Source organism: Streptomyces sp. NBC_01016, from assembly GCF_026341035.1.
Lineage (GTDB): Bacteria > Actinomycetota > Actinomycetes > Streptomycetales > Streptomycetaceae > Streptomyces.
In genome coordinates this window covers 2155108-2269939 of record NZ_JAPEOQ010000001.1, presented here as the reverse complement: position 1 = coordinate 2269939, position 114832 = coordinate 2155108, and the positions used below count along the sequence as shown (strand labels likewise).

Here is a 114832-nt window from a genome sequence, read left to right as displayed (position 1 = left end):
CGGGACCGGCCAGAACGAGGAGCGGCCCGTGGGCATGGTCAACCACCGCACGCTGATGTGCGTCCAGACGAGGGGGGGCCACCTGAGCCGGCGGAGTACGCACCAGTCGGTACGCACCGGGGAGCCCCTGTCGAACCTGGTGCTGCGACAGGTGCCGGGTGGACGAGGAGGAGCTCACGTGGATCGCTGGTCCTGGTGGGTTTGCTGGTGGTCGAAGAGCCGTCCGCGCGAAGCGGTGGCCGTGGGGTGAAGGAGGTGTCTGCCATCGACGGTGCCGTCGACGCTACGCCGTCGAGTGTGGCGGAAGCCGGGCTTCCGGTGCCTCTCCCGCACTCCTCCGGGCGCAGATGTGCCCGTTCTCACCAACGGACACGGGGGCTCCGAAGTGCCCCGCATGCCCCGTTTCCCCCATACGGGCCACCGGCACCCCACCCGCGCGCGGGATGGCCGAAGCTGTCAATTGTGAGCTTCCGTACCCGCCCGGCCGTCCCACCGCGCGCGCTTCATGTCGAGGCGCGGCACGTGCCCTTCGGCGGCCCGGGAGGCCTCGCGCAAGGGCGTGCCCTCCTCCCTGTAGTGGTCGAGCGCACGCAGCTCGTGCCCCGGCAGGAGCTGCCCGTCCGCGCGCACCACACGCCACCACGGAACCGCGCCTCCGTAGAGAGCCATCACTCTCCCCACCTGGCGGGGCCCACCCTCCTCGAGCCATTCGGCCACGTCCCCGTACGTCATGACCCGCCCGCGCGGAATCAGTTCCGCGACGTCCAGGACCCGCTCCGCGTACGCGGGAAGCTCTCCCGCCGGTTCGCTCTCCTTGCTCATCCGACCCATCCTGCCGCACGGCACCGACAGTGCGGAGGGACGTGCGGGAGGCAGCCCGGACAGAGGCGGACGGCGACGCCTGCCGAGGACTCCCGCCTCCTCGAATGCACCCTGATGCCCCCCTATGACGGTGCGGCATGCCACCATCGTGCGGGCGGTGACTGGTGATACGAGATCAAGAAGAGACCACGGAGCAGCAGAGCGTGCACCCCGACAAGGCGGAGGGCACCTCTGTGGCACCGGCGCGCCCTGACGAATCGGCCGATCAGGCCGCCGAAACGAAGCACGAGCAACCGTTGCACGACCCCGACTGTGCCGAGGGGGACGCGCACGCCGAGCAGGTCGACGGCGACGAACCGTTGCTCCCCGCGCGCGTGCACCGCCCCTCGGACCTCATGCGGCTCCTCGTCGGCCTGCTCGCCGTCGTCGTGATCCTGGCGATCGCGGCGTTCGCGCACGGCACGACCTCGGGCTTCGCCCAGGACATCGACAAGGGCACCGGCCAGGCGCCCGACCTGCTGACCAAGTTCGCGGGTCTCGCGTCGAGCATCGCCATCCTGTTGGTGCCGGTCGCGTTCGCCATCGAGCGGCTCATCAAACGCGACGGCCTACGGATCGCCGACGGCGTGCTCGCCGCGGTCCTCGCGCACGGGGTGACGCTCGCGACGGACCTCTGGGTCGCCAAGGCCGCCCCGCAGTCCATCCAGGAAGCGCTCACCACGGTGTCGCCCGGCGACATCCACGCGCTGACCGACCCGGTGCACGGCTACTTGGCGCCCGTCATCGCCTACATGACGGCCGTCGGCATGTCCCGGCGACCACGGTGGCGCGTCGTGCTGTGGGTGGTGCTGCTGCTCGACGCCTTCGCGATGCTCGTCACCGGCTACACGACACCGTTCTCGATCATCCTGACGGTCCTCATCGGCTGGACCGTCGCCTACGGAACGCTGTACGCCGTCGGCTCCCCGAACGTGCGCCCTACAGGGCAGACGCTCCTCGCCGGCCTGCGCCACGTCGGCTTCCACCCCGTCAACGCCTCCCGCGAGGAAGCCCATGAGGGCACCACGGAGAACGGCGACCGGGGGCGGCGCTACTTCGTCACCCTGGAGGACGGCCCACCGCTCGACGTCACCGTGGTGGACCGGGAGCAGCAGGCACAGGGCTTCTTCTACCGCGTGTGGAGACGCCTGACGCTGCGCGGCATCACACAGCGCCGCAGCCTCCAGTCGCTGCGCCAGGCCCTGGAACAGGAAGCGTTGCTCGCCTATGCGGCGATCGCCGCCGGGGCGAACGCGCCGAAGCTGATCGCGACGTCCGAGCTCGGCCCCGATGCCGTCATGCTCGTCTACGAGCACGTCGGCGGCCGGTCCCTGGACTCGCTGCCGGACGAGGAGATCACCGATGAGCTGATGCGCGACACCTGGCACCAGGTCCAGGCGCTCCAGTCACGGCGGATCGCGCATCGCAGGCTGGCCGGCGACGCGATTCTGGTGGATCGTTCCGGCACCGTGATTCTCACGGATCTGCGCGGCGGCGAGATCGCCGCGGGCGACCTGGTGCTCCGCATGGACATCGCCCAGCTGCTCACGACGCTCGGCCTTCGGGCGGGCGCCGAGCGGACCGTCGCGTCCGCCGTGGGAGTGCTCGGCCCGGACACCATCGCGGACTGTCTGCCGCTGCTGCAGCCGATCGCGCTCACTCGCACCACCAGGGCGACGCTGCGCAAGCTCGGACGTGAGCGTGCCCAGCGCGAGCGCGAGGCCGTCCTGGAGGCGTCCAGCAAGGCCAAGCAGGCGCGCATCGAGGAGACCACCGACGGCGACACCGGCAAGGCGTCCGTACGCGCCGAGAAGAAATCCGAGAAGGCGGAGCGACAGGCCGAGAAGCGGGCCCTCGACGAGGCTCTGGACGAGGCCCGCGAGGAGGATCTGCTGACCCAGATCCGCCACCAGGTGCTGCGCATCCGGCCACAGGCGCCCGTCGAGCCGGCTCGCCTCGAGCGCATCAGGCCGCGCACGCTGATCAGTTTCATCGCCGGTGCGATCGGCGCGTACTTCCTGCTGTCGCAGCTCACGCACATCGACTTCGGGGCGATCGTGGGCGAGGCCGAGTGGGGCTGGGTCGGCCTCGCGGTGCTGTTCTCCGCGCTCAGCTACGTAGCCGCCGCGATGAGCCTGCTCGGCTTCGTGCCGGAACGCGTCCCCTTCATGCGGGCCGTCGCGGCCCAGGTCGCCGGGTCCTTCGTGAAGATCGTGGCGCCGGCGGCTGTCGGCGGAGTGGCACTCAATACGCGTTTTCTGCAGCGTGCGGGGGTGCGTCCGGGGCTCGCCGTGGCGAGTGTGGGCGCCTCGCAGCTGTTCGGCATGGGCAGCCACATCCTGCTGCTGCTGACCTTCGGTTACCTGACAGGGACGGAGAAGACGCCTTCCTTGTCGCCGTCCCGCACGGTCATCGCGGGCCTGTTGACCGTCGCTGTGCTCGTCCTTGTAGTGACGTCGATTCCGTTCCTGCGGAAATTCGTCGTCACGCGCGTGCGCTCACTTTTCGCCGGTGTCGTGCCGCGCATGCTCGATGTGCTGCAGCGGCCTCGGAAGCTGCTCACCGGCATCGGCGGCATGCTGCTGCTGACCGCCTGCTTCGTGATGTGCCTGGATGCCTCGATCCGCGCCTTCGGGGACGAGACAACCACCACGATCAGCCTGGCCAGCGTCGCTGTGGTCTTCCTCGCCGGTAACGCGCTCGGCTCGGCCGCCCCGACACCGGGTGGCGTGGGCGCCGTCGAGGCGACCCTGACGGTGGGTCTGATCGCGGTCGGCCTGCCCAAGGAAGTGGCGGCACCCGCGGTGCTGCTGTACCGGCTGCTCACTCTGTGGCTCCCCGTTCTCCCTGGATGGCTGTTCTTCAACCACCTGACAAGGAAGGGCGCTCTCTAGGGGACTTGGACGTCCCCCGGGCGGCGAGGAACCTCACTCGCACAGCCCGCAGCCCGAGCGCCCCGCACCCCGCCGCCGCAGGATGGACGCATGCCCAATCCGTCCTGGTCCCGTACCGCTGCCCTGACCGCCGCCACCCTGCTGTCCGTCTCGCTCGCGGCGTGCAGCAGCGACACGGAGGACGACGTGGATCTTCCGTCCCAGGAGCTGAGCTGGAAGGACTGCCCCGCGCCCGCGGAGTCCCAGGGCGGCGGAGACGCGCCTTCCCCGCTTCCCGGCGGCGCCGAGTGGCAGTGCTCCACCATGAAGGCGCCACTCGACTGGGACGAACCAAAGGGCGACACGATCGACCTGGCGTTGATCCGTGCCAAGGCGAGCGGAGACAAGGACAAGCGGATCGGCTCGCTGATCTTCAACTTCGGCGGTCCCGGCGGCTCCGGGGTCACCACCCTCCCGGCCTTCGGCTCCGAGTACGCGAAGCTGCGCACCCGCTACGACCTCGTCAGCTTCGACCCGCGCGGGGTGGGCGGCAGCGCGGGCGTCACATGCGAGGACGACAAACAGCTCGACGAGTACTTCCAACAGGACTCGACGCCGGACGACACCGCGGAGCAGAAGAAGCTCGTCGACAACATCAAGACGTTCAACGGCACGTGCGAGAAGAACTCCGACAAGGTCCTCCCCCACGTACGCACCACGGACGCGGCCCGCGACATGGATCTGATGCGCCAGGTCCTCGGCGACAAGAAGCTGCACTACTTCGGCATCTCCTACGGCACCGAACTGGGCGGCGTCTATGCCCACTTGTTCCCCAAGAAGATGGGCCGCGCCGTGTTCGACGGCGTCGTCGACCCCACCCAGGACCCGGAGGAAGGGGCGCTCGGCCAGGCGAAGGGGTTCCAGCTCGCCCTCGACAACTACGCGAAGCACTGCACCTCCCAGGCCGAGGACTGCCCCGTCGGGGACACTCCGCAGGACGTCAAGACCAAGATCGCCAAGCTGTTCGACGAGCTCGAGGAGAAGCCGATCCCGGGCATCTTCCCGCGCGACCTCACGCAGACCGCGGCGACCAACGGGGTCGCGCAGGCCCTGTACTCGCAGGACTTCTGGGAGTACCTGACCGAGGGCCTCCAGCAGGCCTACAACGGTGACGGCAAGATCCTCATGGCGTTGTCCGACTCGATGAACGGGCGCAACGAGGACGGCAAGTACAGCAATATGCAGGCCGCCAACATCGCCATCAACTGCGCCGACGACAAGCCCCGCTACACGGCCAAGGACGTCGAGGCGAAGCTGCCGGAGTTCCGCGAGGCGTCCTCGATGTTCGGCGACTACCTGGCCTGGGGCATGCTCAACTGCTCCGGCTGGGCCGTCGACGGGGCCGCCGAGCACCCGGACGTCAGCGCGCCCGGTTCCGCCCCGATCCTCGTCGTCGGCAACACCGGCGACCCGGCCACCCCGTACGAGGGGGCGCGGAAGATGGTCGACGCGCTCGGCAAGGACGTGGGCGTCGAGTTGACGTACGACGGCCAGGGGCACGGGGCCTACGACAGCGGAAACAAGTGCGTGCACGGCGCCGTGAACACCTACCTCCTCAGCGGGAAGCCCCCGAACGAGGGAACGGTCTGCAAGTGATCCAGGAGTTGTCCACAGGCCGAGTCGGATGTCGGTGGGCGCTCCTACGATGGCTTGACTGTCTTTCGAACGGGGGCAGTTGAGGGGGGGGAGGTGCCATGGCGGCACAGGATTCGTGTGCGCCCGCGGGCGCACGCACACGCTGGGGAAGGGCCGTCCGCGCGCTCGCCCTGGCCGCGTCCGTCGTGCTGACGGCCGGTCCGGTCGCGGGTTGCAGCGGTTCGGGCGAGAGCGCCGACGGAGGCGAGGCGAAGCCTCCGTCGGCCTCCGCCTCACACCCCGCCGACGTGGCACCGGGCGACGGCGACTCCCCCGCCCTCCCCTCGTCACTCACCGACCAGCACCTCGACTGGGGCCGTTGCCGTGCGCACGCGGGCTCGCCCGCGCCCGGCTCCGACTGGCAGTGCGCGACGCTCAAGGCGCCACTCGACCATGCCGAGCCGACCGGGCCCACGATCGACGTCGCCCTCATCCGCACCAAGGCTCGGGGCGACCGGGGCGAGCGGATCGGGTCCCTGCTGTTCAACTTCGGCGGCCCCGGCGTCTCCGGAATGGATCTGCTGCCGGCCCTCGCCCCGCAGTACGCCAAGCTGCGCGAGCGCTACGACCTGGTGGGCTTCGATCCGCGCGGCGTCTCGGCAAGCCGCGGGCTGCGGTGTCGAAGCGACAAGGAGACGCAGGCCGCCGAGTCCCTCGACCTCACCCCTGACACCAAAGCGGAGGAGACGGCGTATCTCCAGGATGCCGTCGCGTTCGGCAAGGGCTGCAGCGAGCAGGCCGGCGCACTGCTCGCCCATGTGTCGACCACCGAGGCCGCGCGCGACATGGATCTGATGCGTCAGGCCCTCGGGGACAAGAAGCTGCACTACATGGGCGTCTCCTACGGCACCGAACTGGGCGGAATCTACGCCCACTTGTACCCCGACAAGGTCGGTCGCCTCACCCTGGATGCCGTGGTCGACCCGACCGTTGGACGCATCGGGCAGGCCGAGAATCAGGCCCGTGGATTCCAGCGGGCCCTCGACAGCTACTTCCGGTCACGCGGCAAGGACCCCCGGGAGGGTACGCGTGAGGTCGCCGCGCTCCTCAAGAAGCTCGACGCGAAACCTCTGCCGGTCCCGGGCGGCCGCGAGTTGAACGAGTCGCTCGCGACGACCGGCATCGCGACCACTCTGTACAGCGAGACCAGCTGGACCGCCCTGACGCGAGGCCTGCGGGACGCGGAGCGGGGCGACGGCACCACCCTGCTCGCGCTCGCCGACTCGTACAACAACCGTGACGCGAGCGGGCGTTACGACACGACGAGCCACTCTCAGCGGGCGATCTCCTGCCTCGACGACAAGGCGCGTCCCACGGTGCGGGAGACGAAGGAGCGGCTCGCGAAGTTCCGGGAGATCTCACCCGTGTTCGGGCCGTACATGGGCTGGGACACGGGAGTTTGGTGCCATGACTGGCCGGTTCCGGGCCAGTGGGACGACCCGGACGTGAGCGCGCGGGGCGCGGCGCCGGTCCTTGTCGTGGGCAACACCGGCGATCCGGCGACTCTCTACGAAGGAGCCCGCCGCATGGTCGATGAGCTGGGCAAAGGCGTCGGCATCGAGCTGACGTGGAAGGGCGAGGGGCACGGGGCGTACGGCTCCGGCAGCGCCTGCGTCGACTCGGCGGTCGACGCGTATCTCCTGGAGGGGCGAATACCGCGCGACGGCAAGGTGTGCTCCTGACCGCGAGCGTCCGTCCCGAAACGGCGGACGGGCCTCGCGCACAGTGCGCGAGGCCCGTCCGATCAGCTCACAGCGACCGAGCCGAGGCTCAGTAGACCGGCTTGTCCGGCTCGATCTGGTTGACCCAGCCGATGACGCCGCCGCCGACGTGCACGGCGTCCGAGAAGCCCGCGGACTTCAGCACGGCGAGAACTTCCGCACTGCGGACACCCGTCTTGCAATGCAAGACGATCTTCTTGTCCTGCGGCATGTTCTCCAGGGCCGTGCCCATGAGGAACTCGTTCTTCGGGATCAGCTTGGCGCCCGGGATGGAGACGATCTCGTACTCGTTCGGCTCGCGGACGTCGATGATCTCGATGCTCTCGCCGTCGTCGATCCACTCCTTGAGCTGCTTGGGAGTGATCGTGGCACCGGCGGCGGCCTCCTGCGCCTCATCGGACACGACGCCGCAGAAGGCCTCGTAGTCGATGAGCTCGGTGACGGTCGCGTTCGGGCCGCAGACCGCGCAGTCGGGGTCCTTGCGGACCTTGACCTGGCGGTACTGCATCTCAAGGGCGTCGTAGATCATCAGGCGGCCGACCAGCGGGTCACCCACGCCGGCCAGGACCTTGATCGCCTCGGTGACCTGGATGGAGCCGATGGACGCGCACAGCACGCCCAGGACGCCGCCCTCGGCGCAGGAGGGGACCATGCCGGGGGGCGGGGGCTCCGGGTACAGGCAGCGGTAGCACGGCCCGTGCTCGGACCAGAAGACCGAGGCCTGGCCGTCGAAGCGGTAGATGGAACCCCACACGTAGGGCTTGTTGAGCAGCACGCACGCGTCGTTGACGAGGTAGCGCGTCGCGAAGTTGTCCGTGCCGTCGACGATCAGGTCGTACTGGCTGAACATGTCCATCACGTTGTCGGCCTCGAGCCGCTCCTCGTGAAGGATCACGTTCACGTACGGGTTGATGCCGAGGACCGAGTCCTTCGCGGACTCCGCCTTGGACCGGCCGATGTCGGCCTGGCTGTGGATGATCTGGCGCTGCAGGTTCGACTCGTCGACCTCGTCGAACTCCACGATGCCGAGCGTGCCCACGCCAGCAGCGGCCAGGTACATGAGGGCCGGCGAGCCAAGGCCACCGGCGCCCACACAGAGCACCTTGGCGTTCTTCAGCCGCTTCTGCCCGTCCATCCCGACATCCGGGATGATCAGGTGGCGGGAGTACCTGCGGACCTCGTCTACGGTGAGCTCAGCAGCTGGCTCGACCAGGGGTGGCAGCGACACGGGGACTCCGTTGGTCGGTATCTACGTACGGTTGTTCCGTCTGTAACACTGCCACGCCCCCCTTCATTCCGAGACACCGCGTCCGATGCGCGAGACGATTTCGTCCCAGTAACCGGGCATCGCCTCCCAGGGGTCGGTCGAGCCGCCCCGGTCCGTGTGATCGGTGAAGTAGATCGTGCCCGCACCCTGCCAGCGCGCGATGCGCAGCGCCTCCTCGAGGTGGCCGAGGGGCATTCCGTGGACGAAGTGGCAGAACCGCTCGTGCGGATAGTCGGCGGTCCACTCGGCGACCTGGGACCAGCGGTAGTCGCTCCAGGGGCCGGAGAAGGTCACCAACTGGTCGGCGCTCTCGGCGTATCCGGGGTACGGGTGGGTGCCGTGGTTGAACACGATGTGCGCGTCGTCGACGAGGGCGCGCAGGGTCGTGCCGGCGCGCCGGACCTCGGGGAGCGCGGCCCGCTCGGTGGGGCAGCGGTCGAAGTAGAAGCCGTCCACCTGGTACCAGTCGAGGAAGCGGTGCGCGTCGGAGACGAGTTCACCGAAGGAGCGGGCGCCATAGATCAGGTCCAAGTGACCAAGGACACGCACCCCGGCCTGCCGGAGCCGTCCCGCCGCTTCCAGGCAGTGCTGGTCGGGGCGGGACCCCGGGCCATTGGCGACATTCAGAACAACCCAGTGCAAAGGCGTTGCGGGACGGGTGAGTTCGGCCCACTCCGCGGGTGCGACGAGGGGGTGCGCGAAACCGGGGATGCCGAAGCCGAGTCGTACGTCGGTGCTCGACAGGCCGGTCGCGGTCGGGGTCAGATACGGCATGCCGCCTCCATCCAGATGTCGGCGAGGGACTCTTCGAGGTTGATGCGGGGACGCCAGCCGAGCCGGTCGCGGGCCGTACGCACGTCGGCCTGCTGCCAACCGCCGCAGCCGTCGGGGTACGGATACGCGCTCGGCCCGGGAGGCATCCCGTGGTCTGATTCGGTTCGGGGGTGGCCTACGGATGGCCTCATCCCGACGGCGGGGCCGTCGAGTTCGTGGAGGGATCCGCCGAAACCGGCGACGCGGGCGAGCACGGCGGCGGCGTCCCGCAGGCGCACGGCGCGGCCCGAGCCGATGTTGATGACGCCCTGCGCGGCGGAGAGCGACGCGGCGTGCACGGCGCGCGCCACGTCTCGTACGTCGATGAAGTCACGCTGCGCGCCGAGACCGCCCAGCTTCAGTTCGCCGTCGCCGGCCTGCATGGCGCGGCGCATCGCCTCGGCGAGCCGGCCGAGCGGGGATCCGGCCGGGGTGCCGGGCCCTGCGGGCGAGAAGACGCGCAGGACGACGGCGTCGAGGCCGGATCCGAGGACGAGTTCGGTGGCGGCGAGCTTGCTGACGCCGTACGGGCCGCCGGGCCGGGGCACCGCGTCCTCCGCGGTGGACGAGCCGGGCTGCGAGGGCCCGTACTCGGCGCCGCAGCCGATCTGCACGAGACGGGCACCGCAGCCGCTGCGCCGAAGGGCCTCACAGACGGTGGCGACGGCGACGGTGTTGTGCCGGGTGAGTTCGCGGGCGCCGCCGCGGGTGGCGCCGGCGCAGTTGATGACCACTCCGGGGTGGACGGCGTCCAGGAAGCGGGTGAGGGCGCCCGGGCTGCCGGTGGCGAGGTCGAAGCGGACGTCGGCGTCGTCGCCCCGGCCGAGCGTGGTCAGCTGCACGGCGGGGTCGGCCAGCAGGCGGTCGGTGACGAAGCGGCCCAGATACCCGTTGGCTCCGATCAGCAGAACCCTCATCGGGTGCCTCCCAGGGGTCGCGCTCCGGTCCCTCGGTGCGCTCCGAGGGCGCCGCGCACTCCGCGCGCCGCGCGCGGGGCGCACCGGTCGTGGATTCCGCGCTGCCCGTGAGGTCCGGAGTATCCGGCGTATCCGGCGCCTCCGGGGGGAGGGGTGGTCATCTGGCGTTCTCCTTATGGGGTTTGCCCTGGGTCTTCGGATGGGCCCGCGGTGTCGGCCCCGCGGGCCCCGGGTGGTCCTGGTCATCTGGCGAGTACTGGACGCGGTGGCACGGCGCGCTCGATAGAGGCGGCGAAGCCGGGGATGGCGGTCATGGCGCCCAGCCGATCGGGTCGCCCGCGTTCGCGTGGGCGGAGGCCCGGGTCAGGGTGCGAGTGGCGTGCACGAGGAGGACGAGGGCGGCGACGGCGCAGGCGACCGTCGGCACGACGCCCGTGCCGACCGCGTCGACCGCGGTCTCGACGGGCAGGCCCAGGGCGTCGCAGCCGGGCAGTCGTGCGGCGAAGACCGTGGCGACGGCCAGGACTTCGACGGCGACGGCGGCGCCCAGCGCGACAGCGGGGGCGTGCGTACGTCGGTGCGCGGCGAGGAGGCGGGCGAGCAGCAGCAGAACGCCCAGGGCGCCCACTCCGGCGTAGTCCACCTTCTCGTCGAGTACGACCCCGGCCGACACGAGGAGCGCGACGAGGGTGAGCGCGAACAGGGTCACGGCCCCGAGGAGCAACGGGCGTACGGAGGCGGCGAATTCGGCGAGCCCGTGGCTCGTGGCGAGGCGGCGCCGCGCTCCGCCCGAGAAGAGCTGGGCGCACCAGGTGGCCGGTGCCACGGCGACGGCGAGCGCGACCAGCGGCGCGGTCGCGGGGGCCCAGGGCTCGTCGGGCCCGCCCGCGAGCGCGGCGTCGAGGAGGCCGTCGCCGAGGAGCGCGTACGCGAGCAGCCAGCAGGACCAGAGCCGGGCCGAGGGGGCGGAGGGGCCGTCGACCGCGCGCAGCGGCCCGTGGCGCAGCGTCGCGCGCAGGGCGACGAGGGTGGCGAGCACACCGACGAGGCCGATGGCCAGGCGTGCGGTGCCCGCCGTGGCGTGCAGGCCGAACAGCGTGAGCGCGCAGACGGCGCCCGGCAGCAGCGCGAGTCCGGCCCACAGTCCGCGCCGGCCCGGGGCGGATCCGGAGACCTCGACGACGGGCTCGTACGGGTCGCCGTCCCTCGACGCACGGGCGTACATCTCCTCGGCGAGCGAGAACACGTCCTTGTGGCGGAAGCGGGCGGCGGTCCTGTCGGTGACGCCGTGGGCCTCAAGACCCGCGGCGATCTCCAGTGGGTCGACGGCCCGCTCGCACAGTTCACGGTGCCGGTGCATCAGCCCCTTGACCGGGTCGGCACCGGAACGGCGGTGAGCGGGGCGGAAGTTGGCGCCACGAGAGTCGGCGTCACGGGAGTCGGCGCCGCGCGGACCGACGATCCGCGCGACATCGGCACGGTGGTCGGCCTCCGTACGGGAGTCGTCGTCACGGGAATCGGCGTCACGGGAATCGGCGCTGCGGGTTTCGGTACCACTGGTGTCGGCACCACCGGACTCGATGCCGCGCGGCTCGACGTCACTGAGCTCGACGCCACTCCGCTCCACGTCGCGGGGCCCGGCGCCAAAGAAGCCGGCGACACCGGCAACGGCACCACCACCCGCTCCGTCGCCACCCGCATCACCCGCACCACCGGGGCGACCCCGGGCACCGTCCCCGTCCCCGTCCCCGTCCTCAAGAACGGACGACCGCCACGCAGCGGGATCACGCAGCAATCCCACCTCCATGTCCTCCAAGTCCTCCAGATCTTCCAGGTCCTCCGGGACCTCCAGGTCGGCCTGTTCCGTGGACGCCGGGGCTCCGTCCACCTCCCCGCCGCCGTCGGCACCGCCGCCGCCACTGCCGCGCGCACCCAGCGCCTCCGCCGACCCGGCGCCCCACGCTCCGGCGCTCACCGGTACTCGGGGCGCATCGGCGTCGCCCCCGGTATCGGTGGCGCCGAACGCGGCACGCTCACTTGTGCGTTCGCTGATACGCCCGGTCATCCGTCCGCCTCCCCGCAGCCCTGTGTCATCCCGGCCAACTGCTCACGCGCACCGCCATCGGCTCCCCAACTGGTCCCGGCAGCCCCGCCCGAGCGCCCGGCCAGCCACGCACCGCCCCGCTCACCCGTGCTCTGCGTGGTCCAGCGGCCCGGCACATGGGCCTCCGGCGGGTAGGCGAACGGCAACGGGGCGCCCGCGTCGTCGACGACCTCCCGGCGCACCGGGCAGCGCGAGACGATCTCCAGGTAAATGCTGTGAAATGCCGCGATGTTCTGTTCGGCGGTGAACAGCTCCAGGGCGCGCGCCCGTGCCGCCGCACCGAGCCGTTCGCGCCGTGCGGGGTCGCGCAGCAGCGCCACACACGCCTCGGCGAGCGCGCGCGGATTGCGCGGCGGCACCACGAGACCCGTGCCACCGATCACCTCGACGACGGCGCCTGCGTCCGTGGACACCGTCGCGCGCCCGCAGAACATGGCCTCGACCAGGCTCATCGGGAAGCCTTCGACGACGCTGGACAGGACGACGACGCCACAGGAGCCGTAGACATCGGCGAGGTCGGGGGCCTCGGGGGCGCCCAGCTCCTCGAAGGTGACGGGGTTCTCGCCCACGGCGTGGATCCCCTCCGCCTCGTCCGGGAAGAGCTGCGCGGCGAGGGCCTTGCAGTGCCCGAGGTACAGCGCGGCCTCGCGGTCCGCCGTGAGATCCGAGGCGTCCGCGCCACCGCCGCCGTGCCCACCGACCGGCCTTCCGGAGACGAACCCGTCGGCCGGCCATCCGCCGCCGTCCACAAGTCCCGCGCCCGCGCCCGCTCCGGCGCCCGGAACCGATCCCGCCTCCGGCACCCCCACGATGCGCAGCCGGGCCTTCGGCTCTTCCTTGCGGATCTCGGAGAACGCGTGCAGCAGGGAGATCAGGTCCTTGGAGGGGTCGATACGCCCGACCCAGACGAGGGTGTCCGGGTCGCCCGGCCCTTCCCGCTCGCCCACCTCGGCGAAGTGGCCGGCCTCCATGCCGGGGTGAATGGTGCGCAGCTTGGCGCGGTCGGCACCGCACCGCTCCTGCCAACGCCGCGCGTGCGCGTTTCCGGGGGTGATCACGGCGGCCTGCCGGTAGACCTCGGCGGCGAGCCGGCCGTGGAAGGCGGCGAGGAGCGCGCGCACCGGCGCACTCAACTCGGCGTCGCCCGCGGCGATGTACCGGGCCCTGAGCTGCACGCCGTACTCCGTGACGAGCAGCGGCACCCCGTAGAAGTGCTTGGCGATCAGGCCGGGCAGGGCGGCCGCGCCGCCGGAGGCCGCGTGGCAGAGATCGACGGACGCGAGCCCGCCCCCTCCGGACAGCCCCGCGGAGAAGCCCGAAGCCGAACCCGAAGACACAGACGAAGACGAAGAAGAACCCGACGACAGGCCCGACGCCGACGCCGAAGCCCCCGGCACCGACCCTGACCCCGCCCCGGCCCCCGACGTCTCCCCCGCCGCCGAACCGGCAACCGCCACCGACGCCGACCCCGCCGAGTGGCCCGAGGTCGAGGCCGACGCCGAGGCATCGAACCCGGACCCGTCCTCGTACCAGTCAAGGGACAGCGGCCGCAGTTCACGCTCCACATGCGCGGCGAAGGAGAGCAGATCGGGCACGCGGGCCGCGCGTACCGCCCGGAGCGCGCCCGGCGCACGGCAGGCGCGCTCCAGGATGCGCACGGCAGCCTCGGAACGCAGGGAGACGCCGAGACCGCCCTCGTCGCGGGCGAGTTCGGCAAGCCCGTACAACGCGTTGGCGAAACGGTCCGCCTCGCTCAACCCCAGGTCATCCGAGGTCGCGCCGGCCGACACCACGGCCTCGACCAGCTCCCGGTACAACGCGGCGAACCGGCGCCGGGCCCGCCGCCCGAACACGCCGTCGCGCGCGCCGCTCTCGCTCCCGGCCGCCCACATCGGCGCGGTCCGCACGCGCATGACCTGAGGCGGCAGTTCGAGCCACCCCGCGTCCTCCTGCTCCTGGCTGGTGGCGAGCGCGTAGATGTCGAACTCGTGCTGCTCGAGCCCGCGCACAAGCCGGTCGCACCAGAGTCCGGCCTCACCGTTCACATACGGATAGCCACCCTCGGTAAGCATTCCGATGCGCACGCGCACACCCCCGATCTCCCGTACAGGGAGCCGCCGTTGGATTGGCGGCTCGCAGCGGGACGAACGTATGCGGACATGCCGGTGGCGTGATGGACGGTTGTCCATCACGCCACCAAAAGGGGTGAACGGGCGTAACTTTCCCGCACGCGCGACGTTTGGTCGCGCTAAGAGATCGAACGGCTACGGATAGCTACGTAGCGTCAACCCTTGGGAAAGGCCCAGGGGTTGGGCTTGCACGTGATCCCGCCGGATTTCAGGAACTTGGTCTGCTGCTGCATGACCGGCGCGAGCGAGCCGTCCTGCGAGCAGGTCACGTGGTTGAAACCGAGCCGGTGCCCGACCTCGTGGTTGATGAGCATCTGCCGGTACGGGTGGATGGCGGTGTCGCCGAGCACGTCGTCGTACGTCTTCGAGCCCTGGGCCCACCGATACGCGTTGATCATCACGCGGTCGGTGGCGGCGGAGTCGCACGACACGTTGTCCTCCGTCGTGTCGAGGCCCGACTTCGCGCACCAGTCGGCCGTCGTACCCGGGCTCGCGAGCGTGATCACGAAGTCCGGCGTCCCGGAGGAGACCCGCTCGAAGGTGCGGGCACTGTCGTGGGCCCAACTCCGCTTGTCGTTCAGGGTCTTCTGCACCGCCTGAGCGAACAGCGACCCGTCGAGCCCGAGCCCCTTCTCCACATCGACGCGGTAGCGGAACTTCTGCCCGCTGCCCGGCGCCTTGTCGTCCCCCGGGATCGTCGTGAACGCACCGGAGGCCTTCAGATCCGCCGCGAGCGGGTACTTCTTGGCCATCTTCTGCCCGTACGTCGCCGGGGCGGCCTGCGCCGTCTTCTTCGGTGCGGGCCGTTCGTCCGTACGCGAGGTGGAGCCGCCGCCCGGGCGACCGCCCTCGGCGGCCTGCGCCTGAGCGCCGTGCGCGGAGCTGCCGTCCCTGTCGGCGACCTGCCCCGCGACGACCACGGCGAGCACGGTGGTGACGGCCGCGGCGGCGATGCCCGTGAAGGTCATACCCCTGCCACGCTTCTCACGCCCGCCGCCGGACTCGGCCGACGTCCGGTCCTGGTCCTCCGGCGGCGCGGGCCGCTCGGCGTCCCACTCACTCACGCGCGCGTACGGGTCCGTACCCGCGGATGCCTCGAAACTCGCGGAGGCATTACCCACGGGGGCGTTGAAGCCCGCACCCGCAGGAGCATGAGCAGGAGCATCGAACGCATCGATGTAGTCCTGCCGCGGGTGCCCCCGACCCGGAGCACCCTGACCCTGCGCACCCTGATCCGATGCGCCCTGATCCGATCGCTCCTGCCGGGGCCGCGGCCCCGGCAGCGCCGAATCGGCGGGAGCCGTCACACCGTGCTCGGGCCCGCGCGCCGACGCGACGGGGCCCGCGACCCGCGGCACGGACGCGCCCCAGCCGCCGCCCGGCTCCCGCGCCTCGGGGTGGCCGCCACGCACCGGCCCGGCCCCCGGACGCGCCGACGTGTGCCCCGAGAAGGGGGAACGTCCGGGCGCCGACGGCGGAGCCGACTCGGGCGGCGCCTCGGAGGGCCCCCTTCGCCTGCGCCCTGTACCCACGCCCGGCCGGGACGGGGCATGCGCCTCAGTCTCTACCTGTACGTCGACCTGTACGTCGACAGCGTCCTCTGTGCCGTCTGCCGATCCTCGGCGGCTATGCCGTCCCACAGGCCGCCTCAGCTCCCCAATGTCGTGTGGTCGTCGGTGCCGGACGCGTCACTCACGGCGTCACCGGCACTATTGGCGCTCCCGCGCCTCTTCTTCAACGCTTCGGTGTCGGCGAGGAGTTCCCGGAACGCCGTCGCGACCGTCCCCGGGTACTCCATCATCGCAACATGCCCCGCGTCCGGGAGCGTGAGCAGCCTCGAACCCCGGAAGGCACGCGCCGCGCGGGCCGCCATCCGGTACGAGACCAGCAGATCACGCCCTCCGTAGATGAGCTGCGTCGGCGCGAGCACACGCTCGGCCTGCCGCCAGAGGCCGTGCTGCCCGCCGAGCGTATAGGCGTTCACGACGCCGCGCGCGGAGCGGGCCATCGCGTCCCAGAAATAAGGCAGTTGGAGCCGCCGTTCCATTTCCCCCACGGCCACTCTGAAGCCCTCGGGCGTCACCCGGTTCGGGTCCCCGTAACAAAGGGCCATGACACCGCGCACCCGCTGCTCCGGCGTCCACTCCTTCGTCAGACGCGTGAAGAGCGGGGCGACGCCGGGCACCGCGAGCAGGCCGGTCGGCAGGGCGGTGCGCTGCACCCGGATCTCCGGCAGCGCGGGCGACACCAGGGTCAGCGTGCGGACGAGATCGGGACGCGCGGCGGCCACGCGCGTGGCGACGGCTCCGCCCAGCGAGTTCCCGAAGAGGTGCACGGGGCCGCGCCCCTGCGCGTCGAGATAACGGATGACCGCGCGCGCGTGCCCGGTCACCGAGTAGTCGCCGTCGTCCGGTGGCGGCGAGTCGCCGAACCCCGGCAGGTCGACCGCCTCCCCGTCGACAGCGTCGTCGAGCAGCGACATCAGCGCCGACCAGTTCTGCGAGGAGCCGCCGAGCCCGTGCACGTACAGCGCGGGCGGCAGCCCCTCGTACGCTCCGGGACGGGCCCTGACCGACAGCGTCAGGCCGGGGAGCCCGACCGATCGCAAGCGCTCCCCCTCCGCGACTTCGACGGCGCCCGGCGTGGGCGTCGCGGCGGCGGCGATGACGGCAGGCACGCGCGGCGACTCGGTCGAAGACATGCGACATATGTTACGAGACGATCACGCAGTGGATCGCGTGTTCGCTGTCACAGATCCAAACGCCGCACGGCCGGGCGGATTCGCCCAGGAGGCCCCCGCGTCACTCAAGGGATCCACGAAAGGTCGCATAGCGGCCCGATCAGGTGTCTCCTACGCTCGAATCAGGGCACCCGCCCACGCACGGACAGGTGAGGAAGGGAGCCATCGATGACGGTCGACCCGAGCGACCCCGAGACCTTCGCGGAGCACCGCCCCGCCGAGGCGGGCGTGGAGACACCCGAGGCCGACGCCGCGGAGCAGCACACGGACCTCGCGCCCGAGCGGGACGACGAGCCCGACGCGGCGGCCGACCCGGACACCGCGAACGAGGCGGACCGGGCGGAGCAGGCCCGCGTCGTCGTGATCGACGAGGACGACTACCGGTGAGCGGTGTGCCACGATCCACCCATTTGTGACCACAGATGTGACATCGGGCTCACTACATGCGGTTTTCACAGGAGTCCGGTCCGTGAAATTCTGCGCTCGCACCGCGCACATCAGGGTTACCCAAAAGTACGATGGCGTCGCGGCGCACACCGCGCACGGACAATCTTGGGAGGCGGCGTGACAGCCATCGAGCAGACGGAGGCAGCGCGCCCCAAGGGCACACGCCTGCCGCGCCGTGCCCGACGCAATCAACTTCTGGGAGCTGCCCAGGAGGTTTTTGTCGCGCAGGGGTACCACGCGGCCGCGATGGACGACATCGCCGAGCGGGCCGGCGTCAGCAAGCCGGTGCTCTACCAGCACTTTCCCGGCAAGCTCGAGCTCTACCTGGCGCTGCTCGACCAGCACTGCGAGTCCCTGTTGCAGTCGGTCCGCACGGCGCTCGCCTCCACGACGGACAACAAGCAGCGCGTCGCGGCGACCATGGACGCCTACTTCGCGTACGTGGAGGACGAGGGCGGCGCGTTCCGGCTCGTCTTCGAGTCCGACCTGACGAACGAGCCGGCGGTGCGCGAGCGCGTCGACCGGGTCAGCCTGCAGTGCGCCGAAGCGATCTCGGACGTGATCGCGGAGGACACGGGCCTGTCCAAGGACGAGTCGATGCTTCTCGCGACGGGCCTCGGCGGCGTCTCGCAGGTCGTCGCGCGCTACTGGCTGTCCAGCTCGAGCCCGGTCGAGCGCGACACGGCGGTGCAACTGCTGACGTCGCTCGCCTGGCGCGGCATCGCGGGCTTCCCGCTGCACGGCTCAGAGCAGCACTGAGCACGCGCCCGCGACTGAGCACGCGCCCGCGCGCACGCTGAGCACGCGCCTGGGCGCACGGCCCGACCACACGGCTCACTTTGTTCCCGTCCGGCTGTTCGCTCTTGGCGTGCAGCCGGGGCGCCGGGAGTCTCGCCTGGCCGGGCTAATGTTTGCTGGGTACGGCGCGGTCTTCCGCGCACATCACGGATCGTCGGAGGGACAAGGCCGTGGAGGTCAAGATCGGCGTGCTGCACACGCCTCGCGAGATCGTTCTGGAGAGCGACCAGTCCGCCGAGGAGGTCGAGAGCGCAGTGTCCGCGGCGCTGTCCGGCAAGTCCCAGCTCCTCTCCCTGAAGGACGAGAAGGGCCGCAAGGTCCTGGTCCCCGCCGAGCGCCTCGCCTATGTCGAGCTCGGTGAACCGTCGTCGCGGAAGGTGGGCTTCGGCCCGCTGTAGAGCCTCCCGGAAGGGACGCGCGGACAGACCGTGAAAGGCCTGATGGCACAGCTGCCATCAGGCCTTTTGCATGTTCACAGCGAGCGCACAGCCGATCCCGGCGGGGAGGATTGCGGCCGCGAGGCCAGGGGTAGACCGGCTACGTCCGAAGTGCACCCAACAGCCGCGCGGGAGGTAACCGCACCATGCTTCTCGAAGCAATCGGCTCCGTACTGCTCGGCATGGCCCTCGCCATCGGGGCGGGCCATCGACTGCCGCACCGACTGCCGTCACGCACGCTCGTGATGCCGACCGGTATCGCGGGCGCCCTGTTCGGGGCGTTCGTCACGCACAGCGCGCTGGGACCAGGCCATGCGATCGCCACGCTCGTGGGCGCGGTCGCGATGTCCGTGGCCCTGCTCTCGCTGCTGCTGCGCCCCACCCGGGGCAGAGCGCGGCAGCAGCTGACTCCGTACGCGTAGACGAAGCGGCAGCAGCAGAACCGCAAGAGCGGGAAAACCTCAAGAACTGGAAGAACCGGCAAGAACCGCTGGAACCGGAAGGCGTCGCTAGGCGGCGAGGCCGAGTGCTGCCATCCGCTTGGTGTGCGCCTCGGTGATCCGCGAGAACATCTTGCCGACCTCGGCCAGGTCGAAGCCGTCGGCCACGCCTCCGACCAGCATCGTCGACAGCGCGTCCCGGTCCGCGACCACCCGCTGCGACTGCGAGAGCGCCTCGCCCATGAGCCGCCGGGCCCACAGGGCGAGCCGGCCGCCCACGCGCGGGTCGGCCTCGATCGCGGCGCGCACCTTCTCGACGGCGAACGACGCGTGGCCGGTGTCATCGAGCACGGCGAGGACGAGGGAGCGGCTGTCCGAGTCGAGGCGGGCCGCGACCTCACGGTAGAAGTCGGACGCGATCGAGTCGCCGACGTACGCCTTGACCAGGCCCTCGAGCCAGTCGGACGGGGCGGTCTGGCGGTGGAAGCCGTCGAGGGCGTCGACGAACGGGTCCATCGCCTCGGTCGGCTCCACACCGATCGCCGAGAGCCGGTCGTTCAGCTGCTCGAAGTGGTGGAACTCGGCGGAGGCCATCTTGGCCAGCTCCGCCTTGTCGGCCAGCGTGGGCGCCAGCTTCGCGTCCTCGGCGAGCCGCTCGAACGCCGCCAGCTCTCCGTACGCGAGCGCGCCCAGCAGGTCGACGACGGCGGCGCGATAGTTCTCGTCCGCGGACGCGGTGGCCCAGTCCTGGGCGGCGATACCGGTGAGGCCCTGGTTTGCTTGGGATGCTTCGGCGGTCGGCGTGGCGTTGTCAGGCGTCTCCATGAAGCGCACAATAGCCCGCTCACCGCGTCGCGGAAGTCCCTGGTCAAGGAGTGTGACGACGGCTACGTGACCCATTCGGCCATCGCGCATGCGCGTTTCCGGGGTACAGTGGTAAAGAGCCCGCCGAGTGCAAGGCGCCGTGAAGACGCTTGCGCGCACATCGGACGGGCCTCATGAATGAGGATGCCCGGTCGGAGGCCCGATCGGCTCCGACCCGACAGCCCTCCGGGTCGTACGTCACAAGGCGTACGAATCTGAGGAGGGGCCCTCAGCGGCACGAGCGCTCGAGCGTCGGCAGTGGTCCCGCGCCATCCGGTCCACCCGATCCCCGCAGACCGCGGCTCGAGTCCGGTGTACCAGACCGGCACGGTCACGACCCCCGCGTTCGCCTCGCGCCGCACCTCACAGAAGAGGCAACACCCTGACTACGCAGACTTCGACTTTCCGTCAGCTCGGCATTCTTTCCGAGACCGCGGAGGCCCTTGAGGCCGTCGGCATCACCAGTCCCTTTCCCATCCAGGAGATGACCCTCCCCGTAGCCCTCTCGGGCTCGGACGTCATCGGCCAGGCCAAGACCGGCACGGGCAAGACCCTCGGATTCGGCCTTCCGCTCCTGGAGCGCGTCACCGTTCCCGCGGACGTCGAGGCGGGCCGGGCCACGCCCGAGCAGCTCACCGACGCCCCGCAGGCCCTCGTCGTCGTTCCGACGCGCGAGCTGTGCCAGCAGGTGACCAATGACCTCCTGACCGCCGGCAAGGTGCGCAATGTGCGCGTCCTCGCCATATACGGCGGGCGTGCGTACGAGCCCCAGGTCGAGGCCCTCAAGAAGGGCATCGACGTCGTCGTCGGTACGCCCGGCCGACTGCTCGACCTGGCCGGCCAGAAGAAGCTGAACCTCTCGCACGTCAAGGCGCTCGTCCTCGACGAGGCCGACGAGATGCTCGACCTGGGCTTCCTGCCCGACGTCGAGAGGATCATCAACATGCTTCCGGCGAAGCGTCAGACGATGCTGTTCTCGGCGACCATGCCGGGCGCCGTCATCGGCCTGGCCCGCCGCTACATGTCGCAGCCCACGCACATCCGCGCCGCGGCGCCGGACGACGAGGGCAAGACGGTCGCGAACACCAAGCAGCACGTCTTCCGCGCGCACAACATGGACAAGCCCGAGATGGTCTCGCGCATCCTGCAGGCCGACGGCCGCGGGCTCGCGATGATCTTCTGCCGTACGAAGCGGACCGCCGCGGACATCGCCGAGCAGCTGCAGAAGCGCGGCTTCGCGTCCGGCGCCGTGCACGGTGACCTCGGCCAGGGCGCGCGCGAGCAGGCGCTGCGCGCGTTCCGCAACGGCAAGGTCGACGTGCTCGTCTGCACCGACGTCGCCGCACGCGGTATCGACGTCGAGGGCGTCACGCACGTCATCAACTACCAGTCCCCGGAGGACGAGAAGACGTACCTCCACCGCATCGGCCGCACCGGCCGCGCGGGCAAGAAGGGGATCGCGATCACGCTGGTCGACTGGGACGACATCCCGCGCTGGCAGCTGATCAACAAGGCGCTCGAGCTGGACTTCAACGACCCGGTCGAGACGTACTCGTCCTCGCCGCACCTGTACGAGGAGCTCAGCATCCCGGCCGGCACCAAGGGTGTCCTGCCGCGCTCGGAGCGCACGCGCGCCGGGCTCGGGGCCGAGGAGGTCGAGGACCTGGGCGAGACCGGTGGCCGCGGGGCTTCGTCCTCGCGCGGCGGCCGTGGTGGTCGCGGCGACCGCGACCGCGACCGTGACCGCGATCGGGACCGTGAGCAGCGCGAACAGCGTGAGCGCCCGGCGCGCACGCCGCGCCGCCGTCGCCGTATGCGCGGTGGCGAGCCGGTCGGCGCCGGGGAGGCCACGGCCGCACCCGCGTCCGCTCCCACGTCCGTTCCCGCTCCCGCGGAGGAGTCCACCGAGCCGCGGACGCCGCGTCGTCGCCGTCGTACGCGCGGTGGCGCAGGCGCCCCGTCGGTCGCTCCGGTGGCCGCCGCCGAGGCGGTCGTGGAGACGGTCGAGGCGGAGATCCCCGCCCAGCCGCGTCGTCGTACGCGCAAGAAGGCCGAGGCCGTCGTCGAGACGGTGGAAGCCGTGCCGGCGGCCGCGGAGCCGGAGCAGGCCGAGCCGAAGGCGAAGCCCGCGCGCACCCGCAAGAAGGCGGAAGCCGCGGTCGACACGGTCGAGGCCCCTGAGGTCGCAGAGGTCGCCGAGGCCAAGCCGGCCCGGACCCGTACGCGGAAGAAGGCGGAGGTCGCGGTCGACACCGCGGAGGCCGCCGAGGCCAAGCCCGCCGCGCGGACCCGCACCCGGAAGAAGGCCGAGCCCGTCGTCGAGACCGCCGAGGCGGCCGAGGTGACCGAGGCAAAGCCGCGTCGTACGCGCAAGAAGGCCGAAGCCGCCGTCGACACCGCCGAGGCGGTCGAGGTGACCGAGGCGAAGCCGCGTCGTACGCGCAAGAAGGCGGAGGCCGTCGTCGACACCGTCGAGGCCGCCGAGGTGAAGCCGGCGCGTACGCGCAAGAAGGCCGAGCCCGTCGCCGAGGCGGCGGACGCGAACGAGGCGAAGCCGGCCCGCACGCGGACGCGGAAGAAGGCGGAGGTCGCGGTCGACACCGCGGAGGCCGCCGAGGCCAAGCCCGCCGCGCGGACCCGTACGCGTAAGAAGGCCGAGCCCGTCGTCGAGACCGCCGAGGCGGCCGAGGTGACCGAGGCAAAGCCGCGTCGTACGCGGAAGAAGGCCGAAGCCGCCGTCGACACCGCGGAGGCCGCCGAGGCCAAGCCCGCCACGCGGACCCGCACCCGCAAGAAGGCCGAGCCCGCCGCCGAGACCGCCGAGGCGAAGCCCGCGCGGACCCGGAAGAAGGCCGAGCCCGCTGCCGAGGCCGCCGAGGCGAAGCCGCGTCGTACGCGCAAGAAGGTCGAGGCCCCCGAGGCCTGATCAGTCCACGGCGAAAGGCCCGGATCCCGCTGCTGCGGGGTCCGGGCCTTCGTTGTCGGTGGCTGCGCGTAATCTCGGCACATGAGCAGGCCCGCGACCTTCACCCCGCCGCCCGGCACCCGTGCGCACCGCCTCCGCACCGCCCGGGGCGACTTCGCTGCGCTCACCGGCGAGCCGGCCGAGGGCCCGGTCCGGGGCACCGCCCTGCTGCTGCCCGGATTCACGGGCAGCAAGGAGGACTTCATCGAGCTGCACGCCCCGTTGAGCGCGGCCGGTTACCGGACCGTCGCCGTGGACGGCCGCGGGCAGTACGAGTCGGAAGGCCCGAAGGACGACGAACGGCCGTACCGGCAGCGGGAGTTGGCGCGCGACGCGCTCGCGCAGGCGGCGGCGCTCCAAGACGAAGGAACCGGCCGGGTGCATCTGCTGGGCCACTCGCTCGGCGGGCTCGTCGCGCGCGCGGCGGTCATCGAGGACCCCGCCCCGTTCGCCTCGCTCACGCTGATGTCCTCGGGCCCCGCCGCCGTCGCACAGCCCCAGCAGGAGCGCGCCAAGCTGCTCCAGGACGCCCTCGCCGCGCTGGACATGGCGCAGGTGTGGGAGGCGATCCAGGGCCTGGACGCCCCCGAGGACGCCGCCGACCTCCGCGGTGACGGCGAGGATCTGCGCCGCCGCTGGATGCGGAACAGCCCGGCCCAGCTCATCGCCACGGCGGGGCAGCTGCGCACGGAGCCGGACCGGGTCGACGAGCTCGCGGCGCTCGGCCTCGCGATACATGTGCTGTCGGGCGAGCGGGACGACACCTGGCCCGTGCCGCTCCTCGACGACATGGCGGCGCGCCTCGGCGCGGAGCGCACCGTCGTCGCCGGGGCCGAGCACTCCCCCAATACCGACCGGCCGCGGGCCACGGCCGCCGCCCTCGCCGCCTTCTGGGACCGCCACCCGGCGGCATAAAACAGCAGCTCACGGGCCCCTCGCGGGCACTGATGACGCACGAGTAATTAGCCGATCGAAAAATTTCCTTAGCGTAGGGAATGTTTGCAGCGGGCAACTCGTTGTACCCATCAGGAACGCGCGGCACCCCTGCTGCGCAATTCACTCTTAACGGCCGGGCAACCGCCCGGCCGTACTGCGGGACCAAGCTGAGAAGCCCCGCACCAGTAGTTCTCCTTCAGGAGGATCACCAGACGAAGGGAGAAGCCCATGCGCTTCGAAATCATGCGACTCGACGATGTCGACGGCAACGCCGTGGACAGCACCGTCGTGGACGCCGCCTCCGTCAACCGGATCGTTCAGCAGGCCGCCGCCATCGGGCAGCGCCTCTACATCCGCCCGGCAGAGTCGTCCGCCTCGTAACGGCGTAAGCGACTCGCACACTTCGAAGCCCCCGTACGCACGATGCGTACGGGGGCTTCGCTGTGGTCCGGCGCTCTCAGGAGCCCGGGGCGGTCAGGAACTCAGGGCGGTCAGGAGCCCTGGATCACCTGTGTCACGCCGTTGATGATCTGCTGCACCGCGATCGCGGAGAGCATCATGCCCGCGAGCCGGGTCACCAGGACCACGCCGCCGTCCTTGATGACACGGATGATGACCAGCGAGTAGCGCATCACCAGCCACAGCACCACGTGGATCGCGATGATCGCGGACCAGACGGAGACCTGGTCGCCCACCGAGTCCGCGTCCTGCACGGCGAGGATCACGGAGACGATCGCGCCGGGCCCGGCGAGCAGCGGCATGCCGAGCGGCACGAGGGCGACGTTCACGTCCTTGGTCTGCTTGGGCTCGTCCGTCTTGCCGGTCAGCAGATCGAGCGCGATCAGGAGCAGCAGCAGACCGCCCGCGATCATCAGGGCCGGGACGGAGACGTGCAGATAGGCCAGGATCTGGTTGCCCAGAACGCCGAACACGGCGATGACGCCGAAGGCCACGCAGACCGCCTGGAAGGCCATGCGCTTCTGGACCTTGGCGGGGCGGCCCGCGGTGAGGGCGAGGAAGATCGGGGTGATTCCGGGGGGATCCATAATCACAAAAAGCGTGAGAAAAAGGGATCCGAAAACGGCAGCGTCGAACACGGTGGGGTGCCTTGCGAGAGTGGTGCGGAAGGGTGGGTCGAGGTGCGTACGGGGCGCGTCAGGCGCCGCGTCCGCCGGCGCCCGGCACCGGGAAGGCGCCCGTCGCGCGCCGCGTGATCTCCCCGTAGACCTCGGGGTCGGTGGTGTACTCGCCGAGCACGCACGTCTTGCGGCTGCCGTGATAGTCCGAGGACCCGGTGACCAGCAGGCCGACGTCGGCGGCAAGGCCGCGGAGGCGGTCGCGGGTCGCGGCGTCGTGGTCCATGTGATCGACCTCTATGCCGTCGAGCCCGGCCTCCGCCAGCTTCGCGATCGACGCCTCGGGAACGGTGTGACCCCGCTTGGCGGCGCCCGGGTGCGCGAAGACGGTGACCCCGCCCGCGGCCTTGACCAGGCGGATCGCCTCGAAGGGATCGGTCTCGTGCTTGTCGACGTACGCGCGCCCGTCGTTGGCCAGCCAGTTCTCGGTGAACGCGTCGGAGACCGTCGGTACGAGACCGAGCTCGACCAGCGCCGTGGCGATGTGCGGGCGGCCGACCGAACCGTCTCCGGCGATCCGGGCGACCTGCTCCCAGGTTACCGGAACGCCCAGCTCGTTCAGCTTGGCGATCATGCCCTTGGCGCGCGGCACCCGGTCGTCGCGGACCAGCTCGCGCTCGGCGAGCAGGGCCGGCTCCTCGGGGTCGAAGAGGTACGCCAGCATGTGCATGCTCACGCCGTCGAGGCGGCAGGAGAGCTCGGCACCGGTGACGAGGGTCAGCCCCGTCGAAGGGCCGTCGGCCGACAGGCCGTTGAGCGCGGCGATCGCCTCGGCGTGCCCGCGGGTGGTGTCGTGATCGGTGAGCGCGACGACGTCCAGGCCGGACGCGGCGGCGTTCCGCACGAGTTCGGCCGGGCTGTCCGTGCCGTCGGAGGCAGTGGAGTGGGTGTGCAGATCGATGCGCACGGCTGCGTACTCCAGGCTCGACGGGCTGACGGGGACCGCTCAAGGATAACGGGGATTTCCAGCACCCCCGTCACCACCGAACCGGGCACGGAACCCTTACCTCTCCCGCGCTCTGGGACTCACGCCATGATGCGCGGCGACAGCGCCCCGCACGGCAGCAGGTCCACCTCGGCCCCCGCGTCCCGCAGATCCGTGAGCACCAGCTCGTCGTACATCAGCATCCCCGTCTGCTCCGGCCACACGACCGCCCACAGCCACAGGCCGCGCGCCTCACCGGCGAAGACCGCCCGGTCGTCCGGGACGCCGGAGACGTGCCACATCGGGGTGGGCCGGCCCGCGGCGAGCACCTTGGCCTGCGGGGGCCCCGAGACCTCCATGTACGGGCCGGGGTCGGGGCCGTCGATCCCCGCGTAGCGCGCGCCGAGTCCGACGCCCAGCTCCTCGGCGACGAGCACCAGCTCACCGGGGCCGCCGAGCGGTCCCGGGCCCGAGCAGGCGACGGCGGTGGCACGGCCGCCGTGGCGCTCGTCCCCCGCGTTGGCCACGCCCGTGAACAGCCAGCCGACGGGCAGCGGCCAGGGCATCCAGACCGGCACCCGTGCGCGCCGCACCACGACGCTGAGCGCCTCGACACTGGGCGGGATCACGGGCTGCATCGGATGCACGGTCCCGTGCGCATCGCACTGCCAGGAGTCGGCAAAGAGTCCGGGAGCCCTGACCCGGCCACCACACTTCGGGCAACTGGGTTCGCCCCTCATAGAGCCCCACGGTCCTCCCCGTCCCGCGCCGCGTCAAGGACGATCACCCGTCCGGAGGGCAGCGCCGTGGCGTCCCGACCAGGAGAGATAGATGTAGCTTGCATTAATTAGCTGCTCTAACTTATTATGTGTATACGCCAACGATCCAGCCCTCGAAGGACTACTCGAAGGACCAGAGGAAGTCACTCGAAGGATTCGAGGGACTCAAAGGACTCGAGGGACTCAAAGGAGCAGCAGGCATGAGCCACAGCAGTACAGGGGGTCCCGCCGAAGGGGACACGTTCGACGCAGGTGCGGGCAGTCTCCTGCGTCAACCGAAGGCGGTCTGGGCGACCGCCGGGGCATCCGTCGTCGCCTTCATGGGCATCGGCCTGGTCGACCCGATCCTGCCGTCGATCGCCAAGGGCCTCGAAGCGACACCGAGCCAGGTCTCCCTGCTCTTCACCTCGTACTTCCTGATCACCGCCATCGCCATGCTGGTGACCGGGTTCGTCTCCAGCCGCATCGGCGGCAAGAAGACCCTCCTCGTCGGCCTCGCCCTCGTGGTGATCTTCGCGGCGCTCGCGGGCACGTCCGGTTCCGTCGGGGAGCTGGTCGGCTTCCGCGCGGGCTGGGGCCTCGGCAACGCGCTCTTCGTGTCGACCGCGCTGGCGGTCATCGTCGGCGCCGCCGCCGGTGGCAGCGCGGCCGCGATCCTCCTCTACGAGTCCGCGCTCGGGCTCGGCATGGCCTGTGGGCCACTCGTCGGCGCGCTGCTCGGCAACGCCAGCTGGCGCTACCCGTTCTTCGGCACCGCCGCGCTGATGGCCATCGGGTTCGTCTGCATCACCGTGTTCCTGAAGGAACAGCCGAAGCCCGCGCAGAAGACCTCGATCCTCGATCCGATCAAGGCGCTCGGCCACGGCGGCCTCGCGTCCGCGGCGATCTCGGCCTTCTTCTACAACTACACGTTCTTCACGGTGCTGGCCTTCACGCCGTTCGTGCTGAACATGACCCCGTACAAGTCGGGCGCGGTGTTCTTCGCGTGGGGTGTGCTGCTCGCACTGTTCTCGGTGATCGTCGCGCCGCGCATGCAGGCCAGGTTCGGCTCGCTCAAGGTGCTCGGCGGTTCGCTCGTGCTGCTCGCCCTGGACGTGCTCGCCCTCGGGTACGGCAACCACACCGCGGCCGTCGTCTGCACGATCCTGTCCGGCGCCTTCATCGGCGTGAACAACACCGTCTACACCGAGCTCGCGCTCGGCGTCTCGGACGCGCCGCGGCCGGTGGCGAGCGCCGGCTACAACTTCGTCCGGTGGTTCGCCGCCGCGGCCGCCCCGTTCTTCGCGCCGAAGATCGAGGAGTGGAGCAACATCCACATCCCGTTCGTGGTCGCCGCGATCACGGCGGTGCTCGGTGCGGTCGTGGTGTGGGTGCGCAGGAGCGCACTCACCCACGAGGCCGAGGAGTTGGAGCCGAAGCACGCCACCGAGGACAGTGTCTCGGTCTACGCGAACTGACCGGTTCTCAGCCCGGACCGATCCAGGCCCGGATCAGTCCAGCGGAACGGACTTGCGCAGCGGATCGCGCAGGTCCGTTCCGCTGTCCAGCCACTTCTCCTGGAGCGCGGCCGCGCCGTGCACCCGCTTCCACGCCGCCTCGTTCGGCGTCATGGGCAGCAGCGGCAGGAACCGTACGGGGTCCAGCGGATCGTCCAGGTCCAGGTCCTCGACCAGGCCGCCCGGCTCCGCGACGAGGGCCGAGGTGAACGGTGCTGCGGGCCACAGCGGTTCACCCACGTCGAGCGAGGCGCCCGGCGCCACGACGATGCCCTCGACCTGCGGGGACGCCGCGAGGACCGCGAGCGGGCGCAGCACCTTGTCGGTGTCGGCGAGGCCGGCGCGGACGGTGAGGACCAGCTCCGCGCGAGGGCCCTTGACGGGGTCGGCGAGGGCCGCCGTGGGATCGGCCATCGGGGACGCGGACATGCCGAGGGTGGCGTAGCGCACCACGTCGCCTTCTGTGAAGCGCAACACCTCGATGCGGTCGGTACCGAGGAAGGTGACCGCCGCTCGCGCGTCCGGTTCACCCAGGGTTATCCGGAGTCGCGCCTCCACCAGCGCAAGAACTTCTGCCATCCCGCGAGCATAGATCTCGCGCTCAACGGGTATGGACGGGGCCCGCTTTCGCCGGTCGGCTGATAGTCTTGGCCGCTGGTCGGGACAACACGCAGCGCGTGTCCGCCGAGGGCCCCCGCGGGCCTGTCGAGAAACCGACCCGTTTCACGTCCCCCACGGGGGACCGGCCGGAGGAGGTGGGGCTGTCATGGATCGAAGTCGACCGTGCAGTACTACCCGTTCTTCCGGCCTGTAGGGCCCAGGGCCTCATCTCACCCGCAGTCAGCTGTACACCGTGCTGGCCGCGCCTGCCGGAAGAGCACTTCGTTCCCCTGATCTCATCGACGTCCCCTCGGATGTCGCGATCTGAATCAGTCAGCGAAGCCGCCCAGCGTCGGTGCGGTGCTTCCCGCTTTGTGGACGTGCAGCATGTCCCGGTTCCCGGTTGACCAGGACGTCCTCATTCCGGGTGGTTCCACCCGACGCGCGGCGACTCCCGCCCGCGAAGGAGCCTGCCCATGTCGATGATGCGCGACCTGCGAGCCGCCGTCCGTCCCTCGCTGCGCAAGAGCGTCGCCCCGTACGCCAACGAGGCCCGCACCTCGTACGACTTCACGCGGGACGCCGCGGCCTGCTCGGCCGTCGTGGACTGCGCCGTCTACCGCGACGGGGTCCGCGTCCCGTCCTCCGAGTGCCTCACGCCCGGCGGTGCCAAGCGCCAGGTGCGGCGCGACGGCGGCTTCGCCTGGATCGGTCTGCACGAGCCGACCGAGGAGGAATTCGCCGGTATCGCCGCCGAGTTCGGGCTGCACCCGCTCGCCGTCGAGGACGCCGTCCACGCCCACCAGCGGCCCAAGCTGGAGCGTTACGACGACACGCTGTTCACCGTCTTCAAGACCATCCACTATGTCGAGCACGCCGAACTCACCGCCACCAGCGAGATCGTGGAGACCGGCGAGGTCATGTGCTTCACCGGCCGGGACTTCTTCATCACGGTCCGGCACGGCGGCCAGGGTTCGCTGCGCGCGCTGCGGCACCGGCTCCAGGACGACCCCGAGCTGCTCGCCAAGGGCCCGAGCGCCGTGCTGCACACGATCGCCGACCACGTCGTCGACGGATACCTGGCCGTGGCCGACGCGATGCAGGACGACATCGACGAGGTCGAGACCGAGGTCTTCTCGCAGCCCGGCAAGGGCTCCCCGCGCGGCTCCGACGCGGGCCGGATCTACCAACTCAAGCGTGAGGTACTGGAGTTCAAGCGGGCCGTCGCCCCGCTGCGGCGTCCGCTGCAGCTGCTCAGCGAGCGGCCGATGCGGCTGATCGACCCGGACATCCAGAAGTACTTCCGGGACGTCGCCGACCACTTGGAGCGCGTGCAGGAGCAGGTCATCGGCTTCGACGAGCTGCTGAACTCGATCCTCCAGGCCAATCTGGCGCAGGCCTCCGTCGCCCAGAACGAGGACATGCGCAAGATCACCTCGTGGGCCGCGATCATCGCCGTACCGACGATGGTGTGCGGGGTGTACGGCATGAACTTCACGTACATGCCCGAGCTGCACTGGCGGTTCGGCTATCCGATGGTGCTCGCGCTCATCGGCGGCGTCTGCTTCACGATCCACCGGACCCTGAAGCGCAACGGGTGGCTGTGAGCCTCGCGGCTACGCTGGCCGTATGACGACTGCTGAACTGCTCGACGCCGCCCTCGTCGAGGAGGCCACGAAGAAGTCCGGGCTGATCTGGGTGCGCGGGGAGCGGGGCGTGGAGCGGGCCCTGTGGCACGTGTGGCACGAGGGTGCGGCGTGCCTGGTCGGCGACGGGCCCGGCGAGCAGCCGCTGCCCGACCTCGTCGACGGCGGCTCGGCCGTTGTCACCGTGCGCAGCAAGGACAAGGGCGGGCGGCTCGTGGGCTGGCGGGCGACGGTGGTCGAGCTGGCGGCGGGTACGGAGGCGTACGACTCCGTCGTGGGCGAGCTGAAGGGCAAGCGCCTCAACGCGCCTGACGCGGAGACCATGTTGGACCGGTGGGCGCGGGAGTGCCGTGTGCTGCGGCTCGAGCCGGTGGGTGGGGCTACGGAGCCGGTGGCCGACGGGTCGCTGGCCGCGCCTCCTGTGGGGTCTCCGGCCACGACCCGGAACCCGGTTCCTGCGGGGCTGCCGAAGCTCCTCGCGCGGCGGAAGCGGCGTTGACGCCACGGGGCTCCGCCCCGGACCCCGCGCCTCAAACGCCGGCGGGGCTTGATTAACCCGGCAGCGCCTGCCCGTAGTCGACCGTTTCTGTGGACTTGGGTTCCCGGAGGGTGAAGTCGGTGCCCCAGTCGCTGAGTTGGATGGTGCCGGCTCCTCCGGCCCGCTCCAGGCGCATCGGGTACGCCCCGCCCTCCAGGGACACGTCGAGCGTGCCGCCCGCGCCCTTGTCGCCGGTCAGCTCGACCGTGCGGACGCCGCCCGCCTGGCCGCGCTCGCCCTTCGCGAGCGTGCCGTGCAGCGCGAGCAGGCCGTCGAGCAGCACGCCCTTGTCGGTGAACGTGCTCAGCCGCTGGTAGGACGAGTCGTCCTTCGGCACCCTCACGTACTTGCCGTCGAGCTTCTCCGCGGCGTTGCCCGAACCGTGCCCGTCCTTGCCGTCCTCGGAGTGCGTCCAGAAACCTGCGCCCGCCTTGAGGTACAGGTGGTCACCGACCCGCAGCAGCCCGAACGTGCCGCCGCCGGTGCTCACCGACCCCGTGCCGCCGTTGTCCTTCAGCCGCATGTCCAGCTTGTACGTCTTCTTGTTGACGACCACCGTGCCGGCGACGTGCACCGCGTTCGCGCCGCGGGCCGCCTTGACCGTACGGGACTGGATCTTGGCCGGGGTCAGCTTGCCGACCCCGTTCGTCCCCGCGTCCGGGTCCTCCTCGCTGCACGCCGCGAGGCCCACCGCGAGCCCCGTGCACAACACGCCCACCATGAGTGTCCTGCGGGTACGGCGGGTGAGGGGGCGCAGGGTCACGGGCGGACTACCTCTCGTACGGCAGCTTGGGTGTGAATTGAGGGGGGCGGCGCGCAGCGCCTCGGTTGAGGGCGGTGGTGGGAGACGGGTGGGCAGGTACGGCAGCGTACCCCCGCGATCTGCGGTTACCCGCCCGGGTCGGGTGGCCGATGCGCAAAGGCGCGGGGGGCGGGTAGCGGCTAGCCTGGGCGAGAAATTGCCTGTATATCCGGACGAATGCGAAGGAAAACGGAAGGAGGCGCGCGACGGTATGGCTGGAGGCGCTCCCCGGATCTTCGTGTCGCACCTCTCCGGCATCGCCGTCTTCGATCCGAACGGTGATCAGGTGGGCCGGGTGCGCGACCTGGTGGCGATGTTGCGCGTGAGCCGCAGACCGCCGCGGCTGCTCGGCCTCGTCGTCGAGCTGTCGACCCGGCGGCGGATCTTCCTGCCGATGACCCGGGTCACCGGGATCGAGTCGGGCCAGGTCATCACCACGGGGGTGCTCAACGTCCGGCGCTTCGAACAGCGGCCCACCGAACGCCTCGTCCTCGGCGAGATGCTCGACCGGCGCGTACGGCTCGTGGAGACCGGTGAGGAGGTCACCGTCCTCGATGTCTCCATCCAGCAGCTGCCCGCGCGCCGCGACTGGGAGATCGACCGGGTCTTCGTACGGAAGAACTCGCCGAAGCGCGGCGCCTTCCGGCGCGCCAAGGGAGAGGCGATCACCGTCGACTGGTCGGGCGTCGACGGCTTCAACCTGGAGGAGCACGGACAGGGCGCGGAGAGCCTGCTCGCCACGTTCGAGCAGCTGCGCCCCGCCGACCTCGCCAACGTGCTGCACCACCTCTCCCCCAAGCGCCGCGCGGAGGTCGCCGCGGCGCTCAGCAACGAGCGCCTGGCCGATGTCCTGGAGGAGCTCCCCGAGGACGACCAGATCGAGGTGCTCGGCAAGCTGAAGGAGGAGCGCGCCGCCGACGTCCTGGAGGAGATGGACCCGGACGACGCCGCCGACCTCCTCGGCGAACTCCCCGAGGACGACAAGGAACGCCTCCTCGACCTGATGAAGCCCAGCGAGGCGGCGGACGTGCGGCGCCTGATGGCGTACGAGGACCGGACCGCGGGCGGTCTGATGACGACCGAGCCGATCGTGCTGCGCCCCGACTCGACGGTCGCGGAGGCCCTCGCCCGCATCCGCAATCCCGACCTGTCCCCCGCGCTCGCCGCGCAGGTGTACGTGTGCCGGCCGCCGGACGAGACACCGACCGGCAAGTACCTGGGCACGATCCACTTCCAGCGGCTGCTGCGCGATCCGCCGTACACGATGGTCAGCTCGATCCTCGACGAGGACTTGCAGGCCCTGACCCCGGCGGCGCAACTGCAGGAGATCGCCGGGTTCTTCGCGACGTACGACATGGTGGCCGCGCCCGTCGTCGACGACAGCGGCTCGCTGCTCGGCGCCGTGACCGTGGACGACGTACTGGACCACATGCTTCCCGACGACTGGCGCGAACAGGAATTCCACCTGCCAGGGGAGGTGGACCATGCCGACTGAGGAACGTGAACGCGACGCCCCGCGCAGGCCGCGCATCCGGCTCGACCAGCCGCGCGCGCCGAAGCGGAAGCTGATCCCCGATTACGACCCGGAGGCCTTCGGCAGGCTCTCGGAGCGGATTGCACGCTTCTTGGGGACGGGCCGGTTCATCGTCTGGATGACGGTGCTCATCATCGTGTGGGTGGTGTGGAACATCGTCGCGCCGCCCGATCTGCGCTTCGACGAGTACCCGTTCATCTTCCTGACGCTGATGCTGTCGCTGCAGGCCTCGTACGCCGCTCCGCTGATCCTGCTCGCGCAGAACCGGCAGGACGACCGCGACCGGGTCAATCTCGAACAGGACCGCAAGCAGAACGAGCGCTCCATCGCCGACACCGAGTATCTGAGCCGCGAGATGGCGGCCCTGCGGATCGGGCTCGGCGAGGTCGCGACGCGCGACTGGATCCGCTCCGAGCTGCAAGACCTCATCAAGGAACTGGAGGAACAGCGGCAGTCCGCTCCCGGGTCCGGGGTATTCCCCGCGGAGCGCGAGCGGGGACGTGACGTAGACGACCGCTGACAGGGCTTTCCGGGTGCGGGTTACCCCGCCGTAGACTCGGGTGCATGGCTACGGAAGACGCGGTGCGCGAGGCGCTCGCGACAGTGAACGACCCCGAGATCCACCGTCCCATCACCGAGTTGGGGATGGTCAAATCGGTGGACATCGGTGCGGACGGAGTCGTCGCGGTCACCGTGTATCTGACCGTCTCTGGCTGCCCGATGCGCTCGACGATCGAGAACAACGTGCGCGAGGCCGTCGCCCGCGTCGACGGCGTGACCGATGTGCAGGTCACCCTCGACGTGATGAGCGACGAGCAGCGCAAGGAGCTGGCGACCGCGCTGCGCGGCGGCACCGCCGAGCGCGAGGTCCCGTTCGCCAAGCCGGGCTCGCTGACCCGCGTGTACGCGGTGGCCTCCGGCAAGGGCGGCGTCGGCAAGTCCTCGGTGACCGTGAACCTGGCGGCCGCGATGGCCGCCGACGGACTGAAGGTCGGCGTCGTCGACGCGGACATCTACGGGCACAGCGTCCCGCGCATGCTGGGCGCCGAGGGCAAGCCCACCCAGGTCGAAGACATGATCATGCCGCCGTCGGCGAACGGCGTGAAGGTCATCTCGATCGGCATGTTCACGCCGGGCAACGCTCCGGTCGTGTGGCGCGGACCGATGCTGCACCGCGCGCTCCAGCAGTTCCTCGCGGACGTCTACTGGGGCGACCTGGACGTGCTGCTTCTCGACCTGCCGCCGGGCACCGGCGACATCGCCATCTCGATCGCCCAGCTGGTCCCGAACGCCGAGATCCTGGTCGTCACCACGCCGCAGCAGGCCGCCGCCGAGGTCGCCGAGCGGGCCGGCTCGATCGCCGTGCAGACCCACCAGAAGATCGTCGGCGTCGTCGAGAACATGTCCGGGCTGCCCTGCCCGCACTGCGACGAGATGGTCGACGTGTTCGGCACGGGCGGCGGGAAGATCGTCGCCGAGGGCCTGACCAGGACCACGGGTGCGGAGGTGCCGGTGCTCGGCTCCATCCCCATCGACGTACGTCTGCGCGAGGGCGGCGACGAGGGCAAGCCGATCGTGCTGACCGACCCGGAGTCCCCCGCGGGCTCGGCGCTGCGCGAGATCGCGGACAAGCTCGGCGGGCGCCAGCGCGGCCTGTCGGGGATGTCCCTGGGGATCACGCCGCGCAATAAGTTCTGACGTCCTGTCCGACGCCTTGAGAGAACGGCGGGCCGCCCATTCCGGGCGGCCCGCCGTTCTCCGTCACGCGTCCGGTTCCGGATCCGGCTCCAGCGCCGTGATGTCCTTCACGACCGAGAAACCGAGCCCGTACGCACTCATGCCTCGCCCGTACGCCCCCAGGTGCACCCCGGCCTGCGTGGAGCCCGCGAGCACCCAGCCGTACTCGGACTCCCGGTAGTGGAACGGGGTCGGCACCCCGTCCACCGGCAGCGTCAGCGTCGCCCAGTCATCGGACGCGAGATCGTCCGCGAGCACCCACGCCGTCTCGGTCTGCTGCTCCAGCCAGTCGTCGCGCAGCGTGTGGTCCATCTGCACCGGCCAGGTGTACGAGAGCAGCCCGACGCCGGCGAGCCAGGCCGCCGAGGAGACCGACGTGGCCTCCAGGACGCCGGTGCCGTCGGCGGTGCGCCGTACCGGATTGGCGGCGATGGTCACCACCGCCGCGAACCGCTCGCTGTCTTCCGTGAGCTCGCTGCGTACGGAGGGCTCGTCACCGTGCCCGATCGAACCGTGCTCGACGGAACCGTCCGCCGTGGTGCCGACCTGCATCAGCCAGCGCGGTCCCGTGAAGGCCTCGTCGAGGCCGTACCACGGGAAGGGCGCCAGCAGGTAGCCGTCGACCGTGCGCCGGGCCGTGAGAGCCTCGCCGGCCCCCTCGGTGGCCGGCGCCTGCGCGCCTACCCGACTCGTCGTCTCCATGTACCCGGCCGCCTCCTCGCTCAGTTACGGACCGGCGCGGCCCGCCCCCCTCGGGCGTTCTCACGTCCGGTCCGCGCAACAAGAAGGCAGGATGCCACACCGGGTCCGCGGGGCCCGGTTTCGTCAGGCGTGGTTCAGCCGTGTTCGGGGTGGTTCGAGGGGGTTCGGATCGCGGTGGTTCAGGTCGCGTCCGCGTCGAACGGCGGCGGCTCGATGGCGGCCGGCTTCTCGGGGCGCTTCTGCATGTCGACCGCCTCGGGACGCTTCTCCATGTCCACGCGGCCGGCGCTGCCCGACCCGCTCGACGAACCGGAATCCTCCAGCTCACCGACGGTGTGCACCGCGTCGGAGACGTCGGCCATCTCCTTCTTCAGGTCGAAGCCGTTGCGAATCTCCTTGAGCCCCAGCTCGTCACTGTCCAACTGCTTGCGGATGAACGTCTTGGGATTCAGGTCCTCGAATTCGAAGTCCTTGAACTCCGGGCCGAGTTCGTCGCGAATGTCCTGCTTCGCACTGTCCGAGAACTCTCGGATCTTGCGGATGGTGCGTGAAACGTCCTGAATGACCTTCGGGAGTTTGTCGGGGCCGAATACGAGAACGGCCAGCACGACGATCGTCACGACCTCCAGCGGGCCAATATCGTTGAACACCTTGCACTCCTAGCGTGTCCTCGGCCCGCGGTCGAACAAGCAGCAGGTCTTTGGCAGGGTCCGGCAGCGGACCCGGTCCACGGTACCCGGCCCACCTGTCCATTCGGTAGCCACCGGGGAACCTCCAGGATCGCGCATCCCGCGCCATGACCGGTCAAGAGTCGGTCAGCCGCCGGTCAGGGGACGGTCAGGGATCGGCCGGAATCCGCTCAGCCGCCGTCGGCGGAACCGAGAACGAGCGACATCTCCCGTCCCTTTCCGCCCCGTTCGACCGTGAGGACCAGTTTGTCCTTGGGGCGGTGGGTGCGGATCTTGACGATCAACTCCTCGCCGGAGTGCACGCGGACGCCGTCGACCTCGGTGATCACATCGCCCGGCTCGATCCCCGCCTTGGCACCCGGGCCGTCCGGACTGACGGCCGAGCCGCCGCTGTTGCCCTTCGAGCCGACGCGGGCGCCGTCGCCCGAGTAGTCCATGTCGAGGGTGACCCCGATCACCGGATGCGTCGCCCGCCCGGCGTTGATCAACTCCTCCGCCACGCGTTTCGCCTGGTTGACCGGGATCGCGAAGCCGAGGCCGATGGAGCCCGACTGCCCCTCGGGCAGCTCCGAACCTCCGGTGTCGGCCGACCGGATCGCGCTGTTGATGCCGATGACGCGGGCCTTCGCGTCGACCAGCGGGCCGCCCGAGTTGCCGGGGTTGATGGGCGCGTCGGTCTGCAGCGCGTCCACGTAGCTGACGTCGCTCCCGTCGCCCTTCTCGCCGCCCGCCGTGATCGGCCGGCCCTTGGCGCTGATGATGCCGGAGGTGACCGTGTTCGCCAGGTCGAAGGGGGCGCCGACGGCTACGACGGGGTCGCCCACCTGCACGTTCTCGGAGTTGCCGAGCGGCAGCGGCTTGAGCCCGCGCACCCCGGACACCTTGATCACGGCGAGGTCGTAGCCGCTGTCGTGCCCGACCAGCTTGGCCCGGGCGCTCTCGCCGCTGGAGAACGTGACCGATATCTCACCGTCGGAGTCGGCCGACGACACGACGTGGTTGTTCGTGAGGATGTGCCCTTGGCCGTCGAGTACGAGACCCGTGCCGGTGCCCTCCTCCGACGAACCCGCGGTGTGGATGGTGACGACGCCGGGCAGGGTGCGCGCCGCGATGCCGGCCACGCTGTCGGGGTCCCGGTGCTTGGACTCGGCGTCGGCCTGCGGCAGTTGAATGCTCGCCCCGACACCGGTCCGCTCCATGTACGACCCGATCGCCCCACCGATGCCTCCGGCGACCAAGGCGATCACCACACCCCCCACCACGAGCCTCCGCCTCCGCGGCACCCGCACAACGCCCTCCCCGGGCCGGGGATCCGCCTGCTGCCAGGGGCTGTGGTGGGCAGGTGCCGGCATCTGCACCGGAACATGAGCCGCGCCAGCCGCATCAAGCCCCTGCGGCGGGTGGGAAAAATCTAGCCCCTGCGGCGATTGAGCAGCGGGGTCCGGGGCAGAGCCCCGCGACGTGGGATCGACCCCGCCCAAACCCGCGGCACCGGCCGACCCCGAATCCACCCCACCGCCGGAGGCCACGTCACCCTCGCCCATCTCCGCCGCTCTCCCCAAGCCTGGCCCACGGCACCGCACCGCCGACTCCCACGCGCGCGACCCGGATCAGCACCCGACGCACCGCCTCACCTGGATTCAACCAGGTTCGACGGCGCGGGCGCAGAGAGTGTCAGCGCAGCGACGAAGGACGGGACGACGCGGTCGGCGACGACGCCGAAGCGGCGGTGAGCCCGGACCCTGCCGCCCCGAAGGAGGTGCCGTCGGACGAGAACGAGGGCGCGACGGTGGGCCGCGGCGCGTACGAGACCGCGACAGCGGGGGCGGGGGCGGCGGGACGTATGAGAGGCGACATACGGGCCGCACCGGCCAGCAGCGGCGTCGAGAACGGATAGCCCGCACTCTCCGCGTGGCCCCCGCCGGGCAGCAGCGGCGCACCCGCCTCGGTCGGCGAGACGGGCGCCGCGAGGGCGCCCCCGCGCTGGCCGAGCGGCGAGGGGTTCGTCCGGCGGCGCTGCGTGTCCGATGCCGAGGCGGCACCGGCCGACTGGCTGCGCTGCGGCGTGACATTGCTGCCGGAGCCGCCACCGCGCGCGTCGGTGTTGTCGATCGGGGACGCGGTCGTGACCCCGCCGAGCGCGATCGCGGCGAGCGACACCGCGCCGGCCGCGGCGAACGCGAAGCGGCGGGACCGCGAGCCCCGGTCGCTCTCGTGCCGGTCGGGACGGGTCACTTCGTGAATACGGAAGCCGCGCTGGTCGCTGGGGAGGACGGCGGCGTGCGCGCCGGACGGCGCGTAGCCGAAGGGCTCCGCGTCTACGTCGAAGACTCCTTGGCCGAAGCCCCGGATCCCGCCGAGGGGTCGGCCGCTGCCGAATCCCCCTCCCCCGAACGGTGGTGAGCCACCGTCGGCATCACCTCCCGCGGGCAGCCCCTGGAGGCGGGCGAGGAAGCTCTCGGAGGGCGGCGGCGGGGCCGCCTGCGCGAAGGCGCTCTTGAGGCGGCGCTGGGCGTCGGCCTCGGCCTTGCATTTGGTACAGGTCGCCAGGTGCGCGAGGACGCGCTCACGGGCATCGTGGTCCAACTCGCCGTCGACCAGGGCGGCCAGCCTGTCCCCCAGGTGTTCGTCGGCCGCGGTCTGTTGGCGTTCGGCAGGATTGAGACGTGATCCACTCACGCGGTCGCGCCCCCTCCTCCGAGGACGGGGAAGGCCCCCGTGGACGCGAGCGTGCGGCGCTCCTTGCGGGCCTCGGGCGAGCGGTGCTGCAGCGCCTTGCGCAGCTGCGAGCGGCCGCGGTGGATACGGCTGCGGACCGTACCCAGCTTCACGCCGAGGGTCGCGGCGATCTCCTCGTAGGAGAGGCCCTCGATGTCGCACAGGACGACGGCGGCGCGGAACTCGGGCGCGAGGGTGTCCAGCGCCTGCTGGACATCGGCGTCGAAGTGCGCGTCGTTGAACACCTGCTGCGGTGACGGTTCTCTGCTGGGCAGCCGCTCGGCGGCGTCGTCACCCAGAGCGTCGAAGCGGATGCGCTGCTTGCGACGGACCATGTCGAGGAAAAGGTTCGTGGTGATGCGGTGCAGCCAGCCCTCGAAGGTGCCGGGCGTGTACGTCGAGAGCGAACGGAAGACACGGACGAAGACCTCCTGCGTGAGGTCCTCTGCGTCGTGCTGGTTCCCCGTCAGGCGGTACGCGAGACGGTAGACGCGGCCACTGTGCGTGCTGACGATCTCCTCCCACGAGGGGGGAGTCCACGCCTGCGATTCCGCATCGGCGGCAAAGGTCGCGGTCTGCGCGGAGTCAACGGTGCGGATTCGGTCAGCGGTGTTGGTCACGGATTTCGGCTCACCCGCCGACCTGAGAAGACGTCGAAGCCGTCCCCTCCGATCCACAGGCGCAGCCGCACCTCCCCTGTCGGCTCTGGTGGTGTCCAGTGGAGCACCTACCATAACCACTCCGTCCGTTAGCTCCGGATAAGCGTTTTTACTCAGATTTGCCAGTCGGTCCTCGACCGCCGCCCGCACGGCTGCCGCCATCGCGTTCTCCCCCGCAGTTCCCCTTGTCCAGCCTGCTCTTTCCCCCTGCCACTTCAAACGCGCGGTCCCATCTGCGAGTTCCCGCCGCCAACGGATAAAGTCACGCGCAGGCATCCACGGGGACGGGAGAGGGCCATTACCGGCAACCGGCAGACGAGTTGGGCGTTCGCCGACGCCTTTGTCGCCGAGGACGACGCGACTCACTGGGCTCGTGACCGGGCCCGCGAGGCAGGGCTGTACCCGGTGTCCCCCGGCGCGGGCGCGACGTTGGGGATGCTCGCTGCCACGGTAGGGGCGAAGGCCGTCGCCGAGATCGGTACGGGCACGGGCGTGTCAGGGATCCACTTGCTGCACGGGATGCGGCCCGACGGCGTCCTCACGACGGTCGATCCCGAACCGGAGCGGCAGCAGTTCGCACGTCAGGCGTTCCGCGCGTCCGGCTTCGCCACCAACCGGGCCCGGTTCATCCCCGGCCGCGCCCTGGAGGTGCTGCCCCGGCTCGCCGACAGCGGGTACGACCTGGTCTTCTGCGATGGTGACCGGCTGGAGTGCCTCGACTACCTCGCTGAATCGTTGCGCCTGCTCCGACCCGGTGGCCTGGTCGTCTTCCAGGGGGTCCTCGCCGAGGGGCGGACCGTCGACGCGGGGCCGCAGCCGGTGGAAGTGCTGCGCCAGCGCGAGTTGCTGCGGGCCGTGCGGGAGAGCCCCGAGCTGGTGGCTTCGGTGCTGCCGGTCGGCGACGGGCTGCTCTGCGCCGTCAAACGCTGAGTCGGGCAAGGCGGCGGCACCCGGTCCCACCTGCCACTACACACACGACTGCCCCGGCATCAAATGTGTGCCGGGGCAGTCGAAAAGGTATGGTCGCTCGCGCGTCAGCTGACGGCCGGTCCAGCCCCACCTCTGGGGAATGGACGCGGACGCAGAAGGTGTCAGCCCACTACCTTCTTCAGTTCGTCACCGAGGGCACTGGCCTCGTCCGGCGTCAGCTCAACCACGAGCCGACCGCCGCCTTCGAGCGGAACGCGCATGACGATGCCCCGCCCCTCCTTTGTCACCTCGAGCGGGCCGTCACCCGTCCGCGGCTTCATGGCCGCCATGCTCGTTCCCCTTCCTGAAACCAGCTCATCGTCAGCCGACGGCCCTCTGGGTGGGCACACGTCACCGGCATCGAACACATTGCTTCCAGGCCATTATCCCGCATCGCGGGACCCGATGACCAACATCGGTCGGCATCGCTTGCGCAACGCGCTTGACCAAAACCACTCAATTCGGGGATCCGACTGCGATACTGCGCCATCTTCGGACCCAAGCCGACGCGAATTCGTTAGACGCAGGTCACATGCCGAGGGCGTTCCATGGGTCGTGATCTACGTCATGCTGAGCACGGACGACTGAGCGACCGCATAGGAGGAGTCCCATGGCCGACACCGTGCTCTACGAGGTGAGCGACGGGCTCGCGACGATCACGCTGAACCGCCCCGAGGCGATGAACGCGATGAACACCGAGGCCAAGGTCGCCCTCCGCGACGCGGTGCAGTCGGCCGCCGCCGACGAAACGGTCCGGGCGGTGCTGCTGACGGCGGCCGGCGACCGGGCGTTTTGCGTGGGTCAGGACCTCAAGGAACACGTCGGCTCGCTGCTGGCGGACCGGGAGTCCGGCGAGGGCCGCACCATGAACACGGTGCGCGAGCACTACAACCCGATCGTGCGGGCCCTGACCCAGATGCCGAAGCCCGTAGTGGCCGCGGTGAACGGCGTGGCGGCCGGCGCCGGATTCGGGTTCGCGCTCTGTGCGGACTACCGGATCGTGGCGGACAGCGCGTCGTTCAACACCTCGTTCGCGGGCGTGGCGCTCACCGCCGACTCCGGGGTCTCCTGGACGCTGCCGCGCCTGATCGGCCCCGGCCGCGCGGCCGACCTGCTGCTCTTCCCGCGCTCCCTGAAGGCGCAGGAGGCGTACGAGCTGGGGATCGCGAACCGGCTCGTGCCCGCCGCCGAACTCGCCGAAGAGGCCCGGAAGCTGGCGCGCACGCTCGCCGAGGGGCCGACCGTCGCCTACGCGGCACTGAAGGAGTCCCTCGCCTTCGCCGGGGACCACTCCCTCGACGAGGCGCTCGACAAGGAGGACGAGCTGCAGACCCGGGCCGGCGCCTCCGAGGACCACACCATCGCGGTGCAGGCCTTCATCGCGAAGGAGCGGCCGAAGTACCTGGGGCGCTGACCCGGCTCACACCGCCCTCACGCCGCCGTACGCGCGCGGGACACGCAGTCCACCAAGTGGTCGTTGACCAGGCCGCAGGCCTGCATCAGCGCGTACGCCGTCGTCGGGCCGACGAAGCGCAGGCCGCGCTTCTTCAGCTCCTTGGAGAGCGCCTTCGACTCGTCGGTGATCGCCGCCACGTCGCCGAGCACCTTCGGGGCCGGGCGGGTGACGGCGTCCGGCGCGTACGACCAGATCAGCTTGTCCAGGTCGCCGGGCGACCAGTCCACGAGCACGCGCGCGTTGGCCAGCGTCGCGTCGATCTTGGCCCGGTTGCGGATGATGCCGACGTCGGCGAGCAGGCGCTCGCGGTCGGCGTCCGTGAAGGCCGCCACGTCCGCGATCTTGAAACCGGAGAACGCCGCGCGGAAGCCCTCGCGGCGCCTGAGGATCGTGATCCAGGACAGGCCGGACTGGAACGCCTCCAGGGAGAGGCGCTCGAACAGCGCGTCGTCGCCGTGGACCGGGCGGCCCCACTCCTCGTCGTGGTACGCGATGTAGTCCTCGGTCGAAAGACCCCAGGGGCAGCGCGGCTTTCCGTCCGGTCCTGGGACGGCGCCTCCTGTCGGCTCGCTCACCGGAACCCCTCCCCCGTCTCGTATCCGAACCCGTACTCACCAGGTGGCGCGTAGCCCGTGTCCGGGCCCCGCTCGGTCGGCTGCGGTCCTGCCCGGGTGTGGGCCGAGGTGAGGGCGGCCTCCAGCTCCGTGATGCGCGCGTCCCGCTCGGCCAGTTCGGCCCCCAGGCGGTTCAGCGCGTCGTCCACCTCCGCCATGCGGTAGCCGCGCACCGCCGTGGGCAGCCGGAGCGCCTCAAGGTCGGCGGGGTCCAGGGGGCGGTCGGGCGGCAGCGGGTCCGCGTAGAACTGGGACGGCTCGTCGCGCAGCGTGCCGCTGTCGCCGCCGCCGATGACCGCGAACGTCACCGCCGCGATCACCACGACCAGCGCGGCGACCAGAAACAAGAACATGACCATGTCTGCCGTCCCCTGGGTTCGACCGGGCCGTGCGGCCCTCAACCGTCAGGCTTCGATCGTGCCATGCCGCACTGACAGTTAAGGTCACAGACGACGTTCAACCGGTCAGGAGAAGGAGAGTCACAGGGGATGCTCAGGCTGGGCCAGCACGAATTCGGTGAGCACGAGCCGGTGATCATGGCAATCGTGAACCGGACCCCGGACTCCTTCTACGACCAGGGCGCCACGTTCCGCGACGAGCCCGCGCTCGCCCGCGTCGAGCAGGCGGTGTCCGAGGGCGCCATGATCGTGGACATCGGCGGGGTGAAGGCCGGCCCCGGCGAGGAGGTCACCGCCGAGGAGGAGGCGCGGCGGACCGTCGGCTTCGTCGCCGAGGTGCGACGCCGCTTCCCCGACGTGATCATCAGCGTCGACACCTGGCGGCACGAGGTCGGCGACGCCGTGTGCGAAGTGGGCGCGGATCTGCTCAACGACGCGTGGGGCGGTGTCGACCCGAAGCTCGCGGAGGTCGCGGCGCGCCACAAGGTGGGCCTCGTGTGCACGCACGCGGGCGGCGCCGAGCCCCGCACGCGTCCGCACCGGGTGACGTACGAGGACGTGATGGCGGACATCCTGGACGTGACGGTCGGCTACGCGGAGCGGGCCGTCGCCCTCGGGGTGCCGCGCGAGTCCGCACTGATCGACCCCGGACACGACTTCGGGAAGAACACGCGGCACTCCCTGGAGGCGACGCGGCGGCTTCCGGAGATGGTCGACACCGGGTGGCCGGTGCTCGTCTCGCTGTCCAACAAGGACTTCGTCGGCGAGACCCTCGACAAGCCGGTCAAGGAGCGCGTCATCGGGACGCTGGCCACGACCGCGGTGTCGGCGTGGCTCGGGGCGCAGGTCTACCGGGTGCACGAAGTCGCCGAGACGCGGCAGGTGTTGGACATGGTGGCGTCCATCGCGGGCCACCGGCCCCCGGCGGTCGCCCGCCGGGGACTCGCGTAGCAGCTTTCTCCAGGGCGACTACTTACCGGTCTCCTTGGTGACCAGTGTGATCGCCTCCTCCACGTCGTCCGTGATGTGGAACAGCAGCAGGTCCGCCTCCGAAGCCTTGCCCTGGGCGATCACCGTGTTCTTCAGCCAGTCGACCAGGCCGCTCCAGTACTGCGAACCGAACAGGACGATCGGGAAGCGCGTCACCTTCGTGGTCTGCACGAGGGTGAGCGCCTCGAAGAGCTCGTCCAGCGTGCCGAGGCCGCCGGGGAGCACCACGAAGCCCTGGGCGTACTTCACGAACATCGTCTTCCGTACGAAGAAGTAGCGGAAGTTCAGGCCCAGGTCGACGTACGGGTTGAGGCCCTGCTCGAAGGGCAGCTCGATGCCGAGACCGACCGAGGTGCCCTTGGCCTCCACGGCGCCCTGGTTGGCCGCCTGCATGGCGCCGGGGCCGCCGCCGGTGATCACCGCGAAGCCGGCCTCCACCAGGGCCTTGCCGATGGCGACGCCCGCCGCGTACTCCGGGGAGTCCTCCGGGGTGCGCGCCGAGCCGAACACGCTGATCGCGGGCGGCAGTTCGGCGAGTGTGCCGAAGCCCTCGATGAACTCGGACTGGATGCGCAGGACCCGCCACGGGTCGGTGTGCACCCACCCCGAGGGGCCTTCGGTGTCGAGCAGACGTTGGTCGCTCGTCCCTGGCTGCACCTGATCACGGCGCCGGACCACCGGCCCCGTCCGCTGCTCCACAGGACGTCGCTTGCCCTCCGGGTTGCTCATCGTCTGCTCCCTTCCTGCGCAGGTATCACGCACTTACGTAGAGCAAGGGTAGGTCTACGCGGGTTACGGGCGCGGGACCTCGGCGTATCGGGAAGCCGAGTATCAGGAAGCCAGGTGTCAGGAAGCGGTGAGCCAGGCGGCCAGGCGCTTCTCGCCCTCCAGGATGAGCGAGGTGTCGACCCGCTCGTCGATCTTGTGCGCGAAGATCGGGTTGCCGGGGCCGTAGTTCACCGCGGGGACGCCGAGGGCGCTGAACCGGGAGACGTCGGTCCAGCCGAACTTGGGGCGCACTTCGCCGCCCACCGCGGCCACGAAAGCGGCGGCAGCAGGGTGGTTGAGGCCGGGGCGCGCGCCGCCCGTGTGGTCGTCGACGACGATCTCCTCGATGGGGCAGCCGGCGAAGAAGTCGCGGACGAACTGCTCGGCCTCCTCCATCGACCGGTCGGGCGCGTAGCGGAAGTTGACGGTGACGGCGCACTCGTCCGGGATGACGTTGGTGGCGACGCCGCCCTCGATGCGGACCGCGTTGAGGCCCTCGTGGAACTCCAGGCCGTCGACGACCGGCTTGCGCGGCACGTAGGAGGCGAGGCGCTCCAGGATGGGGGACGCGGCGTGGATCGCGTTGTTTCCCATCCACGCGCGCGCGGAGTGGGCCCGCTCGCCCTTGGTCTTCAGGATGACGCGCAGGGTGCCCTGGCAGCCGCCCTCGACGTCGCCGTTCGTGCCCTCCAGGAGGATCGCGAAGTCGCCCTCCAGCCAGTCGGGGTGGGCGTCGGCCACATGCCCGAGGCCGTTGAGGTGTGCGGCGACCTCTTCGTTGTCGTAGAAGACGAACGTGAGGTCGCGGTTGGGCTCACGGACCGTCTGCGCGATCCGCAGCTGGACCGCGACGCCCGCCTTCATGTCGCTGGTGCCGCAGCCCCACAGGACGCCGTTCTCGTCGAGCCGCGAGGGCACGTTGTCGGCGATCGGGACCGTGTCGATGTGTCCCGCGAGGATGATCCGCTCGTCGTGCCCCAGGTTCGTCCGGGCCACGATGTTGTTGCCGTACCGGTCGACCGTGAGGTGCGGCAGCTCCCGCAGGGCCTGGTCGATCGCGTCGGCGAGCTCCTTCTCGCTGCCACTGGGCGAGGCGAAGTCGACCAACTGCGCCGTGAGGCGTGCGGCGTCCTGCGTGAGGTCAAGGGGGGTGCGGTCCATGACGTCGAGCCTAATACGGGTGCGGTTTCCGTACGGCGGCTGGAGTGTCAGTGGACTCCAGTACCTTGGACGCGTGCCTGAGCCCCCCACTCTCGTCCGGCGCGGCCGCCTCCTTCGTATCGGCGCGGCCGTCGTCGTGCTGCTCGCCGTGGCCACGTACGTGGCCGTGCAGTACGCGACCGGGGGCCGCTCCAAACCGAGATGCACGGTCATTTCGGCGAACGGGGACGGGGCGTCGTACACATTCACCTCCGAGCAGGCGGTGAACGCGGCGACGATCGCCGCCGTCGGCACCTCGCGCGGGATGCCCGAGCGCGCCGTCACGATCGCCCTCGCGACGGCGCTGCAGGAGTCGGGGCTGCGCAATATCGAGCACGGCGACCGGGACTCGCTCGGCCTGTTCCAGCAGCGCCCCACGAAGGGCTGGGGCACCGCGGACCAGATCATGGATCCGGCGTACGCGTCCGAGCGGTTCTACGCGCACCTGGCGAAGATCCCCGGCTACTCGCGGCTCCCGCTGACCGCGGCCGCGCAGCGCGTGCAGCTCAGCGGCTATCCGCAGGCGTACGCGAAGCACGAGCCGGACGCCACGTTGCTGGCCGCCTCGCTGACCGGTCGCGCCGCGGCGTCGCTCACCTGCGACGGGCGGGCGGTCGGTGGTGACGGCGCGCGGTCCGGCGACCCCGCGCGCGTGCGGGCCGCGCTCGCCCGTGACTTCGGGCGGGACGTGGCGCCCGCGAAGGGGCCGGGCGCGAGCTCCGTCCGCGTTCCCGTGCCCGCCACCGTCGACTCGGCCGAGGGCGGGGAGCGGCAGCGCGGCTGGGAGCTGGCGCAGTGGGCGGTGGCCAACTCCTCGGCGCTGCGCATCGAGCGCGTCTCCTACGCGGGCCGCGAATGGACCGCCGAGGAGTCCGGGGAGTCCGGGGACAAATGGCGCAAGGCGTCGTCCGCGCAGCGGGGCGGACGGTCGGGTCCGGCGGCCTCGATGTCCGTCGGCGAGGTTCGGATCGTCACCGGGCAGTAGTCCGGGCTCACCCGAACGGGTAATGCGGATCATGCCGCGTGGACGTCGGCGGGGCACCTTCGAGTGAGGTGGGGGCTCGACCCCAAGACCCTTGCGAGCAGGGCGCTGTAAGGGTTCTGCAGCGGTAGGCGATGCGTGCACTTTGCCCGTTTCTGCCCACAACTGATAATGCGACACATTACGAACCCTTTACGTTTCCGACCCGCAACCTTCCTGGGGCCTGGGGCGGTTGTCACGGCGTCCGATCGCCGCACGGCAACCGGGCATCAAACGTTCTCTCCCGTCTAAGGAGCATCATGTCCCTCCCCCTGACCCGCCGGATCGCCCGTGCCGCGCTGCTCGTAGCGGCAGGAGCGGCGCCCGTGGTCGGTGCGGCCGGCTCCGCGAGCGCCGTCGACCTTCCGGCCACGTCGAACCTGGGCGGTGTGACCGCCCTGGACGGTGCGAACGTGGGCAGCACCGTCGACGGTGCGGCGCAGAACGTCACCGGTGTCGCCGGTTCCACCGGTGGCAAGGCCGTCAAGAAGGCCGTTCCGGCGGCGGGCAAGGTCGTGGGTTCGGGCGCGAAGACCGCCGTTCCGGCCGCGCAGGAGGCCGCGGGTGGCGCGGCCGGCAGCGCGGGTGACGTGCTCGGTGAGACGGCCGGGACCGCGACCGATGGTGGGCTGCCGGTGGGTGGTGGCGGTCTGCCGACCGATTCGCTGGGTGGCCTGCCGATCGGCTGACCGCCGGTTTACCTGAACGGGGTGCCGGGAGCGTTCTGCTCCCGGTACCCCGTTTTTGTGCCGTGTCGTGGGCGGGGCCTGCGTGACTGTTGCGCGGCACCAGGGTTCGGCGCATTGCCGGGGTCGGTCCCGTCGTCTCCGTTGCGCAGCACCGGGGTTCGGCGCATTGCCGGGGTCGGCGCCCATCGCCATCGTTGCGCGGCACCGGGGTGCCGCCTTGCCCACCCTGCCGCCCAAGGCGGCAGATTGCCCAAGGCGGGTGCGGCCGACCGTGGGCGTGCGCGGCAGGGTGCCCTAGGCGGGGGCGGCACCCCGTGAACCTGCGCGGCACGGTGCCCCAGGCGGGGGCGACACCCCGTGAGGCCGACGCCCCGGAGGGGGCGGGCAGGTGGGAGATAGGCGAACGGGAGGCGCGCTCGGGCGCCCGTAGGCCTGCGCGGCAGATGCCCCAAGGCGGGCGGCAGCCACCCGTGGGCCTGCACGGCAGGGTGCCCTAGGCGGCGCGACACCCCGTGAGGCCGACGCCCCCGGAGGGGGCGGGTGGGTGGGAGATAGGCGAGTGGAAAGGCGGCGGGAAGGCGGGGAAAGGCGGGAGTCGCCGCGAGGGGGAGGTACCGCGTCCCGGAGGGCGTCGCCGCGGGCCCCGTTCTCCCGTCAGGTCGGACGAGTTGCCGCTGCGGCATCCCAGAAAACGACGCCGCGCTCCCCGCCCCCGTCAGGTCGGGCGGGTTGCCGCTGCGGCGGCCCGGAGGGCGGCGCAGCGGGCCCCGTACCCCGTCACGTCAGACGGTTTACCGCCGCGGCGGCCCGGAGGGCGTCCCCGCCCCCGTCACGTCAGGCGGCTCACCGCGGCCGCTACGCGGTCGTCCGAAGCCGTCAAGGCTACGCGGACGAAGGTGGCGCCCGCTTCGCCGTAGAAGTCGCCGGGGGCCACCAGGATGCCGAGGTCGGCCAGGGCGGACACCGTGTCCCAGCAGGACTCGTCGCGGGTGGCCCAGAGGTACAGGCTCGCCTCGCTGTGCTCGATACGGAAGCCGTGGGCCAGCAGAGCCGCGCGCAGCGCCTCGCGGCGGGCCGCGTAGCGCTCCCGCTGCACCCGCACGTGCTCGTCGTCGCCGAGCGCCGCGACGACCGCCGCCTGCGTCGGCGCGGAGGTCATCATGCCGCCGTGCTTGCGGATCTGGAGGAGCGGGCCGAGCACCGAGGCGTCGCCCGCGATGAACGCCGCGCGGTAACCCGCCAGGTTCGAGCGCTTCGAGAGCGAGTGGACCGCGACCAGGCCCTCGTGCGAACCGCCGTTGACGTCCGGGTGCAGGACCGAGACCGGGTCGGCCTCCCAGCCCAGCTCCAGGTAGCACTCGTCGGAGAAGATCAGGATGTCGTGCGAGCGCGCCCAGTCCACGATGCGCTTCAGCTCGTCCTTGGCCAGCACCCGACCCGTGGGGTTCGACGGGGAGTTGAGCCACAGGAGCTTCAGGTCGGTCGGGTCCAGCTCGGTCGGGTCGTCGTAGACGACGTAGTCCGCGCGGGCCAGGCGGGCGCCCACCTCGTACGTCGGGTACGCGAGACGCGGGTAGGCGACCTTGTCGCCGGGGCCGAGACCCAGCTGGGTGGGGAGCCAGGCGACCAGTTCCTTGGAGCCGACGACCGGCAGGACGTTCGTGTGGTCGAAGCCGCGGGCACCGAGGCGGCGTTCGCACCAGCCGACGAGCGCGTCACGCAGCTCGGGAGTGCCCCAGACCGTCGGGTAGCCCGGCGAGTTCGCGGCGTCGACCAGCGCCTTCTGGATCAGCTCGGGCACCGGGTCGACGGGCGTGCCGACGGAGAGGTCGACGATGCCGTCCGGGTGCGCCGCGGCCGTCTTCTTGTACGGCTCCAGCTTGTCCCAGGGGAAGGCGGGGATGCGGTCGATGGGGGCCGGGACGGTGGACACCTGGGGGGCTCGCTTTCCTCGTGATGCTCTCTTCGCGACGCGGCTCTCTTCGCGACGTGGTGGACAAATGCCTCGGTCCCGTACGGCAGTCAGAGCCGTACGGGACCGGGGCAGCGCCTGTGCGTACCGCTGAACTCAGAACGTACTGAACTCAGAAGCTACTGAGTTCGGTTACTGGTTCTGCGGCGGCAGCGCGGCGATGAACGGGTAGTCCTTGTCGATCAGGCCCATCTTCGAGGCACCACCGGGCGAACCGAGGTCGTCGAAGAACTCGACGTTCGCCTTGTAGTAGTCCTTCCACTCCTCAGGAGTGTCGTCCTCGTAGAAGATCGCCTCGACCGGGCAGACCGGCTCACAGGCGCCACAGTCGACGCATTCATCCGGGTGGATGTACAAGGACCGCTTGCCCTCGTAGATGCAGTCGACCGGGCACTCCTCGATGCACGCCTTGTCCTTGACGTCGACACAAGGCTGCGCGATGACGTAGGTCACGCTGTCGTTCCTCCTCGATAGGGCGCTGGCGGGCCTCCGCAGGCTCCGCCGCCTGGCGCGCGGGAGCGCGGCGTCGTCGATGCCCACCTCTAGTATCTCCGTTCCTGGGCATGATCCGAACAGGAGGGGTGGGGCGAGCTGTGGAATTCACTGCGGGCGGACGCCTGGAAGTCCGCATTTCGTGCGATGACGTGGGGAAACGCGTCTCTGTACGACGGGTGAGCGGGGAGGGTTCCGTGGGTCGAAAGTTCACCGACACGGTCGGTGTTCTCACATCGTGGAACGACGGTGTGCTCCTCATCACACGGAGAAACGGTGAAGGTGTGCGGGTCGAGGAGTCCGCGCTGGTCGCGGGGAAGGTCGTGCCCGCCGCACCCGCCCGTCGCCGCGGCCCCTCGGCCACGTATCCGGAGCTCGCTCGCGCCGCCGCGCGCGCCTGGCAGCCGATCGAGAGCGAACGGCTCGGCGATTGGGAGCTGAGAGCCGCCGACGGGTTCACTCGGCGGGCCAACTCGGTACTCCCTCTGGGGGACCCGGGGCGTCCGCTCGACGACGCGCTGAGCCACGTACAGGAGTGGTACGCGGCCCGTGGCCTTCCGGCGTACGCGCAGACGGCGACCGGGGCCGAGGGGGCGCAGGAGGTCCTGTGCGCCGGTCTTGAGGAGCGCGGGTGGGTGCGCGAGGTGAGCGCCGAGCTGCGGATCGCCGCGCTCGCGCCCATCGGGGACGCGCCCGACGCGCCGCACGTGCTGCTGAGCCGCGAGCCGGACGAGGCGTGGCTCGCGCGCTACCAGCGCAAGGGAGCGAGCGAGGTCGCGCTGAAGGTGCTGTGCGCCGGGCCCTCGGTGTGGTTCGCGACCGTGCCGGGCGAGGGTGACGTGCCCGCCGCGATCGGGCGGTGCGTGGTCGACGGGCGGTGGGCCGGGTTCGCCGCCGTCGAGGTCGACCCTGCGCAGCGGCGTCGAGGGCTCGCCACGGACGTGATGACGGCGCTCGCCCGACAGGCGCTCGACGAGGGCGCGTCGGCGGCCTGGCTCCAGGTCGAGGCGGACAACGAGGGGGCGCGCGCCCTCTACGACCGCATGGGTTTCGCCACGCATCACGCGTACCACCACTACCGTGCTCCGGAACGGCACGCCGGCTGATGCCTCAGCGACGAATGCCTTACCCGTTGCTGCCGTATCGATCGGCCTGAAAGGGCACGAGGCACGTATGTCCCCCCACCTTTCCCCCCGTTCCACGGAGCTGCGGCGGCGGTTCGCCGAAGAGGCGCGGGCCGAGCGGCCCGACCTCGCGCAGCTGTGTCTGCTGCTCGCCGCGCAGGGCGACGCCTCGCTCGACGAGGCCGGCATGGACGCCGTGCAGATCGAGCTGGACGAGCTCGCCGGGCGGCTGCCGTACCGGCCCGCCTCGCCGCACGGCTGGGCCACCGCGTGCGCCGAGCTGCTCGGCGCGCGCACCGGTTTCCACGGCACGCCGAACGACTATCAGCGGCTCGAGTCGTCCCTCCTGCACGAGGTCGTACGGCGTCGCAGAGGGCTGCCGATCCTGTTGTCGGTGGTGTGGCTGGAGGTGGCCCGGCGGGCCGGGGCGCCGGTGTGCGGGGTGGCTCTGCCGGGGCACTTCGTGGTCGGCTTCGGCCCCACCGACGGGCAGGTGCTGGCCGATCCGTTCGACGGGGGCCGGGTGCTCACGGGGGCCGACGCGCAGACGCTGGTGGCGGGGGCGACGGGCGGCCCGCTGGATCCGTCGATGCTGGTGCCCGCCGATCCGCTGGACGTGGTCCTGCGGATCCTCAACAACATCCGGGCCTGGGCGGCGACGCGACCCGAGCGCTCCGACGTGTCGCTGTGGGCCGTGGAGCTGTCGCTGCTGCTGCCCGCGCACCCGGCGCGACTGCGCTACGAGCGGGCCCAGCTCCTCGTACGCCGTGGGGACTTCGTGAACGGGGCGGTGGAGCTGGAGGCGTACGCGGACGTGGTCGGGGCCGTCGACGAGACGGCGGCGGAGTCGGTGCGGGAGCAGTCGCGGGCGGCCCGCGCGATGCTGAACTGAGCCCTCTCTCAGGAAGCCCTACAGCCTCCCCCAGAAAGCCCTACAGCCAGCCCTTCTCCCGCGCGGCGGCCACCGCCTCCGCCCGATTGCGCACCGCCAGCTTCTGGATCGCCACCGACAGGTAGTTGCGGACCGTGCCCTGGGAAAGGTGGAGGGCGGCCGCCAGTTCCGCGTTGGTGGCGCCGTCAGCCGCCGCGCGCAGCACCTCGCGTTCGCGGTCCGTCAGCGGATTCGCGCCCTCCGCGAGGGCCGCCGCCGCGAGCGTGGGGTCGATGACGCGTTCGCCCGCGAGCACCTTCCGTACAGCCTCGGCGAGCTGCGCGGCCGGGGCGTCCTTGACCAGGAACGCGGCCGCGCCCGCCTCCATGGCGCTGCGCAGATAGCCGGGCCGGCCGAACGTGGTGAGCACGACGACCTTCAACTCCGGCAGGACCTCGCGGAGTTGGGCCGCCGCCTCGATGCCCGTACAGCCCGGCATCTCGATGTCGAGGAGCGCCACGTCCACCGCGTGCGCGCGGGCGGCCGCCACCACCTCGTCACCGCGCGCCACCTGCGCGACGACCTCGATGTCCGCTTCGAGCCCGAGCAGCGCGGCCAGCGCCTCGCGCACCATCGACTGGTCCTCGGCCAACAACACCTTGATCGTGCTCATGCGCCGGATCCTACGGAGGCGGCCGGGACCCGGGCCACCAGGCGGAAGCCGCCGCCGCGTGCCGCGCCCGTCTCCAGGGTGCCGCCGACCGCGGTGAGGCGTTCGGCGAGGCCGGTGAGGCCGTTGCTCGGGGGCGCCCCCGAGGGGCCCGAGCCGTCGTCCTCCACGGTCAGTTCGACGCGGGGCCCTTCGAGGGTCTCGCGCCGGGCGACGCCGACGACGCAGCGCTGCGCGCCACTGTGCCGTACGACGTTGGTGACGGCCTCGCGCAGCGTCCAGGCGAGCGCCGACTCCTGCGCCTCGGGCAGTTCCGGGACCTCGGAGGGCACGTCCGCGGCGACGCCCGCCGCGGTCAGCGCGGCCTGGGCGCCCGCGAGTTCGGTGGCGAGGCGGGCGCGCCGGTAGCCGCTGACGGCCTCGCGGACGTCGACCAAGGCCTGCCGGCTGACCTTCTCGATGTCGGCGACCTGGTCGGCCGCCTTGTTGGGGTGGTCGGGCAGCATCCGCCCGGCCAGTTCGCTCTTGAGCGTGATCAGCGAGAGGGAGTGGCCGAGCAGGTCGTGCAGGTCGCGGGCGAGGCGCAGGCGCTCCTCGTTGGCGGCGAGCTGGGCGACCTGAGCGCGGGCCTGGCGCAACTCCCGTGTCGTGCGCACCAGTCGGCGTACGCCCGTCATGGAGAAGCCGCCGAGCAGCGCGGGGACGATCAGGCCGATGTCGGGTCCCGCGCCGAGGTGCAGGGCCAGCGCCACCATCACGCCGGTCATCACGAGGATCATGATCTGCGCCTGCCGCATGGGCAGCACGGCCCCGCAGCCGACGGAGACGTACACGAAGAGCACCAGCCAGGGCTCGCCGAGCGTCAGGCAGAGCACGACGGCGATCACGGGCAGGACGCCGAGCACCGAGAGCACGACGGCGCGGGCGAGCGGGCGGCTCGTGTGCCGGAACACGAGGACCAGGTACGTGAGCGTGAACGCCCCGAGCCCCAACCAGCCGAACACGGTGCCCACCGTGCCGTGGTGGCCCGCCACCAGGTCGCCGACCGGGTCGCCGAGGAAGACCAGCCACATGCCGATCCACAGCAGCTTCACGAACAACTCGCGGCGGTTCTCCGGCGCCCGGCCGGCCTCCGCCCACTCCCCTGGCTCGCTCACGCCTTCAACGTGTCCTTCCGGTACAGCCAGGCCGCGCCGCCCGCGAAGATCAGGAAGTACGCGACAAGCAGCGCGACGTCCTTGGCGTCGGGGGCGCCACCCAGCTCGATGGCCTGGCCGAGGGCAGCGTACGCGTGCGTGGGCAGCCATTCCGCGATGTTCTGCAGCCATTGCGGGAATCCGCTCATCGGGATCCACAGGCCGCCCAGGATCGACAGGCCGAAGTACGTGATCATCGTGATCGGCCGGACGGCGTCGCCGGAGGCGAGATAGCCGATGGCCACGCCGAGCGCGGCGAAGACGAGGCTGCCGGCCCAGATCGAGCCGGTGAGCGCGAGCCACTGCCAGGCGTCGAGGCGTACGTCCTTGAAGGCCGCGGCCACGACGAAGACGATCACGATGGACGGGAGCGAGACGACGGCGGCGCTCGCGGTCTTGGCGAGGACATAGCCGCGTCCGGGCAGCGTGGTGAGCCTCAACTGCCGTACCCAGCCGTTCTCCCGCTCCTTCGCGATGCGCTCGCTGTTGCCCATGAGGACGGCGGTGAGCGCGCCGAAGGAGGCCATCGAGACCATCATGAACGCGGGGAGGCTCAGGCCCGTGCCGTCGACCATGGTGGTGGTGTCGGCCTGGCCCGCGATCAGCAGGAACAGCACGGACGGGTAGATCACCGAGAAGAACAGGAACTTCCGGTTGCGGAAGGCCCGGGTGAGTTCGAGCTTGATCAGACTGTTCACAGCGACTTGGCCTCCTCGGCCTCGGTGATCGCCACGAAGGCCTGTTCCAGGCCGAGTCCGGCGACTTCGAGATTGCGCGGGTAGACGCCGAGCCCGTACAGCGCGTGCACGGTCGCGTCGGCGTCAGTGGACTGGATGCGGACGGTCTGTCCGCTGACGGCCACTCCGGTGAGGAACGGCAGACCCTTGATCGCGGCCTCGTCGATCTCGCCCTCCAGGTCGAAAGAGACCCTGCGGGCGCCGGCCTTCGCCTTGATCTCGGCGGCCGTGCCGTCGGCGAGGAGTCGGCCGCGGTGCAGCACGAGAACGCGGTCGGCGATCGCGTCCGCCTCCTCCAGGTAGTGGGTGGCGAACAGCACCGTGCGGCCCTGGTCCGCCTGCTCGCGCATGGTCGCCCAGAACGCCTGCCGGGCGCTCACGTCCATGCCGGTCGTCGGCTCGTCGAGGACGATGAGGTCGCTGTCGCCGGCCGTGGCGAGGGCGAAGCGGACGCGCTGCTCCTGGCCACCCGAGAGCTTGTTGACCTTGCGGTCGGCGATCTGCGTGAGTCCCGCGCGGGCCAGGACCTCGTCGGCCGGGTACGGCTTCGGGTGCAGGGCGCAGCCGAGCCGGACGAGTTCGCGCACGGTCACCTCGTCCATCAGGCCGCCGCTCTGCAGCATGGCGCCGACCCGGCCCGCCGTGATCGCCTCGCGGGGGCTCGTGCCGAAGACCCGGACCTCGCCGGTGTCGGCGGGGCGCAGGCCGAGGAGCAGGTCGAGGGTGGTGGACTTGCCCGCGCCGTTCGGGCCGAGCAGAGCGACCGTCTCGCCCGCGTGCAGTTCGAGGCCCAGGCCGTCGACCGCCCGTACGGTGCCGTACGTCTTCGTCACCCCGCTGAAGGTGACCGCTGCGTGTGTCGTCATGGCAGTAAGCGTCGCCGGTGGGCGGGGGTGCGCGGCAGTGTCGCAAAGCGTGAGTCCCGCATGACGGATGTCATGCGGGACTCGTGACGCGGGTGCGCGGGCGGAGCTACGAGGCGTTCGTCTGGATCTCCGCGGTGCGCTCGGCGGAGGTCTTGCCGAGCAGCGCCTTGCCGATGGCTGCGGCCACGTCCGTGGGCTGGACCGGCGTCTTCTTGCCGGTGCCGCGGGTGACGAGGACGCCGTCGAAGGTCGTGCCGTACAGCTTCTTGAGCTCCGGGAGGTTGTACTTCTCGACCAGCTTCCCGTTGACCGGCTGCACGCTCAGGATCTTCGGCAGCGACTTGTCGGGGCCGAACTGGATGGAGGCGCCGCCCGCCTTGACCGTGATCAGTCCGGACATCGCGGGCTCGGCGAACTGCTGCATCTTCCGGTCGACCTCGGCGTCCGAGATCGTCGGCTTCTGCGTCGACGTCGCCAGCGGGACCGCTCCGGACGCGCCGGTCTCGATCTGCGCGTTGTACGCGTCCTTGACCGCGGCGGCCGACTGGGCGAGGTCGAGCCCCTTGCCGGTCTTGCCGTAGACGGGGACGGCCTTGCCCGGCGCGAACTTGATCGTGCCCTCGCCGGAGGCCGCGGCGCCGCCGGCGGCCCGCTGCAGGGACGCGGCGAGCTTCTCCTCGTCGACGGGCATGACCGGGGCCACGACCCGCTCGTTGCCGAACAGCGAGCCGATCACCGAGACCGGGTTGTAGTCGCTGCCCGCGGCCGCGGCCACGGTCGACGCGGTGTCGAAGGAGAGGCCCGCCTGGGCCGGCTGCATCGCCACGGTCTTGCCGCCGACCTGAAGCTTCAGCGCCTGTTCCGTGCGCTTGCCGAGGGCGTTCTCCAGCTTGGTGGTCGCCTCGTCGCGAGTGCCGCCGCCGATGTCGACGCCCGCGACGGTGGTGCCCTTCGGGACGTCGGAGTGGTTCATCAACAGGCCCGCGCCGTACGCGACTCCGGCCAGGCCGACGACGCCCGCGCCGAGCAGCACCAGCTTGTTGCGGCCCTTCTTCTTGGGCGCGGGGGTGGAGGGCACCGGGTCGGGCAGCTTCGGCGGGGTGTGCACCGCGGGGCCGTCGGGGCCCTGCTGGAACGGGTCGGAGGCGCCGGGGGTCTTGGGGCCGCCACCGGCCGAGGGGACGACCCGCATGCCGCTGGTGAGCGTGTCACCCGAGACGTTGCCACTGGAGGTGTTGCCACCCCCGGGCGGCTCCGGGGCAGGCTTCTGCGGCGTGAGGATCGCGGTGTCGTCGCTCATCCGCGGCGGCGACTGACCGGTGCCGGGGACCGGCGGGTTGGGGGCGCCGGGCGGCACCATCGGGCCGTCGCCCGGGGTCGGGCCCGAGGTGGGGCCCGAGGGTCCGGTGGGCCCGTCGCCACGGTCGGGCGCGCCCGGGTCCTGGTGGGCGGCGAAGTACGGCAGGTCGTCGCGGGGGCCGGGGGCGCCGCCTGCGCCGAGCGGGCCTGCCGCCACGGCGCCGGACACGTCGAACCCGCCGGAGGAACCGCCCGAGGAACCGCCGGACGGACCGCCCGAGGGGCCGCCGGTGGGCCCGCCCATCGGGCCGCCCGAAGTGCCGGACGGGCCGCCGCCGTTGGAGCCCGGGGCGGGCGGCGTGGGGGCACCCGGGCCACCCGTGCCGACCGTCGGGACCGCGCCGGTCGCCGGGCCGCCCGCACCGCCGCGCGGCTTGCGCGGCGCGAACCAGTCGCTCGTCTTCTCCTCGCGCTGCGGCGCGGGAGCGGCGGGCGCGGAGGCCTCGGGGGCGGCGGGCGCGGAGCCCGTGTCCGCCGGGCCGCCGTACGAGGCGGGCGCCGCGGGGCGGCCGCCCTGCGTCGCGTCCGGCGCGGGGGCCGCGGGGGCCGCGGGGCCTGTGTCGGCTCTCTTGCCGGCGCCGCTCTCCGGATTGGCGTCGACATCGCTCATCGGCGTCCGCATGACGACCGGCGGGATCGGCCGGGAGCCGGGGATGTTGATCCGGATCCGGGTCGTCAGCGTCGTCTCGGTCTTGGGTGACTCCGGGGCGCCCTGGTCGCCCGGCGGCGTCGGACCGGCGTCACCTGACGCCGTGCCCTGCGCGGGCGATCCGTACGGAGGCGTTCCCGACGGGTAGGCGGCAGCGCCGCGCCCCTGGGGCCCGGAGGACGAACTGTCAGTTTCACGACTCAAGGCAGGTTCTCCCGGTTGGCTCCGCCGCCCGTCTCGACCTCTCGCGGGCTGCTCGGCGGCGCGCACCACCATACTGGCCGCCGCCGGAAGTCACTGTGCGACGGATGACGAATCCGGAACGGCACGCGCCGCACGACGACCCAAAGTGCTACGTCACTTCCCAAGTCGGGCGGCGGGCGCGGGTGGTTGCCCGGGCAGCCAGAAGGTGGCGCACATCACAGCGACTGCCATCCCTCCGAGGAGGAAGAGGTACGAGCCGAGTCCTGCGCCGAACAAAAAGTCGCCCTCGGGGCGGCTCGCGGTGAGCAGGATCACCGCAAGCACCCAGCCGGCCGCGGGCGCGACCGCCCCCGCGCGACCTCCCGCGAGGCGCGCCCCTCCGAGGAACAGGCCGGCCGCCGCGACGAGCGCGAGCAGCAACCCGCCCGGGAACCAGCCCCCTTGGACGAGCGCCCCGCCGACCGCGACGACCGCGCCGAGGACGAAAAGGACAAGCAGGGCGGCCGTCCGTCCGGGTCCGAACCCGCCGAAGCCGAAGGGCAGGTCGACGCTCTGCGCCGCCGCCCCGCCGGGAGTCGCCCCGCGGGGAGCCGCCTTGCCGGGAGCCGCCTTGCCGCTGGACGCCGCGGCCCGCCCGCTCTTGTCGCCGCTCATCGTTCGGTCACTTCCTCAAGACCCTCGAACAGGTCCTTCTCGTACGGCGATCCGGGCTCGCCCCGCACCAACTCGTAGTACTCGATGTCGAACAGCGGCTGCGCGAGCCCGTTGGACAGCGCGAAGACGGCGCCCGCCTCCGGCACGTCGACCTGGGTGGCGTGCGCGCGCATCGCGGCCGCCTTCCGCTCCGCGTACGGCCGGCCGTCGATCGCCGCGGTGATCCGCTCGTCGTCGACGACTCCGGGCACGTCGTCCACCACGGCGGCGACGTCGAAGGGTGTGGCGTCGAGCACGTCCGTGAGCCACCGGAACCGCTCCTCGACGACCGAGCGCGGCACGCGGTTCCAGTAGACCTTCGCGATCGCGTGCGGCTCCCCGAGGTCGCGCCGGAAGGCGGTCTCGGCGGCGAGCTCCGCGGCGCGCATCGCGACGCGGTGGGCCTGGATGTGGTCGGGGTGCCCGTAGCCCCCGTCGGGGTCGTACGTGATCAGGACCTGCGGGCGGGTCTCGCGGATCACGGCGACGAGGTGGGCCGCGGCCTCGTCGAGATCCGTGGACCAGAAGGCGCCCTCCCGCTCGTTCTGCGGGGCGCCCATCATTCCGGAGTCGCGGAACCGGCCGGGGCCGCCGAGGAAGCGGTGGTCGGTGACGCCGAGCTCCTTCATGGCGGCGGCCAACTCGCCGATCCGGTGCGGGCCGAGAATGTCCTCCCGGTCCGGTGCGAGATGCGCCAGTTCGTCCGGAATGACCTCGCCCTCTTCGCCGAGGGTGCAGGTCACCAGCGTGACCTGGGCGCCTTCGGCGGCGTACTTGGCCATGGTGGCGCCATTGTTGATCGACTCGTCGTCGGGGTGCGCATGCACGAGGAGCAGGCGCCTACCTGGCATTTCCGTCATGCCCACAGCCTAGAACGCCCCACCGACACGGCTGGAACTTGATGCCGCCGCCCCTTAGAACTTGATGCCGCCGACCATGTCCGCCACGTTCGTCGTCAGCTCGCTGATCGTCGGAGCGATGGACGAACTCGCCAGGTAGAAACCCAGGAGCACACACACCACCGCGTGCCCCGCTTTCAATCCCGACTTCTTGATCAGGATGAAGACAATGATCGCGAACAGCACCACGGCCGAGATCGAGAGTGCCACAGCGGTCCTCCTCCAAAGTGATCCGGTCGCCGACGGACTCGTACCCACACAGTGCTAACGATCATAACTATCCGTACCCGCGCACGAGTCGCGATCGGGGAGCACCCGATGCGACCGGGAGCGCACGGGGGCGCGCGGACGTCATCTCTCCCCAGGGCCCTCCTGGCGGATCCTGCTGGAGTCGCGGGCCCTGGTGCGCACATCTGCGGCGTTGTCGTCGGTTGCCAACGCTCCGCGTTGACGCCCTCCTCCGCCTTGCAGCTGCACGCACCAGACCCCGCTTGTCAGCACCGAATCTTCACGGCCACCCGAACCCAGCCGGATCCGCCAGGAGGGCCCTAGGCTGCCTGGATGACCATCGAGACCTTCCCCCGTCAGCACGCGCGTACTCAGCGCTTCACGTTGGGGGCGCCGCGCGCCTTCACCGTGGCGCCGGACGGCGAGCGCGTCGCCTTTCTGCGTTCCTCCTCGGGTACCGATCGGGCGAACGCGCTGTGGGTGCTTGACGTGGTGAGTGGTCAGGAACGGGTGGTCGCCGACCCTGTGGCCCTGCTCGGCGGGGCGGCGGAGAACCTGTCGGCCGAGGAGCGGGCCCGGCGCGAGCGCAGCCGCGAGGGTGGCGCGGGCATCGTGGGCTACGCGACGGACGCCACCGCCGAGTTGGCCGCGTTCGCCCTGTCGGGGCGCCTGTTCACGGCCGAGCTGCGGGTCGGCACCGCGCGGGAACTGCGCGTGCCGGGGCCGGTGTTGGACCCGCGACCGTCCCCCGACGGGCGGCACATCGCGTACGTCGCCCGGGGCGCGCTGCGCGTCGTCGGCGCGGAGGGCGAGGACGACCGGGCGCTCGCGGAGCCGGAGTCGGGGACCGTGACGTACGGGCTCGCGGAGTTCGCCGCGGCCGAGGAGATGTCCCGGTACCGCGGCCACTGGTGGTCGCCCGATTCGGACCGCCTGCTCGTGGCCCGCGCCGACGACGCGGACGTACGGCGCTGGTGGATCGCCGACCCCGCGCACCCGGACCGGGAGCCGGCCCGCGTCGCCTACCCCCGCGCCGGGACGCCCAACGCCGACGTGCGCCTCTTCGCGTACGACCTCGAAGGCAACCGCACCGAGGTGACCTGGGACCGCAAGGCGTACCCGTACCTGGCCCGTGTGCACTGGTCGGCGGACGGCGCCCCGCTGCTCCTGGTCCAGGCCCGCGACCAGCGCAGCGCGCTCTACCTCGCGGTGAACACGGACGACGGCTCGACGCGGATGGTGCACGCCGACGAGGACGACGCGTGGCTCGAGCTGCTGCCCGGTGTGCCGTGCTGGTCGCCGAGCGGACAGCTCGTGCGGATCGCCGACGAGGGCGGCGCGCGGGTCCTCGCGGTGGGCGAGCGACCGCTGACCGGGCCCCAGCTGCACGTCCGCGCGGTGCTCGACGTGGGCGAGAACGACGTGCTCGTCTCCGCATCCGCCGGGGTCGACGCCGAGTCGCCCGAGACCGGCGAGGTGCACGTCTACCGGGTCAACGAGCTGGGGATGCAGCGCGTCTCCGCGGAGCCCGGCGCGCACTCCGCGGTCCGCTCCGGGGACGGCGCCGTCACCGTCCTCGTCTCGTCGACACCGGACTCACCCGGCGCACGGGCGCGCGTGGAGCGCGAGGGGAAGCACGTCACCGACATCACCTCGCACGCCGACCGCCCGCTGCTCACCCCGCGCGTGACACTCACGGAGGCCGCGGGCATCCCGTGCGCCGTTCTCCTGCCCTCCTCTTACGAGGAGGGGGACGGTCCGCTGCCGGTCCTCATGGATCCGTACGGCGGCCCGCACGGGCAGCGCGTCGTGGCCGCCCACAACCCGCATCTGACCTCGCAGTGGTTCGCCGACCAGGGCTTCGCGGTGATCGTCGCGGACGGCCGGGGCACGCCCGGTGTCTCGCCGGGCCGCGAGAAGTCGATCCACGGCGACTTCACGCTCACCCTCGACGACCAGGTCACTGCGCTGCACGCGCTGGCAGACCGGTTCCCGCTCGACCTCTCCAAGGTCGCGATGCGCGGCTGGAGTTACGGCGGCTACCTGGCGGCGCTCGCCGTGCTGCGCCGCCCCGACGTCTTCCACGCGGGCATCGCGGGCGCCCCGGTCACGGACTGGCGGCTGTACGACACGCACTACACGGAGCGCTACCTGGGCGACCCGGCCACCTCCCCGGAGACGTACGCGAAGAGCTCCCTGGTGACCGACGACGGGCTCACGGAGGCCGCCGAGCAGCACCGTCCGATGCTCATCGTGCACGGGCTCGCGGACGACAACGTGGTCGTGGCGCACGCCCTGCGGCTGTCCTCCGCGCTGCTCGCGGACGGCCGCCCGCACGAGGTGCTCCCGCTGTCCGGCGTGACCCACATGACGCCCCAGGAGCAGGTCGCCGAGAATCTGCTGCTGCTCCAGGTCGACTTCCTGAAGCGGTCGTTGGGGCTGTAGCGCACGGCAACCGGGCCGGAGCGCAATGCGCTCCGGCCCGGCTCACGGCACCCGCACGGCCGTACAACAGACACTCTGGCCCGGTCACATATCGGCACCGCGTCGACCGGATTGCCTGCGTGTAAAGACCCGTCAGGCAGCTGTTCCGTCGGCACGACTACTCCGTCGGCACGACCTGCTTCTCTTCGGCGAAGTGGCAGGCCGACGGGTGGCTCGCCGGGGTGTCGCCGCCCCGGAAGACCTCCGGCACGGCGAGCAGCGGCACCTCGTCCGTGCACTTCTGCTGCGCCTTCCAGCAGCGCGTACGGAACCGGCAGCCGGACGGCGGGTTGGCCGGCGAGGGCACGTCACCGGAGATGATGATCCGCTCCCGGCCCTCGCGCGCCTCCGGGTCGGGCACCGGCACCGCGGAGAGCAGCGCCTGCGTATAGGGGTGCGTCGGGTGGTCGTAGATCTCGGCGTCCGAACCGATCTCGACGATGCGGCCGAGGTACATCACGCCCACCCGGTCGGAGATGTGCCGGACGATCGACAGGTCGTGCGCGATGAAGACGTAGCTCAGGTCGAACTCGTTCTGGAGCCGGTCCATCAGGTTGATGACCTGCGCCTGGACCGACACGTCGAGCGCGGACACCGGCTCGTCCGCGACGATGATCTCGGGTCGCAGCGCCAGACCGCGCGCGATGCCGATGCGCTGACGCTGGCCGCCCGAGAACTGGTGCGGGTACCGGTTGATGTACTCCGGGTTGAGCCCGACGACGTCGAGGAGGTCCTGGACCTTCTTCCTGCGGTCGCCCTTCGGTGCCACCTCGGGATGGATCTCGTACGGCTCCCCGATGATGTCGCCGACCGTCATCCGGGGGTTGAGCGAGGTGTACGGGTCCTGGAAGACCATCTGGATGTTGCGGCGGACCGCCTTCAGGGCGCGGCCGGACAGCGTGGTGATGTCCTCGCCCTTGTACGTGATGACGCCGGCGGTCGGCCGTTCCAGGTTCACCAGCATCTTCGCGACCGTGGACTTGCCGCAGCCGGATTCGCCGACGATGCCGAGCGTCTCGCCCTGCCCGAGGTCGAAGTCCACCCCGTCGACGGCTTTCACCGAGCCGACCTGCTTCTGGACGAGGACGCCCCGGGTGAGCGGGTAGTGCTTGGTCAGGCCGCGCACCTGGAGGAGGGGTTCGTGCCCCGAGACCGAGCCGTTCTCCGCGTAGTCGTTCTCGGCCTGCGCCTTGTGGAGGAGGTGCTCGGCGATCCGGCCCTCGCGCTTCAGGTCGTCCTTGCTCACGTGCTTACCGTGTTGCGGCATCGAGGGTCTCCTTCCAGAAGTGGCAGGCGCTGCGGCGTTCTTCGGAGACCCGGGCGAGCGGCGGTACGTCCGTGCGGCACACGTCCCGGGCCATCGGGCAGCGGGGGTTGAAGGCGCAGCCGGGCGGGATGTTCATCAGGTTCGGCGGGAGCCCCTTGATGGCGAAGAGCTCCTGGCCCTTCTGGTCGAGGCGCGGGATCGACTCGAGGAGGCCCTTGGTGTATGGGTGGGCGGGCGCCTTGTAGATCTCGTGCACCGGCGCCTGCTCGACGATCCGGCCCGCGTACATCACGGCGATCTTGTCGGCGACGTCGGCGACGACACCGAGGTCGTGGGTGATGAGGATGAGCCCCATGTTGAGCTCGCGCTGCAACTCGGCGAGGAGGTCCATGACCTGGGCCTGCACGGTGACGTCGAGGGCGGTCGTCGGCTCGTCCGCGATGATCAGGGAGGGTTCGAGGGCGAGCGCCATCGCGATCATGATGCGTTGTCGCATGCCGCCGGAGAACTGGTGCGGGTACTGGCTCACCCGCTCCTTCGCCGCCGGGATGCGCACCCGGTCCATCAGCTCGACGGCCCTGGCCCGCGCGTCCTTCTTCGACATCCCCTTGTGGACGATGAACATCTCGCCGAGCTGCTCCCCCACCGTGAGCACGGGGTTCAGCGAGGAGAGCGCGTCCTGGAAGATCATCGCCATCTCGGCGCCACGGATCTTCCGCCGCTCCTCTGCTTTGAGGTTCAGCAGATCCTTGCCCTTGAAGAGGATCTCGCCGCCGGCGATCCGGCCCGGCGGCATGTCGAGGATGCCCATGACGGCCTGCGCGGTGACGGACTTGCCGGAGCCGGACTCCCCGAGCACGGCGAGCGTCTCGCCCTCGTCGACGGTGTAGTTGACGCCGTTGACCGCCTTGGCGACTCCGTCGCGCGTACGGAACTCGACGTGCAGATCGCGTACTTCGAGCAAGGGCATGGGCGCTACCTCAGCTTGGGGTCGAGGGCGTCGCGCACCGCGTCGCCGAGCATGATGAACGCGAGCACCGTGAGGGCCAGCGCTCCCGCCGGGTACAGCAGCATGTGCGGGGCGTTGCGGATGTACGGGGCGGCGTTGGAGATGTCGATGCCCCAGGAGACCGCCGGTGGCTTGAGGCCGACGCCGAGGAACGAGAGCGTCGCCTCAAGGGCGATGTACGTGCCAAGCGCGATGGTCGCGACGACGATCACCGGGGCGATGGCGTTCGGCAGGATGTGGCGCAGCAGGATGCGGGAGTTGGAGGCGCCGAGCGTGCGCGCGGCGTGCACGTAGTCGTTCTCCTTGACCGTGATGACGGAGCCGCGCGCGATGCGGGAGATCTGCGGCCAGCCGAGCAGCACGATGAATCCGACCACCGGCCACACCGTCGTCGACGTCACGACCGACAGCAGGACGAGGCCGCCGAGGATGACCGGGATGCCGAAGAAGACGTCGGCGACGCGGGACAGCAGGGCGTCCGCCCACCGTCCGAAGAAGCCGGCGAGCGCGCCCAGGATCCCGCCGAGCAGCGCGACGCCCGCCGTGGCGCACACGCCGACGGTGATCGAGGCCCGGGCCCCGTGGACCGTGCGCGTATAGACGTCGCAGCCCTGCGCGTCGTAGCCGAAGGGGTGCCCCGAGGTGGCGGTGTCCTGGCCGTGGGCGAGGTCGCAGTCGTTGGGGTCGCCACTCGCGAGGAGCTGCGGCCAGATCGCGACGATCACCAGGAACAGGATGATCAGCGCCGAGACGATGAAGACGGGGTTGCGGCGCAGCGAGCGCCAGGCGTCCGACCACAGTGAGCGCGCGGGCCCCTCGGCGCCGCCGCCCTCGGGCGCGTTGGGCGTGAGCTGGGCCTCGACGGTGACCGGGGTGACGGGCTCAGGCATAGCGGATCCTCGGGTCAAGGACGGCGTAGAGCAGGTCGACGATGAGGTTGGCGAGCAGGAAGACGATCACCAGGACGGTCACGAAGCCGACCACGGTCGGCGAGGACTGGTGCAGGATGCCCTGGTAGAGCTGGTAGCCGACGCCGCGGATGTTGAAGATCCGCTCGGTCACGATCGCCCCGCCCATCAGCGCGCCGATGTCCGTACCGATGAAGGTGACCACCGGGATCAGCGAGTTGCGCAGCAGGTGCCGCCAGATGATGCGGCGCCGGGGCAGGCCCTTGGCGACGGCGGTGCGGACGTAGTCGGAGCGGGCGTTCTCGGCGACGGACGTGCGGGTCAGGCGGGTGACGTACGCCAGCGACACCGAGGCGAGGACGAGGCCCGGCAGGATCAGCTCGGCCAGCGGAGCCTCGTACGCCACCGAGGGCTTGACGATCCCCCACTGCATGCCGAACAGGAGCTGGGCGACGAGCCCGGTCACGAACGTCGGCACGGAGATCACGACCAGGGTCAGGACGAGGACGCCCGTGTCGATGGGCTTGCCGCGGCGCAGGCCCGTGATGACGCCGAGGCCGATGCCGATGACGATCTCGAAGACGATCGCCACGAACGTCAGCTTGATGGTCACGGGGTAGGCGCGCAGCATCAGGTCGGCGACGGAGTCCCCGTTGAAGGCGGTGCCGAAGTCGCCCTGGAAGATGTTGCCGAGGTAGATCAGGTACTGCTGCACCAGCGGCTTGTCGAGGTTGAACTGCTCGCGCAGCGCCGCCTGGGTGGCCGGGTCGCAGGCCTTGTCGCCGCAGAGCGCCGCGGTCGGGTCGCCCATGACGTTGACCATGAGGAAGATCAGCAGCGTGGTGCCGATGAACACCGGGATCATCTGCAGCAGCCGACGGATCACATAGCGCCCCACGGCACCTCCCTCGGGTCCACGGATCTGCTTACGGACTCAGTCATCGACGGTCATCTCCTCGAAGACCGGCACGCTGAAGGGGTTGAGCTTCACGTCGTGCACGCGGGTGCCGTAGACGGCGGTGCCGTTCTGGTACCAGAGCGGGATCGCGGGCAGCTGCTCGGCGAGGATCCGCTCGGAGTCCTGGAAGTCCTTGATCGCGCTCTTCGGGTCCGGGTCCGCGTTGGCCTTGTTGATCAGCGCGTCGAACTCCTTGTCGCTCCACTTGCCGTCGTTGCTGGGAGCGCCTGTGGTGTAGACGGGCTGCAGGAAGTTCTGGATCAGCGGGTAATCCATCTGCCACCCGCTCCTGAACGGGCCACTGAACTTCCCGCTCTGGATCTGCGTACGGAAGTCGGCGAAGGTGCCCACCGGGTTGCCGACGCAGGCCTTCGAGTTGCCCATGACCCGGTTGACGCTGTTGCAGATGGCGTCGATCCACTGCTTGTGGTTGCCGGTGTCGGCGTTGTAGCTGAGGACGAGCTTGCCGCCGGGGAAGCCGCCGCCCTCGTCGATCAGCTGCTTGGCCTTCTTGGGGTTGTACTCGCAGCGGTCGCCGCAGATGTCGGGGTTGTAGCCGCCCTCGTCGCGGAGCACCGGGGACGTCCAGTCCTTGGCCGGGATCCGGGTCTTCTGGAAGATCTTGTCGGTGATCTGCTCGCGGTTGATGGCGAGCGAGATGCCACGGCGGACCTTGAGGGCGTCGGCGGTGTCCCACTCCTTGTCGTACATGGGGAACATCAGCGTCTGGATGATGCCGGCCGGGGTGTTGATGTACCGGTTGTCGATGTCCTTGTGGAGGTTGCTGAGCTGCTCGGCGGGCACGGCGTCGGTCACGTCGAGCTGGCCGGCCACGACATCGGTGTACGCGGTGTTGTCGTCGGTGTAGACGAGCAGGTCGACGCCTTTGTTGCGCGGCTTGGTGCCGTTGTACTGATCATTGAGCCGCAGCTTCATGCGGCCGCCGCGCTCGTAGTCCGTCACCGCGTACGGGCCGTTGCCGAACGGCTTCTCCAGCCACTCGTCGTGGTCGGTGAAGAACTTCTTCGGCAGCGGGGAGAAGGCGGCGTACCCGAGCATGTCGGGGAAGAGCGAGAACTTCTGGTTGAGCTTGATGGTGAAGTGCAGATCGTCGACGATCTTGAGCCCCGACAGCTTCTTCGCGGTGGGCTTCCCCTTGTCCGGGTGGAGCTTGTCGTACCCGTCGATGTAGCCGAAGAAATCGGCGCCGATCTGGGCGTTCGGCAGGTAGGCGGCGTAGTTCCACGCGTCCACGAAGGACTGCGAGGTGACCTTCGTGCCGTCCGCGAACTTCCAGCCGTCCTTCAGCGTGACCTTGAAGTTCTGCGCGTCGTCGCTGCTGATCGACTTGGCGACGGCGTACTCGGGCTCGGCGGTCTCGGGGTTGTAGATCTTGAGCCCCCGGAAGATCATGTCGAGGACCTTGCCGCCGTTGACCTCGTTGGTGTTCGCGGGCTCGAGCGGGTTCTGCGGGTCACCCCACTTGGCCCGCACGACACCCGACTCGGTGGCCGTGGCCCCGCAGGACGCCAGCCAGGGCACGGCCAGCACCAGGGCGGCGGCCAGGGCGCCGGTACGCAGGCCGAGGCGCATCAGGGTCCTCCAGGGGGCGGTGCGGGGGCGGGCCTTGGGGCCATTGGACCTGCGGTGACCGGGCGCCGCTCGCTGGGTCACCCGAACGAGGTGAGTCGCGGGCGCGGGGGCGACGGAGCGGGTGGCGCGGCTACCGTGGACACATGGACTACGCCAAGATGCGCGCGATCGCCGAGGAGCTGGCCGAGTACGCGGAGCACCTTGAGGGTTCCTGGAGCGTCGAGATCAGCTCCTCCGGTCCGATACTGGCGATGATGAGCCCCTCGAAGCGCCATGAGGGGACGATCCGGCGCATCCGCAACCAGCTCAACACACAGCTTCCGGCCACCCACCCCGGCTACGTCTGCGAGAACGGCCCGGAGATCGAACACCCGGCCCTCGGCAGAATGCGGCGCCCCGACGCGGTCGTGCTCCCCGAAGGCTCACTTGACGAGGAAGGCCTCGCGGTCGACGCCTCGCAGGTGCTGGCGGCCATCGAGATCGTCTCCCCGTCCAACCCCGACAACGACTACCGCGACAAGCTCGCCGACTACCCGGCGATGGGCATCGAGCACTACCTGATCGTCGACCCGCGCACGGGCACCATCGAGGTCCACTCCGACCCCGCGAACAGCCGCTACCTCTCGAAGGAGCCGTACATCTACGGCGACACGGTCCCCTTCGGCCCCTGGACCGTGGACACCGCGGACTTCCGCCGCTACGGGAAGGCGGGGGATCGGGACGGGTGCTGAGCGCGGGCACTGTGTACACATAGCGAGACACTCACGTCCGGATATCGAACCTGTCGCCCCAAGTGGCACCCATAAGCGCCCTTTTGGCCCCCGGGTACTGTCAAGGTCCCGCCACCGGCATGCCTACTCGGAGCAAAGTCCGGACCAAAGATTCAAAGACGGGATCAAGACCTCAAGAATTCGTTGACCGTACATCCGGGCCTTGAAAAGGTCCCGCTGAGCGCACGGGTCGCCCGTGCCCATGTGGACCCCTCAGGGCCTGGAGCACCATGACGACCCCAACTCCTCACGCCACCGCCTCCCTTGAGGTCGTGGAGGACGACGCGCCGCAGGCGCCGAAGCCGCCGCCCACGCGCGGCGACGAGAGCCTCTCCCCCGGCAAGCTCGCCTGGCGGCGCTTCAGGCGGGACCGCACCGGCGTGGTGTCGGCCTACATCGTCGCCTTCTTCGTCCTGATCGCGATCCTGGCGCCCCTCATAGCCAAGCTCTACGGCAAGGACCCGTACACCACGTACGGAATGAACCAGGGCGGCCTGCTCAACGACTTCGGGTACCCGGTCAAGGCCAACGGCGGGATCAGCAGCGACTTCTGGCTCGGCGTCGAGCCGCAGCTCGGCCGGGACGTCTTCACGTTCCTGCTCTACGGCATCCGCAACTCGCTGTTCATCGCGGGCATCGCGACGATCCTGACCACCGTGCTCGGCATCGTCGTCGGCGTGAGCGCGGGCTACCTCGGCGGCAAGACCGACTACTTCGTCGGCTGGGTCATCGACATCCTGCTCGCCTTCCCGCAGACCCTGTTCTTCATCGCGTTCTGGCCCGTCGTCCTGTCGATCTTCGTGTCGCCGACCGACAGCACTCCGGTCTGGCTCACCGTCCTGAGCCTGATCCTGGTGATGACCGCCTTCGGCTGGTCGTCGGTCGCGCGACTGCTCAGAGGCGAGGTATTCGCCCTGCGCGAGCGGGAGTTCGTCGAGGCGGCGAAGGTCACCGGTGCCTCCCCCGCGCGGATCATCTTCAAGGAACTGCTGCCCAACCTGTGGACGCCGATCCTGATCCAGGCGACCCTCGCGCTCCCGATGTACGTCACCACCGAGGCCGGTCTCGCCTTCATGGGCGTCGGCCTCACCAACCCCACGCCCGACTGGGGCGTGATGCTCCAGAACGGCGCCAAGACGTACCAGGCCGACATCACCTTCATGCTCGTCCCGGGCCTGACGATGGTCATCTTCGTCCTCGCGTTCAATCTGCTCGGCGACTCGGTCCGGGACGCGATGGACCCCAAGACCAAACGCTGAGGCTCCCCCCACTCAGGTTCCACCCCACTTCATGCGGGTCAGGGCGACGGGGCCCGGCCGGCAAGCTCACTCCCCAACCAGCACCAGGGCAGGAAGCCATGTCCCTTTCGCGGAGAAACTTCGTCATCGGCACGTCCGTCGCCATCGGCGCCGGCTCGCTCCTGACGGCATGCAGCAGTGGCAACGCCGGCGGTGGCGGCAAGGGCGGCGCGGGCGGCGCCACCCAGTACACGGGCGCCAAGGTGGAGGTCGGCACGGCCGACGACTCCAAGGGCCCGGCGCCCGAGGTCAAGGGCGCGCGCAAGGGCGGCACGATCTACGGGTACTCCCCCGACGACTTCTCGCACCTGGACCCGCAGCGCATCTACTACGCGTTCAACTCGACGCTCGCGCTGCTCTACGCGCGGTGCCTGACGGGCTACAAGGTCGACTCGGCCGGGCACCAGAAGCTCGTCGGCGACCTCGCCACCGACGCGGGCACCGCCTCCGACGGCAACAAGACGTGGACGTTCACGCTCAAGGACGGCCTCAAGTGGGACGACGGCAGCGAGCTGACCGTCGACGACGTGCGGCACGGCTTCGAGCGCGGCTGGGCCCCGTTCATCACCGAGGGCGCCACCTTCGCGCAGATAGCCCTGACCGGCGAGGACGCCAAGTGGCGTGACCAGTACGAGGGTCCGTACAAGGGCAAGCACCTGGACGCGATCGTCACGGACAAGAAGCAGAAGACGATCACCTTCCACCTCAAGGAAGCGCGTCCGGACTTCAACTTCACCCTTGCGATGCACACCTACGCCGCGACGCCGGTGAAGCTGGACACCAAGGAGAAGTACGACAAGAACCCGGTCTCCTGCGGCCCGTACAAGATCAAGGCGCACACCACCGACAAGTCGATGACCCTCGTGCGCAACAAGCACTGGGACCCGGCGACGGACTCGATCCGCAACGGCTACCCGGACGGCTTCGAGTTCACCTTCGGCGTCGAGGGCCTGGACTCCACGGACCGCCTCATCGCGGACCAGGGCAACGACAAGTACGCCGTCTCGATCTACAAGGGCATCCCGGCCGAGCGGATGCAGAAGATCCTCACCACGCCCGAGCTCAAGCAGCGCACCTTCAACGGCCTGCTGACCGGCAGCTACTACTACGCCATCAACTGCAAGCGCGTCACCGACCTCGCGGTGCGCCAGGCCCTCAACATCGCCTGGCCGCTGGAGCAGATCCGCAAGATCTACGGCGGCGCCTCGGCCGGCGACTACGCGAGCAGCATCCTCAGCCCGGACATCATCGGGTACGAGAAGTACGACCTCTACGGCAAGCTCAAGAAGCCCGCGGGCGACCCGAAGCGCGCCAAGGAGCTGCTGAAGAAGGCCGGCAAGCTCGGCACGAAGATCGTCTACGCGTACGAGCAGGACCCGGTCTACGACAAGACCAAGGTCGTCATCGAGAACGCGCTGACCGAGGCCGGCTTCAAGCCCGTCATGAAGCCGATCGACTCCACGACGTACTACGACCAGGTCCAGCAGGTCGACAACAACTACGACGTGATGTGGTTCGGCTGGTCCCCGGACTGGCCGACCGCCTTCACCATGATGCAGCCGCTGTTCGACAGTGCCTCCATCGGCAACGGCATGAACAACGTCTCGCAGGTCAAGGTGGACTGGATCGACGAGACCATCAAGAAGAACGAGTTGATCAGCGACCAGGAGAAGGCCGGCAAGGCCTGGTCCGCGCTCGACCGGCGGATCATGAAGGAGGTCGCGCCGATCATCCCCGAGACCTTCCAGCGCCGCTGGTACATCAGCGGCTCCAAGGTCGGCGGCGCGATGTTCGACCCGAACTTCTCCGCCACGCTGCTCTACAAGACCTTTGTGAAGGCCTGACGAGCACCCCTTCCGGCGGGGGCGTCGCACCCCCGGGGCGCCCCCGCCGCTCCTCCTCCCCGAGCCCTCCTCAGGTCTCTTCGAGTCTCCTCAAGGCCGCACCGAGGCCCATCGGCATCCGTCAGGAAACCCAACTGCCATGCTCCGCTTCATCCTTCGACGCGCCATCGGCGCCCTGGTGATCCTTCTGATCATCAGCGCCATCGTGTTCGTCCTGTTCTACGCCGCCCCGCGCGACCCGGCCCGCATCGCCTGCGGGAAGGTCTGCACGCCCGAGACGCTGGCGCTGGTGAAGAAGAACCTGGGGATCGCCGATCCGATACCGGTGCAGTACTGGCACTGGCTCCAGGGCGTGTTCGTGGGCCGCGACTACTCCTCGTTCGGGCACTGCCCGGCGCCGTGCCTCGGCTTCTCCTTCCAGAACCGGGAGCCGGTCCTCGGCACGATCCTCGACCGGTTCCCGACCACCATCTCGCTGTCCATCGGCTCCGCCGTGGTCTTCGTGATCTTCGGTGTCGGCACCGGCATGCTGGCCGCCGTCAAGCAGGGCAAGGCCCTGGACAAGGTGGCCAGTTCGGCCTCCCTCGTCGCCTCTTCGATGCAGATCTACGTCGTCGGCATCATCGCCACGTACTACCTCGTCGACCAGTGGCACCTGCTCGACCGCGCGGCCTACACGCCGTTCACGCAGAACCCGGGCGCCTGGGCCAAGGGGCTGCTGCTGCCGTGGATCGTGCTCTCCCTGATCTGGACCGCCAACTACACGCGCATGACCCGCTCCCAGATGGTCGAGAAGCTGACCGAGGACTACGTACGTACGGCCCGTGCCAAGGGTCTCTCGCGGCGCGCGGTCTTCTTCCGGTTCGCCTGGCGCGGCGCGATGGGGCCGATCGTCACCATCTTCGGCATGGACCTCGGCCTGCTGCTCGGCGGCGCGATCATCACCGAGTCCACGTTCAGCCTGCAGGGCATCGGCCTGCTGTCCGTGAAGGCCGTCTCCACCAATGACCTGCCGACGCTGCTGGGCGTCGTCCTCGTGGCCGCCGCGGCCATCGTCGTCTTCAACATCGTGGTCGACGCCGTCTACGCCCTCATCGACCCGCGCGTGCGGCTGGCCTAGGAGCAACACCCATGAGCGCACCCTTCCTCGCCGTCAACGACCTGCACGTCCACTTCCCCACGGAGGACGGCATCGTCAAGGCCGTCGACGGGCTCGGCTTCACCCTCGAACGCGGCCGCACCCTCGGCATCGTCGGCGAGTCCGGCTCCGGCAAGTCCGTGACCAACATGGCGATCCTGGGCCTGCACGACCGGGACCACACCCATCTGGAAGGCGAGATCGTCCTCGACGGGCAGGAGCTTCTCACCGCCTCCGAGCGGGAGTTGGAGCGGCTGCGCGGCAACAAGATGGCCATGATCTTCCAGGACGCGCTGGCCTCCCTTTCGCCGTACCACACCATCGGCCGGCAGATCGCGGAGACGTATCGCAAGCACACCGGGGCCTCCAAGAAGGAGGCGCGGGCGCGGGCGATCGAGATGCTCACGAAGGTCGGCATCCCGCAGCCCGATCTGCGCGTCGACGACTACCCGCACCAGTTCTCCGGCGGTATGCGGCAGCGCGCGATGATCGCGATGGCCCTGGTCTGCGACCCGGCGCTGCTCATCGCGGACGAGCCGACGACGGCCCTCGACGTGACGGTGCAGGCCCAGATCCTCGATCTGCTCAAGGACCTGCAGCAGGAGTTCGGCACGTCGATCGTCTTCATCACGCACGACCTCGGCGTCATCGCCGACATCGCGGACGACGTGCTGGTGATGTACGGCGGCCGGTGCGTGGAGCGCGGCACCAAGGAAGAAGTGCTTCGCAGGCCCCAGCACCCGTACACCTGGGGCCTGTTGGGTTCGATGCCGAGCCTGTCCGCGCCGGTCGACGTGCCGCTGTCGCCGATCCCCGGTACCCCGCCGAGCCTTCTCAACCCGCCGACCGGCTGCCGCTTCCACCCGCGCTGCACCTTCGTCGAGCAGGTGGCCGGCGGGCGCTGCGTCACCGAGGAGCCGCGGCTCGACGCGACCGGCGAGCGCGCGCCCGCGTGCCACCTCACGGCGCGGCAGCGCACGGAGTTCTTCGCGGAGCTGGCCTCGGTCAGCGGCGCGGCCCGGACCAACTGACGGACACACAGAGGGATTTCAGGGATTCACCATGAGCGACACCACTCCCCTGCTGGACGTCTCGGGGCTCACCAAGCACTTCCCGATCAAGGGCGGGTTCCCGATCCGCCGCACCATCGGGGCCGTGCAGGCCGTGGACGGCCTGGACTTCCAGGTCTCCCAGGGCGAGAGCCTCGGCCTGGTCGGCGAGTCGGGCTGCGGCAAGTCGACGACGGGACGCCTGATCACGCGCCTCCTGGAGCCGACCGCCGGGAAGATCAGCTACCGCGGCCAGGACATCACGCACGCCGACCGCAAGAAGCTCGCGCCGGTCCGCTCGGAGATCCAGATGATCTTCCAGGACCCGTACGCGTCCCTGAACCCGCGGCACACCGTCGGCAAGATCGTCTCGGCTCCGATGGAGATCAACGGCATCGAGCCGACGGGCGGCCGGGAGAAGCGCGTACGCGAGCTGCTCGAAACGGTCGGCCTCAACCCTGAGCACTACAACCGCTTCCCGCACGAGTTCTCGGGCGGACAGCGCCAACGCATCGGTGTGGCAAGGGCATTGGCCCTGGAGCCGAAGCTGATCGTCGCCGACGAACCGGTCTCGGCCCTGGACGTCTCCATCCAGGCACAGGTGGTCAACCTCCTCCAGGAGCTCCAGCGCGAGCTGGACATCGCCTTCGTCTTCATCGCCCACGACCTGGCCGTCGTACGGCACTTCTCGCAGCGCGTGGCCGTGATGTACCTCGGCCGCATCGTCGAGATCGCGGACCGCGCCGACCTGTACGGCGGGCCCCGCCACCCGTACACCAAGGCGCTGCTCTCGGCGGTCCCGGAGCCGAGCGCCGACGACTCCGCCCCGGCCGTGGAGCGCATCCGCCTCACCGGTGACGTGCCCTCGCCCGTCAACCCGCCCTCCGGTTGCCGCTTCCGCACCCGCTGCTGGAAGGCCACGGAGATCTGCGCGACCGAGGCGCCCCCGCTGGTCCGCATCGAGGGCAACCGCGAGGGCCACCTCACCGCCTGCCACCACCCCGAGGAACCGGCCACGGCGACCGTCCCGGCGGCCCGCAAGGCCCTCTAGACCCCCCGGTACGCCGCCGGGGCACCACCCCAACTTCGCCCCGGCGGCGTACATCAGGAACCGGAACGTCGGCCCATTGACCCGAGCCATGGACGCTGCCGGTTCTCCGGGGAGAAGGCCCGCGCCGATCATTCGGCGCGGGCCTTCATCGCGTGCACTCGGCACCTGTACCCCTGACCGACTCACCGCGGCCGACTCCGGGGGCGCCCGCACGCGAGGGTCCGACCCACCTCCCGCTATCGCGGTGCGACGGCCTTGAGCCAGTCCTCGACGTCGACGACATCCGCCCACTGCGGGAACAGCTTTTCGGTGAGCATCCGGTGCACCTCGGGGTCGGTGTCGAGGCAGGCATCTGCCAGGACGGTGAGGCCGAAGTCCAGGTCGATGGCGTGCCACAGAGTGGACAGCACTACGGCGCTGGTGGCGATGCCGGTGAGAACAAGGCTGTCGATATCGCGAGCCCTGAGTACCAGGTCGAGGTCGCTGCCCGAGAACGCGCTCCCGCGCCTCTTGGTGACCACCACGTCGCCCTGCTGGGGTGCAACATCGTGATGGATCTCGGTGCCAGCGGCCCCCTCGGTGAACAGGCCGGCCCGCACGACGTTCGCCATCACCCTGTTGCGAGGGCTGACTTCCGGATCACCCGGCCGCAACCCCATCACCACGTAGATCACGGGGATGCCGGCAGCCCTGGCACCGTCGATCGCCCTGCGCAAGCGCGACAGATATCCGGAACCGTCGTCGGCGATGGCCACGACGTCCCGTTGGACGTCCATGACCAGAAGTGCGCTGTTCGCCATCCTTGCCGCCCCCCTCTCCCTTGGGAATCAAGAGCAAGTCTGGCGGACCGACCGAACCACGGTGGCAGTTTCATCTCCTGTGATCACCAGGTGCTGCCCGATCCCGGTGATTGGCAAGGCCCGCTCCGTTCACTCGGTGCGGGCCTTCTCGTTGTCGTGGCGGGGTACGGCCGGCTCCTCCTGAGGACCGGTCGGCTCCTTCCGGGACCCGCGGACGACGCTCCCGGTCCACAGCAGTGCGCCGGCCAGCAGCGTGATGCCGCCCACGAACCACGGCAGCGGGCCCGCCGGTAGCGCGCCGATGGTCAAACCGGCGCCCGCGCCCGTGAGTTGTAGTGCAAGTGACTGGACCGACAGGGCCGTTGCCCGGCCCTCGCGGCCCACCCTGCGGTGCAGCAACTCGTTCTCGTTCGGGCCCGCCGCGCCGAGTCCCAGGTAGACGAGTCCGTAGCCGCAGACCGCGAGGATCGTGACGGCCGGGCCGGTGAATGCCGCGGTGGCGCCGAGCAGCAGCAGGCCGAGGGCGCCCGCGGCCAGGCCCACCAGGACCGCCCGTTCCCCGCCGCCCGCGCGGCGTGCCGTCAGCGGGGCGAGGTGGCTGCCCACGCCGGAGCAGACGTATCCGGCGCAGGCGAGCCCCGCGAACACGACGGCGCCGGACTCGGGGGCGCCGGTCAGGGCGGCTGCCCGGCCCGGCGTGAGGAGTTCGAGGGTGAAGAGGGCGGCGCCGGCCGAGCCCGCGCTGAGCAGCACGCGGCGCACCATCGCGTCACGGCCCGCCGGGCGCAGGCCGTCCAGGGCGGTGGCCGGGATGCCGCGGAGGACGCCGGAGAGGGTGGCGCGGGGGTGCGGGGGCTCGGGCAGGGCGAGCAACACGTAGGCGATGAAGCCGAGTTCGATCGCCATACCCAGAAGCATCGGGACGGCCAGCGGCACCACGTACCCGGCCGTCGCCTCCGCGAGCCACGCACCCGGGTTCGGGCCGAGGCCGAGGAGCCATGGCAGGCCGCCGCCGATCAGGGTGCCCACGGCGAGCGCGGCGGAGGAGGCAGCGGAGCCGCGGGCGAGTCCGGTGCGCAGTTCGGCGCCGGGGCCTTCCTTGGCCTGGACCGTGTCTACGTACCAGGCCTCTGCGGGCCCCGTGGACAGGGCGCGGCCCGCACCGAGCAGCACACTGCCGAGCGCGACCGGGAGCGCCGTGGTGCCGAGGCCGATCAGGGCGAGGGCGGCCAGGTCCAGCACGCCGGCCGCGGCGAGGACGGGGCGGCGCCCGAGGACGTCGGAGAGCCCACCGGTGGGCAGTTCGAGGGCGGCGGCGGCGAGCGAGTGCGCGGCGACGAAGGCGGTGATGGTGGCGAGCGCGAACCCCCGCTCGGTCAGCAACAGCACCTTGGGCGCGATGGCGGCGCCGACCGGAAGCCAGAACAGCGCGCAGACGGTGGCGTAGCGGCGGCGGGCGGTGCGGGGGTCGGGTGTGCGGGGGTTCATTGCGCGTCCGGGTCGGTATCCGCCTGGCCGGGCCCTGTCTCGTCGGGCCCTGCCCCGTCGGGCTCTGTCAGGCCCGGCCCCACCTGACCGGTCTCCGTCTCCCGCGGAGCGACCGGCAGGCCCGCCACGACCACGATGACCTGCTCGGCGTCCGGGTCCTCGGCGTCGCGTCGGGTCAGTTCGTCGAGCTTCGCCTCGAAGGCCGCCTTCAACTCGTCCAGTGAGCCGGCGGTGAGCCGGGGCATGGCGTCGGCGATGCCGGACGGCTCCACCCACTCCGGGCCCAGGCGTCCCTCGGCGAGGTCGGCCTCGTGGCGGGCGAGGGAGCGGCGCAGGTGCTCGACCTGCCGCCGGGACATCTCGCTGACGAAGTGGCGGGCGTCGGGCGACGCGTGCATGGCCTCGTTGTTCCACGAGGTGATCTCGTGCACGGAGCGCCAGCGCCGCTCGCGCCCGTCCCGGTGCTCGGCCTCGGCCACGAACCCGTACTTCGCGAGGACCCGCAGGTGGTAGCTGGTGGAGGCCGACGACTCCCCCGCCTTGACCGCGAGCTCGGTTGCGGTGGCGGGGCCGTCCTGGCGCAGTAGCCCGAGCAGTTGGATACGCAGGGGGTGGGTCAGCGCCTTCAGCGCTGCAGCGTCCTGCTCGGGGTCGAGTACGCGCTTGCGGTTGTCGTCGTCGGCCATGTCCGGAAGGTAGCCGCAACCGGCCACTTGGCAAAAGAGTTTTTGCAGAACTTCTTTTGCCAACTCCCGTTGTCAGTGCCGCCTGCCATGCTGCCGCCATGACCGACACGACTGACCCGACTGCCGCGACCTGGTCACTCCTGGAGCTGGACGCGGCGCTGCGCGCGGCCTGGGCCGCCGACACCACGTCGCCGGACGGGGCGGAGAGATGGGCGCCGGAGAATCCCGCGTGGGGGCACTGCGACATCACCGCGCTGCTCGTCAACGACGTCTTCGGCGGCGACCTCGTCATGGGCGAGGTCTATCTGACGGACGGCGCGCAGGAGGGCTTCCACTGGTGGAACCGGCTGCCGAGCGGTGTCGAACTCGACCTGACGCGCGAGCAGTTCCGGCGCGGCGAGGAAATTCGCGCGGCCCGGATCAAGGTGCGCCCACCGGGCCCGCTGAAGCGCCGCTGGGCGGAGTACCTCGTGCTGCGCGACCGCGTCGCCGCCCACTTGGGGGCTGAACTGCCCGCGCCCGTCTGAGCGTTGACGCGCGGCGATCACGGACTCATGACTCACGCGGACGCGACCAGCTCGACCTCGAACCCGTCCCCGTCCTCCAGATACGCCGCACAGTGCCCGTCCCCACCCGCGTACGGATGCCGCTCCGGGAACATCAGCCGCCACCCGTGCCCGGCGGCCCGCTCCACGAGCCGCTCCATCGCCGCGGCGTCCTCGACGTGGAACGCCAGATGGTTCAGCCCCGGCGCCAGCCGATCGTGCCGGTCCGAACTCAGCGCCGGCGACTGCTCGATGACGAGATACGTCGGCCCGAGCCGCAGGCTGCACCCGTTCTCCCAGCGCTGCTCGGCGACGTACCCCAGCTCCCCGAGCAGCCACCCGAGCGAGCTCTCGGCCCGCCCGAAGTCGGGCACCCACAGTTCGACATGATGCAGCGTGCCGTGCAAGGAATGCCCCCCCAGGTGTCGCGACGTACGGACGTACGAACGAAAGAGCCGACCGGCCCCCACCCGAAAGCAGGGACCGGTCGGCTCACAGTGCAGCGGTCACGCCGCGGGCACCACGTTCTTCTCCTCCGCGAAGTGGCACGCCGACTCGTGCGCGGCCGGGGTCTCGGAGGTCCGGAAGCGCTCCGGGATCGCGAGGACCGGGATCTCCTCGGCGCACTTGTCCTGCGCCTTCCAGCAGCGGGTGCGGAAGCGGCAGCCCGACGGCGGGTTGGCCGGCGAGGGCACGTCACCGGAGAGGATGATCCGCTCGCGGCCCTCGCGCACCTCGGGGTCCGGCACCGGCACCGCGGAGAGCAGCGCCTGCGTGTACGGGTGCGTCGGGTGCTCGTAGATCTGCGCGTCCGTGCCGATCTCCGCCATCTTGCCGAGGTACATGACCCCGACCCGGTCGGAGATGTGCCGGACGATCGACAGGTCGTGCGCGATGAAGATGTAGGACAGGTTGAACTCGTCCTGCAGCTTCTCCATCAGGTTGATGACCTGGGCCTGGACCGACACGTCGAGCGCCGAGACCGGTTCGTCGCAGATGATGATCTCGGGGTTGAGCGCCAGGCCGCGCGCGATGCCGATGCGCTGGCGCTGGCCGCCGGAGAACTGGTGCGGGTACCGATTGATGTACTCGGGGTTGAGCCCGACGACGTCGAGGAGGTCCTGGACCTTCTGGCGACGGTTCCCCTTCGGTGCCACCTCGGGGTGGATCTCGAAGGGCTCCCCGATGATGTCGCCGACCGTCATACGGGGGTTGAGCGAGGTGTACGGGTCCTGGAAGACCATCTGGATGTTGCGGCGCACGGTCTTCAGGGCGCGGCCGGACAGCTTGGTGATGTCCTGGCCCTTGAAGAAGACCTCGCCCGCGGTCGCCGTCTCCAGCGTCATCAGGAGCTTGGCGACCGTGGACTTGCCGCAGCCGGACTCGCCCACGATGCCGAGGGTCTCGCCCTGGTGCAGGTCGAAGGAGATCCCGTCGACGGCCTTCACGTCACCCACGTGCCGCTTGAACAGCACGCCCTGGGTCAGCGGGAAGTACTTCTGCAGGTTGCGCACCTGGAGGATCGGCTCGCCGCGGTCGACCGGGGCCTCGATGGCGGCCACCGTCTCGGACTCAGCCATGGATCGTCTCCTTCCAGAAGTGGCACGCGCTGCCGCGCCCCGCGATCTCGCCGCCGTCCTGCTCGGTCACCTGAAGCAGCGCCGGAACGTCGGTACGGCACACGTCCTGCGCCTGGGCGCAGCGCGGGTTGAAGGCACAACCCGGCGGGATACGCGTGAGGTTGGGCGGCAGGCCCTTGATCGCGTACAGCTCCTGGCCCTTCTGGTCCAGGCGCGGGATCGACTCGAGGAGGCCCTTGGTGTACGGGTGCGCGGGCCGCTTGTAGAGCTCGCGCACCGGCGCCGTCTCCACGATCCGGCCCGCGTACATCACCGCGATCTTGTCGGCGACGTCGGCGACCACCCCGAGGTCGTGCGTGATGAGGATGAGCCCCATGTTGAACTCGCGCTGCAGCTCCGCGAGGAGGTCCATGACCTGGGCCTGGACCGTCACGTCGAGCGCCGTGGTGGGCTCGTCCGCGATGATCAGGTCCGGCTCCAGGGCGAGCGCCATCGCGATCATGATGCGCTGGCGCATACCGCCGGAGAACTGGTGCGGGTAGTCCCCGACCCGGGCCGCCGCGGCCGGGATGCGCACCCGGTCCATCAGCTCGATGGCCTTGGCCTTGGCCTGCTTCTTGGACATGCCCTGGTGGACCCGGAACATCTCGCCGAGCTGGTAGCCGACGGAGAGCACCGGGTTCAGCGAGGAGAGCGCGTCCTGGAAGATCATGGCCATCTTGGCGCCGCGCATCTTGCGGCGCTCCTCGCCGGACATCTTGAGCATGTCCTGGCCCCGGAAGAGGATCTCGCCCTTGGAGATCTTGCCGGGCGGCATGTCGAGGATGCCCATGATGGCCTGCGCGGTGACGGACTTGCCGGAGCCGGACTCGCCGAGCACGGCGAGCGTCTCGCCCGCGTCCACGGTGTAGTTGACGCCGTTGACCGCCTTGGCCACACCGTCGCGGGTGTGGAACTCCACGTGCAGGTCGCGGACTTCGAGCAGCGGCGTGCCGTCGTCCCCCGCACCGCGCGGAGACGGTACCGAGTCCGTCTTGTCGAGAAGAGTCATGACGAGTACGCCTCCCTCAGCGCAGCTTGGGGTCGAGGGCTTCGCGCACAGCGTCGCCGAGCATGATGAACGCCAGCACCGTGAGGCTGAGCATGCCTGCCGGGAAGAACAGGATGTGCGGCGCGTTCCGGATGGACTTGACCGCGTCGGAGATGTCCGCGCCCCACGATACGTCGTTGGTCCCGAGACCGAGTCCGAGGTACGAGAGGGTGGACTCGGCGACGATGACGACACCGAGCTGGATGGTCGCGACGACGATCACCGGTGCGATGGCGTTCGGCAGGACGTGCTTGCGCAGGATCCGGCCGGTGCCCGCACCGAGGGCCTTCGCCGCCACCACGTAGTCCGCGTGCTTGGCCGTGATCACCGCGCCACGCATGACGCGCGCGATGGTCGTCCAGCCGAGGAAGGCGAGGGCGCCGATCACGGTCCACACGGTGCGGTCGGCGAAGGCGTTGAGCACCACCATCGCGCCGAGGATGAACGGGATACCGAAGAACACGTCGGTGATCCGGGAGAGGGTCGTGTCCCAGAAGCCGCCGAAGTAGCCGGCGAGCATGCCGAGCAGGCCACCGAAGACGGTGGTGAGCAGGGTCACGCCGACGCCGACCATGATCGACACCCGTGCGCCGTAGACGACACGCGAGTAGATCGAGCGGCCCTGGGCGTCGTAGCCGAACCAGTCGGGCTGGAAGAGGCTGCCGAGCTTCGGCTTGTCCAGGAAGTGATTGCTCAGGTCGCCGGCCGTCGGGTCCGTGTCGCTGAAGAGGGACGGGAAGGCCGCCATCACCAGCAGGAACACGATCAGCACGGCGGATATGAGGAACAGCGGACGACGGATGAGGTCCGCCCAGGCATCGGCGCCGAGCGAACGCGGCTTCTCCGGTGCGGGTCCGGCCTCGGCGACCGTCGGGCCCACGGTGGCCGTGGGCTCCTCGGCGGCCGTGGCGGCGTCGTTCTTCTTCATCTTCACGGTGTTCTCAGGCATAACGAATCCTCGGGTCCAGCACCGCGTAGAGCAGGTCGACGACCAGGTTCGCGACGAGGTAGATCAGGACGAAGACCGTCACGATGCCGACGATGACGGCGCCCTCGCGGCGGGCGAGCGCCTCGTAGAGGAGGTTGCCCACGCCCTGGACGTTGAAGATGCCCTCGGTCACGACGGCGCCGGCCATCAGCGCGCCGATGTCGGTGCCCAGGTAAGTGACCACCGGGATAAGGGAGTTGCGCAGCAGGTGCATGCGGACCACGCGGGTCTGCGGAAGCCCCTTGGCCACGGCCGTGCGGATGTAGTCGGCGCGCGCGTTCTCTGCGATCGACGTGCGGGTGAGCCGCGCGACGTATGCGAGGGAGAGCGAGCCGAGCACGATGGCCGGCAGCAGCAACTGCCCCACGTTCATGGAGTCCTGGACGTTGGGTGTGACCCAGCCCAGCTGCGTACCGATGATCTGCTGGCCCAGCAGGCCGAGCACGAAGACGGGCACGGAGATCACCAGGAGCGTGAAGATGGTGACGCCGGTGTCGATCAGCTTGCCGCGGCGGATCCCCGCGATGACGCCGAGGCAGATGCCGACGACCATCTCGAAGGTGAACGCCATCAGCGCGAGCCGGATGGTGACCGGGAAGGCGGCCGCCATCTCGTCGATGACGGGTCGGCTGCCCGCGATCGTCACGCCGAACTCGCCGTGCGCCAGATTGCCGAGATAGTGCAGATACTGCTGCCACAGCGGAAGGTCGAGGCCGAGATCGTGCTTGATCTTGGCCATCTGCGCCGGGTCCGGCGGCTTGTCCCCCCACAGCGCGGCCACCGGGTCACCCGGCAGCACGTTGACCATCAGGAAGATCAGAATGGTTGTCCCGAGAAAGACCGGGATCATCTGGAGCAGTCGCCTCGCGACATAGCGCCCCATGGGTGCCTCCGTCCATAGCGGAGCAGCCCGTGGCGCGGGCCGGGATCGCCGGCCCACGCCACGGGTCAACTGCTCCCGCTGGATTACTTCTTGTAGACCTCGACGTCGTTGAAGTTCGGGTCGCCGTCCTGACCGAACGTCATGTTCTTGACGTTCGTGGAGTGCCCGGAAACCGTGCGGTTGTACCAGAGCGGGATACCCGGGAAGCTGTTCTGCAGCTCCTTCTCGGCTTTCTGGTACAGCTTCGCGGACTCGTCGACGGTCGCGGCGGCGTCGGCCTTCTTCACGAGGGCGTCGAAGTTCTTGTCCGAGAAGTCGGCCTTGTTGCCGGCGACACCGGTGCCGTAGAGGTCACGGAGGAAGTTGCCGTTGAACGGGTAGTCGAGCACCCAGCCCGAACGGTAGATGGACTTGACCTTCTTGGCGTCACGCACCTGCGTGTCGGCCTGGAAGTCCGTCTTGGCGTCGCCTTCGCACGCGACACCGACCGCCTTCTTGATGGAGTTGCAGACCGCGACGACCCAGTCCTTGTGCGGCTGGTCGGCGTTGTACTGGATCGAGATCTTGTTGCCAGGAACGCCGCCGCCTTCCTTGATGAGCTCCTTCGCCTTGCTCGGGTTGTACTTGCAGTACTCGCCGCAGGCGTCCTTCTGGTAGCCCAGCACACCCTTGGCGACCCAACCGGTCGCCGACTCACGGGTGTTGTAGAAGACCGTCTTGTTGATGGTGTCGCGGTCGATCGCCATCGACAGGCCCTGGAGGACCTTGACGTCGATGTTCTTCCACTGCTTCGTGTAGAAGGCGGGGTTGATCGTGTTGATCGCCGAGTAGTCCTGAACGATCGCGCGGTCGCCGAGGTCCTGCTTGTAGTTGGCGAGCTCGGAGTTCGGGATGATCGGCATGGAGTCGACGTTGTTCGACACCATGTCGTTGTACGCGGCCGTGTCCGACGTGTACGCCTTGAGGTTCAGGCCGCCGTTCTTGGCCTTGTCCGGGCCCTTGTAGTCGTCGTTCCGCGTGAGCTGGATCGACTTCTTGTGCTCCCACGACTTGAACTTGTAGGCGCCGTTGCCGACCGGCTTCTCGCCGTAGCCCTTCGGGTCCTTGAAGAACCCGCTGGGCAGCGGGGAGAAGACCGGGTAGGCCAGCTTGTAGTGGAAGTACGGGATGCCCGTGTTCAGCGTGATCGTGAACGTGTTGTCGTCCACGACCTTCAGGCCGGACATGGTGTCCTTCTTGGCCTTGCCCTTTTCGGGGTGGACATCGGCGTAACCCTCGATGTCCGCGAACCAGGAGGAGTTGACCTGGTTGTTCTTGACGTTGGCGGCCCAGTTCCAGGCGTCCACGAAGGACTTGGAGGTGACCGTCTCGCCGTTGTGGAACTTCCAGCCCGGCTTGAGCTTGACCGTCCAGACCTTGTTGTCCTTGTCGGGCGTGACCGACTTGGCGTTGGTCATGGTGACCTCGCCCTTGTCGTTGTAGTCGACAAGGCCGGCGAAGACCGCCTCGATCGTGACGGAGCCGTAGGCCTCCATCGTGTTGGCCGGCTGCAGCGGGTTCTGCGGCTCACCGTTGGCGTAGGTGACGATGCCGTTCGGGTCGATCTTCCGATTGGCGTTGTCGTCGCCGCTGCCGCTGCCACCGCCACAGGCCGTCGCACCGAGGGCTATGACTGCGGCCGCCGCAACCCACTTGGCGCTCTTGGCACCACGCATGGGGTTCCTCCTCATGAGTCCACTTGTTCACTGCAGAAGCGGGCATACCTTGGCCGCTGCCGCCACCCCTGACGGCTAGACGTCTCAAGTGCCCCAGTGTGCTCGTGAGTCGGCGCTTCCCACTGCGCGTGACCCATTGACCCGAGCTCTACGCGGATAACTATTAGCCATGGGCTACCTGCCGACCACACTCTTCGGGTCTCGGTTCGATCACATCTGGTGTGTACATCTTCCAAAATCTGGACAAATCGATCCGAGATAGATGGCCGCGAAACGGACGCGTTACATACCTAACGGTCATGTCGCTCCGACTATCGAACGCCGGGGCATGGAAATGGAGTTGCGATCGGCGCTCCCACCTGCTGTAACGCAGAGTGCCTTTCGCAACACAAAAAGGGCCCGGCACCCCCCGAGGGGATGCCGGGCCCAACTGCCCTCAGGCAGCGGTGAATCAGTTGTGCTTGGCGCGCGAGGCGCTGCGGCCGCGCTCCTTCTGGTCCAGGACGACCTTGCGGATACGCACGGCCTCCGGGGTCACCTCGACGCACTCGTCGTCGCGGCAGAACTCCAGAGACTGCTCCAGGGAGAGCTTGCGGGCCGGGACCACGTTCTCCGTGTTGTCCGCGGACGCCGCACGCATGTTGGTGAGCTTCTTCTCCTTGGTGATGTTCACGTCCATGTCGTCGGCGCGCGAGTTCTCACCGACGATCATGCCCTCGTACACCTCGGTGCCGGGCTCGGTGAACAGCACACCGCGCTCCTGGAGGTTCATCATCGCGAAGGGGGTCACCGAACCGGCGCGGTCGGCGACGAGCGAGCCGTTGTTACGGGTCGTCAGCGTGCCGAACCACGGCTCGTGGCCCTCGTGGATGGAGTGGGCGATGCCCGTGCCGCGGGTGTTCGTCAGGAACTCCGTACGGAAGCCGATGAGGCCACGGGACGGGACGACGAACTCCATGCGGACCCAGCCGGAGCCGTGGTTCGACATGTTGTCCATGCGGCCCTTGCGGATGCCCATGAGCTGCGTGACGGCGCCCATGTGCTCCTCGGGGACGTCCACCGTGAGGCGCTCGACGGGCTCGTGCGTCTTGCCGTCGACCTCCTTGGTGACGACCTGCGGCTTGCCGATCGTCAGCTCGAAGCCCTCACGGCGCATCTGCTCGACGAGGATGGCCAGCGCCAGCTCACCGCGGCCCTGCACCTCCCAGGCGTCGGGACGCTCGGTGTCGAGGACGCGCAGCGAGACGTTACCGATCAGCTCGCGCTCCAGGCGGTCCTTGACCTGACGGGCGGTGACCTTGCGGTCCTTCACGCTCGTCTTGGCGTCGGCGCCCTTGCCGCCGCCGCCACGGCCGACCAGCGGCGAGGTGTTCGTACCGATGGTCATGGAGATCGCCGGCTGGTCCACCGTGATCAGCGGCAGCGCGATCGGGTTCTCCGGGTCGGCCAGGGTCTCGCCGATCATGATGTCGGGGATACCGGCGACCGCGCAGATGTCACCCGGGCCCGCCTTCTCGGCCGGCTTGCGGGTGAGCGCCTCGGTCATCATCAGCTCGGTGATGCGGACGTTCTGAACCGTGCCGTCGCGCTTCATCCAGGCCACGGTCTGGCCCTTGCGCAGCTCGCCCTGCTCGACACGCAGGAGCGCGATACGACCGAGGAAGTTGTCGGCGTCCAGGTTGGTGACGTGCGCCTGGAGCGGGGCCTCCTCGTCGTACGACGGGGCCGGGACGTGCTCCAGGATCGTGGAGAAGAACGGCTCCAGGTTGGTGGAGTCGGCCGGGACCGTGCCGTCCTCCGGCTTCGTCAGCGACGCGATGCCGTCACGGCCGCACGCGTAGACGATCGGGAACTCGATCTGGTCCTCGTCGGCGTCCAGGTCGAGGAAGAGGTCGTAGGCCTCGTTCACGACCTCGTCGATGCGCGAGTCGGGGCGGTCCGTCTTGTTGATGCACAGGATGACGGGCAGGCGCTGCTGGAGCGCCTTGCGCAGCACGAATCGGGTCTGCGGGAGCGGGCCCTCGGAGGCGTCCACCAGCAGGACCACCGCGTCCACCATCGACAGACCGCGCTCGACCTCACCACCGAAGTCGGCGTGGCCGGGGGTGTCGATGATGTTGATCGTGATGACCTCGCCGCCATCCTTGGGGTGATACTTCACCGCCGTGTTCTTGGCGAGGATCGTGATGCCCTTCTCACGCTCCAGGTCGTTCGAGTCCATCATGCGGTCGTCGAGGGACTCGGCAGCGTGGGCGGCGAAGGAGCCGGCCTGCTTGAGCATGGCGTCGACGATGGTCGTCTTGCCGTGGTCGACGTGGGCGACGATGGCGACGTTACGGATGTCGTGGCGCGTGGCCATATTGCGGCGTACTCCCGGAGTGAAGGTCGGCTGCGCGTACTTCTTTGGTACACGCGCCCTGCCGGGCTGGACACGCCACGGCCTCACCCCATGGTACGTGGCTCGACGGCCACCGGCTCAGCCGGGCCGTGCGGGCCGGCGCCGAAGCGCCGGTCCGCACGGAAGAACCGCAGGTCAGCCAGCGTCCTCCGTAGGTGAGCCACCGGCCTTCGCGCCCGGCTTCAGGAAGCCGATGTCCTCGTAGGAGGGCTCCTGGAAGCCGAACGCCCCCGCGTTCACCAGGTTCGCCTTCGTCGCCACCAGCTCGGGCCGCTGGTAGAGCGGAATCGATCCTGCAGCGGCCCAGATGCGCTCGTCGGCCTGTCGGACGAGCGAGCGCTCCTTGTCCTGGTCGAGCTCCCCGACGGCCTGGTCGAAGAGCTGGTCGATGTGGTCGGTGCCGACCCGCGTGTAGTTCTGCTCGACCGTGAGCTCGCCGTCGGCGGCCGGGACCGGCTTGGCGTAGATCGGGCGGGCGTCGGTGGCCGGGTAGGCGGAGCCGGGCCACGAGTACAGCGCCAGGTCGTAATCGCCCGCCGCGATGTGGTCCTTGAAGTAGGTCTCGTCGTCGACCTTCGTGATGTCCGTGCGGACGCCGATCTTCTGCAGCATCGTCGAGATCCGGTCGGCGACGGACTGCAGCTGCTCGACGTCGGGGCCCGAGGGCAGCACGAAGTTCAGGGTCAGCGGCTTGCCGTCCTTGGCGAGCTGCCCCGAGGCGGCGCCGGCCTTGGCGCCCTCCTTGCCCTCGCCGGCATCCTTCGCGGCGGCCTGCTGCGGGGCGGGGGTCCCCTTCGGGGCGTACGCGCCGGGGGCCGCGCCCTGCTTGGCGTCGCCCGCGTGCTTCCCCTCCCGCTCGGCGGAGCGCACCTTCGCGGCGTCGGCCTGGTGCAGCAGCGCGGAGTGCTGCGCGGCGGCGAGCGGACCGGGGCCGAGCAGCGGGGGCGCGGCGTCGCCGGGCTTCGCGTCGTCGCCCGCCTTCTGGTCGTCCTCGCCCATGATGTACGTGCCGTCGTCGGACTCGGCCGCGGCGCCCTCCGCCTTGCCGCCCGCCGTCTTCGGCTTCTGCTGCTTCTCCTCGAGCGGGCCGCCGCGCACCCAGCCCGCCTCCGCGAGCAGCGCCTGCGCCTTGTCGGCGTCCTGCTTGCCGAGCGCGTCGCTGTTGTCGGCGTAGGCGGCCTGGCCGGAGAGGGCGAGGTGGCTGCCGACGGTCGAGGCCGGAAGACCGAGCGGCTTGAGCACGCTCTGCGCGAGCTTGTCGCGGTCGAGGGCGCGGGCCACGGCCTGGCGCACCCGCTCGTCGGCGAGCGGACCGCTCGAACCGTTCAGGGCGAGCTGCGTGTAGGCGGGCTCGAGCGACTTGCGGACGACGAAGCCGTTCAGCCCCGACTGCTCCTTCTCGTACTTCCGCACGGCCTTGCGGGTCTTCGCCCGGGCCTCCAGCTCCGCCTCGGCGACCTCCCAGTCCTCGTTGTGCGCCCGCGCCCAGGAGCGCAGCGCCTCACCGGAGGTGACGCCTGCGCCGGGTCCGTGCGCGAGCGGGCCGGACGCACCCTTGTCGCGGGCGGCGTACGCGATGCGCTCGGCGGCCTCCGGGTCGACGTCGGCGAGATCCAGCCTGCCCGCGGCGAGCGCGGCGGGGCGCTTGTCGCGCGGCACAGCGGTGAGTTCCAGCTTGTCGAGCTTGGCGGGGCGGCCCCACCAGCGGGGGTTGCGCTTCAGCGTGACCTGCTTGTCGCCCCGGTCGACCTTGTCGAGCGCGAAGGGGCCCGCGGTCACCTTGAGCTTGCTGCGCGCGCCCTCGTTGAAGGCGTCCGGGGTCCCCATGACGTCCTTGGGGTACAGCGGCGAGAACAGCGAGCGCCAGTCCGCGTACGGCTTGGCGAACGTGACCCGCACCTCCAGGTCGTTCTTGCCGCGCTCGACGTTCTCGATGCGGTTGTAGCCGGCGTTGTGGGCGGTCCAGTACGCGCTGTTCCTGCCGGACAGGGCGCGCCACTGCGCGGCGAAGTCCGCGGCGCCGATCTCCCGGCCGTCGCTCCACACCGCCTGCTGGTTCAGCTTGTACAGCACGACCTGCTTGGGCTCGGTCTTGATGACCTCGGCCTTCTCCAGGTAGTCCGGGTCGGCCTGCGGGCGTCCCTCCGCGTCGAGCCGGAACATCGAGGGCAGCACGGCCCCGGTGACCCGGCTCGTGGCCGCGTCCGCGTCGGCCTGGAAGGTGTTGAGGGTCTGCGGTACGTCGTCGACCGCCCACCGCAGCGTGCCGCCGTCCTTGACCTGCGTGCGGGCGGCCGAGGCGACGTCGGGGCCTGCGGCGGGGCGGCCCGCCTGGTCGTCGGAACCGCACCCGGCGAGCGCGGTCACGGCGAGCGCGCCGCTCACGAGGAACGCGGCCGAGCGTGCGGCGGCTCCTTGGCGCCTTGGGACGTGGGGCATCACGGGTACCTCCGGGGCTGGCCGGTTTTGTCTCGTTTGGCGGTATATGGAGCTGATCACATCTATCGGCCAACTGAAGTGGATGCGGGGAGGGGTGCCGTCCGACACGCCCGTAGGCCACCCGGAAGCCACCCGTGCGGCCCAAAGGGGCCCGCCTCGACCCCACCCCGGCGGCGCGAATTCGCGGGCGCGCACCACGGCGTACACCGGCAATCCGCACGGATCCCTTCACAAACGGCAATGTGACGCGCGACACTCTCAGGCGCATGAGCAACTCCGCCGCACCAGCGGAAGTGAGGCCAAGTCATGTCCCTGCACGACGACTTGACGGCGGTTCAGCGCTGCGTCGACGAACTCGCGCGCGCCGTGGGGCGTCTACAGCCCCAGCTCGAAGGCGTCGCGGGAGGCCCTGATCTGCGCCGGGTGCGAGCCGACACCGCGCATCTGCGCGAGAGCGTCGCCCTGCTGCGCGAGTCGGCCGCGGGCCCGGCCGCGCCGCACCGCCCCGACCTCGTGACGATCCCCGACGCCCCCTACGACAGGTCCCTGTGGACCGACTCGGACGACGAGGGGCTCGGCGCGCGGGACCGGCACGCACCCTGACCCGCCCTCGTCCACCCCCATCCCCCGTCCCTGCGAGCGGAGGCTTCGTTGGCCACCGGCACGGAACCCACCAGTACCGAAGACCCCCATATCAAAGGCGGCACCGGCGTCCGGGGCCGGACGCGTGCCGCGATCGCCGCGCCCCATCTGCGCACGGACCGCTGGTGGCTGGCCCCGGCCGCGACCGCGGGCGGCCTCTTCGCCTTCATCGTCTACTCGACGTGGCGGGCCTTCGCGAACGCCGACTACTACGCGGCCCCGTACGTCTCGCCGTTCTACTCGCCCTGTCTCGCGGACAACTGCGAGCCGATGCGGCACGGCCCCAACTGGGAGATCTTCGGGAGCTGGTGGGGCCTCTCCCCCGCCCTGCTCATCCTGATCTTCCCGCTCGGCTTCCGGCTGACCTGCTACTACTACCGCAAGGCCTACTACCGCGGCTTCTGGGCGTCGCCGCCGGCCTGCGCGGTGGCCGAGCCGCACAAGAAGTACAGCGGTGAGACGAAGTTCCCGCTGATCCTGCAGAACATCCACCGGTACTTCTTCTACGCGGCCGTGCTCGTCGCCTGCATCCTCACGTACGACACCGTGCTCTCGTTCCGCGACGAGAACTACGAGTGGGGCCACATGGGGCTCGGGAGCCTGGTCTTCCTCGCCAACATCGCGCTGATCTGGGCGTACACGATCTCCTGCCACTCGTGCCGGCACATCGTCGGCGGGCGGCTCAAGCACTTCTCGAAACACCCGGTGCGCTATCGGCTGTGGGGCTGGGTCGGGAAGCTGAATGCCCGTCACATGCTGCTTGCCTGGGCCTCGTTGGTGAGCGTGGCGCTCGCCGACTTCTACGTGTATCTGGTCGCGTCCGGCGTCTTCGACGATCCGCGGTTCTTCTAATGGTTGGGGCGTATCGATGAGTTCGGTTGAGCGGCAGCAGTGGGATGTTGTCGTGGTGGGCGCCGGTGGCGCGGGGCTTCGGGCCGCGATCGAGGCGCGTGAGCGGGGTGCCCGTACGGCGGTGATCTGCAAGTCCCTGTTCGGCAAGGCCCACACGGTGATGGCGGAGGGCGGCATCGCGGCCTCCATGGGCAATGTGAACTCCGGGGACAGCTGGCAGGTGCACTTCCGCGACACGATGCGCGGCGGCAAATTCCTCAACCAGTGGCGGATGGCGGAGCTGCACGCGCAGGAAGCCCCCGACCGCGTATGGGAGTTGGAGACCTGGGGCGCCCTGTTCGACCGCACCGGCGACGGACGGATCTCGCAGCGCAACTTCGGCGGGCACGAGTACCCGCGGCTCGCGCACGTCGGCGACCGTACGGGACTCGAACTGATCCGCACGCTCCAGCAGAAGATCGTCCAGCTCCAGCAGCAGGACTTCAAGGAGACCGGCGACTACGAGTCCGGCCTGAAGGTCTTCCAGGAGTGCACGGTCACCCGGGTCCTGAAGGACGAGGACGGCCAGATCTCCGGCACGTTCTGCTACGAGCGGGAGAGCGGGCGCTTCTTCGTCATCGAGGCGCCGAGCGTGGTGCTCGCGACCGGCGGCATCGGCAAGTCCTTCAAGGTGACGTCGAACTCGTGGGAGTACACGGGCGACGGGCACGCGCTCGCCCTGCTCTCCGGAGCGCCGCTGCTGAACATGGAGTTCGTGCAGTTCCACCCGACGGGCATGGTCTGGCCGCCCTCCGTGAAGGGGATCCTCGTCACGGAGTCGGTGCGCGGCGACGGCGGGGTGCTGCGCAACTCCGAGGGCAAGCGGTTCATGTTCGACTACATCCCCGACGTCTTCAAGGAGAAGTACGCGCAGTCGGAGGAGGAGGGCGACCGCTGGTACGAGGACCCGGACCGCAACCGCCGGCCCCCTGAGCTGCTGCCGCGCGACGAGGTGGCGCGGGCCATCAACGCGGAGGTCAAGGCGGGGCGCGGCTCTCCGCACGGCGGCGTCTTCCTCGACGTCTCGACCCGGATGCCCGCCGAGCGGATCCGGCGCCGACTGCCGTCCATGTACCACCAGTTCAAGGAGCTGGCGGACGTCGACATCACGGCGGAGGCGATGGAGGTCGGGCCGACCTGTCACTACGTGATGGGCGGCATCGCCGTCGAGTCGGACACGGCGGCGGCGCGCGGAGTGCCGGGTCTGTACGCGGCCGGTGAGGTGGCCGGCGGCATGCACGGCTCCAACCGGCTCGGCGGCAACTCGCTCTCCGACCTGCTGGTGTTCGGCCGGCGGGCGGGCCTGCACGCGGCGACGTACGCGGCCTCGCACACGGTCCGTCCGGCAGTGGACGACGAGCAGATCGACACGGCGGCGGCCGAGGCGCTGCGGCCCTTCTCGGCGGAGGGCCAGGAGGAGGGCGTCGCGCCCGAGAACCCGTACACCCTGCACCAGGAACTCCAGCAGGCGATGAACGACCTGGTCGGCATCATCCGGCGGGAGGCCGAGATGGAGCAGGCGCTGCGCAAGCTCGGGGATCTGCGGGTGCGGGCGCGGCGGGCCGGTGTCGAGGGGCACCGCCAGTTCAATCCGGGCTGGCACCTCGCGCTCGACCTGCGCAACATGCTGCTGGTCAGCGAGTGCATCGCGCGGGCCGCGCTGGAGCGCACGGAGTCGCGGGGCGGGCACACCCGTGAGGACCATCCGGCGATGAGCCGGGAGTGGCGGCGGGCGAATCTGCTGTGCCAACTCCGTGATCCCTCCGGCGGGTTGGCGGCCACGGACCCGGTGCGTGGCCAGATCACGCTCACCCGCGAGACCACCGAACCCATCCGCCCCGACCTGCTCGCCCTGTTCGAGAAGGAGGAGCTGGTGAAGTACCTGGCCGAAGAGGAGCTTTTCGAGTGAGCAGCTACGAGGCGGCCTTCCGGGTGTGGCGGGGCGACGTCGGCGGGGGCGGCCTGGAGGACTTCAAGGTCGAGGTGAACGACGGCGAGGTCGTCCTCGACATCATCCACCGACTCCAGGCGACGCAGACCCCCGACCTGGCGGTCCGCTGGAACTGCAAGGCGGGCAAGTGCGGTTCGTGCTCGGCGGAGATCAACGGGCGGCCGCGACTGTTGTGCATGACCCGCATGTCGGTGTTCACGCGTGACGAGGTGATCACGGTCACGCCGCTGCGCGCCTTCCCCGTCGTACGCGACCTCGTCACCGACGTCGGCTTCAACTACCGGAAGGCCCGCGAGGTCCCGGCCTTCGTGCCACCTGCCGGGGTCGGTCCCGGCGAGTACCGGATGATGCAGGAGGACGTCGACCGCCCGCAGGAGTTCCGCAAGTGCATCGAGTGCTTCCTGTGCCAGGACACCTGCCATGTCGTCCGTGACCACGAGGACAACAAGACGGCCTTCGCGGGCCCCCGCTTCCTGATGCGCGTCGCGGAACTCGACATGCACCCGCTGGACTCGGCCTCGGACGAGGGCCTCGACCGCAAACGCACGGCCCAGGACGAACACGGCCTCGGCTACTGCAACATCACCAAGTGCTGCACGGAGGTCTGCCCCGAGGGCATCCACATCACCGACAACGCCCTGATCCCCTTGAAGGAAAGGGCAGCCGACCGCAAGTACGATCCGGTGGTGTGGCTGGGCAACAAGATCCGCCGCCGCGACAGGAGTTGATCGGTCGCGGCCGCACCGCCGACGTCTACGCCCTCGACGACCAGTGGGTGCTGCGTCGCTACCGCGAGGGGCTCGACGCGCGCGGCGAGAGTGACGTCATGGCGTACGTGCGCACGCACGGGTTCCCCGCGCCACGGGTGCGGGCGGACGGTGGGCTCGCGCCCGGTGAGCTGGTCCTTGAGCGGCTCACCGGGCCCACGCAGCTGGACGCGATGATGCGCGGCGAGCTGGAAGCTGCGGACGCGGGGCGTGAACTGGCGGAATTGCTACGGCGGTTGCATGCGGTTCCGGCGCGCCCGGGTGGGCGGGTACTTCACCTCGACCTGCACCCGGACAACGTGATCCGCACCCCGCGTGGGCCCGTGGTGATCGACTGGGCGAATGCGGAGGAGGGGGCGCCCGGGCTCGATTGGGCGATGTCCGCGCTGATCCTGGCGGAGGTCGCGGTGGATCCGGGGCGGATCCTTGCGGGGGCCGTAGCCAGTGACCATTGCGGCGGATGCCACACCCAGACACGGGGCGCTGCCCCGGACCCCGCGCCTCAAACGCCGGCGGGGCTGGAATGGCGGTCGGCCGCCACCGCCTTGGGCAATCTGCCGCCTTGGGCGGCAGGGTGGGCAAGGCGGCCCCCGGTGCCGCTCGCACACGACTCGGGGCTCTGCCCCGGACCCCGCGAGCCTCGTCCCAGAGCGGGGCTTAATTTGCCCACCCGCTGCAGAGGCTTGATTTGGCCATACGTCGCAAGGCCTGAGCGGGCCGACCTCGCCGGCCCGTTGGGCCACGGAATGGGGCGCCCCGTACGCGGGGCGCCCCATTCTGTGGTCGGGTTACGACGGAGTCAGTCCGTGCCGGATTCCATGGCCGCGCGGTCCAGTGCCTCGTCCTCCGCGGAGATTTCGCCGCGGGAGGCGATGGCCTGGGCACCGCCTTGCGGCATCGTGCCGATCAGGCCCGTCACGGCCGCCTGGGCCGCGCCGGCGACCGGGCTGCCCTCGCCGAGGAGGCCGAGCGTCGCGTACTGCTCGAGCTTGCCGCGCGAGTCGGCGATGTCGAGGTTGCGCATGGTCAGCTGGCCGATCCGGTCGACCGGGCCGAACGCCGAGTCCTCGGTGCGCTCCATGGAGAGCTTGTCCGGGTGGTACGAGAAGGCAGGGCCCTGCGTGTCGAGGATCGAGTAGTCCTCGCCGCGGCGGAGGCGCAGCGTGACCTCGCCGGTGATCGCGGCGCCGACCCAGCGCTGCAGCGACTCCCGGATCATCAGGGCCTGCGGGTCGAGCCAGCGGCCCTCGTACATCAGGCGGCCGAGACGACGGCCCTCCGCGTGGTACTGCGCGACCGTGTCCTCGTTGTGGATCGCGTTGACCAGGCGCTCGTACGCGGCGAACAGGAGGGCCATGCCCGGCGCCTCGTAGATGCCGCGGCTCTTGGCCTCGATGATCCGGTTCTCGATCTGGTCGGACATGCCCAGGCCGTGGCGGCCGCCGATCGCGTTGGCCTCCATCACCAGGTCGACGGCGGAGGCGAACTCCTTGCCGTTGATCGTGACCGGGCGGCCCATCTCGAAGCCGATCGTGACGTCCTCGGTGGGGATCTCCACCGACGGGTCCCAGAACTTGACGCCCATGATCGGCTCGACCGTCTCGAGCGAGACGTTCAGGTGCTCGAGCGTCTTGGCCTCGTGCGTGGCACCCCAGATGTTGGCGTCCGTGGAGTACGCCTTCTCCGCCGAGTCCCGGTAGGGCAGGCCGTGCTCGACCAGCCACTCCGACATCTCCTGCCGGCCGCCGAGCTCCGTCACGAAGTCCGCGTCGAGCCACGGCTTGTAGATCCGCAGGTTCGGGTTGGCGAGCAGACCGTAGCGGTAGAACCGCTCGATGTCGTTGCCCTTGTACGTCGAGCCGTCGCCCCAGATCTGGACGTTGTCCTCCAGCATCGCCCGCACCAGGAGCGTGCCGGTGACCGCGCGGCCGAGCGGCGTCGTGTTGAAGTACGCGCGACCGCCGGAGCGGATGTGGAACGCACCGCAGGTCAGCGCGGCAAGGCCCTCCTCCACAAGGGCGGCCTTGCAGTCGACGGCACGCGCGATCTCGGCGCCGTACGCCTTCGCTCGGCTGGGCACGCCGTCGATGTCGGGCTCGTCGTACTGGCCGATGTCGGCGGTGTACGTGCACGGGACGGCGCCCTTGTCACGCATCCACGCGACGGCGACCGACGTGTCGAGGCCGCCCGAGAAGGCGATGCCGACGCGCTCGCCGGCCGGGAGGGATGTGAGGACCTTGGACATGGGAAGAGTATGCATGATGATGCATGACCATGCAAAGGGGGGTGTGGGGATGTGTTCGGCGTCACCACCGAATGCCGGAGAAGGACACTCCCGTCAGAACAGGCTGAGCAGCGCCTCCGTCGGGTCCGCCAGGCCCGTCTCCCCGTCCGGCAGCGGCAGCTCGAACCAGACCGTCTTCCCGCGCGGCGTCCGGCGCGAGCCCCACGCGGCGCTCAGCAGCCCGACGAGCTGGAGCCCGCGGCCGCCCTCGTCCGTGTCCCGCGCCCTGCGGCGGCGCGGCTGCACGAGGCCCGCGTCCCACACCTCGCACACCAGCGTGCGGTCGAGGAGGAGACGGAGCCTGATGTCGCCCTCGCCGTACCGCAGCGCGTTGGTGACCAGCTCGCTGACCAAGAGCTCCGACGTGTCGACGAGGCTCTCCATGCCCCAGCTCGACAGCTGCGTCCGCGCGTACTCGCGGGCCCTGCCCACCGACTTCGGCTCGCGCGGCAGCGTCCAGTCGCCGACGTTCCCGCTCGGCAGCCCCTGCACACGGGCCATGAGGAGCGCGATGTCGTCCTCCCCGTGATGGGTGTCGAGGGTGTTGAGGACGTGGTCGCAGGCGTCCTCGAGCACCGGGGAGGGGTCGTCGAGCGCGTTGCGGAAGGCCGAGAGGCCCTCGTCGAGCGGATGGTCGCGGGATTCCACCAGGCCGTCCGTGTAGAGGGCGAGCAGCGCGCCCTCCGGCAGCTCCACCTCCACCTCCTCGAACGGCTCGCCGCCGACGCCGAGCGGCATCCCGGGCGGCACGTCGAGCATGAGCGCGCCCTCGCCGGGTTCGACGAGGACCGGCGGCAGGTGCCCCGCGTTGGCGAATGTGCAGCGCCTGGTGACCGCGTCGTACACCGCGTAGACACAGGTGGCGAGGTACACCTCGGAGAGGTCCTCGCCGCCGAAGGAGCGCGCGGAGCGGGCGGGGCGGGTGCCCTGCTGGGCGCCGCCGGGGGCGCCGAGGCCGCGCGCGATCTCGTCCAACGCGCTGAGCACTTCGGCCGGTTCGAGGTCGAGCAGGGACAACGTACGTACGGCGGTGCGCAGTTCACCCATGGCGACGGCGGCGCGCAGTCCGCGCCCCATGACGTCGCCGACGACCAACGCGGTGCGGTGCCCGGGGAGTTCGATGACGTCGAACCAGTCGCCGCCGACCTCGGTCGCGGCGTTGCCCGGCCGGTAGCGGCAGGCGATGTCGAGTCCTGCCGCCTCCGGGTCGTCCGGCGGCAGCAGGGAGCGCTGCAGGATCAGCGCGCGCTCGTGCTCGCGGCGGTACAGGCGCGCGTTGTCGATACAGACCGCGGCGCGCGCCGCCAGCTCCGTGGCGAGCGCCCGGTCCCGGTCGGTGAACGGCTCGCTGCCCTTCGTCCGGGAGAACTGCACGAGCCCGACGACCGTGTCGTGCGCGACCATCGGCACGGCGAGCGTGGACTGCACGAGGCCGCGCTGCTCGGTGGGCAGCGTCTGCGGGCGCGCGGTGCGCAGGGCGTGCGCGCAGGGCGAGTTGAACGCGAAGCGGTGCACCGCCCCCACGTTGACGGGGGCCTCCCCGCCGAGGTCGAGGAACGGCACGTCGGCGACGGCGCTCGCGGCGGCCACCCTGCGCAGTTCGGCGCTGCCGTCGGCGAGGCCCGGCGGTGCCTCGTCGCCCGCGAGCAGCCCTTGGTACAGGTCCACGGACGCGAGGTCGCAGAAGCCGGGGACGACGACGTCGAGGAGTTCGCGGGCGGTCGTCTCCAGGTCGAGCGAGTTGCCGATCCGGGAGCCCGCCTCGTTCAGGAGCGCCAGGTTGCGGCGGGCGTGCGCGGCCTCGCGGGCGGCGGCGTGCCTGCGGGTGACGTCGGTGGCGAGGCCGGCGACGCCGATGGGGCGGCCCGTACCGCTGTGCACGCGGTAGAGGTTGATCGACCAGTGCCGCCGCTCGGTGGACTCCGGGGCGGGGCCGACCAGTTGCATGTCGGTGACCGCGTCGCCCGTCTCCAGGACCCGGCGCAGCGCGCCCTGCACTCGGTCGGCCTCGTGCCGCGGCAGATAGTCGTGGACGGTGCGGCCGTGGTGGTCGTCGACGTGGCCGCCGAAGACCGCGGTGAGGGTGCGATTGGTGCGCAGGACCTTGAGGTCGGTGCCGAACAGCAGGAAGCCGAAGGGAGATTGGCCGAAAATGGCCTGCGAGGACGCGAGGTCGGTCTCGATGTGGCGCAGCGTCTGTACGTCGACGACGATGCACACCGCGGCGCGCTCGCCGGACTCGGTGGTCGTCGGCATCACATAGATCTCGGCGAGCCCCGTCGCTCCCGCGCCGGCCGCGAGCGGCGCCTCCGCTCGCGGTTCCGCTTCCGCCGCTTCTGAGGAGCCGGACGCCGGCACCCGGAACGGGACGACGCCCGTCCACTCCTGCCCGTCCAGGATCTCCGCCATCTTGCGGTGGCCGCGCTCGCGCAGGTCCGCGGGGACGAAGGCCTCGATGGGGTCCTTGCCCACGGCCTCCCCGGGCGGGACCCCGAAGAGCTGGGCGGCCCGCCGGCTCCACTGGTCGATCGCGCCGTCGGAGCCGATCGAGAAGGAGGCGACCTTGATGTAGTCGTAGATCGAACCCGGCGGGCTCGCCTGCCAGAGGTCGGGCCGGCCGAAGGATTCCTCGGGGAGCGCCGAGGAGGCGTCCGCTTCCTGTTCCGGGATCGGTTCCGCGCGCTCCGTGCCCGCGGCATCAGGAGCGTCACCGCCCGGAGGCACCCGCTCCGCGCGCGACGCCGAGGTCGCGCCCGAGGGGTCCTCGGACACCCTTCCCTTCGCTGGTATCTCGCTCACGCGAACCGTCCCCTCCAGCTCACCGCGTCCGGCACCGGTCACCGAGGCGGCTGCACGCAGTATCCAGCACTACGGAGCCGCGCAACACGGTGTTCACGATCACACCATGGTCCCGACGCTTTTTGGCCCGTCGGGACCGTCTGTTTCCGTACCCAGGGTGCGGGTGCGCCCACACACGGCATCTCACACCTGCTCCCTCACACCCGCGTCTGTCCCGCTCGGGCGCCTCCTAACCTTGAGCGCCTCCTCACCTCGGGCGTCTCCTCACCTCGGGGGTCTCCTCACCCGGCAGCGACAGCTCGAACCACACCGTTTTCCCGGTCTTCCCGCCCGACCGCTCCCCGCCGGGCCGTGTGCCCCAGCGCCGGGACACCTCCGTCACCAGCTGAAGCCCGCGCCCGCCCTCCTCGTCGGGGGCCGCGGTGCGGGCACAGGGCGGGTCGGGCAGCGGGTCGGAGACCTCCACCAGGAGGACTCCGGAGGTCTCGGGCGGGCGGGCGAGCCGTACGCCGATGGGCCCGGACGCATATCGCAGGGAATTGGTCACCAGCTCGCTGACCAGCAGCGCGGCGATATCGGCGAGCTCTTCGAGCTCCCATTCGACGAGTTGTCCGCGCACCGCGGCGCGCGCCCTTCGGACGGCCGACGGGTCGGCGGGAAAGGCCCACTCGACGCAGTCGCCTTCAGTGTGGAGCACGCGGATCACATCCCTGGCCCGCGAAGGACCCTGTCCGGTTTCATAGGGTTAATCGGGATATACCCGGACGGAGCGGCGCGCTATCGCGAAGTGGGGTGCGCCGTGGCACGGACGGCGTAGGCGAGGCGCGTGGGAGGCGGGCACAAGCCCCCGTCAGAGGCGATCCCGCAGGACCTCTTTCACCGCGGGGACGTCCTGGTCGAGCCAGTCCACGGACCACACCTCGTCCGCCGTCAGCCAGCGCAGCTCGTCGTGGTCCTGGAGGGGGCTCGGGGTGCCGGAGCGCAGGTGGCAGCGCCACACCCGCAGTACGTATCCGGCCTTCAGGGGCCATTCACCCGGCACCCGGGCGAGCGGTTCGGCGTCGATGCCGAGTTCCTCGCGCAGCTCGCGGACGAGCGCCCGCTCCGGCGTCTCGCCGGGTTCGACCTTGCCGCCGGGAAGCTCCCAACGGCCCGCGAGTTCCGGGGGCGCACTGCGCCGCGCGGCGAGCAGCCGCTCATCGGTGTCGTACAGGGCCGCGGCGACCACGACGGTCGGTGATGGTGATTCAGGGGGCATGCGCCGGAGCCTAGGGCCTGTCGTCAGACTCCCGTCGTCGCCCGTAGGGCGGCGTCGCGGCGTCTGGTGCGTACGATCGCAAGGCGCCGGAGCGTCTTAGTAGCGGAGCTACTCGGGCGGTTCGGCAACGCCGCGAGCGTGCGTGCCAGGCGTCGCGACGCAGACGGGAGTCTGACGACAGGCCCTACGACTCCCTCAGAGCGCCGTACCGTTCCGCCCCTGCCCCAGGCGCTCCACCCAGTACGTCGGCTGGTGGCCCCTGCGGTCGTCGAGACTGTCGGCCATGCGCTGGGCCTCGGCCTTCGTGGCGTAACGGCCCACCCGGTAGCGGTTCCCGTTGTCGTCCTCGCGGATGACCTGCCACGGAAGTGTGGTCGTGCTGTCGCTCATCGCGCCCCGCCCCTCCCTGGCCACGCCGGCCTCGACTCGCATCGCGCCCTGCCTCCCATCCCCGAGGAAACCGCAAACCGCATATGCCCGAGCCTACGCCTGACCTTCACGCACCGGATACGGATTGGCACAAAGAGATACGCAACAAGCCACGGGCCGAACACACGGACGACGAACCGAGGGGGCGCACCCCCCGTGGGTGCGCCCCCTCAGTCACCTCCGGTACGGCTTCAGCGCGTACGTACCTCCGGCATCGGCATCAGCACCGGTTCGCCCGTCGGCTTCTTGGTGCAGAGGTCGCCGCAGTCGGCGTCGAGGGAACAGCAGAGCGAGCAGATCGGGCCCGAGTGGGCCGGGCAGTCGGCGATGTCCGGGAGTTCGTACGCGGTCTCGCAGACGGTGCACGTGTGGGTCGCGGTGATGTCGGTGCCCTCTGCGAACTCGACGTCCGGCCCGTTCACCGGGTTCGGCCGCGCCAGGTAGTACCTGCCCTTGGTGGCCCAGGCGATGAGCGGGCACAGGATCAGCGCGAGGCCCGCGGCGATGAAGGTGGAGAAGGCCTCGGCGTACTCACCGAAGAGTCCGAAGAACGCCAGGATCGAGACGACCGAGGCGATCACCATGGCGCCGAATCCGGCCGGGTTCACCGCGTACAGGTACGCCCGCTTGAACTCGATGTACTTGGGGCTCCAGCCCACCCGCTTGTTGATGACGAGGTCGGCGGCGACGGCCGCGATCCAGGCGATGCCCACGTTCGAGTAGAAGCCGAGCAGTTTGTTCAGAGCCGCGAACATGTTCATTTCCATCAGCGTCAGCGCGATGGCGAGGTTGAGGAAGATGTACCAGACGCGGCCGGGGTGCCGGTGCGTCACGCGGGAGAAGAAGTTCGACCAGGACAGCGAACCGCTGTACGCGTTGGTGACGTTGATCTTGATCTGGGAGACCACCACGAAGAGCGCGGCGACGGGCAGCGCGACCGAGCCGAGCCACGGCTTGAGCGCCTCGACCTGCGGTGCGATGGGTTCGAGCGCATGCGTCCTGCCGACCGCTTCGAGGGCTACGAAGGCGAGGAGCGCGCCGCCGATCTGCTTGGCGGCGCCGATGATCACCCAGCCGGGTCCCGCCGCCAGAACGGCCAGATTCCACCGCTTCTTGTTCGCTTCCGTCTTGGCCGGCATGAACCGGAGGTAGTCGGCCTGCTCGCCGATCTGCGCGATGAGCGAGAGCGCGACGCCGGTGCCGAGCCCGAAGCCGAGCCAGGAGAAGCCGCTGCCCGCGCCCTCGGTCCCGCCGAAGCTGGTGAAGTCACCGAAGGAACCGGGCGAGTTGAAGAGCAGGATCACGAAGGGCAGGACCAGGCCGATCAGCCAGATCGGCTGCGTCCACGCCTGCACCTTGGCGAGCGCGCCCATCCCGCGGAACACGATCGGGATCACGATCAGCGTGGTCAGCAAGTACCCGATGGGCAGCGGAAGTCCGAAGACCTCGTGCATCGCCTGCGCCATGATCGAGCCTTCGAGCGCGAAGAAGATGAACGTGAACGAGGCGTAGATGAGGGACGTGAGCGTCGAGCCGAAGTAGCCGAAGCCGGCGCCCCGGGTGATCAGATCCATGTCCAGGCCGTACTTGGCGCAGGCCCGGGCGATCGGGATGCCGGTGGTGAAGATGATCGTCGCCGCGCACAGGATCGAGGCGAGCCCGCTGGTGAATCCGTACGTGAAGACGATGGACGCGCCGATCGCGAAGTCCGCGAGGTAGGCGATTCCGCCGAGCGCGGTGGAGGCGACGGTGGTCTCGGACCAGCGCCGGTAGGAGTGCGGGGCATAGCGCAGCGAGTAGTCCTCGCGGGACTCGTCGGCGGCCAGCTTGGCGTAACTGCGCTTCGGGGCCCGCCCGTCGGGCCCTCCTGCGGGCGACCCGGACGCCGGGTCTGCGTGCGGTACGGCGGTCTCGGTCATGGCGGCTACCCGTTCCTCCGTCAGCGGTATACCAACTGCGTACGGAGAGGGAAGTTAGGAGCCGGACATGACAATCCGGGGCAGCGCCCGATTGCCTGCCTGTTACGGGAGTTGGACCACGGTTAACTCGGGATCACACGGCCCGGACGCGACGCCCCGGAGATCGGGCGCCGCCGGCTACCGGACCGGCAGGTGGTACGCGATGCGGTAGCGGTCCGCGGGGACGACGACATCGGCCGTCTCGACCGGCCGGCCGGAGGCGAAGAAGGTCCGGTGGATGACGATCACGACATGCCCCGGCACGCCGCCGAGCGCGCTCAACTCCTCGGCGAGGCCGGGGCGGGCGGCCACTTCCTCCGTCACGTTGTCCACAATCACGTCGATCGCGGCCATGCGCTCGGCCACCCCGCAGCCGCCGAGCGGACCCTCCTCCGGGAGCATCACGGGCGTGCGCCCCGTCACGGCGAGGGGCTCCCAGGAGGTCGCGAGCATCATCGCCTCGCCCGCGTCCCGGTACACGTACTTGGTGCGCATCACCCGGTCGCCCGCGCGGATCGCGAGCCGCTCCGCGACGGAGGTGACCGCCTCGATCTGCTCGCTGCGCGACTCCCAGGTCCCCCGCGCGTCCGGATCGGCCTGCTCCTGCCGGAACGGTGTGGAACCACTGCTCGGCCGGTAGCCGGAGCGGGAGACACGGCGCGGCACGGGCAGCTCGCGCACATAGGTCCCCGACCCCGACCGGCCCTCGACGAGCCCCTCCGCCATCAGGACCTTGCGGGCCTCCAGGGCCACCGTGTCCGAAACCCCGTACTCCTCACGGATCTTGGCCTGTGAGGGAAGGCGGGTGTGCGGCGGCAGCGAGCCACTGACGATCTTCTTGCGGAGATCCCCCGCAACGCGGAGATACGCCGGCTGCTCACCGAATGTCACTGGTTGTCCCCTCAGATCCCCATCAGATTGACAGACAGCAACAGCCTGGCAACCGTCGGTTGAGGCGTGCAAGCAAAGGCCAGAGAATCACTCGATGTGATGACTTCCGACGTCGGACGACGTCAGGGGCCTTTACGCAGCAACTTTGCCCAGGTAGTGCATTATTCACACATCGGACCAGGGTTCGAGCATTCATACGTTTCCGGGGTCGGGGACGAGCCCCGTCTTGAGTCCCGCGCCGCACAGCGGGACGACCGCGCTGCGGCTGCCGAGGGCGCCCTCGCGGGTCGCGGCCCAGCACACCGCGCCGGTCGACTCGACGTACAGGCCCCGGGAGGCGAGGTCGAGTTGGGCGTGCCGGATCTGGTCCTCCGTCACCGTGTGGAAGGCGCCGCCGGATTCGCGGACGGCGCGCAGGATCTGGCGGGCGCGCGGCGGGTTCGGGATGGCGATGCCCTCGGCGGCGGTGGGGGCCGGGGCCTCGTCGACGACGATCTCGTCCGATCCGGCCTGCCACGCGCGCGCCAGCGGGGCGACCGCGGCGGACTGCACGGCGTGCAGGGCGGGGCGGCGGTCGATCAGCCCGGCGTGGTGCAGTTCGGCGACGGCGAGGGCGGCGCCGAGCAGCAGCGTTCCGTTGCCGACGGGGAGGACCAGGGCCTCGGGGAGGCGGCCGCCCATGTCCTCCCACAGTTCGTGTACGTACGTCTTGGTGCCGTGCAGGAAGTACGGGTTGTAGACGTGGCTGGCGTAGAACACCCCGTCCTCGTCGGCGGCCGTGCGCGCCGCGCGGGCCGTGGCCTCGCGGTCCCCCTCGACCACTTCCAGGCGTGCGCCGTGGGCCCGGATCTGCTCCAGCTTCTTGGCGGACGTGCCTTCGGGGACGTAGACGGTGCAGGCGAGGCGGGCGCGGGCGCAGTAGGCGGCGATGGCGGTTCCGGCGTTGCCGCTGCTGTCGGCGATGACGCGTTCGGGGCCGAGACGGGTGGCCAGCGCGGCGAGCATCACCGCGCCGCGGTCCTTGAAGGAGAGGGTGGGCATCAGGAAGTCCAGCTTGGCGTCCACGTCGGCGGTGAGCGGTACGAGGGGCGTCCGCCCTTCGCCGAGGGTGCAGTCAGGGCGTGGGAGCGGGAGGCATTCGGCGTAGCGCCACATCGAACTTACGCGGCCGGTCAGGGACTTGAGGGGGCTCGGGGTGGGTGAGTAGTCGAGGTCGAGGGGGCCCTGGCAGGACGGGCAGCACCAGGTGAGGGAGCCGGCGGGGACGCGGGTGCCGTCGGCGGGGCAGTAGGTGGCGGGGCTCATGTGGCGACATTAGGCCTCCGGGCCACCCGCCTCGGGGCTCCGCCCCGGGCCCCGCGGGCTCTCGTCCAAAGAGCGGGGCTTGATTGCCCACCCAGATCGCCTACGGCCCGGCGCGCATACCCGGCCATCCGCTCCTCGCAGCTCACCCTCTCCCCATGAAGCCAGCACGTTTCGTCGTCACTGCCGCCATCACCTTTGGCGCCACGCTCGTTCCGCCCGCGCAGGCCGCGCCGTCCGCGCCGTCCGCGCCGGGGTGTGGGGGGCCCGGCTGGAGCCTCGCCACTCGGACCGTCGAGCCCACGAGTCCGTACCACGCGTACGCGGGCAACGGGTATCTCGGTGTGCGGGTTCCGCCCGTCGGGGCCGGCTACGCGCGGACCGGGGAGGACGGGGACAAGACCGGGTGGCCGCTCTACACGCCCCCGTACGACGGCGCGTTCGTCTCCGGGCTGTACGGGCGCGGGCCCAAGAGCACAGCCCACCGCGAGGCCATCGCCGCGCTCCCCGCCTGGACCGCCCTCGACGTCCAGGCGCGCGGCGAGACATACGGTCCGGGCAGCCGAACCACGGGGTACCGGCAGACCCTCGACATGCGCTGCGGCGTCGTCCGTACCGAGGTCACGTGGGTGCACAAGGACGGGAAGCGCACCGATCTGACGTACGAAGTGCTCGCCGACCGGGCCGATCCGCACGTCGGCGCGGTGCGGTTGAGGGTGAGACCTCACTGGTCGGGAAGCGTGAAGGTCACCGATCGGATCGATGAGCGTGGTGCCCGTCGGATCGCCGGCACCGGCAGTGGGCCCGCCGGGAAGCGCACGGCCGCCGTCGGCTTCCGCACCGACGGATCCGGGACCGCCGGCACCGTCGCCACCACCCTCCGCTCCCCCGGCCGCACCCACACCGCCCGCCCCGCCAAGAACTCCCTCGGCACCAGCCAGTCCGCGGACTTCCACGCCACCGAAGGCGCCACGTACGACGTCACGAAGTACGTGGGCGTCGACACCGCGCTCACGTCGAGCAGTCCACGGGCCGATGCCGTACGCACCTCGAAGCGCGCCGCGGCCGCGGGCTGGGACGCGCTCGTCCTCCGGCACAACGCCGCCTGGCGGCAGCTGTGGGCCGCCGACATCGAGACGCCCGGCCGCCCCGAACTCCAGTCGCAGTTGCGCGCCGCCCAGTACGGGCTGCTCTCCTCGCTGCGCCCCGGCGCCCGTAACAGCATCGGTCCGACCGGTCTGAGCAGCGACAACTACGCGGGCATGGTCTTCTGGGACGCCGAGACGTGGATGTATCCGTCGCTGCTCGCCACCCGTCCCGAGCTGGCGAAGCCGGTGCTCGAGTACCGGTACAGGACCCGCGCCGCGGCCGCCGACAATGCGCTCAAGACCTCGCAGAAGGGGTTCATGTACCCCTGGACCAGCGCGAGTTCGGGGTCGTTGTGGAAGGAGTGCCAGAGCTGGAACCCGCCGCACTGCGTCACCCAGAACCACCTCCAGGGCGATATCGCGCTCGCGGCCTGGCAGTACTACCAGGCGACCGGCGACCGCACCTGGCTGCGCGAGCGCGGCTGGCCGCTCCTCAAGGGGCTTGCCACGTACTGGAGTTCACGGGTGACTCCCAATGAGAAGGACGGAACGTACTCCATCAAGGATGTCGCCGGGCCCGATGAGTACAGCAACGGTGTCGACGACGGGGTGTACACGAACGCCGTCGCCGCCACCTCGCTGCGGGACGCCACGAAGGCCGCCGCGCTGCTCGGCCGGCGGGCCCCCGCCGACTGGAAGCGGATCGCCGACCGGCTCCGGATCCCGTACGACGCCAAGCACAAGGTCTTTCTCCAGTACGACGGTTACGACATCGACAAGGGCGCCGACATCAAGCAGGCGGACGCCGTGCTGCTGCTGTATCCGCTGGACTGGAAGCCGATGCCGAAGGGCGCCGCGGCCGCGACCCTCGACTACTACGCGGCCCACACCGACCGCGACGGCCCGGCGATGACGGACTCGGTGCACGCCGTCGCCGCGGCCGGAATCGGCGAGCCGGGCTGCTCGACGTACACGTTCCTTGAGCGGGCCTCGCGGCCGTTCTTCCGGGGGCCGTTCGGCACGTTCTCGGAGTCGCGGGGCGAGAAGGCGGGCGCGGGGGACGCGCTCGCGGGCACGCCGGCGCAGGACTTCCTGACCGGGAAGGGCGGTTTTCTACAGGTCTTCACGCATGGCCTGACGGGCATGCGTGTGCAGGACGGTGACGCCGTGCGGCTCGATCCGATGCTGCCGCCGCAGCTCTCAACGGGCGTGAACGTCAAGGGACTTCAGTGGCGGGGGCGGACGTACGACGTCGAGATCGGTGCCAGGACCACCACTGTCCGGCTCACGCACGGCGCGCCGTTCGCCGTCGACACTCCGGACGGGCGCAGGATCGTGACCGGCGCGGGCCTCACCCTGCCGACCCGCCGCCCCGACCTCACCCCGACCACCGACCTGGCCCGCTGCAAGTCCGCGAAGGCGACGTCGGAGGACCCGGGCCAGTACGCGGGCGCCGCCGTCGACGGCAACCCGGCCACGACCTGGCACCCGGCCGCACCGGGCGCCTCGCTCACCGTGGATCTCGGCGGCGTGCGCCCGGTGGACCGGGTGAAGGTGGAGGGGGCGAAGGCGTACCGGCTGGCGACCTCGGTGGACGGCAAGGAGTGGGCGCCGTTCGAGGTGGGGGCCGGGGCGAGCGCGCGTTACGTGCGGCTCACCGAGACCGGTGAATCGGCGGAGTCCGTCGGTGAGTTGACGGTTTCCTGAGGCCGGGAGCGTACGACGAGTTGGGCACCGGTCGTGACGACGATGTTGACGGCCAGCGCGATCAGGCCGGTGTCCACGGTGCCGACGTCGACGGAGCCGAACGTCAGCCAGGCGAGCACCGCGACGCCGGTCAGGATGCCGATGAGCGCGGGCACGGCCCCGAGCCTGACCTTCTTCGCAAGCCCCATCACGATCGCCGGGGCGAGCTGGGTCAGGCCGCCGTACGTGAGCAGCAGCAGGTCGGAGAGGAGGCCGGGGCGGGTGAGGCCGAGGACGAGGGCGAGGCCCGCCGCGGCCACCACGCACAGGTGGTTGGTGCGCAGCTGGGTGCGCTCGTTGCGGGCGCTCAGCAGGTTGCGCGAGAGCAGGCTGGAGATGCCGACGACGATGGCCGCCGACGGCACCATCGCGGCGGAGGCCGCGGCGACCGCCACGAGCCCGACGAGCCAGCCCGGCAGGGTCTGTCCGGCGAGGGTGAGGGCCACTCCGTTGGGCTCGGTGCCCTTCTTCGCGAGCAGGACTCCGGCGAAGCCGATGATGATCGGGATGCCGAGGGCCACCTGGTAGAGGGGCAGCCAGATCGCGTTGGAGCGCAGCACGCGGCCGCTGCGGGCGGCGAGCACCGGCGGCCACAGGTGGGCCATGGTGCCGAGGCCGCCGCCGATGCCGGAGATGATGACGGCGGTGACGAAGAACGTGCCGTCGTAGCCCTCCTGGTCGAGGGTGAGCAGCTGCGGGTGGCTGGTGCGGATCGTGTCGAAGAGGCCTCCGATGCCGCCGTTGACCGACAGGGCGACGCCCGCGACGAGCACCACGAGCCCGATGATCATCAGTGCGTCCTTGAGGTAGGCGACCCGCGCGATGCCGCGGATGCCCGACCACAGGACGAAGACGACGGTCAGGACGGTGGCGAGGACCATGCTCAGGTTGCCGCCGGTGTGGCTGCCGGTCGCCAGCTGCACGATCATGCCGAGCCCGGTGATCTGCAGTTGCAGATACGGCAGCAGGAACACGGCGCCGACGACGGCGACGACCTTGCCGAGCAGTGGGCTGCGGTAGCGGTCGACGAAGAAGTCGGCTTGCGTCAAGTACCCGCCGCGCTGCCCGAGTTGGCGCATCCGGGGTGCGGTGAAGTACTGGAGGACGAAGTTGATGGCGAGGTAGCAGACCGCGAAGGACGCGGCGACGCCGCCGCCGAAGGCGATGCCGGCGAGGCCCAGGAAACTGAAGGTGGTGAAGGCCTCCCCCGCCTGCAGGAACCAGGTGGTGAAGGTGGAGAAGCCCCGCTTGGCGACCGTCCACTCGCCCAGCTCCTTGCTGGGCGGGCGGCGGCCGGAGACGCCGACCACCGCGATGGCGACGATGCCGAGGACCGTGATGACCATGGTGCTGTTCATGCGGCCGCCACCTCGTCCTCCTCCTCGGGCCGCCCGGCGAACACCAGCCGGTCGACGACGGCGAGAGCCACGGTGGTGCCCACCGTCCAGAGCAGGCACCAGGCCAGCACGGACGGGATGCCGAACCACAAGTGGGGCCCGTTGACGAACGGCAGGAACGGAGTGCTGAGAAAAGCCAGAACGGGCACGGCGGCCCACAACATGTGCGGAGATCTCATCGGGGCTCCAGCGGAAGGGAGATGAGCGTCAGGACGCTCTGTGAGTCGCTATGAGAGGTGGGGCGCGCGGCGTCCGTGTCCGGTGGCCGCCTCGTAGGCGGCGCCGATCTCGAGGACGTCGCGTTCGGCGCGCGGCGGGCCCACGATCTGCAGGCCGACGGGGAGCCCGGCGTCCGTGAAACCGGCGGGCACGGAGAGGGCGGGTGCGCCCAGGACGGTGAGCAGATACGCCGAGCGCATCCAGTCGAGGTAGCTGTGCTGCGGCTGCCCGTCGATGACGGTCGGGTACTCCATGTCCACGTCGAACGGCAGGACTTGGCTGACCGGGGCGATCAGCACGTCGTAGCGCTCGAAGAACCCGGCGGCCGCGAGGTGGATGCGGGTGTGCTCGGTGCGGGCGCGGGCCAGGTCGGCCGAGGTGAGCTTGATGCCCTCCTCGATGTTCCAGATCAGGCTGGGCTTGAGCTGCTCGCGGGAGGACTCCAGGAGCGGGCCGAGCCCGGTGCGGAAGGCCTGCGCCCGCAGTGTGAGGAAGACGTCCTCGGCGCCGTCCAGGTCCGGGCAGTCCTCGACGACGTGCGCGCCGGCCGCCTCGAACACCTTGACCTGCCGGGCGACGAGCTCGCGGACCTCGGGGTCGACGTGGACGCGGCCGCCGAGGTCGGGGGCGTACGCGACACGCAGCCCCTTCAGGTCGCGCTCCAGCGGGGCGCGGAACACGGATCCGGGGGTCTCCAGGGACTGCGGGCAGCGCGGGTCCGGGCCCGCCATCGCCGAGAGGAGGAGGGCGACGTCGGCGACGGTGCGGCCCATGGGTCCTGCGACGCCGAGCGTCTCCCACAGGTCGTTCGTGGGCAGCGAGGGCACGCGCCCCGGCGTGGTGCGCAGGCCGACGACGTTGCAGAACGAGGCCGGGTTGCGCAGCGAGCCGCCCATGTCGCTGCCGTCGGCGATCGGGGTGAGCCGGGCGGCGAGCGCGGCGGCGGCGCCACCGCTGCTGCCGCCTGCCGAGCGCGCCCGGTCGTACGGGTTCCGGGTCGCGCCGAAGACGGGGTTGAAGGTGTGCGAACCGGCCGCAAACTCGGGGACGTTGGTCTTTCCGATACGGATCGCTCCGGCCGACTGGACGCGCTCGACGAGGAGTTCGTCCTCGTCGGGCACGTGCTCGGCGAAGAGCGGCGAGCCGTGCGTGGTGCGCATGCCGCGGGTGAGGTGGGTGTCCTTGAAGGCGATGGGCAGCCCGTGCAGCGGCCCCAACTCGGCCCCGGATACCGCCAGTTCATCCGCCTGCCCGGCTGCCGCCAGTGCGCCTTCCGCGTCGAGCGTGACGATGGCGTTGAGCGCCGGGTTCACGCGCTCGATGCGGTCGAGGTGGGCGGAGACGAGCTCGCGCGCCGACAGTTCGCGGCGGCGGACAAGGCCGGCGAGCTCGACGGCGTCGAGCCCACAGAGGGAGTCGGAATCGGTGGGGCGTACGGGCATGACCGTCCTCGGGCAGGAGGCGACTGTGTGCGCCCTCACACTGCGGCGATCTGACCTTTTAAGTCAATGGCTCGTACTGGATGAACTTTTCGGACGCCAGATTTACGGAACTGGCATTTACGGTCACACGGTTGAAACCTCACCCTGTGAGCCTCGAACGGTGGGCACGGTGGGCACCCCGCTGCGCTTCCACGCCTCGACCACGAGGTGGGACTGCACGGACTCGGCCCTGCGCACCCACGCCGCTTCCGCCAGGAAGGCGTGCAGCGCCTCCTTCGACGGCTGCGTCACGTCGACGAGCAGCTGGTGCTCCCCCATGACCACGGCCGCGTACCGCACCAGCGGCGACTCGACGAGCAGCCGCCCCACCTCCTCGACCTCGCCGGGCCGGGTCCTGATCCACAGCAGCGCCTGCACGGGCAGGCCGAGCAGCGCGGGCTCCACGACCGCGCGGATGCTGACGATCCCGGCTCGGCTCAGCGCCTCGACCCGGCGCCTGGCCGTGGCGACCGAGACCCCGGCGACGGCGGCGAGTTCGTCGTTGGTGCAGCGCCCGTCCGCGGCGAGGGCGCGCAGGATGGCCTCCTCGTCGGGCGCGAGCTCGACGTCGCCCAGGCCCACTCGGTCGTCCGGTCGCTCGGCGCCCCCGAGCGCCTCGACCTCGGCGTCGTCGAGGATGCCCGGCGACCACTCGTGCACGGTGCGGAAGTAGCGCAACACGGGCGAGACCTGCTGCTGCACGAGCCCTGGAAGGGCGGGCACCTCGTCCAGCATCAGACGGCCCAACTGCCCTGGCGGGCACTGCAGTTCCGCCACGCAGTCGGCGACGCCCGCGAGCACGTACGAGAAGACGACGTCGGGCCGCCGGGCCGTGGCGAGGGCCGCCTCCCGCACGGATCCCGGCCGACAGTTCATCCGCAGGATCACGGTCTCGCCGCGCACGACGAGCCCGCGCACCGCGACGTCCCCGCTCTCCACGAGCCGGTGCCCGCGCCGCGCCACCTTCCGCTCCGGCTCCCCCAGCACATCGGCGATCCGCCGCCAGGAGGCCCGGCCGTCGATCTGCAGGGCGGCGACGATGCGGCGGTCGAGCCCGTCGAGGGGAGCGGGGCGCGCGGTCGGGTTCTGCTCGGTGGTCACGGAACGACCCTAGTCGAGCCGTCCTGACCCACATCTGAAAAACAGATCACTCACCCCGGAAACATCTGTTGGACAGGGTTGAGGGGGCGGCGAAGGATGTCTCGTGCGGTGCCGCGGAACCAGCGATGGACCAATTACCGCTTGAGTGGAGGCTTCAATGCCCAATGAAGAAACGGACGTTGTCGTCGTAGGTGCAGGTCAGGCCGGTATCGCGATGAGCGAGCACCTGGGGAACCTGGGCATCGCGCACATCGTCCTCGAACGGGACCGGATCGCCGAGCGATGGCGCACCCAGCGCTGGGACTCGCTCGTCGCGAACGGGCCCGCCTGGCACGACCGGTTCCCGAACCTGGAGTTCCCCGACGTCGGCCCCGACGCCTTCGCGACGAAGGAGCAGGTCGCGGAGTACTTCGAGCGGTACGCCGAGAAGATCGACTCCCCGGTGCGGTGCGGCGTCGAGGTGTCCAAGGTGCGCAAGCACGAGGGGCGCCCCGGCTTCCGGGTCGAGACGTCCGAGGGCACCATCGACGCGGGATTCGTGGTGGCCGCGACCGGGCCCTTCCAGCGGCCCGTGATCCCGCCCATCGTGCCGGAGGGCGCGGTCAGTACGCAGATCCACTCCAGCGAGTACCGCAACCCGGAGCAGCTGCCCGAGGGCGCGGTGCTGGTGGTCGGAGCGGGTTCGTCGGGCGTGCAGATCGCCGACGAGCTGCGCCGCTCGGGCCGCGAGGTCTTCCTGTCCGTGGGGCCGCACGACCGTCCGCCGCGGCAGTACCGCGGGCGTGACTTCTGCTGGTGGCTCGGGGTGCTCGGGCTCTGGGACCTGACGACGCCGCCGCAGGGCGCCGCCCACGTGACCATCGCGGTCAGCGGGGCGCGCGGCGGCCACTCCGTGGACTTCCGCGAGCTGGCCGGCACCGGTATCGAACTCCTCGGCATGACCTCGGCGTACGAGGACGGGCTGCTGAGCTTCGCGCCCGACCTCGCCGGGAACATCGCGCTCGGCGACGAGAAGTACCTGGAGCTGCTGCGCGCGGCCGACGCGTACACCGAGCGCAACGGGCTCGACCTCCCCGAGGAGCCCGAGGCCCACGTCCTCGGCCCCGACCCGGAGTGCATGACGGACCCGCGCCTCGCGCTCGACCTGGCCGGAGCCGGTGTCACCTCGATCGTCTGGGCCACGGGCTTCGCCGCCGACTACAGCTGGCTCGACGTCGACGCGTACGACGAGAACGGCCGCCCCGACCAGCGCCGCGGGGTCTCCACCGAGCCCGGCGTCTACTTCCTGGGCCTGCCCTGGCTGTCCCGGCGCGGCTCCAGCTTCATCTGGGGTGTCTGGCACGACGCCAAGTACGTCGCCGACCACATCACGACCCGGCGCGGATACCTCTCGTACCACCGACCGCAGCACCAGGACTGAGGAGCAGAGCACCATGGCCAACGCCCCGATCGTGGCCGGCGGGCACACCCGGATCCGGCCGTTCAACACCCGCGACACCTACCCCGAGCAGAACCTCGACAACGACCTCTGCCAGGCCGTCGTCGCCGGCGACACGGTGTACGTCCGCGGCCAGATCGGCCAGGACCTCGACACCAGCGAGAACGTCGGCGTCGGCGACGCGGAGGCGCAGGCCGAGCAGGCCATGGCGAACATCAAGATGCTGCTCGAGGAGTCGGGCAGCCGGATGGAACACCTGGTCAAGCTGACGATCTACCTGATCGACCCGCGCTACCGGGAGGCCGTGTACCGCACGGTCGGCCGCTGGACCAAGGGCGTCCACCCCATCTCCACCGGCATCGTGGTCTCCGCGCTCGCCCGCCCTGAGTGGCTGTGCGAGATCGACGCGGTCGCGGTGATCCCGAAGGACGCGAACGACGCGCAGGACTCTCGGGATTCGAAGGAGGCGCGGGCATGACGTTCTCCCTGGTGGTACGCGACGGTGAGCGGTTCGGCATCGCGGGCAGCTCGTCGAGCCCCGCGGTCGCCGCCCGCATCGCCCATCTGCGGCCCGGCGTCGGCGCGGCGAGCTCGCAGAACATCACCGACCCGACGCTCGGCACGAGCCTGCTCGACGCCCTCGCCGAACACGGCGACGCGGAGCGTGCGCTGGCCGACGTCACCGGCGCCGCGCGCAACGAAAAGACCATCGCCTACCGGCAGTTGACGGTTCTCGGGCGGCAGGGTCCGGGCTTCGCGTACAGCGGCCCGCACACCCTCGGCACGTATGCGAGCGCCACCGCCGACGGCGCCGTCGCGGCGGGGAACATGCTCTCCGGCAAGCACATCCCCGGCGTGCTCCTGGAGGCGTACCAGGAAGCCACCGGCGAGCTGGAGGAGCGGCTGATCGCCGCCATGAAGGCCGCCGTCGCGGCGGGCGGCGAGGAGGGCCCGGTGCACTCGGCGGGCCTGTCGGTCGTCGCCGACGTCGGCTGGCGGGTCACCGACCTGCGGATCGACTGGGCGGACGACCCGATCGACCGGCTCGGCGAGCTCCTCGACGTATGGCTGCCGCAGCGGGACGACTACGTGACGCGCGGCCTCGACCCGGCGAGCTCGCCCTCGTACGGCGTTCCGGGAGACCAGTGATGAGTGCCCTGAAGGAGGCGGCCCGCA

103 protein-coding genes and 1 pseudogene (2 of these 104 running past the window's edge) are annotated in these 114832 nt (G+C 70.4%); 41 read left to right on the top strand and 63 right to left on the bottom strand.

Translation table 11 applies throughout. The features are described 5' to 3' along the window. Together OG746_RS10700 and OG746_RS10695 are read right to left on the bottom strand one after the other, a co-directional pair. A protein-coding gene (locus OG746_RS10700) for an ATP-dependent helicase (protein WP_266713832.1) crosses the window boundary here: on the bottom strand, positions 1-178 show its beginning. The gene continues 3167 nt to the left of window position 1, outside the view; only the first 178 of its 3345 coding nucleotides appear in the window; its start codon is at positions 176-178; the stop codon falls past the left edge of the window. Between the two features lie 278 nt (positions 179-456). After that, positions 457-822 (bottom strand): MGMT family protein, encoded by a 366-nt coding sequence (locus tag OG746_RS10695; protein WP_323179574.1) that lies wholly within the window; start codon positions 820-822, stop codon positions 457-459. Positions 823-986: 164 nt separating this feature from the next. Between OG746_RS10695 and OG746_RS10690 the strand changes: the two genes are divergently transcribed. From OG746_RS10690 to OG746_RS10680, 3 genes are all read left to right on the top strand, one after another. Beyond that, positions 987-3755 (top strand): lysylphosphatidylglycerol synthase domain-containing protein, encoded by a 2769-nt coding sequence (locus OG746_RS10690; protein WP_266713828.1) that lies wholly within the window; start codon positions 987-989, stop codon positions 3753-3755. 90 nt (positions 3756-3845) lie between these two features. After that, on the top strand, positions 3846-5390 hold the full coding sequence (locus OG746_RS10685) for an alpha/beta hydrolase (protein WP_266713826.1): 1545 nt from the start codon (positions 3846-3848) through the stop codon (positions 5388-5390). A gap of 98 nt (positions 5391-5488) precedes the next feature. Further along, a complete protein-coding gene (locus OG746_RS10680) occupies positions 5489-7111 on the top strand; it encodes an alpha/beta hydrolase (protein WP_266713824.1) in 1623 nt (540 codons plus the stop codon). Positions 7112-7199: 88 nt separating this feature from the next. Here OG746_RS10680 and moeZ read toward each other — a convergent pair whose 3' ends face one another. From moeZ to OG746_RS10645, 7 genes are all read right to left on the bottom strand, one after another. Then, positions 7200-8378: an adenylyltransferase/sulfurtransferase MoeZ gene (moeZ, locus tag OG746_RS10675; RefSeq protein ID WP_266713822.1), complete on the bottom strand. Its 1179-nt coding sequence runs from the start codon at positions 8376-8378 to the stop codon at positions 7200-7202. A gap of 63 nt (positions 8379-8441) precedes the next feature. Beyond that, positions 8442-9191: a spherulation-specific family 4 protein gene (locus tag OG746_RS10670; protein WP_266713820.1), complete on the bottom strand. Its 750-nt coding sequence runs from the start codon at positions 9189-9191 to the stop codon at positions 8442-8444. After that, a complete protein-coding gene (locus tag OG746_RS10665; protein WP_266713818.1) occupies positions 9179-10147 on the bottom strand; it encodes an NAD-dependent epimerase/dehydratase family protein in 969 nt (322 codons plus the stop codon). The genes OG746_RS10670 and OG746_RS10665 overlap by 13 nt, the downstream gene beginning before the upstream one ends. Positions 10148-10457: 310 nt before the next feature. Further along, positions 10458-12212 carry a hypothetical protein gene (locus tag OG746_RS10660; protein ID WP_323179573.1) on the bottom strand — a complete coding sequence of 585 codons (1755 nt, stop codon included), beginning with the start codon at positions 12210-12212 and terminating at the stop codon, positions 10458-10460. After that, positions 12209-14440: a DUF3492 domain-containing protein gene (locus OG746_RS10655; protein WP_524540392.1), complete on the bottom strand. Its 2232-nt coding sequence runs from the start codon at positions 14438-14440 to the stop codon at positions 12209-12211. The genes OG746_RS10660 and OG746_RS10655 overlap by 4 nt, the downstream gene beginning before the upstream one ends. 95 nt (positions 14441-14535) lie before the next feature. Then, positions 14536-16020: a DUF3152 domain-containing protein gene (locus OG746_RS10650; RefSeq protein ID WP_266713816.1), complete on the bottom strand. Its 1485-nt coding sequence runs from the start codon at positions 16018-16020 to the stop codon at positions 14536-14538. Between the two features lie 8 nt (positions 16021-16028). Next, positions 16029-17081, bottom strand: coding sequence for an alpha/beta fold hydrolase (locus OG746_RS10645; RefSeq protein WP_266713814.1), 1053 nt, complete (start codon positions 17079-17081; stop codon positions 16029-16031). Between the two features lie 207 nt (positions 17082-17288). On the opposite strand from OG746_RS10645, the gene OG746_RS10640 reads away from it, so the two are divergent. The 4 genes from OG746_RS10640 (at position 17289) to OG746_RS10625 (ending at position 19224) form a co-directional block, all read left to right on the top strand. After that, positions 17289-17507: an Rv3202a family protein gene (locus OG746_RS10640; protein ID WP_266713812.1), complete on the top strand. Its 219-nt coding sequence runs from the start codon at positions 17289-17291 to the stop codon at positions 17505-17507. 177 nt (positions 17508-17684) lie between these two features. Continuing rightward, positions 17685-18326 carry a TetR/AcrR family transcriptional regulator gene (locus OG746_RS10635; protein WP_266713810.1) on the top strand — a complete coding sequence of 214 codons (642 nt, stop codon included), beginning with the start codon at positions 17685-17687 and terminating at the stop codon, positions 18324-18326. 209 nt (positions 18327-18535) lie between these two features. Continuing rightward, positions 18536-18763 carry a DUF3107 domain-containing protein gene (locus tag OG746_RS10630; protein WP_266713808.1) on the top strand — a complete coding sequence of 76 codons (228 nt, stop codon included), beginning with the start codon at positions 18536-18538 and terminating at the stop codon, positions 18761-18763. Positions 18764-18948: 185 nt separating this feature from the next. Next, the gene (locus OG746_RS10625; RefSeq protein ID WP_266713806.1) at positions 18949-19224 is read left to right on the top strand and encodes a hypothetical protein; all 276 of its coding nucleotides are present in this window, start codon (positions 18949-18951) and stop codon (positions 19222-19224) included. Between the two features lie 87 nt (positions 19225-19311). Here OG746_RS10625 and OG746_RS10620 read toward each other — a convergent pair whose 3' ends face one another. Continuing rightward, on the bottom strand, positions 19312-20076 hold the full coding sequence (locus OG746_RS10620; RefSeq protein WP_266718842.1) for a ferritin-like fold-containing protein: 765 nt from the start codon (positions 20074-20076) through the stop codon (positions 19312-19314). A 514-nt stretch (positions 20077-20590) separates the two neighbouring features. Between OG746_RS10620 and OG746_RS10615 the strand changes: the two genes are divergently transcribed. The 3 genes from OG746_RS10615 (at position 20591) to OG746_RS10605 (ending at position 24388) form a co-directional block, all read left to right on the top strand. Further along, positions 20591-23032 carry a DEAD/DEAH box helicase gene (locus tag OG746_RS10615; RefSeq protein ID WP_266713804.1) on the top strand — a complete coding sequence of 814 codons (2442 nt, stop codon included), beginning with the start codon at positions 20591-20593 and terminating at the stop codon, positions 23030-23032. Between the two features lie 81 nt (positions 23033-23113). Next, positions 23114-23986, top strand: coding sequence for an alpha/beta hydrolase (locus OG746_RS10610; protein ID WP_266713802.1), 873 nt, complete (start codon positions 23114-23116; stop codon positions 23984-23986). 249 nt (positions 23987-24235) lie between these two features. Beyond that, complete coding sequence (locus OG746_RS10605; RefSeq protein WP_266713800.1) at positions 24236-24388, top strand: DUF8834 family protein; 153 nt, start codon at positions 24236-24238, stop codon at positions 24386-24388. Positions 24389-24498: 110 nt separating this feature from the next. Here OG746_RS10605 and OG746_RS10600 read toward each other — a convergent pair whose 3' ends face one another. The 3 genes from OG746_RS10600 to OG746_RS10590 form a co-directional block, all read right to left on the bottom strand. Next, complete coding sequence (locus OG746_RS10600) at positions 24499-25104, bottom strand: MarC family protein (RefSeq protein WP_266713798.1); 606 nt, start codon at positions 25102-25104, stop codon at positions 24499-24501. A 58-nt stretch (positions 25105-25162) separates the two neighbouring features. Further along, positions 25163-26050 (bottom strand): PHP domain-containing protein, encoded by an 888-nt coding sequence (locus OG746_RS10595; protein WP_266713796.1) that lies wholly within the window; start codon positions 26048-26050, stop codon positions 25163-25165. A 119-nt stretch (positions 26051-26169) separates the two neighbouring features. Beyond that, positions 26170-26808, bottom strand: coding sequence for a DUF6758 family protein (locus OG746_RS10590; RefSeq protein WP_266713794.1), 639 nt, complete (start codon positions 26806-26808; stop codon positions 26170-26172). A 239-nt stretch (positions 26809-27047) separates the two neighbouring features. Here OG746_RS10590 and OG746_RS10585 point away from each other — a divergent pair, with 239 nt between their 5' ends. Next, entirely contained in the window at positions 27048-28304 is a 1257-nt protein-coding gene (locus tag OG746_RS10585) for an MFS transporter (RefSeq protein WP_266713792.1), read from the top strand. A gap of 33 nt (positions 28305-28337) precedes the next feature. On the opposite strand, the gene OG746_RS10580 is transcribed toward OG746_RS10585, so the two are convergent. Then, positions 28338-28922, bottom strand: coding sequence for a suppressor of fused domain protein (locus tag OG746_RS10580; RefSeq protein ID WP_266713790.1), 585 nt, complete (start codon positions 28920-28922; stop codon positions 28338-28340). Positions 28923-29419: 497 nt separating this feature from the next. On the opposite strand from OG746_RS10580, the gene OG746_RS10575 reads away from it, so the two are divergent. Then, positions 29420-30550: a magnesium and cobalt transport protein CorA gene (locus OG746_RS10575; RefSeq protein ID WP_266713788.1), complete on the top strand. Its 1131-nt coding sequence runs from the start codon at positions 29420-29422 to the stop codon at positions 30548-30550. Between the two features lie 22 nt (positions 30551-30572). Then, positions 30573-31088, top strand: a complete 516-nt coding sequence (locus tag OG746_RS10570; RefSeq protein ID WP_266713786.1) for a hypothetical protein — start codon at positions 30573-30575, stop codon at positions 31086-31088. Positions 31089-31140: 52 nt separating this feature from the next. On the opposite strand, the gene OG746_RS10565 is transcribed toward OG746_RS10570, so the two are convergent. Further along, positions 31141-31848 (bottom strand): hypothetical protein, encoded by a 708-nt coding sequence (locus OG746_RS10565; protein ID WP_266718840.1) that lies wholly within the window; start codon positions 31846-31848, stop codon positions 31141-31143. Positions 31849-32140: 292 nt separating this feature from the next. On the opposite strand from OG746_RS10565, the gene OG746_RS10560 reads away from it, so the two are divergent. Genes OG746_RS10560 through OG746_RS10550 form a run of 3 tightly spaced genes read left to right on the top strand, consistent with a single transcriptional unit; the run spans position 32141 to position 35161 of the window. Then, on the top strand, positions 32141-33424 hold the full coding sequence (locus OG746_RS10560; protein ID WP_266713784.1) for a magnesium transporter MgtE N-terminal domain-containing protein: 1284 nt from the start codon (positions 32141-32143) through the stop codon (positions 33422-33424). Continuing rightward, entirely contained in the window at positions 33414-33983 is a 570-nt protein-coding gene (locus OG746_RS10555; RefSeq protein ID WP_266713782.1) for a DUF1003 domain-containing protein, read from the top strand. The genes OG746_RS10560 and OG746_RS10555 overlap by 11 nt, the downstream gene beginning before the upstream one ends. A gap of 44 nt (positions 33984-34027) precedes the next feature. Then, positions 34028-35161, top strand: coding sequence for an Mrp/NBP35 family ATP-binding protein (locus OG746_RS10550; protein WP_266713780.1), 1134 nt, complete (start codon positions 34028-34030; stop codon positions 35159-35161). A 63-nt stretch (positions 35162-35224) separates the two neighbouring features. Here the strand turns inward: OG746_RS10550 and OG746_RS10545 are convergent, their stop codons facing one another. The 5 genes from OG746_RS10545 to sigE form a co-directional block, all read right to left on the bottom strand. Then, a complete protein-coding gene (locus OG746_RS10545; protein ID WP_266713778.1) occupies positions 35225-35902 on the bottom strand; it encodes a hypothetical protein in 678 nt (225 codons plus the stop codon). A gap of 179 nt (positions 35903-36081) precedes the next feature. Further along, positions 36082-36552, bottom strand: coding sequence for a sec-independent translocase (locus OG746_RS10540; RefSeq protein WP_266713776.1), 471 nt, complete (start codon positions 36550-36552; stop codon positions 36082-36084). Positions 36553-36761: 209 nt separating this feature from the next. Further along, a complete protein-coding gene (locus OG746_RS10535; protein WP_524540391.1) occupies positions 36762-38174 on the bottom strand; it encodes a S1C family serine protease in 1413 nt (470 codons plus the stop codon). Positions 38175-38265: 91 nt separating this feature from the next. Further along, positions 38266-39270 (bottom strand): anti-sigma factor family protein, encoded by a 1005-nt coding sequence (locus OG746_RS10530; RefSeq protein ID WP_266713774.1) that lies wholly within the window; start codon positions 39268-39270, stop codon positions 38266-38268. After that, positions 39267-40043 (bottom strand): RNA polymerase sigma factor SigE, encoded by a 777-nt coding sequence (gene sigE / locus OG746_RS10525; RefSeq protein ID WP_266713772.1) that lies wholly within the window; start codon positions 40041-40043, stop codon positions 39267-39269. Before sigE ends, OG746_RS10530 begins: the two co-directional genes overlap by 4 nt. A 156-nt stretch (positions 40044-40199) precedes the next feature. Here sigE and OG746_RS10520 point away from each other — a divergent pair, with 156 nt between their 5' ends. After that, the gene (locus OG746_RS10520) at positions 40200-40898 is read left to right on the top strand and encodes an O-methyltransferase (protein WP_266718838.1); all 699 of its coding nucleotides are present in this window, start codon (positions 40200-40202) and stop codon (positions 40896-40898) included. 161 nt (positions 40899-41059) lie between these two features. Here the strand turns inward: OG746_RS10520 and OG746_RS10515 are convergent, their stop codons facing one another. Beyond that, positions 41060-41227, bottom strand: coding sequence for a DUF3117 domain-containing protein (locus OG746_RS10515; RefSeq protein WP_266713770.1), 168 nt, complete (start codon positions 41225-41227; stop codon positions 41060-41062). A 320-nt stretch (positions 41228-41547) separates the two neighbouring features. Here OG746_RS10515 and chcB point away from each other — a divergent pair, with 320 nt between their 5' ends. Next, complete coding sequence (gene chcB / locus OG746_RS10510; protein ID WP_266713768.1) at positions 41548-42351, top strand: 2-cyclohexenylcarbonyl CoA isomerase; 804 nt, start codon at positions 41548-41550, stop codon at positions 42349-42351. Positions 42352-42368: 17 nt separating this feature from the next. Here the strand turns inward: chcB and OG746_RS10505 are convergent, their stop codons facing one another. Both OG746_RS10505 and OG746_RS10500 read right to left on the bottom strand, forming a co-directional pair. Next, positions 42369-42968, bottom strand: a complete 600-nt coding sequence (locus OG746_RS10505) for a DNA-3-methyladenine glycosylase I (protein WP_266713766.1) — start codon at positions 42966-42968, stop codon at positions 42369-42371. Continuing rightward, positions 42965-43366 carry a DivIVA domain-containing protein gene (locus OG746_RS10500; RefSeq protein WP_266713764.1) on the bottom strand — a complete coding sequence of 134 codons (402 nt, stop codon included), beginning with the start codon at positions 43364-43366 and terminating at the stop codon, positions 42965-42967. The genes OG746_RS10505 and OG746_RS10500 overlap by 4 nt, the downstream gene beginning before the upstream one ends. A 129-nt stretch (positions 43367-43495) precedes the next feature. Here OG746_RS10500 and folP point away from each other — a divergent pair, with 129 nt between their 5' ends. Beyond that, a complete protein-coding gene (gene folP, locus OG746_RS10495) occupies positions 43496-44356 on the top strand; it encodes a dihydropteroate synthase (RefSeq protein WP_266713762.1) in 861 nt (286 codons plus the stop codon). 18 nt (positions 44357-44374) lie between these two features. On the opposite strand, the gene OG746_RS10490 is transcribed toward folP, so the two are convergent. Next, positions 44375-45124 (bottom strand): LOG family protein, encoded by a 750-nt coding sequence (locus tag OG746_RS10490; RefSeq protein ID WP_266713760.1) that lies wholly within the window; start codon positions 45122-45124, stop codon positions 44375-44377. A gap of 117 nt (positions 45125-45241) precedes the next feature. Then, complete coding sequence (dapE, locus tag OG746_RS10485) at positions 45242-46324, bottom strand: succinyl-diaminopimelate desuccinylase (RefSeq protein ID WP_266713758.1); 1083 nt, start codon at positions 46322-46324, stop codon at positions 45242-45244. A gap of 73 nt (positions 46325-46397) precedes the next feature. Between dapE and OG746_RS10480 the strand changes: the two genes are divergently transcribed. Together OG746_RS10480 and OG746_RS10475 are read left to right on the top strand one after the other, a co-directional pair. Beyond that, positions 46398-47348, top strand: a complete 951-nt coding sequence (locus OG746_RS10480) for a heavy metal transporter (RefSeq protein ID WP_266713756.1) — start codon at positions 46398-46400, stop codon at positions 47346-47348. Between the two features lie 296 nt (positions 47349-47644). Beyond that, positions 47645-48073, top strand: a complete 429-nt coding sequence (locus tag OG746_RS10475; RefSeq protein ID WP_266713754.1) for an ATP-binding protein — start codon at positions 47645-47647, stop codon at positions 48071-48073. A gap of 829 nt (positions 48074-48902) precedes the next feature. On the opposite strand, the gene OG746_RS10470 is transcribed toward OG746_RS10475, so the two are convergent. Beyond that, positions 48903-50006, bottom strand: a complete 1104-nt coding sequence (locus OG746_RS10470; RefSeq protein WP_323179572.1) for a bifunctional succinyldiaminopimelate transaminase/glutamate-prephenate aminotransferase — start codon at positions 50004-50006, stop codon at positions 48903-48905. Between the two features lie 171 nt (positions 50007-50177). After that, a complete protein-coding gene (gene fdxA, locus OG746_RS10465) occupies positions 50178-50498 on the bottom strand; it encodes a ferredoxin (protein ID WP_266713752.1) in 321 nt (106 codons plus the stop codon). A 140-nt stretch (positions 50499-50638) separates the two neighbouring features. Between fdxA and OG746_RS10460 the strand changes: the two genes are divergently transcribed. Continuing rightward, positions 50639-51643 (top strand): GNAT family N-acetyltransferase, encoded by a 1005-nt coding sequence (locus OG746_RS10460; protein ID WP_266713750.1) that lies wholly within the window; start codon positions 50639-50641, stop codon positions 51641-51643. A gap of 67 nt (positions 51644-51710) precedes the next feature. After that, positions 51711-52553 (top strand): transglutaminase-like and tetratricopeptide repeat-containing protein, encoded by an 843-nt coding sequence (locus OG746_RS10455; RefSeq protein ID WP_266713748.1) that lies wholly within the window; start codon positions 51711-51713, stop codon positions 52551-52553. 40 nt (positions 52554-52593) lie between these two features. Here the strand turns inward: OG746_RS10455 and OG746_RS10450 are convergent, their stop codons facing one another. The 8 genes from OG746_RS10450 to OG746_RS10415 form a co-directional block, all read right to left on the bottom strand. Next, positions 52594-53205, bottom strand: coding sequence for a response regulator transcription factor (locus tag OG746_RS10450; RefSeq protein WP_266713746.1), 612 nt, complete (start codon positions 53203-53205; stop codon positions 52594-52596). Beyond that, complete coding sequence (locus tag OG746_RS10445; RefSeq protein WP_266718834.1) at positions 53202-54275, bottom strand: sensor histidine kinase; 1074 nt, start codon at positions 54273-54275, stop codon at positions 53202-53204. The genes OG746_RS10450 and OG746_RS10445 overlap by 4 nt, the downstream gene beginning before the upstream one ends. Before the next feature lie 80 nt (positions 54276-54355). Beyond that, entirely contained in the window at positions 54356-55096 is a 741-nt protein-coding gene (locus OG746_RS10440) for an ABC transporter permease (RefSeq protein ID WP_266713744.1), read from the bottom strand. Next, positions 55093-56001, bottom strand: a complete 909-nt coding sequence (locus tag OG746_RS10435; RefSeq protein WP_266713742.1) for an ABC transporter ATP-binding protein — start codon at positions 55999-56001, stop codon at positions 55093-55095. The genes OG746_RS10440 and OG746_RS10435 overlap by 4 nt, the downstream gene beginning before the upstream one ends. Before the next feature lie 106 nt (positions 56002-56107). After that, complete coding sequence (locus OG746_RS10430) at positions 56108-58213, bottom strand: hypothetical protein (protein ID WP_266713740.1); 2106 nt, start codon at positions 58211-58213, stop codon at positions 56108-56110. Positions 58214-58366: 153 nt separating this feature from the next. Beyond that, complete coding sequence (locus tag OG746_RS10425) at positions 58367-58867, bottom strand: DUF6113 family protein (protein WP_266713738.1); 501 nt, start codon at positions 58865-58867, stop codon at positions 58367-58369. Further along, positions 58864-59766, bottom strand: coding sequence for an N-acetyl-1-D-myo-inositol-2-amino-2-deoxy-alpha-D-glucopyranoside deacetylase (gene mshB, locus OG746_RS10420; RefSeq protein ID WP_266713736.1), 903 nt, complete (start codon positions 59764-59766; stop codon positions 58864-58866). The genes OG746_RS10425 and mshB overlap by 4 nt, the downstream gene beginning before the upstream one ends. A 54-nt stretch (positions 59767-59820) precedes the next feature. Then, positions 59821-60015 (bottom strand): hypothetical protein, encoded by a 195-nt coding sequence (locus tag OG746_RS10415; protein WP_266713734.1) that lies wholly within the window; start codon positions 60013-60015, stop codon positions 59821-59823. A 351-nt stretch (positions 60016-60366) separates the two neighbouring features. On the opposite strand from OG746_RS10415, the gene OG746_RS10410 reads away from it, so the two are divergent. Then, on the top strand, positions 60367-62478 hold the full coding sequence (locus tag OG746_RS10410; RefSeq protein WP_266713732.1) for a S9 family peptidase: 2112 nt from the start codon (positions 60367-60369) through the stop codon (positions 62476-62478). Positions 62479-62635: 157 nt separating this feature from the next. On the opposite strand, the gene OG746_RS10405 is transcribed toward OG746_RS10410, so the two are convergent. The 5 genes from OG746_RS10405 to OG746_RS10385 are packed head-to-tail and all read right to left on the bottom strand — an operon-like array spanning position 62636 to position 68252. Continuing rightward, positions 62636-63784, bottom strand: coding sequence for an ABC transporter ATP-binding protein (locus tag OG746_RS10405; RefSeq protein ID WP_266713730.1), 1149 nt, complete (start codon positions 63782-63784; stop codon positions 62636-62638). Next, positions 63768-64754 (bottom strand): ABC transporter ATP-binding protein, encoded by a 987-nt coding sequence (locus OG746_RS10400; RefSeq protein WP_266713728.1) that lies wholly within the window; start codon positions 64752-64754, stop codon positions 63768-63770. The genes OG746_RS10405 and OG746_RS10400 overlap by 17 nt, the downstream gene beginning before the upstream one ends. 5 nt (positions 64755-64759) lie before the next feature. Further along, positions 64760-65683, bottom strand: coding sequence for an ABC transporter permease (locus OG746_RS10395; protein WP_266713726.1), 924 nt, complete (start codon positions 65681-65683; stop codon positions 64760-64762). Continuing rightward, on the bottom strand, positions 65676-66599 hold the full coding sequence (locus OG746_RS10390; protein ID WP_266713724.1) for an ABC transporter permease: 924 nt from the start codon (positions 66597-66599) through the stop codon (positions 65676-65678). Before OG746_RS10390 ends, OG746_RS10395 begins: the two co-directional genes overlap by 8 nt. A gap of 36 nt (positions 66600-66635) precedes the next feature. Further along, positions 66636-68252 carry a peptide ABC transporter substrate-binding protein gene (locus OG746_RS10385; RefSeq protein WP_266713722.1) on the bottom strand — a complete coding sequence of 539 codons (1617 nt, stop codon included), beginning with the start codon at positions 68250-68252 and terminating at the stop codon, positions 66636-66638. A gap of 143 nt (positions 68253-68395) precedes the next feature. Here OG746_RS10385 and OG746_RS10380 point away from each other — a divergent pair, with 143 nt between their 5' ends. The 6 genes from OG746_RS10380 to OG746_RS10355 all read left to right on the top strand — a co-directional run bounded on the left by OG746_RS10380 (position 68396) and on the right by OG746_RS10355 (position 75402). Continuing rightward, on the top strand, positions 68396-68983 hold the full coding sequence (locus OG746_RS10380) for a Uma2 family endonuclease (protein WP_266713720.1): 588 nt from the start codon (positions 68396-68398) through the stop codon (positions 68981-68983). Positions 68984-69252: 269 nt separating this feature from the next. Then, positions 69253-70281: an ABC transporter permease gene (locus tag OG746_RS10375; RefSeq protein WP_266713718.1), complete on the top strand. Its 1029-nt coding sequence runs from the start codon at positions 69253-69255 to the stop codon at positions 70279-70281. Between the two features lie 98 nt (positions 70282-70379). Then, on the top strand, positions 70380-72164 hold the full coding sequence (locus OG746_RS10370; RefSeq protein WP_266713716.1) for an ABC transporter substrate-binding protein: 1785 nt from the start codon (positions 70380-70382) through the stop codon (positions 72162-72164). Between the two features lie 139 nt (positions 72165-72303). Beyond that, complete coding sequence (locus OG746_RS10365) at positions 72304-73284, top strand: ABC transporter permease (protein ID WP_266713714.1); 981 nt, start codon at positions 72304-72306, stop codon at positions 73282-73284. An 11-nt stretch (positions 73285-73295) separates the two neighbouring features. Next, positions 73296-74333: an ABC transporter ATP-binding protein gene (locus OG746_RS10360; RefSeq protein ID WP_266713712.1), complete on the top strand. Its 1038-nt coding sequence runs from the start codon at positions 73296-73298 to the stop codon at positions 74331-74333. Between the two features lie 31 nt (positions 74334-74364). Then, positions 74365-75402 (top strand): ABC transporter ATP-binding protein, encoded by a 1038-nt coding sequence (locus OG746_RS10355; RefSeq protein ID WP_266713710.1) that lies wholly within the window; start codon positions 74365-74367, stop codon positions 75400-75402. Positions 75403-75638: 236 nt separating this feature from the next. On the opposite strand, the gene OG746_RS10350 is transcribed toward OG746_RS10355, so the two are convergent. From OG746_RS10350 to OG746_RS10340, 3 genes are all read right to left on the bottom strand, one after another. Next, positions 75639-76202, bottom strand: coding sequence for a cysteine hydrolase family protein (locus OG746_RS10350; protein WP_266713708.1), 564 nt, complete (start codon positions 76200-76202; stop codon positions 75639-75641). Between the two features lie 129 nt (positions 76203-76331). Further along, the gene (locus OG746_RS10345; protein WP_266713706.1) at positions 76332-77690 is read right to left on the bottom strand and encodes an MFS transporter; all 1359 of its coding nucleotides are present in this window, start codon (positions 77688-77690) and stop codon (positions 76332-76334) included. Beyond that, positions 77687-78376, bottom strand: a complete 690-nt coding sequence (locus tag OG746_RS10340) for an ArsR/SmtB family transcription factor (RefSeq protein ID WP_266713704.1) — start codon at positions 78374-78376, stop codon at positions 77687-77689. Before OG746_RS10340 ends, OG746_RS10345 begins: the two co-directional genes overlap by 4 nt. Positions 78377-78474: 98 nt before the next feature. Here OG746_RS10340 and OG746_RS10335 point away from each other — a divergent pair, with 98 nt between their 5' ends. Beyond that, a complete protein-coding gene (locus tag OG746_RS10335; RefSeq protein ID WP_266713702.1) occupies positions 78475-78903 on the top strand; it encodes a YunG family protein in 429 nt (142 codons plus the stop codon). 32 nt (positions 78904-78935) lie between these two features. Here the strand turns inward: OG746_RS10335 and OG746_RS10330 are convergent, their stop codons facing one another. From OG746_RS10330 to OG746_RS10295, 8 genes are all read right to left on the bottom strand, one after another. Further along, complete coding sequence (locus OG746_RS10330; protein ID WP_266713700.1) at positions 78936-79328, bottom strand: VOC family protein; 393 nt, start codon at positions 79326-79328, stop codon at positions 78936-78938. Between the two features lie 99 nt (positions 79329-79427). Next, positions 79428-80501, bottom strand: coding sequence for an ABC transporter ATP-binding protein (locus tag OG746_RS10325; protein ID WP_266713698.1), 1074 nt, complete (start codon positions 80499-80501; stop codon positions 79428-79430). Continuing rightward, positions 80494-81552 (bottom strand): ABC transporter ATP-binding protein, encoded by a 1059-nt coding sequence (locus OG746_RS10320; protein ID WP_266713696.1) that lies wholly within the window; start codon positions 81550-81552, stop codon positions 80494-80496. The genes OG746_RS10325 and OG746_RS10320 overlap by 8 nt, the downstream gene beginning before the upstream one ends. 16 nt (positions 81553-81568) lie before the next feature. Then, entirely contained in the window at positions 81569-82540 is a 972-nt protein-coding gene (locus OG746_RS10315; protein ID WP_266713694.1) for an ABC transporter permease, read from the bottom strand. Then, positions 82533-83462: an ABC transporter permease gene (locus OG746_RS10310; RefSeq protein WP_266713692.1), complete on the bottom strand. Its 930-nt coding sequence runs from the start codon at positions 83460-83462 to the stop codon at positions 82533-82535. Before OG746_RS10310 ends, OG746_RS10315 begins: the two co-directional genes overlap by 8 nt. Positions 83463-83545: 83 nt before the next feature. Then, positions 83546-85177 carry a peptide ABC transporter substrate-binding protein gene (locus OG746_RS10305; protein ID WP_266713690.1) on the bottom strand — a complete coding sequence of 544 codons (1632 nt, stop codon included), beginning with the start codon at positions 85175-85177 and terminating at the stop codon, positions 83546-83548. Between the two features lie 451 nt (positions 85178-85628). Beyond that, positions 85629-87536 carry a translational GTPase TypA gene (gene typA, locus OG746_RS10300; RefSeq protein WP_266713688.1) on the bottom strand — a complete coding sequence of 636 codons (1908 nt, stop codon included), beginning with the start codon at positions 87534-87536 and terminating at the stop codon, positions 85629-85631. 174 nt (positions 87537-87710) lie between these two features. Further along, entirely contained in the window at positions 87711-90014 is a 2304-nt protein-coding gene (locus OG746_RS10295) for an ABC transporter substrate-binding protein (RefSeq protein ID WP_266713686.1), read from the bottom strand. A gap of 306 nt (positions 90015-90320) precedes the next feature. On the opposite strand from OG746_RS10295, the gene OG746_RS10290 reads away from it, so the two are divergent. From OG746_RS10290 to OG746_RS10270, 5 genes and pseudogenes are all read left to right on the top strand, one after another. Further along, complete coding sequence (locus OG746_RS10290; protein ID WP_266713684.1) at positions 90321-90617, top strand: Rv0250c family protein; 297 nt, start codon at positions 90321-90323, stop codon at positions 90615-90617. 48 nt (positions 90618-90665) lie between these two features. Continuing rightward, positions 90666-91508, top strand: coding sequence for a succinate dehydrogenase subunit SdhC (gene sdhC / locus OG746_RS10285; protein ID WP_266713682.1), 843 nt, complete (start codon positions 90666-90668; stop codon positions 91506-91508). Between the two features lie 16 nt (positions 91509-91524). After that, positions 91525-93456, top strand: a complete 1932-nt coding sequence (locus OG746_RS10280) for a fumarate reductase/succinate dehydrogenase flavoprotein subunit (protein WP_266713680.1) — start codon at positions 91525-91527, stop codon at positions 93454-93456. After that, positions 93453-94226 (top strand): succinate dehydrogenase/fumarate reductase iron-sulfur subunit, encoded by a 774-nt coding sequence (locus tag OG746_RS10275; protein WP_266713678.1) that lies wholly within the window; start codon positions 93453-93455, stop codon positions 94224-94226. Before OG746_RS10280 ends, OG746_RS10275 begins: the two co-directional genes overlap by 4 nt. Next, a pseudogene (locus OG746_RS10270) lies at positions 94187-94639 on the top strand (phosphotransferase); the annotation flags it as partial. The gene OG746_RS10275 and the pseudogene OG746_RS10270, both read left to right, overlap by 40 nt. Positions 94640-95064: 425 nt before the next feature. On the opposite strand, the gene argG reads toward OG746_RS10270, so the two are convergent. The 8 genes from argG to OG746_RS10230 all read right to left on the bottom strand — a co-directional run bounded on the left by argG (position 95065) and on the right by OG746_RS10230 (position 105189). After that, a complete protein-coding gene (gene argG / locus OG746_RS10265; RefSeq protein ID WP_266713676.1) occupies positions 95065-96510 on the bottom strand; it encodes an argininosuccinate synthase in 1446 nt (481 codons plus the stop codon). A 93-nt stretch (positions 96511-96603) separates the two neighbouring features. After that, a complete protein-coding gene (locus OG746_RS10260) occupies positions 96604-99348 on the bottom strand; it encodes a SpoIIE family protein phosphatase (RefSeq protein ID WP_266713674.1) in 2745 nt (914 codons plus the stop codon). Between the two features lie 247 nt (positions 99349-99595). After that, the gene (locus tag OG746_RS10255) at positions 99596-100054 is read right to left on the bottom strand and encodes an ATP-binding protein (protein ID WP_266713672.1); all 459 of its coding nucleotides are present in this window, start codon (positions 100052-100054) and stop codon (positions 99596-99598) included. A 144-nt stretch (positions 100055-100198) separates the two neighbouring features. After that, positions 100199-100606, bottom strand: coding sequence for a (deoxy)nucleoside triphosphate pyrophosphohydrolase (locus OG746_RS10250; protein WP_266713670.1), 408 nt, complete (start codon positions 100604-100606; stop codon positions 100199-100201). 195 nt (positions 100607-100801) lie between these two features. After that, positions 100802-100996: an SPOR domain-containing protein gene (locus OG746_RS10245; RefSeq protein WP_266713667.1), complete on the bottom strand. Its 195-nt coding sequence runs from the start codon at positions 100994-100996 to the stop codon at positions 100802-100804. Between the two features lie 230 nt (positions 100997-101226). Continuing rightward, on the bottom strand, positions 101227-102954 hold the full coding sequence (locus OG746_RS10240) for a purine-cytosine permease family protein (RefSeq protein ID WP_266713665.1): 1728 nt from the start codon (positions 102952-102954) through the stop codon (positions 101227-101229). 177 nt (positions 102955-103131) lie between these two features. Next, positions 103132-103884: a GntR family transcriptional regulator gene (locus OG746_RS10235; protein ID WP_266713663.1), complete on the bottom strand. Its 753-nt coding sequence runs from the start codon at positions 103882-103884 to the stop codon at positions 103132-103134. Positions 103885-104076: 192 nt separating this feature from the next. Continuing rightward, positions 104077-105189 (bottom strand): threonine synthase, encoded by a 1113-nt coding sequence (locus OG746_RS10230; protein ID WP_266713661.1) that lies wholly within the window; start codon positions 105187-105189, stop codon positions 104077-104079. Between the two features lie 155 nt (positions 105190-105344). Here OG746_RS10230 and OG746_RS10225 point away from each other — a divergent pair, with 155 nt between their 5' ends. Next, complete coding sequence (locus tag OG746_RS10225; RefSeq protein ID WP_266713659.1) at positions 105345-107981, top strand: discoidin domain-containing protein; 2637 nt, start codon at positions 105345-105347, stop codon at positions 107979-107981. On the opposite strand, the gene OG746_RS10220 is transcribed toward OG746_RS10225, so the two are convergent. The 4 genes from OG746_RS10220 to OG746_RS10205 all read right to left on the bottom strand — a co-directional run bounded on the left by OG746_RS10220 (position 107918) and on the right by OG746_RS10205 (position 112218). Continuing rightward, a complete protein-coding gene (locus tag OG746_RS10220) occupies positions 107918-109378 on the bottom strand; it encodes a sodium:solute symporter family protein (protein ID WP_266713657.1) in 1461 nt (486 codons plus the stop codon). The genes OG746_RS10225 and OG746_RS10220 overlap by 64 nt on opposite strands. Beyond that, entirely contained in the window at positions 109375-109596 is a 222-nt protein-coding gene (locus tag OG746_RS10215; protein ID WP_266713655.1) for a hypothetical protein, read from the bottom strand. The genes OG746_RS10220 and OG746_RS10215 overlap by 4 nt, the downstream gene beginning before the upstream one ends. Positions 109597-109644: 48 nt before the next feature. Then, the gene (locus OG746_RS10210) at positions 109645-111078 is read right to left on the bottom strand and encodes an amidase (protein WP_266713653.1); all 1434 of its coding nucleotides are present in this window, start codon (positions 111076-111078) and stop codon (positions 109645-109647) included. 123 nt (positions 111079-111201) lie between these two features. Continuing rightward, a complete protein-coding gene (locus OG746_RS10205; RefSeq protein WP_266713651.1) occupies positions 111202-112218 on the bottom strand; it encodes an Lrp/AsnC family transcriptional regulator in 1017 nt (338 codons plus the stop codon). A gap of 157 nt (positions 112219-112375) precedes the next feature. Here OG746_RS10205 and OG746_RS10200 point away from each other — a divergent pair, with 157 nt between their 5' ends. The 4 genes in view from OG746_RS10200 to OG746_RS10185 are tightly spaced (at most 13 nt apart) and all read left to right on the top strand, a layout consistent with a single transcriptional unit that may run on beyond the window. Further along, complete coding sequence (locus OG746_RS10200; RefSeq protein ID WP_266713649.1) at positions 112376-113638, top strand: flavin-containing monooxygenase; 1263 nt, start codon at positions 112376-112378, stop codon at positions 113636-113638. Positions 113639-113651: 13 nt separating this feature from the next. Further along, positions 113652-114134, top strand: a complete 483-nt coding sequence (locus OG746_RS10195; RefSeq protein ID WP_266713647.1) for a RidA family protein — start codon at positions 113652-113654, stop codon at positions 114132-114134. Beyond that, positions 114131-114805, top strand: a complete 675-nt coding sequence (locus tag OG746_RS10190; protein WP_266713645.1) for a DUF1028 domain-containing protein — start codon at positions 114131-114133, stop codon at positions 114803-114805. The genes OG746_RS10195 and OG746_RS10190 overlap by 4 nt, the downstream gene beginning before the upstream one ends. Continuing rightward, positions 114805-114832 carry the 5' end (the start) of a M20 family metallopeptidase gene (locus OG746_RS10185; protein ID WP_266713643.1) on the top strand. The gene runs 1118 nt beyond the window's last position, so the window shows 28 of its 1146 coding nt (coding positions 1-28); it begins with the start codon at positions 114805-114807; its stop codon lies beyond the right edge, outside the window. Before OG746_RS10190 ends, OG746_RS10185 begins: the two co-directional genes overlap by 1 nt.

Bases quoted from the DNA above. Each gene is read 5' to 3' on its own strand.
- OG746_RS10425 (WP_266713738.1), bottom strand. From the start codon at position 58,867: ATGAGCGGCGACAAGAGCGGGCGGGCCGCGGCGTCCAGCGGCAAGGCG.
- OG746_RS10295 (WP_266713686.1), bottom strand. From the start codon at position 90,014: ATGCCCCACGTCCCAAGGCGCCAAGGAGCCGCCGCACGCTCGGCCGCG.
- OG746_RS10680 (WP_266713824.1), top strand. From the start codon at position 5,489: ATGGCGGCACAGGATTCGTGTGCGCCCGCGGGCGCACGCACACGCTGG.
- OG746_RS10655 (WP_524540392.1), bottom strand. From the start codon at position 14,440: ATGGACAACCGTCCATCACGCCACCGGCATGTCCGCATACGTTCGTCC.
- OG746_RS10310 (WP_266713692.1), bottom strand. From the start codon at position 83,462: ATGGGGCGCTATGTCGCGAGGCGACTGCTCCAGATGATCCCGGTCTTT.
- OG746_RS10305 (WP_266713690.1), bottom strand. From the start codon at position 85,177: ATGCGTGGTGCCAAGAGCGCCAAGTGGGTTGCGGCGGCCGCAGTCATA.
- OG746_RS10490 (WP_266713760.1), bottom strand. From the start codon at position 45,124: ATGAGCAACCCGGAGGGCAAGCGACGTCCTGTGGAGCAGCGGACGGGG.
- OG746_RS10340 (WP_266713704.1), bottom strand. From the start codon at position 78,376: ATGGCCGACGACGACAACCGCAAGCGCGTACTCGACCCCGAGCAGGAC.
- OG746_RS10290 (WP_266713684.1), top strand. From the start codon at position 90,321: ATGTCCCTGCACGACGACTTGACGGCGGTTCAGCGCTGCGTCGACGAA.
- OG746_RS10585 (WP_266713792.1), top strand. From the start codon at position 27,048: ATGAGCCACAGCAGTACAGGGGGTCCCGCCGAAGGGGACACGTTCGAC.
- OG746_RS10250 (WP_266713670.1), bottom strand. From the start codon at position 100,606: ATGCCCCCTGAATCACCATCACCGACCGTCGTGGTCGCCGCGGCCCTG.
- OG746_RS10215 (WP_266713655.1), bottom strand. From the start codon at position 109,596: ATGAGATCTCCGCACATGTTGTGGGCCGCCGTGCCCGTTCTGGCTTTT.
- OG746_RS10605 (WP_266713800.1), top strand. From the start codon at position 24,236: ATGCGCTTCGAAATCATGCGACTCGACGATGTCGACGGCAACGCCGTG.
- OG746_RS10385 (WP_266713722.1), bottom strand. From the start codon at position 68,252: ATGCGCCTCGGCCTGCGTACCGGCGCCCTGGCCGCCGCCCTGGTGCTG.
- OG746_RS10450 (WP_266713746.1), bottom strand. From the start codon at position 53,205: ATGAGCACGATCAAGGTGTTGTTGGCCGAGGACCAGTCGATGGTGCGC.
- OG746_RS10405 (WP_266713730.1), bottom strand. From the start codon at position 63,784: ATGCCGCAACACGGTAAGCACGTGAGCAAGGACGACCTGAAGCGCGAG.
- OG746_RS10240 (WP_266713665.1), bottom strand. From the start codon at position 102,954: ATGACCGAGACCGCCGTACCGCACGCAGACCCGGCGTCCGGGTCGCCC.
- OG746_RS10570 (WP_266713786.1), top strand. From the start codon at position 30,573: ATGACGACTGCTGAACTGCTCGACGCCGCCCTCGTCGAGGAGGCCACG.
- OG746_RS10345 (WP_266713706.1), bottom strand. From the start codon at position 77,690: ATGAACCCCCGCACACCCGACCCCCGCACCGCCCGCCGCCGCTACGCC.
- OG746_RS10370 (WP_266713716.1), top strand. From the start codon at position 70,380: ATGTCCCTTTCGCGGAGAAACTTCGTCATCGGCACGTCCGTCGCCATC.
- OG746_RS10695 (WP_323179574.1), bottom strand. From the start codon at position 822: ATGAGCAAGGAGAGCGAACCGGCGGGAGAGCTTCCCGCGTACGCGGAG.
- OG746_RS10195 (WP_266713647.1), top strand. From the start codon at position 113,652: ATGGCCAACGCCCCGATCGTGGCCGGCGGGCACACCCGGATCCGGCCG.
- OG746_RS10665 (WP_266713818.1), bottom strand. From the start codon at position 10,147: ATGAGGGTTCTGCTGATCGGAGCCAACGGGTATCTGGGCCGCTTCGTC.
- OG746_RS10455 (WP_266713748.1), top strand. From the start codon at position 51,711: ATGTCCCCCCACCTTTCCCCCCGTTCCACGGAGCTGCGGCGGCGGTTC.
- argG (WP_266713676.1), bottom strand. From the start codon at position 96,510: ATGTCCAAGGTCCTCACATCCCTCCCGGCCGGCGAGCGCGTCGGCATC.
- OG746_RS10315 (WP_266713694.1), bottom strand. From the start codon at position 82,540: ATGCCTGAGAACACCGTGAAGATGAAGAAGAACGACGCCGCCACGGCC.
- OG746_RS10350 (WP_266713708.1), bottom strand. From the start codon at position 76,202: ATGGCGAACAGCGCACTTCTGGTCATGGACGTCCAACGGGACGTCGTG.
- OG746_RS10625 (WP_266713806.1), top strand. From the start codon at position 18,949: ATGCTTCTCGAAGCAATCGGCTCCGTACTGCTCGGCATGGCCCTCGCC.
- OG746_RS10400 (WP_266713728.1), bottom strand. From the start codon at position 64,754: ATGCCCTTGCTCGAAGTACGCGATCTGCACGTCGAGTTCCGTACGCGC.
- dapE (WP_266713758.1), bottom strand. From the start codon at position 46,324: ATGGACCGCACCCCCCTTGACCTCACGCAGGACGCCGCACGCCTCACG.
- OG746_RS10560 (WP_266713784.1), top strand. From the start codon at position 32,141: ATGGCTGGAGGCGCTCCCCGGATCTTCGTGTCGCACCTCTCCGGCATC.
- OG746_RS10210 (WP_266713653.1), bottom strand. From the start codon at position 111,078: ATGCCCGTACGCCCCACCGATTCCGACTCCCTCTGTGGGCTCGACGCC.
- OG746_RS10610 (WP_266713802.1), top strand. From the start codon at position 23,114: ATGAGCAGGCCCGCGACCTTCACCCCGCCGCCCGGCACCCGTGCGCAC.
- OG746_RS10580 (WP_266713790.1), bottom strand. From the start codon at position 28,922: ATGGCAGAAGTTCTTGCGCTGGTGGAGGCGCGACTCCGGATAACCCTG.
- OG746_RS10565 (WP_266718840.1), bottom strand. From the start codon at position 31,848: ATGGTGGGCGTGTTGTGCACGGGGCTCGCGGTGGGCCTCGCGGCGTGC.
- OG746_RS10685 (WP_266713826.1), top strand. From the start codon at position 3,846: ATGCCCAATCCGTCCTGGTCCCGTACCGCTGCCCTGACCGCCGCCACC.
- OG746_RS10395 (WP_266713726.1), bottom strand. From the start codon at position 65,683: ATGCCTGAGCCCGTCACCCCGGTCACCGTCGAGGCCCAGCTCACGCCC.
- OG746_RS10245 (WP_266713667.1), bottom strand. From the start codon at position 100,996: ATGAGCGACAGCACGACCACACTTCCGTGGCAGGTCATCCGCGAGGAC.
- OG746_RS10230 (WP_266713661.1), bottom strand. From the start codon at position 105,189: ATGAGCCCCGCCACCTACTGCCCCGCCGACGGCACCCGCGTCCCCGCC.
- OG746_RS10550 (WP_266713780.1), top strand. From the start codon at position 34,028: ATGGCTACGGAAGACGCGGTGCGCGAGGCGCTCGCGACAGTGAACGAC.
- OG746_RS10475 (WP_266713754.1), top strand. From the start codon at position 47,645: ATGTCCCTCCCCCTGACCCGCCGGATCGCCCGTGCCGCGCTGCTCGTA.
- OG746_RS10660 (WP_323179573.1), bottom strand. From the start codon at position 12,212: ATGACCGGGCGTATCAGCGAACGCACAAGTGAGCGTGCCGCGTTCGGC.
- mshB (WP_266713736.1), bottom strand. From the start codon at position 59,766: ATGACGGAAATGCCAGGTAGGCGCCTGCTCCTCGTGCATGCGCACCCC.
- OG746_RS10190 (WP_266713645.1), top strand. From the start codon at position 114,131: ATGACGTTCTCCCTGGTGGTACGCGACGGTGAGCGGTTCGGCATCGCG.
- OG746_RS10615 (WP_266713804.1), top strand. From the start codon at position 20,591: ATGACCCTCCCCGTAGCCCTCTCGGGCTCGGACGTCATCGGCCAGGCC.
- OG746_RS10375 (WP_266713718.1), top strand. From the start codon at position 69,253: ATGACGACCCCAACTCCTCACGCCACCGCCTCCCTTGAGGTCGTGGAG.
- OG746_RS10500 (WP_266713764.1), bottom strand. From the start codon at position 43,366: ATGGTCATGTTCTTGTTTCTGGTCGCCGCGCTGGTCGTGGTGATCGCG.
- OG746_RS10220 (WP_266713657.1), bottom strand. From the start codon at position 109,378: ATGAACAGCACCATGGTCATCACGGTCCTCGGCATCGTCGCCATCGCG.
- OG746_RS10365 (WP_266713714.1), top strand. From the start codon at position 72,304: ATGCTCCGCTTCATCCTTCGACGCGCCATCGGCGCCCTGGTGATCCTT.
- sigE (WP_266713772.1), bottom strand. From the start codon at position 40,043: ATGGTAGGTGCTCCACTGGACACCACCAGAGCCGACAGGGGAGGTGCG.
- typA (WP_266713688.1), bottom strand. From the start codon at position 87,536: ATGGCCACGCGCCACGACATCCGTAACGTCGCCATCGTCGCCCACGTC.
- OG746_RS10545 (WP_266713778.1), bottom strand. From the start codon at position 35,902: ATGGAGACGACGAGTCGGGTAGGCGCGCAGGCGCCGGCCACCGAGGGG.
- chcB (WP_266713768.1), top strand. From the start codon at position 41,548: ATGGCCGACACCGTGCTCTACGAGGTGAGCGACGGGCTCGCGACGATC.
- OG746_RS10360 (WP_266713712.1), top strand. From the start codon at position 73,296: ATGAGCGCACCCTTCCTCGCCGTCAACGACCTGCACGTCCACTTCCCC.
- OG746_RS10670 (WP_266713820.1), bottom strand. From the start codon at position 9,191: ATGCCGTATCTGACCCCGACCGCGACCGGCCTGTCGAGCACCGACGTA.
- OG746_RS10640 (WP_266713812.1), top strand. From the start codon at position 17,289: ATGACGGTCGACCCGAGCGACCCCGAGACCTTCGCGGAGCACCGCCCC.
- OG746_RS10380 (WP_266713720.1), top strand. From the start codon at position 68,396: ATGGACTACGCCAAGATGCGCGCGATCGCCGAGGAGCTGGCCGAGTAC.
- OG746_RS10435 (WP_266713742.1), bottom strand. From the start codon at position 56,001: ATGACGACACACGCAGCGGTCACCTTCAGCGGGGTGACGAAGACGTAC.
- OG746_RS10200 (WP_266713649.1), top strand. From the start codon at position 112,376: ATGCCCAATGAAGAAACGGACGTTGTCGTCGTAGGTGCAGGTCAGGCC.
- OG746_RS10280 (WP_266713680.1), top strand. From the start codon at position 91,525: ATGAGTTCGGTTGAGCGGCAGCAGTGGGATGTTGTCGTGGTGGGCGCC.
- OG746_RS10575 (WP_266713788.1), top strand. From the start codon at position 29,420: ATGTCGATGATGCGCGACCTGCGAGCCGCCGTCCGTCCCTCGCTGCGC.
- folP (WP_266713762.1), top strand. From the start codon at position 43,496: ATGCTCAGGCTGGGCCAGCACGAATTCGGTGAGCACGAGCCGGTGATC.
- OG746_RS10225 (WP_266713659.1), top strand. From the start codon at position 105,345: ATGAAGCCAGCACGTTTCGTCGTCACTGCCGCCATCACCTTTGGCGCC.
- OG746_RS10320 (WP_266713696.1), bottom strand. From the start codon at position 81,552: ATGACTCTTCTCGACAAGACGGACTCGGTACCGTCTCCGCGCGGTGCG.
- OG746_RS10410 (WP_266713732.1), top strand. From the start codon at position 60,367: ATGACCATCGAGACCTTCCCCCGTCAGCACGCGCGTACTCAGCGCTTC.
- OG746_RS10515 (WP_266713770.1), bottom strand. From the start codon at position 41,227: ATGGCGGCCATGAAGCCGCGGACGGGTGACGGCCCGCTCGAGGTGACA.
- OG746_RS10335 (WP_266713702.1), top strand. From the start codon at position 78,475: ATGACCGACACGACTGACCCGACTGCCGCGACCTGGTCACTCCTGGAG.
- OG746_RS10555 (WP_266713782.1), top strand. From the start codon at position 33,414: ATGCCGACTGAGGAACGTGAACGCGACGCCCCGCGCAGGCCGCGCATC.
- OG746_RS10325 (WP_266713698.1), bottom strand. From the start codon at position 80,501: ATGGCTGAGTCCGAGACGGTGGCCGCCATCGAGGCCCCGGTCGACCGC.
- OG746_RS10590 (WP_266713794.1), bottom strand. From the start codon at position 26,808: ATGAGGGGCGAACCCAGTTGCCCGAAGTGTGGTGGCCGGGTCAGGGCT.
- OG746_RS10645 (WP_266713814.1), bottom strand. From the start codon at position 17,081: ATGTCTTCGACCGAGTCGCCGCGCGTGCCTGCCGTCATCGCCGCCGCC.
- OG746_RS10445 (WP_266718834.1), bottom strand. From the start codon at position 54,275: ATGTGGCTGGTCTTCCTCGGCGACCCGGTCGGCGACCTGGTGGCGGGC.
- OG746_RS10355 (WP_266713710.1), top strand. From the start codon at position 74,365: ATGAGCGACACCACTCCCCTGCTGGACGTCTCGGGGCTCACCAAGCAC.